The organism is Sphingobium sp. C100, assembly GCF_000508185.1.
Lineage (GTDB): Bacteria > Pseudomonadota > Alphaproteobacteria > Sphingomonadales > Sphingomonadaceae > Sphingobium.
The window spans coordinates 1-97,054 of sequence record NZ_AYOY01000154.1 but is presented as its reverse complement, the minus strand read 5'-3'; the positions used below and the strand labels follow the sequence as shown (position 1 = coordinate 97,054).

The following is a 97,054-nucleotide window of genomic DNA, read 5'->3' as shown; positions in this document are numbered from 1 at the left end:
GGCGCCGCCGGCCGTTGCGGCGGCAGCCTGCGCCCTGGCCCGATCCCGGCCCCAAAATGCTACCGGCCCCTCCGTATGGCTGGCCAATGCGAGGCCAAGGGCGCGCGCTACCCGCCCGGTTCCGACAATGCCGATCCGGCGATAGGGCAAATTTTCCATCATGGCGCGCCTATAACCGGTTCCGGCCCAGAGCGCGACGGCCGGCCTTCAGATGATCGCCAGCACACTGGTGAAGATGATGCGGACAAGATCCGCCTGCCCCCCCGCTCCAGTCTTCGAATAAATTTTCTTCGAATAGTTGCGCGCAGTCTCGATCGTGATGCCCAACTCCCTGGCTGCTTCGGCGATGGATCGACCCTGCGCGATCGCCCATGCGAGGCGCGCTTCGCTTGGCAGCAGACCAAACAGGTCGGTCAACTGATCGCATCGGTCGTCGCGCGACCAGCGATCGCCGCTCAGATAGACGATCGCCGCGGCGTTCGAGCCTGGCGAGGCGTGCCGGTCGTGAACCGGCGTCACGAAAATGTCCATCCAGGGGTCTTGGCTCAGACGAAAGGCGCGCGGCCTGCTTTCCGCATCGCAGGCGAAGGCCTTGATCAGTGCGGCCACGTCCCGATCGACCGAGGCGGAAGCGAAGGTCAGGCGATCATAGCGGCCGTGGCGGAGCAGGCTGGTGCGGCGGAAGATTTCGTCGACATTGGGTGACTGATCGACGATGCGGCAGCGCGAATCGATGGTGAGCCAGCCGAAATTCAACCGCCCCATCATCTCGGAGGAAATGGACGAGCGCATCCGTTCCCGCTCCAACGCCACGAAATTATGCAGCGCGATCCGAACATGCCGCGTGATCCGGCTGAGCAGCGAGCCTGTCGCGGCGCTGAAGTCGCGATCATTGACGATCGTCAGCCAGGCGTCCGTGCCGCCAGCCTCCGTCAGCCGCACGCTGCGTAGATAGCCCATGCCACCGGGCACCAGCACCTCATCGACAAAGGAGCGCTGGATCGCATCATTCGGGTCCATCAGTTCGGGCAGGGCATAGACCCGCCCTTCGCGCATCCGGCGGTGCGGCAGCGGGTCGTCGCCATAGCGTTCGAACAATCGCTGCTGGAGATGCTGAGGCAGTTCCCGGCCGGCGAAGAGCTGGACGATGGGGCCTTCCGGCGGCCGGAAGAACAGCGCTGCATAGGAAGCGCCGGTTGCGCTCCGCAGCATCTCGAGAAAGCGGTGCCACAACGGCTGTTCGAACATGCCTTCATAGAGGGCTGCCAAGAGGTCGGACTCGCCCGTGTTCACCATGCGCATAAGGATTTTTGACATGCTCCCATATGGGAGGTCAACATCCTTCGCTAATATGACAGAGCAACATGGCCCATGCCCTGGAGAGACCATGTTAGATTCCAAGACCCTGACCCATTTGGAGCGACTCGAAGCCGAGAGCATCCACATCCTGCGCGAAGTGGTGTCGGAGGCGGAAAAGCCGGTCATGCTCTATTCCGTCGGCAAGGACAGCGCCGTGATGCTGCATCTGGCGCGCAAGGCTTTCTATCCCTCGCCGCCGCCCTTCCCGCTCCTTCATGTCGACACGACCTGGAAATTCCAGGCGATGTACGAACTGCGCGACCGGATGGCGCGCGAGAGCGGCATGGAACTGCTGGTCTATCAAAATCCTGAGGCGCAGGAACGCGGCATCAACCCGTTCGACCATGGTCCGCTGCACACCGATATGTGGAAGACGGAAGGGCTGAAGCAGGCGCTCAACCTTTACGGTTTCGACGCGGCCTTTGGCGGTGCGCGGCGCGACGAGGAAAAAAGCCGGGCGAAGGAACGCATCTTCTCGTTCCGCACGGCAAGCCATGGCTGGGACCCGAAGAACCAGCGGCCCGAATTGTGGAACCTCTACAACGCCCGCAAGAACAAGGGGGAGAGCATCCGGATCTTCCCGATCAGCAATTGGACCGAGCTGGACATCTGGCAATATATCCACCTGAACGACGTGCCGATCGTGCCGCTCTATTTCGCGGCGCCGCGCCCGACGGTGGAACGGGACGGCATGTTGCTGATGGTCGATGACGATCGCTTCCCGCTGCAACCCGGCGAAGAGCCGGTGATGCGCTCGATCCGCTTCCGCACGCTGGGCTGCTATCCGCTGACCGGGGCGGTGGAGAGCGAGGCGAAGACGCTGCCGGAGGTGATCCAGGAAACCCTGCTCACCACCACATCGGAGCGCCAGGGCCGCGCCATCGACAAGGATGCCGGCGGCGCGGGCATGGAGAAGAAAAAGCAGGAGGGGTATTTCTGACGCGCCACGTCATCCGCGCAGCGGGTGACGAAGCGTCAGCCCCAGCGCAGGCTGGGGTCTCGTGCCTCCGGGCCGAACTCCTCCCCCAGATCAACGAGATGCCGGCTTTCGCTGGCATGACGGGACAGATGACATGACCGACATTCTCGACGAACCCATCTACAAGACCGACGCCCTCATTGCGCAGGATATCGACGCATATCTGAAGGTGCATGAGCATAAGACGATGCTGCGCTTCATCACTTGCGGCAGCGTCGATGACGGCAAGTCCACGCTGATCGGCCGCCTGCTCTACGACAGCAAGATGATCTTCGAGGATCAGCTCGCCGCGCTGGAAGCCGACAGCAAGAAGGTCGGCACACAGGGGCAGGAGATCGACTTCGCGCTTCTGGTGGACGGCCTGGCCGCCGAGCGCGAGCAGGGCATCACCATCGATGTCGCCTATCGCTTCTTCGCCACCGAAAAGCGCAAGTTCATTGTCGCCGACACACCCGGTCATGAACAATATACCCGCAACATGGTGACCGGCGCATCGACGGCGGACCTGGCGGTCATCCTGATCGATGCGCGCAAGGGCGTGCTGACGCAGACCCGTCGCCACAGCTACCTGGCGCATCTGATCGGCATCAGCAACATCGTGCTGGCCATCAACAAGATGGACCTCGTCGATTATGACCAGACGGTCTATGACGCGATCGTCAAGGATTATACCGAGTTCGCGAACAGCATCGGCATCAAGGCATTCACGGCCATGCCGATCTCCGGGTTCAAGGGTGACAATATCACCGCTTCTTCAGCCAACACCCCCTGGTACAAGGGACCGGCGCTGATCGAGCATTTGGAAACGGTAGAGGTCAACAGCGCGACCGACGCGGAAAAGCCTTTCCGTATGCCGGTCCAGTGGGTCAACCGCCCGAACCTCGATTTCCGGGGGTTTTCCGGCCTGATCGCGACCGGCACGGTGAAGCCGGGCGACGCGGTCCGCGTGCTGCCTTCGGGTAAGACCAGCAGCGTCACCCGGATCGTCACGCTCGACGGCGACCTGGAGCAGGCGGTGGCCGGCCAGTCGGTGACGCTCTGCTTCGCCGATGAAATCGACTGTTCGCGCGGCGACGTGATCGCTCTGGCCGACAATCCGCCCCAGGCGGCCGACCAGTTCGAGGCGACCATCGTCTGGATGGCCGATGACGAGATGCTGCCGGGCCGCTCTTACTGGCTCAAAATCGGGACGCAGACCGTGACCGCCACGATCCAGCAGCCCAAATATCAGGTCAATGTCAACACGATGGAGCATCTGGCGGCAAAGACGCTGGAACTCAACGCCATCGGCGTCGCCAACCTGTCTACCGACAAGCAGATCGTGTTCGAACCCTATGCGGACAACCGCACGCTGGGCGGCTTCATCCTGATCGACAAGATCAGCAACGCCACCGTCGCGGCGGGGATGCTGCACTTCTCGTTACGCCGCGCACAGAATGTCCATTGGCAGGCAACCGACATATCCCGCGAATTCCATGCTGGCCTGAAGAACCAGAAGCCGGCGGTCCTGTGGTTCACCGGTCTGTCGGGCGCAGGCAAATCGACCATCGCTAATCTGGTCGAGAAGAAGCTGGCGCGAATGAACCGCCACACCTTCCTGCTCGATGGCGACAATGTGCGCCATGGCCTGAACAGGGATCTGGGCTTTACCGACGCCGACCGCGTGGAAAATATCCGTCGCGTGGGCGAGGTCGCCAAGCTCATGACCGATGCCGGTCTGATCGTCATCACCGCCTTCATTTCACCTTTCCGCTCCGAACGCGATATGGTGCGGCAGATGATGCAGCCGGGGGAATTTTTTGAGGTGCATATCGATACGCCGTTGGCCGATGCGGAAGCGCGTGATGTCAAGGGACTCTACAAGAAGGCAAGGGCCGGCCAGCTCAAGAATTTCACCGGCATCGACAGCCCTTACGAGCCACCGCACGATCCCGAGATGCGCATCGACACGACCGCAATGACCGCCGAGGAAGCGGCCGACGCCATCGTCGCGAGGCTGATTCCATGAGCGCGGGAGGAGCAACGATGAGCGACGCCGATCTGGCCGCTCATCTCGCGGAGGTGGCGGGCCGCATCCTGACGGAGGTTCGCTCGTCGGGCCTGTTCAGTCCCAAGGCGCTGGGCAAGGCTGGCGATCAGACCGCCAACCAGTTCCTGTGCCATGCCCTGCGCGAAACGCGTCCTGAAGACGGGTTGCTGTCCGAAGAGGAGAAGGATAACCCGATCCGGCTCGACAAGAGCCGGGTGTGGATCGTCGATCCGGTCGATGGCACGCGCGAATATGGTGAAGCCCGCTCGGACTGGGCAGTCCATGTCGGCATGGCGATCGATGGCCAGCCTGCGATTGGCGCGGTCGCGCTGCCGGGACTGGACCTCACCGGGACCGGTAGCGGCACTGTGCTGCGGTCGGACCAGCCCCGTCCGCTGCCGTCCGCGCCGGAACGCTTGCGGATGGTCGTCAGCCGCACCCGCCCCGCCGCCGAAGCAGTAGCGGTCGCCCAGACTCTGGACGCCGAACTGGTGCCGATGGGCTCGGCCGGAGCGAAGGCGATGGCCGTGATCCTGGGTCAGGCCGACATCTATCTGCATAGTGGCGGCCAATATGAATGGGACAGCATGGCGCCCGCCGCCGTCGCCATCGCCCATGGCCTGCACGCCAGCCGCATCGACGGCGGCCCGCTTCGCTATAATCAAGCCAATGTCTACCTCCCGGACCTTCTCATCTGCCGCAAGGAACATGCCGAAAAAATATTGGGTCTGATCGCCGAGTTGGCGAGCGAAGGCGCGAATGCGCCAGAATAAGGACTGGCCCTAACGCCGCATGAAGCCCATCCAGCGCAGCAGCCAATAGGTGACGCCCGCCGCGCCGGCCGCAGTCATCGTCGCGACCAATGTGCCGTGCGGACCCTGTGTGAGCGGCAGGCCACCTGTATTCATCCCGAACAGGCCGGTCACAAGCGTCGCGGGCAGCATCAGGGCGGTGATGATAGAGAGGATGTAGAGATTCTGGTTGGTGCGCTGCGCCGCCTGAATATCGACCTCGTCTCGCAGCAGCCGCAACTGGCCCTGGACGCTCAATATGTCGCCGTCGATCGACTGCAATCGCTGCGCCAGTTTCTCGACGGTGGGAAGCAATCTGGCGGGCAATTCCTCATCCTGCTCCAGCCGCTGGAATACCCCGCGCATATCGGTCAGCAGCCGATGAATCTGGCCCAGCCTCCGGCGGATACGAAGCAGATCGCGCGGTTCGGGCGCATGGTGGCCGTCCAGAAAGGCGTCCTCCGCCGTCTGCACGTCGTGACTGAGCGCGCGGGCGATGTCGGCAATGTTCGTCGTGATGGCGCCCACCAGCAGGTCCAGCGCCTGCGCCGGACCATTGACGCCGCCATCGCGTTCCAGCCGGCTGCGAGCGATATCGGCCGACCGTAGCGGATGCAGCCGTGTCGTCAGCATCAGGCTTGGGGTCAACGCGATTCGCAGCGCGCCCACCCGATCGGTATCGGCGACATCGAAATCGCGTTCGAAATCATGCAGGACGCAGCCGACACTATTCCCGTCCACCAGCGCGCGCTGATGCGTGTCGGGCGACAAAAGCAACTCCTTGATCTGGGGCGAGAGGGCATCGGACCCGGTGATCCATTGCCGTGTGCCATAGTCGGCAAGGTTGAGATGAAGCCAGCGGAACGGCCCCGCCCGCTCCGCATCGCATCGCGCAACAGATGTTGCGCCCCCGTCGGCCGAGAAGTCCAGCCCCCAGATGAGGCCTGGTCCCATGCCCTGGACAGGCATGGGAACGTGGAACAGAGAGTCGCGATCCGGTGTCGTATGCCGCTCCTTCAGCCGATGACCTGGGAAAAGAGCAAGTAGAGCAGCCCGGACAAGGCTATCGAGGCCGGCAGGGTCAGAACCCAAGCGATCGCCAAATTGCGGATGGTGTTCATTTGCAGACCGGATCGGTTCGCCGCCATGGTGCCGGCAACGCCGGACGACAGAACATGGGTGGTCGATACGGGCAGGCCCAGATGATCCGCACCCATAATGGTGCCCATGGCGACCAGTTCTGCGGCCGCGCCTTGTGCATAGGTGAGGTGTGACTTGCCGATCTTTTCCCCTACCGTCACGACGATCCGTTTCCAGCCCACCATCGTACCCAGGCCCAGCGCGAAAGCGACGGCGACCTTGACCCATGTCGGAATGAAGCGCGTCCCCGCATCAAGCGACCCCCGATAGGTCGCCAGCGTGGCGTTTTGTGCTTCGGACAGATGGGCGTCTTCGTCCTTGCCCAGCCGCTTGATCGCTTCGGCGGCGAGATACATGTCATTGCGCATGTTGCTGACGGCAGCCGCCGGCACCTTTGCCAGCGATCCATATTCCGACACCTGTTGATCGACGTCGCGGATGAGCACCGCCAACGCCGGCACCGTCGCGCCCGTCAGTGACTTGTCCGCGATATAGCGCGTGATTTCCTTGCGCCCCTGCGCCGCCGTAGCGTCAACCTCCGGCGTCACACCAAGCGCAGCGGCCGCGGCGCTCGAATTCTGGTGGAATTCGATCGTGTACCGCTCCGGCACGGCGCGGTTCAGGGCATAAGCGGTCGGCACCGTGCCGATCAGGATCAGCATGATGAGACCCATGCCTTTCTGCCCGTCATTGGAGCCATGGGCGAAGCTGACGCCTGTGCAGGTGAAGATCAGCAGGGCGCGAATCCACGGCGGCGGCGGCACACCATCTTTTGGCTCGCGATACAGCTCCTCCTTGCGGATCAGGATCTTCATCGCGATGAACAGCAGGGCCGCCATGCCGAAGCCGACCAGCGGCGAAAAGAGCAGCGCCTGACCGATTTCGGTCGCCTTGCTCCAGTCAACGCCGGCCGTGCCGCTCTTGCCGTGCATCATCGCATTGGCGACGCCCACGCCGATGATCGAGCCGATCAACGTGTGCGAGCTGGACGACGGAATGCCCAGCCACCAGGTGGCGAGGTTCCACAATATTGCTGCGATCAACAGCGCGAACACCATGGCGAAGCCCGCGCTCGACCCCACTTGCAGGATGAGTTCCACCGGCAGCAGCGATACGATGCCAAAGGCGACCGCCCCCGTCGACAAAAGCACGCCCAGGAAATTGAAGAAGCCCGACCAGACGACCGCGACATTGGCCGGCATGGCATTGGTATAGATGACGGTCGCGACGGCGTTGGCCGTATCGTGGAAACCGTTTACAAATTCGAAGCCCAGCGCAATCAGCAGCGCCACGAACAGCAGGATGAAGGGCAGGTAAGTGGTCGCCTGCACTCCCGCCGAGCTGGCGTCGGCATAGATGCTGTATGCGACATAGAGCAGCGCGACGACGATCGCTGCGGCGAAACCGATCGTGCCGACTACGCCCAGCCCCTTGTCAAGATCAGGCCTGCCGGCGCCGCCGTCCATGGCGATCGTTGCACTCATTCGAATCGTCCCCTTCGCTCGGGCAAAAATATGACCAAATTCTTGCTAGGTCGCGACAATGACAGAAAGGTTGCAAAGGGTCAGTTCGTCCCGAGCTTCACCTGTTCCAGCGGCCCTATATCGAAGCAGACGTTGCCCTCCCCCCTGCGCGCCACCCTGGCCGCTCCCAGAGGAATCCCTTGCGAAAGGCTCCCCTGGACCCGACTGTTCCAGCCAATCCCGTCGCGGCGAGCCGTGAGCGAGATCGAGCGCGATGCTCAGCGACCCTTCGAGGCGCAACGGCCAATCACCGGATTACAGCGCCAGCCACCGGCAAAAGGCGCCAGATGATAGCCATTGGCGTAGATGTTGGGAGCCGACAGATAATCGGTCGACACCACCTGCGCGCCACTCGCCAGTGCGGCCTCTCGACGGCGGGGATCGTCGTTGCGCGCGTCGATCGTGTCGATATCGGCCCGCGCGCGCACGATATAGCCCTTCTTCACTGCATCACGGATTGCGGCCCGATGGCTAAGGGCGTTGTCGAGCAGCAGAAAGGCGGTATGCGCCATGCCGGGCTTCCCCTGCACGAACGCCATGCGTGCTTGCAGCGAGGGACGGCCATCCAGATAGGGACCAAATGCCGCCAGGTTCATGCCCGGCACCAGGAAGAGAAAGACGAACTTGCCGCGCGCCGCCTTCACCGTCGGCCAGCGCCGGGCGAGCGCTGCGGCTTCGAGCGTGGGCATGTCGCCGCGCAGATCGTCGGGCGTGAAAACCTTGTCCCGGCCCAGGATGCTGCGAATGCTGTCGTCCACCTCGTCAAACGCCGCCTTGTCGAAAGGCGGCACGGCCGTGGCGCCCGGAATGGCACGCTCGAGCCCGCTGAGCTTGGGCTCCAGCAGGACGAAAACCGGGCTGTGGTCAGGCTCGGCATCCGACCATTGGCGCAACAGCGTCAGGCAGGATCGAAAGCTGGGACATTGGCTGCGAAAGTCGAGATCGGCGACATGAAACACCTTGAGGCCCGGCTTTGCCAGTTCGTCGCGATAGATGGGCGCCAGATCGGTTGCGCCCCGCGCGCGCAGTTCGCGATAGGGCAGCGGATCGGCATAGGCGCCGCCCTTGGGATCGGGCTGCAAGTCGATCTCGATGCTGCGCACCCCGCTGCGCAATTGCGCCTGAAGCGGCATCTGCACATAGTCGAGCGCCTTGGCCATGTCAGTGAGACCGCCGGGATGTTCATCCTCCATCGCGGCGCGTTGGGCCGGCGTCATCGCGCCGCCCATCTTCTCCATCAGCGCGGACAGGCGCGGCGCCATCAGCGCCATGACACGGGGATCGGCAGGCAGAGCATAGCTGTTATGCGTGCCCACGACCTGGATCTGGTTGATGGGCAGCGCATCATCCTGCGCCGCGCCGCCCATCGCTCCCCAAGCCGCGCCCGAAGCGAGCGCAACGGCGGCCATGCCGCCGGCAATCATCTTTTTCATGGTGTATGTTCCCGAAGGCTATGGAGAGATTAGAAATTCACGTTGACGAAGCCACCGACAGTGCGGCGCGCATTGGGCGAGGTATAATGGAGCAGACCAAGCGCCCCATATTGCTGCCATCCGGTCGAGAAATAGGTGTCGAAAACGTTGCGGGCGTAAACGCCGACCTCGACCGTCTTGCTGGGCAAGGTGAAGGCGATACGGCCGTTGACCAGGCCATAGCCGGGCACATTCGAATAATCGGGCTGGCCCACCACCGTCCAATATTCGCTGCGATAGGCATAGTCGGCATGGGCGCGCAGGCCCAGGCCCGATCCTAGTTCCGTTTCATAGTCGATCGAGGCCGTGCCCGCCCATTCCGGCGAGTTGGTGAGGCGCGATCCGGTATAGTCAGTGGTCGCATTATAGACATAATCGGTGAATTTGGCGTCGGTGTAGGATAGCGCGCCCGACAGGGTCAGGCCCCTTATCGGCTGCACCGCGACATTGCCTTCCACGCCCTGCGTGCGCAGGCCGCCTGCATTGCCGATCACCGTCGCGTCGAGCAGGCCGCCCGCGCCGTCGGGAATCTTGGTCAGGATGGTCGCCTGGAAATCCTTGAAGTCCGACCGGAAGACGTCGAGGTTGAACCGCAGGCGACGGCCGAACCACTCCGACTTGATCCCCGCTTCCCAGGCCTTCACCGTCTCGTCGCGATAGGGCGCATATTTATTGCCGACAAAGGCGATGCCGGCCGGCTTGTAGCCCGTCGAATAGGTCGCGTAGAGCATCACATTATCGCTGACCTGCCATTGGGGGGCGATGCGATAGGAGAAATTGTCGCCCTTCACTCGCCCGAAATCGACCGCCGGCGCGGCGCTCGATCCCACGAAGGTCGGCGAATAGCCCGCGACCGGAACCGGATCGATGGTGATGAAGTCCAGGCTCTGCGACACATTGTCATGGGTGTAACGGCCGCCCAGCGAGAGGCTGAATTGCGGCGTGAAATTGAACTTCACCTGGCCGAAGGCGGCGATCGTCTCATTATTCGCATCGAACAGCGAGGCGTTGGCATCGACGCCGGTCGCGCCGGTCAGCGCATAGAGCGTCTGGCGCGGCGTCCCGTCGGCATCATAGAGCGGCGCGCCCAGCGTCGCCCATTGCAACTGGGTCTGGCGGGCGTGCAACTTGTTGTAGAAGCCGCCGACGAGATATTCGACAAAACCGCCGGTGGGCGAGGCCAGATGGATTTCCTGGCTGACCTTGTCGGTGTCGAGATCGCCGATGTTGAAGGGGATGAAGGCATATTGATCGGTCGGAGCGAGGTTCGCCGGCGTCGAGTTCACATAGCGGGTGATGCGATAGGCGGTGATCGACGTCAGGTCATGATCGCCCAGCTTGGCGTTGAGGCGCAGCGAAGTGCCCCATTCCTCGGTCGTGATCTCGCCAAAGGAGGAATCCGCCGTATCCGCGCTTCGGGGTCCGGGATGGACGCCCAGATTGTTCAAAATTTCCGTGAGTTCCGCCGACTGCCCCGAAACGGGCGTGCGGACGCTGCTATCCCAGTGATAGGCATAGTCGCCGGACAGGATCATGCTGAAATTGTCGGTCGGTTCGACCAGCAGCCGGGCGCGGCCGCCATATTCATGCTGCGACCCGACAAGGCGGTTAAGCGTCACGTTGCGGCCGAAACCGTCGAACGCTTGGTCGAAACCCGACACGCGCAACGCCGCCATCGACCCCAGCGGAATATTGGCGGTGGCGTTCAGGATGCGTTCGTCGTGCTGGCCAAGGCTGGCAGACGCCCGCAACGTGGTCTCGCCAATCTTCGGCGTACCGGTCGAGACAGCGATCACGCCTGATGTCGCGTTTTTGCCGAACAAAGTGCCCTGCGGCCCCATCAGCACGTCGACGCGCTCGATATCGACCATGCCGGTCAGGCCGTTTGCGCGCTGGCCGTCCATCACCACGTCATCGACCACGACGCTGACCGACTTGGCATTGGAAAAGTCGAAGGAAGTGCTGCCGACGCCGCGGATCTGAAAGGCCGCGCCCTGCGTCGGGTCATATTGCACGCCCGGCATCATATATTGAAGATCGGTGACCGCCGTATAGCCGCTGTTGGCAATGGCCGCTCCATCGACCGACTGGATCGCCAGCGGAACCTTCTGGCTGCTTTCGCTGCGACGCTCGGCGGTCACGACGATCTCCGGCAGCGCGTCGGCGGGCGCGGCCGCTTCTTCCGCATGAGCCGCTCCCACGCCCAGCGGGAGGGCGCCACCCATCAATATTGTCGAAAGCAGATAGAAACCGCGCTTTGCCTTGAACCCCAACATATTCTTCACTCCGTCCCATCGAACCGTTGGGCGGCGCACTAGATATTGAACTTTACCGTTTTAAGACGAATGTTCGAATATAAAATCATCTTATTGGTATAATTAAGACATATGTTCGACATCAGCGATTAGTCGCACCAATTGAGGGAGCGGCTCGGTCAATCCGCCCTTGGCCATGGCGGCCACGCCGTGGCCGATCAGCGCCACGATCACCGCCTGAATCCGGGCGCGATCCGAATCGACGGGGATACCGATCCATTCCGCGATGTGGGTGTGGACATTTTCCGCGCGTCGACGTCGCATATCGGTCGCAAAAGGAAGGAAAGCCGGGTTTCTGGTTGCGAGCAACGCGCATTCATGAGTCAGGCGGGCGACCGCGCCACTGCCCGGCGCCGTGCCATAGGATGTGCGGATTTCCGCGCGCATCCTTCGATAAATGGCCTCGACCCCGCTGAAGACGATGTCCCGGTGCGTAGGAAAATGATGCGCGATACTGGACGCCGCCATGCCCGAACGCTGCGCGACGGCCCGGTGGGACAGGCCATCGACGCCATCGGCCACGATAAGGTCGGCAATATGATCCGCCAGGTCCGCCTTCACGCCCTGCGGCACAATATCGGCCGAATCCAACGCATCGGCGGACGGAATGGCGAGGCGGTCGACCAGGCTCATATGCCAGCGGCTCCAGCCCGGATCGACTGCCGCGCCCGCATCCCGCAACAGACCGCGAATGGTCGATTGCCGCAGCAGGCGATAATCGAGAATATCGCACAGGGCGACCGTAAAGGGCCGCTCGTCCATGCAATAGCTCGCGATGGCCCAGGCCAGCCGCTCGCCATCCGGATGGCCGCGCAACATTTCCCGCCACATGACTTCCGCCGCGTCGAGCAGCAGCGGCACCGACGGCAGAATGTCGGGTGTCCGGCTGGCCAACAGCGCCAATTCGCACGTGACGATGGCGGACACCCGCCCCTCTGCCGCCATCTGGTCCAGCCAAGCGCCGACCAGGTCGGGCAGCATGTCCGTCGAAAGCGGCTTCACGTTACGGACGCGCCCCTTGAAATCCTCGCTAACCTGGCCGAGCAATTCTATTTCCCGCTCCACCACCGCCGCCATCAGCGCCGCGCGGTCGCCAATGCGATAGCTGATCGATCCGACCGACATCTCGGCCTGCTCGGCGACCGTGCGCAGACTCATGCCAGCCAGTCCGCGTGCGGCGATGACGGTACGGGCGGCGTCGATGATCGTCGCATTGGCCTGTATCTGACGGATGGCGGAACGCTGGGTCGGTGTCGTCATGCGCCCATGCATATCGCGCCGGCGGCTACAGTCCAGCGCGCTACCGCCTGCGACCATGAGGTCGGGGCGATCTTTAGCCCGGCAGCGGGCGGGCGGTCCTATCTGTCAGGCTACGCCCGACCAAGCGGTCGAAGCATAATCTACATTTCCGCCGACAGCGCATGGATCGGCAGCAGGGCGGCGCCAAGGGTGATGGGCGACCCGCGCAGGCCTGATATCTGCACTGGCGGACGACGCTGGCAGACGGTCGTGACCAGTTCCGCGCTACGCAGACGATCCGCCAGACCTTGCAGAATGACGGGTGGCAAGGTGCCGGCCAACATGATCGCGCCGGGGTCGAGCCAGGCGAAAGCGGTATTGCACACGGTTTCAAGTTGCTGCGCAGCGCGGTCGAGCCACCGCGCGATCGTCGGTGCTTGAGCGGCGTCGGCAAAGTCGATCTCCGCCAGGGACGAAAGATCGCATCCGTTCGCCCTGAGCGTCGCCAGAAGGTCCAAGGGGCTGGGACGGGGCAGATGGCCGGGAAACAGGCAGCCGATTTCACCCGCCACCCCATATTGTCCCCGAACCAGCCGGCCATCCGTTATGACACCTGCGCCGATGCCGAAACCCAAAAGCAGCACGACCAGGGTGGAAAAGTCGCGCATCAACCCGTCGAGATAATATTCGGCGATCGCCGCGGCATTGGCATCATTGTCGATCCACAATGGCCAACCCATCTCGGCGGAAAATATCTCCCGCAACGGCGCGTTGCGCCAATTGGGCAGAACATCGACGACGCTCCACCTGTCATCCGCCGCCGATAGCGAAGGGCCTGGCACGGCGATGCCGATTCCCAGCATTCGTCGCCCCAGCAGACCGTGGCGATCCACGAGCATATGGGTCAGTTGGCGCACCTTGCGGGCGAAAGCCTTCGGGTCGATCGGTTCCGTCGCCTCATGATGAGTTGCGATCGTCGCGCCGGTGAAATCGACCAGCGCAATGTCGAGCAGACCCTTATGCGCCGTCGCTCCAACTGCATAGCCGCCGCCGGCGGCCAGGCGTAACGGAACGGCGGGCCGCCCCCGCCCATGGGTTTCGGCATCCGGCAGCTCCTCGATGACCCCCAGCGCCAAAAGATCGCGCGACAGGCGGGTCAGGGCGGTTGCGCTGATCTCCAGCGCCACCGCCAAGGCCGACCGCGACAATGGCCCCGATCGGCGCAACATCTGCAGGATGCGCCGCTGATCCTTGTCCAATATCGGAAAATACATTCTGCCACCCCGGCAAGCTCGCCCTGGCTCATTCGCCTATCGGCTATTATTTATTTTCACAACAATAATTAAAAACGTCATACTGGACGACCAGAGGCGCCCCGACCAGCCAGAGGGGACTTCCAATGCTCAAGACCTTGCTTGCCACCGGCACCGCATTCGCGGCGCTTTGTTCGACCTTTGCCGCGCCTGCCTTTGCGCAGACCGCGGAAGCGGCCCCGGCCGCTGATGCGGCCGATGGGCCGAACGACATCATCGTCACCGGTTCCACCCGCGCCCAGCGCCGTTTCGACGTGTCCTATGCGATCAACACCATCTCGCAACAGGATGTGGAAAAGATCGCACCTGTCAATTTCGCTGACCTGATCGGCCAACTGCCTGGTTTTCAGACGGAAATCACCGGCGGCGAGGTGCAGAATATCTACCGCATCCGCGGCCTGCCCAATGACGGCGGGTTTGTAAGCTTCCAGCAGGACGGCCTGCCGCTGTTCCATGAGAATGACGGCGTTTTCTTTCGCGGCGACGCGATCCTGAAGCAGGACCTGATGACCGACCGCGTCGAAGTCGTGCGCGGCGGTCCGGCGGCGGTCTATGCCAGCTATGCAGGTGCGATCATCAACGCGATTACCGCGACCGGCAGCGACGATCCACGCGGCAAGGCGCAGGTGACGCTGGGCGACACCGGCCTTTACCGTCTGGACGCCTATCAGGCCGGGCCGATCAACGACGATACCTTTTACGCCATCGGCGGCTTCATGCGCTATCATGACGGCTATCGCGACAACGGCTTCCCCAATGACAAGGGCGGCCAGATCCGCGCGAACATCAAGCATGATACCGACAATGGGTTCATCAAGCTGAGCCTCAATTACGTCAACGACCACAATGTTTTCTACCTGCCGATCCCGACGGCGGATCCGCGCGATCCCAGCAAGTCGCTCGATCGCTATATCGACTATTTCGAAGGCACGATGAACTCGCCCGCCTTCCGCAACGTCAATCTGAAGTATCGCGACGGCAATGGCCAGATCCAGAGCCGCAACAGCGACCTGTCCGATGGCCGCCACATGCAGATGGTGAATGTCGGGGCGCAATATGAGGGCGATTTTAACGGCTGGCTGGTGTCGGCAAAGGCCGGCTATACCCAGGGCAAGCTCGATTTCACCGCTTTCTACTCAACCACCAACCCGGCCGATGCCGACAGCTTCGCGGCCGGCTATCTGACCCGCGCGACGGCCGCTTTCGGCGCGGTCGACAGCTTCGCCTATGTGCTGGCCGGCACCAACACCGCCTATGACCCTTATGCCAAGTCGGGCCTGGTCATGCAGGGCCAGTATCGCGACATCCATTCCAAATTCTATTCCGCCCAGGCCAATTTTTCGGTCGCGCGCAAGTTCGAAACCGGCATCGGCAGCCACGATATCAAGCTGGGCCTCTATGGCAGCCTCTATGGCGAGGACAGCCGCACCCTCTATCAAAATTATCTGATCGAAGTGGCAGGGCAGCCGCAAACGCTCGACCTGGTCGCTTATGACGCGAGCGGCGCGGAGATCGGCCGCGTGACAGACAATGGCGTGCTTAACCATGCCGCAACACTCAACCAGGGCGACAGCGATGCGAAGATGTTCGCGCTCTACGCCAACGACACCTGGGAGGTCGTGCCGGGCCTGCGCATCGATGGCGGCATCCGTCATGAACGCTACAGCTACAAGGGCTGGGCGGCGCTGACCGAACAAGCCAATCTGGGCGACCCCACGACGCTCGCCGACGACACCACCCGCGCCTTCACCGGCGTCATCATCAACCAGAAGCGCAAGCCCAACGTCACCAACTGGACGATCGGCGCCAATTACGACTTCAGCCGCAATATCGGCGTCTATGGCCGCGCGTCGCATTTGGAAACACCGCCCAACGTCCAGACGGTGATGAGCATAAATCCGACCATCATCACCACCGTCGCCGATCAATATGAGGCGGGGCTGAAGCTGGCTTTCGGCCGCTCCTATCTCTACATTACCGGCTTCTACACCAATTTCGATCCCCTGAACGCATCCTTCCTGGCCTATGATCCCACCACGGGCCGCAACGACGTCAACGTGCCCTTCATCGGCGAGGCGCAGGTCAAGGGTGTCGAATTCGATGGCAGCCTGGCGGTAACGCCCTGGTTCACGCTCAACGGCGCACTCACCATCAGCGATCCCAAATATAAGAATTTCGAAAGCACGACCGGCGCCGACCCGGAACAGGCCGAAGGCAATCAGATTGTCCGCCAGCCCAAAATCTACGGCAATATCCGCCCGAGCTTCGACTTCCAGGCGGCAGACACCGACTTCTCCGTCTATGGTCGCTACACTTATATGGGCAAGCGCTATGTCGATCTTTACAACAACACCGCCCTGCCCTCCTATGGCACGATCGGCGCGGGCGTTACGGCGCGGCGTGGCAGTTGGCAGCTTCAGGTCGTCGGCGACAATCTGTTCAACGCCCATGGTTTGACCGAAGGCAATACCCGGACCGACTCGCTCGCTGGTCAGGGCAGTTCGGAAGCCATTTACGGCCGCCCGATCTTCGGTCGCAACTTCCGCCTCGTCATCAGCAAGTCCTGGTGATGGCCCGCCGCCCCGGTCACATGGCGACCCTTATCGTGACGATGGCGGCGGTTGCGCTCGCGGTTGCCCCGGCTCATGCCGGGGCGGCTCGCGACGCGGTAACCGAACGACTGTCGCAACGTCTCTTCCCGCTGTTCGACGCGGTGGGGCGCAATCATGCTACCCTCTCCAAGTTGAAAGACGATCCGGCCGTGGCGCCCATGCTTGACGTCCGGCTGACGCGGCGGACGGCCTGCGCGGACGACCCGCTGTGCACCGCCAACGCCTTGCTCTGGACGCCCGCTGAAGCAGCAACGTTGAGCCACGCGGCGGCATCGCTGACCGACCTTGCCGCACCGGACGATGGGCTTTCCGCGCAAGTCGGGCGGGAAGTCGCGGGCGTCAACATCATCCTGCGCAGCTATGGCCTGGGCGGCGTCCCCGCTTATCCCGATATTGACGGCGCCGGCGCGATCGAGCCGCGCGAGCGGCAGGCGCGACTGCAAGCGGCCCAGTGGCTGGCGCAAATGCCACGGGAGGGATCGGCGCAAGCGCTCGACCCCAGCATCGATTATGCGCTGGCGCTGCTGGACGTGAGCGACCGCACCGACGCGATCGGTTATGAACCTCGCAATGGCGGTGCCAATGCGCCCGCGATGCGCCGGGCAAAGTCGATCGACTGGAACAGCTATCGCTACACCGCCCTCATCGTCACTGGGGTCGGCCCCGAAGTGGACGGCATGGCGGTGAGCCCCTTCGGCAAATATCATGTGCGGCTGGCCGCTGAGCGTTTTGCGCGCGGCGAAGCGCCATTCATCGTCATCACCGGCGGCCGGGCGCATCCGCGCGCCACGCCCTTCGCCGAAGCCGAACAGATGCGCAAGGCGCTGATCGACCGTTTTGGCGTGCCTGCCGAGGCGATCGTCATCGAGCCTTATGCCCGACACACCACGACCAATTTGCGCAACGCCGCACGCCTGCTGCTGATGATGGGGGCGCCACTGGACAGGGACGCGCTGATCGTCTGCAATCCAGGCCAGAGCGCGATGATCGAGAGCGCGGACTTTGTGAGGCGCAATGCCGACGAGTTGGGTTACCAGCCCGGCGTGGTGGGCGCCCGCCTGTCTCCCACGGAATTGCTGTTCCGCCCCTCCCCCATGTCGAACCGCGTCGATCCGCGCGATCCTCTCGACCCCTGATCCAGCCAAGGAGCCAATCCATGCGTTCCCCGCCTCTAGCCGCTCTTGCCGCCATCTGCGCCCTCATGCTCCAGCCGGCGACGGCTCTGGCCTGGGGCGGGACCGCCCATGCGGCGATCGACCGCGCCGCGATCGAGGCCATTCCCGATGATGGCCCGGTCTTTTTCCGCCAATATATCGATTATGTCGCCGCCTCCGCCTCGCTGCCCGACAGCTGGCGCGGAGCATCGGAGAATTTCTCGAAGATTGAGGAAGACCCCAATCATGGCTGGTTTCGCGAGCAATTCACATTCGTGAAACCGATCCCGCGTTCACGCTACGAATTCGTCCTCGCGCTCTACAAACATTATGAGCAGATCAAGGACAGCGATCCGCAGATCGCCGCGCGGACCAACATCCGCTGGACCGGCACCCTGCCCTATGCCGCGATCGAGGCCTATGATCGGCTGGTCGTATGTATGCGCTATGTCCGTAAGGCGCAGGCCGAAGGCGGAGATGCGTCGGTGCCCGAGCAGCATTGCGCCTTCCAGGCCATTCGCCTGGGCCATTATATCGGCGATGGCGCGCAGCCATTGCATGATTCGGTCAATTCCGATGGCTGGCTGGGCAACAATCCCAAGGGCTATACGCGCGATCGCAGCATCCATGGGCGGTTCGAAAGCCGCTTCGTCGATGGCATGGGCCTGACGGCAGCGGACATCACCCCCCGCATCGGCGCGCCGGGACATCGCAGCGGCGACATGTTCGACGCGGTGCTCGCCTATCTGGACGAAGCCGGCGACAAGATGGAGACCGTCTATCAGCTCGAACAGCGCGACGGCTTTTCCAATTTTGCCGACAAGAATGTCCGCGCCCTGATTTATGAGCGCACGACCGCGGCCGCGTCGATGTTCCGCGACATGCTGTGCCGAGCCTGGGCCGAAAGCGCCGAGCTGCCGGTCAAGGTCGAGCCTTCCCCCCTCGATTTCAGCAATCCGCGTTTCAATCCGGAAACAGGCTCCGCCCCGGACTGATCGAAGAAAGCGCGCCGCCGTCCCAGCGCGGCGAGCAAGCGCGCATGTCGGGCATGGTCCAGGTCGAAACGCCGCATGAGCAGAATTGCGCACAAGCCCCCCGCCAGGGGGACGCCGATGCCAAGGCTCAACATGCCGACCTGGACCGCGACCGCCTGCGCCTTGCCTGGAACATAGCCCAGCCAGCCGAGCGTCCAGCCGATCAAAGCGGTCGAAGCAGCGCCGCTCGCCTTCACCACGACCAGGTAGAAAGCGAACAGCCCCGTCTCGAAACGCCGGCCATGCCGCCATTCGACGACATCGACCGCGTCGGCGAGCAGTCCCCAGGGCAGCATGAACACGCTGGCAAGGCCAAAGCCGATCAGCGCGGCGCAGCCCGCCAGCGCCCATGGCCAGGACAGGCAGCAGGCGAAGAGGGCGAAGCCAACCACGCTCACGCCATGACCCATGGCGAGCAGGGCGCTTTTGCTGAAACGTGCCGTCATCACCGTCCAGACGATGACACCGGCAAATTGCCCCGCCGTCAGCGCCAACAGCAATGTGCGGACGAGGTCCGGCCGATGCACGACATAGCTGCCCACATAGAGCAGCATCCGGCCAAAGGCAGGCGCCGCAAAACCCGTCAGCAGGGCGAGCAAGCCCATGGCCACCACCATGGGATCGCGCAGTGGCACGGAAATCCCGTCCCGCCCAAGCGCACCTGTTTGCCGCCCTCGCCCGCCATCGCTGGACGCCCAGGCGCACAGGACCATGGTCAGAGTGAACAGAGCGGCGGCGATAATCCCGGTAAGCGCCAACTCGCCAAAGGCCTCGGCTTGCCCTGCCCGCTGCACCAAAGGGGTTAGAATGACGGCGAGCGCGAGCGCGGCGGCCGTGCTGAAAAGCAACCTGTAACCAGACACCCGCCCCCGCGCCCGACTATCGCTCGTCACCTGCGCCATCAATGCGTTGTGAGGCACATCGACGACCGCATAGGCGCCCCGGAATACCAGCAGGGCGGCAGCCAGCATCCATAGTTGATGCGCGCGCAAGGCCGGCATCGCGTAGAGCAAGGCAAAGGCAATGGCGCAGGGCGTCGCCGCAGCCGCCACCAGCCATCGATAGCCCTTGCCGCCCCGGCGCAGGCGGATGACCAGCCGCGCCGCGGCCAGATCGAAGACCAGGTCGCCGCACAGCGCAACCAGCATCAGCAGACCCGCAGTTGTGGCCGACAAACTCATGACATCGGTCAGGAGAAACAGGATGGTCAGGTCGGCGCCCGCAAAGACCAGCGCCTTGCCGAAATTGCCGGAGGAATAAGCCAGCATCCGACTTTCGGCTGATATGTCGACCAAGCGGGTATCTCGTATATGCTGGAGTCAATCGGAGAGCAGGAGGCGGCCCTGAAGCCCGGCTACGCACGGTCTCGGCACAATATGTGGCTGACGCTTAGAAGCGCAATCTTTCAATTTTGCGACATGGGCGCGTCCCATCCGTGGCAGCTGAATGTCCCGGTCGTCATCTCCCAACGGACGTTACCTGGACATACCGGCCGATCTCGAACAGATGCGACTCATGCCGATGGGCTTGCAACGCCGTTGCGTCGCTACTTTCCTTTCTCCGAGGGCTCGGCGCTCTTGCTCCGCAAGCCAGCCGCGCTTTGCGGCCCGCCATTGGTCACAAGGGTTGCCAACGCGTTGATGCGGGCAGCAGGTATGCGACGTGCGATCATGGCCATGGTCGCGGGCGATTGGCGGGCATCTACGATTTCGGGGCTATGCTGCCAACCGCGCAAGCGCGCCGCGACATAGCTTGCCTTCTGCCCCGTCAGGATCGGCCCTGCCTTGCCAGGGGCGTGGCAGGCTGCGCAGGCTGGCAAGGGTTGGCCATTCTTGTCCCGCTCGCTTGGCAGGGACGCCAACGCACCATCGCCCTGCAACCCTGGCATGGCGGCAAAATGCCGCGCCAGCTTTTCCATCTCTGCCGCGTCGAGCGATGCGACGGCGGTCTGCATCACGGCGCTCGACCGTTCACCCGAAGCATAGCGACGCAGACTTGCCAGCAGATAGGCAGGCTTCTGACCAGCCAGTACCGGAATATCGGACTGGCCGCGGCCCCGCCCGTCACGGCCATGGCATCCCGTGCAGGCGGCCAGTGTCGCTGGCGCGATGCCAGGCACGGACCTGCTGTCAGCCACCTCGGTCAGTGCCCGATATTCCTCCGGCGACATAGCGGGCAGACGACGGACAAAGGCGGTCATCCGCCGCACTTCGTCCGGCCGGTCGGACGCGGCCCAGGCCGGCATACCGGTAAACTTCACGCCATGCCGGATGATCCAGTATAATTCGCGGTCGCGCCATTCGCCGAAGGTACGGGCAAGGTCGGGCGCCGGCGGGGTGGCGTGCTGCATGACCGGCGACGGGCGGACGCCAGGCGCACCGTGGCAGACCTGGCAGGCCTGACGGAAATGGCCGGCCGCACTCACCAAGCCTGAGTCGTCGCGCGGATCATCCGGTGCCTGGAACAGAGAGTAGGTTCCTACGGAATTGCGCATGACCCAATGGAGAAGCCAGTCCGTGATACGCCAATGACCCGACGATGCCGAAATCTGCATGGCCCCCGACCAGGCGAAAAGCACGCCGGCAACGCCGATCCCGACCAGCGCGACCAGCGCGCGCATCCAGGTGATGCGGATGGTCATGATATATGCCGCTGGCGAAGGAGACTGCCCAGCAAAGCGAGGCCGCCGATAAAATAGCTTGCCGCGCCCACGAGCAACATGATGACGCCCCCCAATTGCTGGTCGATCAAAGGATCCATGCCCGCTGGCGCATGATGCGCGCCGGGATAGAGCGGCCGCGGCGCCAGACCGATGAGGACACCGAGCAGGGTCATGTGCATCGAGGTGAGGAGCAGCGCACCGATCCCCGCCGCACGCTGCGGCGCATGGAACACCGCCGACCAGAGCAGCAGGCCGGCGATCAGGAAACAGGCCTGCTCGACCATGAGAAGCGGGAAAGACGATTGTGCTGCTGCGCGCAACACCGGCAGATGCCACAGCCATATGACTGCCAGCTCGACCAGCATCATCGCCATTGGCGTCACGATTCGGGGCCAGTTTCGCGCTGGGTCCGCATGACTTTCCGACAAAGCATAGGCAAATATCGGCGCGACGATCGCCACCGCCATCATATGCCCCGCCATATGGCCGATCATGCCCAGCGGTGCGGCCGCCAGTGCCCATCCGACGGGCAGCAATGCCGTCCCGGCTGCAAGGGCGGCCCGCTTCACAGGCAATCCCGCAGGAAGACGACTGGTAGCGCGGTGAAGAGCACGCCAACGAAGCTCAACCCGGCAAGCAACAGCGTCGACTTGGCAAGGAAACGCAGGCGGTCAATCTCGTTGGATTCCTCGTGCGGCGGCGGATCGCCGGGCATCCGCGCCTTCACCCAGGCGACCCAGCCCGACAGGGCGATCAGCGTCAGCGCCAGCGCCGTGCCGATCACGAACAGCGTCGGAAAGGTCGCGAACCGGCCCGCCTTCGCACAGGAGATCGCAGCCCAGAGATAGGACAGGAGGAAATGCCCGGCCCAGATGGCGGGCGGAACGATTAACGTCCAGAGCGTGACCCTGAGCCCTTCATGCCATTTACGCCGCTCGCTCATGCCACCTCCGGGAAAAGGCCGATGGTGGCATAGGTGACGATGGCGGTCAGGGCATGGAAATGCATGTAGAGCGTGACATTGCGCAGGTCCGCGTCATGGGTCGGGTCCATCCGGCCTGCGAAGCTGCGCGCCAGCGCATAGCCCTGCATGATCGCGCCCACGCCGGCATGGGCGCTGGCCCAGATTGCAAGCGTCCAGACGATCGCGGGATAGCTGTGCGCCTGCGGGTCCATGTCGCTGGTCCAGGGACCGGCCAGTCCCGCCCCGATCCCGGCGAGACTGAGCAGAATAGCAAGGCATAGCAGCGAGCGCGCCATCATCACGCGCCCACGGGCATGGACCTCCCGCGCGCCAAGCGTCAGCAGCCAGCCCGACACGCCCACGGCCAGCGCCACCATCGGCCAGGCCACGCCCGGACCGTCCGCCATAGCCTGTGGCGGGAAGTCGGCATGGCGCGTCCAGAAGAAGAAATAGCCAAAGACCAGGCCGGAAAAGGCGGTGGCATCGGCCATCATGGTGATGAACATCGCCCACCAACCCGGCGCGGCCGGCCCTGACAGATAAAGCGGCAGTTCCAAACCGTGGCCGATCGGTTTGCAGGGCTTTTCCGGGATTTCCGCCGTTCCGGTCCAGAGCCACCACAGGGCGCAGACGAGCGTTGCGACGCCGCAGACAAGCGCGGCCCAGAAAAGATGATAGGTGGTGAGGATGAACACGCCGCCGAGCGCGATCGCGGTCAGCATGGGTTTGACGCTGGGTGTGGCGAGCCGGATCACCGCCAGCGGCCGGGCATCGAGCACCGTGGTGACGATCGTCTCGCGCCGCCCTTCTTCCGCATCGGGCAGGAAGAACCGGCCTTCATCGACCTTCTTCATGAAATCGGGCTGGTCCCATATGGGATAGCGGCTCTCGATCAGCGGCACCGACCTGATCCCCCAATCCTCATCATCGGGATGGGCGAGCCATTCCAGCGTTCCGGCATTCCAGGGGTTGCGCGGCGCCTTCGCACGGCGGGGCGAAAGGCAAATGTCCATACAGATGACCGCAACGCCCGCTGCGAACAGCCAAGCGCCAAGGGTGGAAGCCAGGTTGAGGCCGCCAAGGCCGAGTTCGGCGGGATAGGTGAAGACGCGCCGCGGCATCCCCATCAGGCCGGAGAGATGCATCGGAAAGAAGGTGAGGTTCGCGCCGACGAACAGCATCCAGAAGGCCGTGCGGCCGAACCGGTCGGACAATTTCTTGCCCGTCACCAGCGGCCAGTAATAATAAAGGCCCGCAAAGAGCGGCATCAGCGTCCCGCCAATCAGGACGTAGTGGAGATGAGCGACGATGAAATAGCTGTCATGCGCCTGCCAGTCGAACGGCGCCACGGCGACCATCACACCGGTAAGACCGCCAATCACGAAAATCGCCAGGCTGCCGGTCGCAAAGAGCAATGGCGTCGACCAGGTGACGCGCCCTGCCCACAGGGTGGCGAGAAAGACGAAAATCTGGACCCCGGTCGGGATCACCACCGCCTCGGACGCTGCCGAGAAGAACGCCAGGCTGATCTTCGGCAGCCCGGTGGTGAACATGTGGTGGACCCACAGGCCAAAGGACAGGAATGCGGTGCCCACGGCCGCCAGCACGATCCAGGGATAGCCCAGCAGATGACGCTGCGCGAAAGTGGGCACCAGCATCGCGAAGAGCGCGATCGAGGGCAGGAAGATGATGTAGACTTCCGGATGGCCGAAGATCCAGAAGAGATGCTGCCACAATAGCGGGTCGCCGCCCCGGTTCGCGTCAAAGAAGGGCCAGCCGAGCAGCCTTTCCATCTCGAACAGGATGTCGCCCGCGATCAGTGGCGGGAAGGCGAAGAGGATCATCACCGCGACGACCAGGATATACCAGGCGTAGAGCGGCATGAGGTTGAGCCGCATCCCCGGCGGCCGGCATTTGAGCACGCCAACGATCAGTTCGACCGCGGCGGCGACCGACGACACCTCGATGAAGGACAGGCCCAGCATCCATATGTCGGCGCCCAGGCCAGACAGGTCGGTGCGGGTGGTGAGCGGTGGATACATGAACCAGCCGCCGTCCGGCGCCGCGTTGAAGAAGATCGAACCGCTGACGAACAGGCCGCCGATCAGGAAAGACCAGTAGCCAAAGGCCGACAGACGCGGGAAAGGCAGGTCGCGCGCGCCCAGCAACTGGGGCAGCAGGATGATCGATACCGCTTCGAACATCGGCACGGCGAAGAGGAACATCATCATCGACCCGTGCAGCGTGAAAAGCTGGTTGAAAGTCCCGGCACCGACCAGGTCATTGTCGGGGACCGCCAGCTGGGTGCGCATGATGAGGGCCAGCACGCCGGCAAACAGCATGAAGCCGAACGCCGTCAGCACATACCACACGCCGACACGGTTATTGTTCGTGTCGGTCCAGCGCAGGAACAACCCCTTGGGCGGCGCCCAGACGGCGCGCAACCTCTCCTCCTGCGCGGCGCGCAGCGCGGGGTCGTCCTGATCGTGCAGGCTCATTGCAGCCCCTTGAGATAGAGCGCGATGGCCCGAGCCTGACCGACGCTCAATTGCGGATAAGCGGGCATCCGGGCGCCCGGCTTGGCAGCCTGTGGCGCGCGGATGAAGGCAGCGATGTTATCCAGCGTGGGGGGGAGGATGCCGGCACCCAGCGTTCGCCGTTCGCCAAACCGGCTGAGGTCGGGGCCGATCGTCGCATCATATGGCGTGCCGCGAACGGCATGACAGCCGCCACAACCCTGGGCGTCGAACAGAGCAGCCCCCATAGACGCCCTTGCGCCCTTGCTGCCGCCTCTGCTCCTGTCCAGCCAGGCGTCGAAAGCGGGGCCTTCCATCACGATCACGTCAAACGCCATCAGCGCATGGGACAGGCCGCAAAATTCGGCGCAGACGCCACGGAAACGGCCGGGTTTCTCGGCACGCACCACCAGGCGATTGATACGGCCCGGTATCATGTCCATCTTGCCGGCGAGGCCGGGAATCCAGAAACTGTGGATAACGTCCTGGGCGGTCAGCTCGAACACCACTGGACGACCCACCGGAATGCGGACTTCATTGGCCGAGCGTAATTCGCCGCCCGCGCCAGCAGGGCGATAGGCGATCCGCCACCAGAATTGCTCGCCATCCACCCGCACGACCAGATCGTCCGGCCCGGCCGTGCGGGGCCGCATTGCGGGCAATGCATAGAGAAGCAGCGCAGTCAGGATCAGCGCCGGGCCGATCGCGCCCAGCCACAGGACAAGCCGCATACCGCCTTGATGGCTGAGCGCCCCTTCCGGCGCGCGCACGGCGCGCACATAGAGTGCCGCCATGATCGCAACGATGAGGATGGCGCCGGTGGCCAAAATGCCCGCCATCCGCCGCACCTCGCGCGCTTCCGCGCCAAAGACGTGCAATGTCGATTGTTCCGCATTGCAGGCGCCCAGGCCAAGCAGAATAGTCATCCAGAGCCATGGATTGCGCATCGCGCCCGCGTCACCCCTTTCGCGCCGCATCCGCCGTGCAGCGTCCGAAAGTCCCAACACGTCAAGCGCGTTCAGGTTCAATGTTTGCTAGTTCGTAACAATCATGGCGCCTGATGTTGCTGGAACGCAAAGGCGCGATGAACATGGTTGCCTTGCGAAACCCGATCACATGTTCAACCTGGCTGCTCCTGACTGCAACCGCAGCCTCAACCTCAGCACACAGCTCTTCGATACTGAGCCAGTCTAATGTCGCGACATCCAGCTTGAATCGTTATAATGTCAGGCCTGATCGGGATAATCCTCCGGTTTGACTTGACCCACATTGGGGCGATCTTCGACAGGCTCAGGCGGTTGACCGCCGGATGTGCGCGGATCCGCCTCTTCCCGGTCGGGAAGCGCATCGCCCAAGGGACCGGTCGGTGTTTCTGCTTTGTCGGCAAGCGTGATGTTTTTTTGAGGCATGGCTCATTTCTCCTGCGGTGGATCGGCCGAACCGGGTTCGGCCATGTCACGATGTTGTGCCGCCAATATGGCGGCAGGCACCACATGGGCTGCGGCAGCCTGAAGCCTGTTCTTCCAACCGGACACAATATGCGCATGGCCCGCCATCAGGGCTTCCCAGCCGTCCTGCGCAACTTTTGCCGGATCGGCCTTTTCCCGAGTGCCGACATCGGTGTCGAGCATGTCGGCGCGTGCAAAGAATTCGGTATCGGTGGCGCCAGGCATCAAGGTGGTGATCGTGACGCCCTTTGCGTCCTTGATTTCGTCCCGGATGGCATCGGCGAAATTGTTGATGAAGGATTTGGTGCTGTTGTAAACGGCGTTGAAGCTACCGGGAATGAAACCAGCGATGGAGCCGGTGATCAGCACCCTGCCGGCATCTCGCGCAACCATCGACCGCAGCACCTGCTGAAGAAGATAGACTGTGCCGGTAATATTGGTGTCGATCGACCGCCTCCAGAGGGCGATATCCTGCTCCAGAAAGGCGTGGCCCGTGCCAGTGCCGGCATTTGCGCAAAGCAGGTCGATAGGTCGCCCTTCCGCTGCGGCCAGCAGCTGATCCACACCGTCCAATGTCGAAAGATCCACCTCCATGGAACGAACAGTGACGCCGTGGCGCCGCAGATCGGCCGCCGATGCTTCAATCAGCGGTTCGTCAGCTGCCACGAGCAGATCATAGCCTTCCTTCGCGGCAATATGAGCGAGTTCGAAACCGATGCCGGTCGATGCCCCGGTAATGATGGCCAATTGGTTCATACTGGGTCTCAAGACGCCGGCATGTCGGCGAGATGGGCGATATGTTGCCGCACGACCTGAGCAATTTCAGCGGCTGCCTGCCTGAGAGCAGGCGTGTCCCCGGACTCGGCATAACCTTCGTGAAGAGCCAACGCCGCGTCATGCGCAGTTTTCTGGTGCTTCAGATAGATATCGTCGAACGCATCAGCATCCGCGGCTTTGATCTCCTCGAGCATCATCTTCTGATCCGGCATCAATTGCGGCGGCGGTACGGCCAGACCTGCCTCGCCAGCTGCTGCTTTGACCCGCGCAGTGGATTTACGATGCTGATCAATCATCATTCGTGCAAATTCGCGAACTTTTTGGTTTTTGCTCTTGTCGAGCGCAACCTGAGACGATTCGATCTCGAACAAATCACCCGCCCCGGCCTTGGCAATATAGCCGGCAGCATCCGTGGCCGCGCCGGGGTCCACCGGCCCCGTCATACTGTTGCTGCCGGTCATCGTGCCCATTTCGTTGGAGGCGACGGGTTCGGCTGGTTGTTGCTGACATGCCGTCAACGCCAAGGCCGGTGCGATCAAAGTCAGGGACATCCTCTTCATCCTGCTTCTCCTCTATTTGTTCAGGCTGCCTCAGTCAGATCCCAGCCGGGCTTCAGCACGATCTTGGTCACTTCATCCTGTTTGTCGTGGAACAGCTTATAGCCCTCGGCCGCCTTCTCGAGCGGCATATGGTGCGAAATCAGGAAGGTCGTATCGATCTTTCCTTCCATGATCGCGTTGAGCAACGCAGGCATATAATGCTGGACATGCGTCTGGCCGGTCTTGAGCGTCAACCCCTTCTCCATGAACGCGCCCAAGGGGAATTTGTCCACGAACCCGCCATAAACTGCCGGCATCGACACACGCCCGCCCTTGCGACAGGCCAGAATAGCCTGGCGGATGGAGTGCGTCCGGTCCGTGCCGGTGAATGTCGATACCTTGATCTGGTCCCAGATATTGTCGGCAAAAAAGCCATGCGCCTCCAGACCGACGGCATCAATGCAAGCGTCAGGACCAATGCCACCAGTCATCTCCAGCAGCGCGTCATAGGTCTTTGTTTCCTCAAAGTTGATGGTTTCAGCGCCAAACCGCCTGGCCAGCTCGAGACGGTGCGGGAAATGGTCGATCGCGATCACCCGCTCCGCCCCCATTAAGAACGCGGACTGCACCGCGAAAAGTCCGACGGGGCCGCATCCCCACACCGCGACCGTATCGCCGGGCTCGATCTGCGCATATTCGGCGGCCTGCCAGCCGGTCGGAAGAATGTCGGACAAGAACAACACCTTGTCGTCCTCCACCCCTTCGGGAACGACAATCGGCCCGACATCGGAGAAGGGAATACGGACATATTCCGCCTGACCACCCGCGTAGCCGCCAGTCATGTGGCTGTAACCGAATAGGCCCGCCATAGGATGGCCGTAGGCCGCCTGGGCAATATCCTGGTTATCGGCGGGCAGTCCATTGTCGCAGGCGGAATATTGATGCTTCGAGCAATGGAAGCAGGCGCCACAGGCGATGGTGAAGGGAACGACAACCCGCTGTCCCTTTTCCAATGTGGATTTTGAGCCTGTCTCCACAACCTCGCCCATGAATTCGTGGCCCAATATGTCACCCGCCTTCATGGTGGGGATATACCCGTCGTAAAGATGCAGGTCTGATCCGCAGATGGCGGTGGAGGTTACGCGGATGATCGCGTCACGAGGATTGATGATTTCCGGGTCGGCCACGCTATCGACCCGGACGTCATGTTTGCCATGCCATGTCAGCGCGCGCATCAATCATTCTCCTCGGCCAGTTGCGCCTTCGTCCACGCTGCGGTGGCCACCTCTCCCGTTTCCATCAGTTGTTTGAACCGGCGCAGGTCACGACGGACCTGAATCGCGGGTTCGCGCTGGAACAGCTTGGCGACCGCCTTGCCGATAATGCCGGCAGGCGGATCGTAAAGAATAGTCGCGGTCACCCATGTGCCACGCCCGCCTGGCGCATCGCGGAAATCGACACGGCCGCTATTGGCTATCTCTGCACCCTCATCGGCAGTCCAGGCGATATATTCGCCGGCTTTTTCCTCTGTGACCAACGCTACCCATTCGACCATATGGCCCGCCGGTGCCTTCACGACCCAGCGATACCGCTTCTCACCGAGCGCCTCGACACGCTCTATATTTTCCATGAATGAGGGCAGCCTCTCCAGGTTTCGCCAATAGTCGTAAAGTTCTTCGCGCGGACGGTTGATCGTGACCGTCTTCGCAACCAGCGTGTCACCTTTAGGTTCAACAAGCGACAAGCTGGCTTCCCGCGCTACGTCGCCATGCTTGGAAGCCGTGATTGGCGTATCCGTTTTCTGTGTTTCCGTCAGGCCGGTGCCCATCGCATTGGCTCCTTGCTACAACTCGCCTTTGCCAACCGGTTGGATCGCAGGCTGTTCCCCCGGCGGAGGCCATGTCGCGAAAATGCGTCCGGCCGCTAACTTGGGTCAGTCAAATTTGATGGCTGCGTGACAGACATTGACGGCCATAAAGCGGTTACTTGCCAGCAAGCATGAGCAGAATTGGCACGGCCCTTTCCCTATTTTTGCTATGGTCGGGTGAATTTTGCGGCCTGATGACAGATGAAAGGAGGCAGTCATGATTCATTTCCGAGAAGCGCCAGCCGGTGCAGTCAGCAGCGTCGCCGCCGGAGAAGGCAATCCCGACGTTCATGTCAGTACCCCTGCTGCTCGCGGCGCGATGGAGCCTGTCAAGAATGCGTGACGATCCAATGCTTCATGACGATGGTGATGCGGAAACCCTCTCTCCAGTTTTGCCAAGCGACGTGGAAAAAGCAGCAGCTTCGCTGCTGGAGGCCTGTTGTGCCTCCGGTCTGAAAATCGCAACGGCGGAAAGCTGCACCGGGGGATTGATAGCGTCCCTGCTTACCGATGTGGAGGGCGCAAGCCACGCCTTCGATCGCGGCTTCATTGCCTATAGCGAGGATGCAAAATGCGCGATGCTGGGCTTACGCCGCGACCAGATCGACCAATGCGGAGCGGTCAGCGAGGAGGTCGCGAAAGCTATGGCACGGGGAGCGTTGGAATATTCGGGCGCCGATATCGCTCTTGCCATTACCGGCTATGCGGGCGCCGCACCTGACGGAGAAGAGGACGGTCTGGTGCATTTCGCCTGCATGCAGCGTGGAGAAACCCCAGTCCATCGCGAGATGCATTTCGGCAGCGTAGGCCGGGGACCGGTACGGATAAAGTCCTTGCGAGTTGCGCTGGAGATGATGAGGAACGCCATTGACCGCGAAGGCTGACAGATTCTGGTCATTTCATACGCATGGCCTGGTGCGGATCGCAGCGGCAACGCCAAAGGGCAGCGTCGGTGACGTCGCCGCCAATGCAGGCACGATCCTCAGCCTGGCAAAAGCCGCGAGCGACCAGGGCGCAGACCTTGTGCTGTTCCCGGAACTCAGCCTGTCTTCTTATGCTATAGATGATCTGCACCTCCAGGAGGCGCTGCTTGATCGGGTGGAACAGGAGCTTGCGGGGATCGTGAAGGCCAGCAAGGATCTTCCGCCGATCCTGATTGGCGCGCCCATAAGGCGTGGCGGCCGGGTTTATAATTGTGCGCTTGCTATCGCCAGAGGTCGCCTGCTGGGCGTCGTCCCCAAGAGTTTTCTCCCCAATTACCGGGAATATTACGAAAAGCGCTGGTTCGCACCAGGCGTGGGCATGACCGGGCTGGAGATTGAGGTTGCCGGCTGGACCGTGCCCTTTGGCGTTGATCTGTTGTTCGCGGCAGATGGACATCGCGACTTCATTTTTCATGTGGAGATCTGCGAGGACTATTGGGCGCCGCTGCCGCCGTCCACCACTGGCGCCTTGGCCGGGGCTTTGATCCTGTGCAACTTGTCCGCGTCCAACATCACGATCGGGAAGGCGCGGGACAGGCATCTCCTTTCGGCGTCGCAATCAGCGCGGTGCCTGGCGGCCTATGCCTATTCCGCGGCCGGGCCGGGCGAAAGCACGACCGATCTGGCCTGGGACGGCCAGGCGATGGTGCATGAACTGGGTGACCTGATCGCGGAGTCACCGCGCTTCGACGATACATCGGAATTGCTATATGCCGATGTCGATCTCCAGCGAATACGGCTGGAGCGAATGCGCAACGGCACATTCAACGATGCCGCCGTGGCTGCCGACCATCCGGAGCGATCGTTCCGGCGTGTTCCCTTCCCATTCAAACCGCATCAGGAAGACTACGGCTTACGCCGCATGGTAAGGCGCTTCCCCTTCGTGCCGGCTGATCCGTCGCAGCTAAACGCCGATTGTTATGAAGCGTTCAACATCCAGGTGGAGGGGCTGGTCACGCGGTTTCGCGCGACCGCAGGTCGTCATATGGTGATCGGGGTGTCGGGCGGCCTGGATTCAACCCATGCGCTGATCGTCGCTGCAAAGGCGTGCGACCGGCTTGGCCTGCCGCGCTCGGCGATCCTGGGATATACGATGCCCGGCTTTGCAACTGGGGCGCGTACGAAGGGCAATGCATGGGCGCTGATGCGGGCGCTGAATGTAACAGCCGAGGAAATCGACATCCGCCCTGCCGCACGACAAATGCTGGACGATATGCAGCACCCCTTTGCGCAGGGCGAGCCAGTCTATGATATCACCTTTGAAAATGTGCAGGCTGGAATGCGGACCGATTATCTGTTTCGCCTCGCGAACAGGCACGGCGGCTTTGTCGTCGGGACGGGAGACCTCAGCGAACTCGCCTTGGGTTGGTGCACCTACGGCGTAGGCGACCAGATGAGCCACTATGCCGTCAACAGCGGCGTGCCCAAGACACTGATCCAGTTTCTGATCCGGTGGTGCATCGCTACCGACCAATTCGATGATACCACCAAGCAGGTGCTGCATTCCATCCTTGGCACGGAAATTTCCCCCGAACTTGTGCCGGCCGATGCCGAGGGCGCGCTGCAAAGCACAGAGGACCGGATCGGTCCTTATGCGCTCAATGATTTCTTCCTGCACCATATCGTGCGTCAGGGGCTGCCACCTTCCAAAGTGGCTTTTCTGGCCTGGCACGCCTGGCGAGACGCGAAGAATGGGACGTGGCCACCCGCCTATCCCGAACCTGCCAGGCTGAGCTATGAATTGCCGACAATCCGCCGATGGCTGGACAATTTTCTCCATCGCTTCTTTGCAATGAGCCAGTTTAAACGCTCTGCTCTGCCGAATGGACCTAAAATTTCCGCAGCTGGCGCCTTGTCTCCGCGGGGCGACTGGCGCGCCCCTTCCGATGGATCCGCACAGCTATGGCTGGAAGAACTTGCAGCGGCCCTCGGCTCTGCGCCGGAGCGAGGTAGCTAGCTATCTTTCGGGCGATCGTTGGCCAGTCGTCTGGCCCAGGGAGCCGACCGGAACTCGGCGATCTGCGTCAAGACTCGCCAGTCAGGCACGATTATCTCCCGGCGCTGACGGCGAATAATGTCTTGCTCTTCCATCGCCCGCAGGGTCCGGTTGACGTGAACGGTGGTGATGCCGGTAGCATCTGCCATTTCCACTTGCGACATCGGTAATGTGATGCTGCACCCGTCAACGCCACCGCCGGGTTTGCTGCGCGTCACCAGCTCACACAGGAGATAGGCGATGCGGGCGCGCGCATCGCGACGCCCGACATTGGAAATCCAGGCGCGATTGATCGACATGTCGGCGGCGATCTCACCACAAATCGCTTTGAATATGGTCATTCTCGTGTGGCTGAGTGCCATAATGCTGTCCATCGGCACGGCCGCGACCCGAACAGGTGTAAGCGCCTGAATGAAATCTTCCGATATGGTGGGGGGAGGCATCGGCAGATTGAGAAAATCTCCATGGCCGTGAATTCCCACGATATGTCGCATCCCATCGGCAGAGATGCGATGACGATGCGCCACACCCGCGAGCTGGACATGCCAACCCGGCGCCATATCGCCTTCTTTCAAAATATAATGCCCTGGCTCGATCAGGCGCTCCTGATGCGGCAATTCCAATATCGCCTTCCGGTCTTCTGCCGACAATTGCACACATCTACCCAGCCGCGCGGCCAGCGGCGCCAGCGCTTGATCCGGCGATGTCATGCGCGCGCGAACGCGTGCCAGTGCAACAATTTCGATGCGGCGGGATCATCCTTCCTCGTCCTGGCGGATGAACTTGAAGAAGCGGCTAAGTGCACCGTTGTCGGTTTCCTCCTGATGGAGAAAAGCAATATCGGCCTCGTCGAATATCGAGAAAAACTCCTCCCAGCCGATCTCCTCCAGCGCGTCTTCTTTTTCTCCGAAATCCAGGCGCAGCACGCCGCCGCTCCCGTCTCCCGTCCGAATGACCGCTGGTCTTCCGCCCCGTTGTTCCGCCCATTCCCTGATGATGTCATGATCTGTCGTCTTGGTCGCGCTGCTCATCTGATGCTCCTGTTTTGGGGATGTTCATCCCTCACAACAGGAAGCGGTGCACCTTGCTCCAAGCCGCAGCGTCCCGACGCTAACATAAGCTAACTCACTGGTAATATTTACATCCAGGCTCAGACGGCATCATTCGGCCCCAGCGCGGCGAGATCACGCAGCGCGCCAAGATCCGGGATGCGAAGCCATTTGGAATGCAATTCCAGCACGCCTTTGGACCGCATGGACTGGAGGGTCCGGTTCACATGGACTGCCGTCAGCCCGGTCGCGTCCGCAATATCCATCTGCGTCAAGGGAAGCGCACATTGTTGGCCATAGGCCAGGCCCGCCCGCCGCATCCGCTCAAACAGTTCCAGCAATAGGTGGGCCAACCGTTCGACCGCCGTCTTGCGCCCCAGGCTTACCAGCCAATTGGACTGCCGCTCGACACTTTCCGCCAGACGCGTCGAGAAGCCCTTCTGCCGGTCCAGGATATATCCATCAGCCACATTCAACGTCCTTCGGGTCGCCCGAATATTGGTGAGAGCGACGACAGGCTCGTTGCAAGTCGATGTCAGCGACCAAAGCGGGTCGCACAGATCGCCGGGCAGATAAAGGGCTGTGATCTGTCGGCGCCCGTCCGACAGAAGCCGATGGCGACACGCCCATCCTTCTACGATATCGAACAAGGCGTCCGGGCGCTCGTTCTCCCGCGTCAGAAACTGATGCGGTCGAAAGAAGACGAGATCTTCACTCGCTGCTATCTGGTTCAACATGGGCATCCCCTGGGAAGCCCCCCGACATCAAAATAGCCAAAATGCATCAGAGCGGATTCACATATGTTCTAAATGAGGAATTTTCCGGATGTCCGACGCATCTTTTGTGGCAAAACAATGCCAGACGAGAAGTTCCATCCTTTGAGCAAGGCACCGCCGCCCGAAAACGCATATTTGGCTTACGCAGGTTATGTCGCCCCGGAACTTCCCAGGCGCCAACACGCTGATCTTTCATAGGAGAACCCGCATGAAAGACGCTGACGAAAAGCAGGGGGCGGACCAGCACGAGCCGGCATCGAAGAACCAGGATAAGCGCGACACCTCTGGAGAGGACACCAACCCTCTGGCCCCTCCGGTGAACGTTGAACCGGGGAGTTGATACCATGCAAGAAGTCACCCCTCGGCCGCAGGAAGCAAGTCCACCGATACCGGCCGACCTGAAATATGTGCGCTGTGATCGCGCATGGGATGCGCAATATTGGACCCAGCGCCTTGGCACGTGCCGGCAGGAACTGGAGCGTGCGATCGAGCAGGTCGGACATAATATCGGCGCTGTGGCTGCCTATCTGGAACGGCACCGCGATTCAGCGCGCTGATCAGCGCTTCCACGCCTGTTCAAATCGGGATGGCGATGACCCTCTATCATCTGAACCTCTTCAACGATGCGGATGTCTGGGACGAAGAAGGACGGGATTTCGTGAACTTGGCCGCCGCAGAGAAAGAAGCGGTCCGCAACGCCCGCGATATCATCGCGGAGCATATCCGACACGGTCTGCCCGTAGATTTAAATGATCGACTGGAAATCGCCGATCGAGACGGAACCGTTCTGAAGGTCGTTCGCTTTGGAGAATGTGTATTTTTCAAACGCTGACCCAGCTATGTCAGTAAGATTGGCAGCGATGTAGCCCCGCGGTAGCGATGAGCCACCGGAGTCGCGTCTATGTCCGTCCATTCCGCACTTGATCTTTTCGTCCGCAAATTGTGCCAGCGATCGTGCCTGACGGAGGAAGAAAAGGGAGCCATATTGGCGCTCGAGGGGCGTGAAGCCGAAATTCCGCCTCATCAAGATATCGTCAGACCGGGGGAGTTGACGGATTTTTCCTGCCTGGTGGTGTCAGGCATGGCAGCCCGCTTCGGCCAGTTGCCCGACGGTCTGCGGCAGATCACCGCGGTTTATATCCCCGGCGACATGTGCGATCTCTATTCGTTAATGCTGCCCAAGGTCGAATGGGCGCTCCAGGCCTTGTCCGCCCGGCTGACCATCATCAGGGTGCCACATCAACAGTTAAAGGATCTTGTGCAGGCCTATCCCGCGGTGGCCGAAGCCTTCTGGCGAGATTGTGTTGCCGACGCATCCATCCTGTCGCAATGGGTGGTCAATGTCGGACGGCGCGACGCGCGGAAGCGCACGGCGCATCTCTTCTGTGAACTTAGCCTGCGGATCGAGCAGGCCGGTCTAGGCAGCCGTCATTCATTTCAGGTGCTGGCCATTCAGTCGCAGCTGGCCGATGCTTTGGGCATGACTCCGGTCCATATGAACCGGGTCATGCGCGCGCTTCGGCAGGACAATCTCCTCATCGTTCAGGGGCGCGATGTGCAAGTCCCGGACTGGGATGCACTTGCTGCGGTTGGCGGATTTGAAGGCGGCTATCTTGAGATGAACCAGAGTTGGCGCCAAGCTCACTGACCCGGCGGTCGCACATGGCCGACCGCCTTGCATCATACCGTATCGACAGGGTGCATTTTCACAACAGCTTCATTCCGCCGCCAGCGCCGGCGCGATGTGCGGGAATAGCGCTGATGTTCGCTTGTGGTCGGCCGAAGAACGCAGATCCTTCATCTGCTGTGCGAAATAGAGGCAGGTGTGTTTCAGTCCTTCCGCCAACGGCACGCGTGGCTCCCACCCCAGGACGGTCTGCGCCCGGCTGATGTCGGGACGCCGACGTCTGGGATCGTCTTGAGGCAGAGGCTGATGGACGAGCTGCCCACCGGCGCCGACTTCCGCGATGATCCGCTCCGCCAACTGCAATATCGTATATTCTTCCGGATTGCCCAGATTGACTGGCAATAAATCCCGCATGTCGGATTCCATCAAGCGGATCAACCCATCAACCATGTCGGACACATAACAGAAGCTGCGGGTCTGGGAGCCGTCGCCGAAGATCGTGATATCCGCTCCGGTCAGGGCCTGACAGAGGAGATTGGAAACCACTCGACCATCATCGGGATGCATATTCGGCCCATAGGTATTGAAGAGGCGAGCCACCCGCACATCGGCACGACCAAGGCGAGCAAAATCGAATGCCATTGCCTCTGCCGCACGCTTGCCTTCATCATAACAGGCGCGTGGACCGGTGCAGTTCACCCATCCGCGATATTCCTCCCGCTGCGGATGCGCTTCAGGGTCACCATAAACCTCGCTCGTGGACGTCAGGAGGAAACGCGCCCCGGTCTGCTCTGCCAACCGCAGCAGACGATCTGTCCCAACCACGTTCGTCAGCATCGTATGTTCCGGGTCGACCTGATATTGCGGTGGCGAAGCAGCGCAAGCGAGATTGTAGATACGCCCGATGTCTCTGCGACGCAGGATGGCGTCCGGCAATGGATCGACAATGTCCGCTCGCAAGAAGGTAAAGGCGCGTTCGCCTTCCAGCGTACGCAAATTGGCGTCTCGCGCCGTCTGCAAATTGTCGATGCAGATAACTTCCGCGCCGCGTTCGAGCAGCGCGCGGCAGAGATGGGAGCCGATGAACCCCGCCCCGCCGGCAACCAATACGACATCCTGTCCGCTTTTCATCGGCTTCCATCCTTTCCATTCTTGATGGTCATTCGGCTGCGATGGTCCCGCAGACCGTCGCCTTCGCAGCCGCGCCCCGCAAATATTCCTCCAGCTGCGCCGCTCGCGCCAAGGCGGTGTGATCCGCCAATATCCTGTCGCGCGCCGCCAAGCCGACAGCTGAGCGGTCTTCATGCAACCAGAGAAAAATCTGTTCGACCTTGTCGGCGAGCAGAACTTCGCGATTGGGCGCAAGCAGGTCCGGCAGGCCAGGCCAGATGTCCGATATGATCGGGGTGCCACAAGCCGCGGCCTCGAACAGGCGCACCGATGGCGACCAACCCGCCATGATCATGTCGGCGCGCGTGACATTGAGCGTATAACGGGACGCGGAATAGAAAGCCGCATGTTCGGCCGGTGGCAAATGGTCGATCCGCTCGACATTGTCGGGCCAGTCGATATCGGGAGGATATTGCGGACCCGCAACGCAGAAGCGCATTTCAGGCATTCGCCGCGCAAGCGCGATCAGCAGCCGCTCCAACGTCGGCTGGCGATCGGCACTATAAGTGCCCAGATAAGACATGTCCCACCGCTTGCGCCCCTCGACAGGATGGTAGGCGGAATGATCGACGGAACAGTAAAGCGCACGCGCCATGGGCGACCGGTAACGCTGCTCAAGCAGGTCAAGCGTAGGCCCGCCGGTGAAGGAGAGATAAATGTCGTAGCCCGAAATCAGATTTTCGGAAAGATAGTCACAGTCCCCGTTCTTCAGGCGCGCCAACGTCACCGGCGTGTCGATATCGTAAAAGGCAACAACGCCGCGAGCCTCGCTCTGGACATAGTGACCAACTGCAATCCCGTCCGGTACGTAGGACCCGACAATCACGGCATCTGCCGATGCAATTTCGTCGCGCCAGGTATCCAGCTCCGTCAGGTCGCCGTAGAATGACAGCCGGCAATAATCCGGTTGCTGAAGGTCACGCTGTCGCGCGTACCAGGGGATGTCCCGTTCGAGGAACAGAATGTCGTGTCCGCGAGCGGCGAAGGCGGACAGCAGCGCGCGATAGGTCGTTGCATGGCCGTTTCCCCAAGAAGAGGAAAGGCTAAGGCCCAGGACGACAAGCTTCATGCGCCCTCCATATGATGCTGATGTTGAACCACGCGATTCCGCTGCTCCCGCAGGATCGCATCGACCTGCGCACCTCTTAGCGCATAGCTATGCTCCATAATGACGCGCGCGCGCGCGGCTTGACCGATTGCCCGCGCGCGCTCCGGCGTCAGGGCGGCCAGATGATCCGCCACGTCCTGCCCATCGCGCGCGACCAGGACTTCCTCGCCCGGCGTGAGAAATAGCTCGATGCCTTCCCATGCGTCCGTGATGAGACATGCCGCCGCCCCGGCCGCCTCAAACACCCGCGTAGCAGGAGAAAAGCCGATATGCGCCATGCTTTCGCGCGCAACGTTCAGGACGGCGAGTGGCGTGCAATTGAAACCATTATGTTGGGTAGTGTAAACATGCCCATGGCTGCGGACATTGTCGGGTACGGGCTTGCTATCCCACCCATTTCCCCCGATCAGGAAGGACCGGTCGGGGAGCAGGACCGCTGGCTTGAGGAAGAACTCCTCCACTCTCGCCTCACGGTCGGGTAGCCGGTTGCCCAGAAATGCAAGATCACAGGTGAAACGCGGATCGGGTGCGACCGGAAAGTGGCTGTCGGGGTCCAACGCATTATAGACCGGCACACAGTCTCTCGCGCCCAGCTCTCGGTAAGCCGACACGACCGGATCGCCGCCGCCGTAGGTCAACACCAGATCCAGCTGCGGCAAGATTTTGCGCACCGCATGGCCCGAATCAGCGCGCATTTCTTCCAGGGTCGCTGCGGCATCGACATCCCAGAAGATACGCAGGGCGTCGGGCTTTGCCTGCTGCATCACGCCGACCATCAGTTCATCGTCGAAGACGCCTACCCCGCTCGCTTTCACGACAACATCCGCTTGGGCGGCGTCCTTGATGACATTGGCCAGACCTTCGGGCGTGGCGGGATAGACAATGACCCGCGCCCAGGATGGCGGGTCGATGTCGCGATGCTGTTGGCGATCAAATGCGTCAGGTTCGTAGAAGCTTATGTCATGGCCGCGGCGGGCAAGCTCACACAGGATGCCGCGATAATAGGTCGCGGCACCGTTCCAGTAGGACGAAAGCAAACTGGACCCGTAAAATGCGATTTTCATGCGGCAGGCTCCATGGAAGCTGCGCCGGCGTCCTGGCGAAGGGCGCCGACAATATCGAGTAGTTCGTGCGCCCGATGGGCGCAGCTATGGCGGCTTCGCACCGTTTCCAGTCCGCTATGCACCAATGAAGCCCGCAGCTTAGGATCGGCCGCAAGCGCCCTCAGATGTCGTGTCATCTCGGCACCGTCCCGGGCGAACAGGAAGTCCTCTCCGGGGCGAAACAGCGCCTCGCTGTCTACCCATGGCGCCGACACCAAGGGGATACCGCAGGCCAGCGCCTCGAATATGCGGATAGTCGGGATACCGGGCAGAAGCTGGGTATAATAGTGGCGGGGAACGTGAATGGTCGCCAGATGTCGCGCGAAAATATCTGGCGCGCAGGCGTTCGGCGCCCACCCATGATAGGTTACGCCATGGCGTTGCAGCATGGCGATCGCCTCCACCGGGTAGCGCACGCCATATATGTCGAGCGGAAAGCCCGCGGCCGATGCAGGCTGAAGCAGATAGTCCTGCAGTTCGGCGGTGCGCTCGCCATCACCCCAATTGCCGATCCACACCAGCCCTTGGCGCTCACCCTCCTGCTGCGGTGGATGGAAATGGCGCAGGTCTGCTGCCTCATGCCAGGTCCACACCCGCTTCCCCCATCCCCGACGGCGATAAACGTCGGACAGGGCCTCGCCAAAAGCTAGAACACCATCATAGCCCGATAAGTCAAAGGCTCGGATGGCATCGGGGTCGGACACAGCGCGATGATGGGTGTCGTGAAACAGCAGAGTGAAATGGCCGTAGCCTCGCCGCAACATACCGAGCGTGGCCACGAGCGAAGGATCGTTCCACTCATGAACGATAACGAGATCCACGCCATCGACCATTTCCAGCAGGTCATCCTTCGCCCCATAGCTGCGGGTGCGCAATTCAGGATAAGCCTGCCGGAACGCCGTGAGCCCCTCGGCGCCATGATCCGCGAGCAAATTGGTCAGGCTCCAATTTCCTTCGGGCTCGAACGCCTGCACCTCATGCCCGGCAGCCCCCAACTCCCGCAGCACGCCCCGCAGGAAATGCGCGTTGCCATGGTTCCAGCAGGACAGCAGCGAGTGAGTGAAATAGACGATGTTCATGCAGCGTCCCTTTGACGGATCTGGGCATAGAGGCCTGCCATCTGCGCGCCCATGCGCGCGCGGGTGTAGGCGCAGGCGCGGTCTGCGGCGCGCTGTCCCGCCGCGACGCGGACGGGAATATCCTCGACCATGTCTTCGATAGCGCGCGCGAAGCCGTCTGCGTCATGCGGATCGACGAACATCGCCGCCCCTTCCCACAATTCATGAAATGTCGGGATGTCGGACAGAATGAGAGCGCAACCGGCTGACGCTGCCTCCAGCACCGCCAGACCGAATGGCTCATACAAGGCGGAGGACGCAAAGACAGGTCGGGAGCCCAGATGCCGCGCCATCGCGTCCGCGTCGAGCGAGCCCAAGGCATGGAGATGATGCAGCGAAATGGCCTCCCCGTGCGGTGACTGCAGGGATCCGGCCGCCTTGAACGGCACGCCAATCCGCTTCGCCGCAGCGTCAAGTGTACGCAGATTCTTGCCCTCATCCCATAAACGGCCGGCGGTGAAGGCATAGTCCTGCATTGCGAAAGGCTGAATGGTGAAGTCGCGGCCATTGTGGACGGTGACGGGCCTCACGCCATAGATGAAGGTCACTTCCCGCCCGAAGGCAGCGCTGGGCGCCACCACCAACGCCGACCGCCGCAGGCCCTCGGTCGCCAGAGCGGCGCGCCATGAGAAATCGACTGGCAACGCGCCGCCCTTGACGGTACGCCACCAACTGGCAACGCAGCTATGCATGACCGTGACGACAGGGCAGGGATATGCTCCCCGGCTAACGAGCGCGGGGGTGTGAAGTTGGACGAGATCTGTGTTCAGATCGCCAGCCAACTCAGCCAGCCGAATTTCTGTCGAGGTGACAGATCCGGCATCCTCAGCAACCCAGTCGAGCGCCAGCCCTGCTTCAACGATCTCCAATCCCGGAACCGCCGCTGCGGCGGCACGCTGCTTTGCATCCGGCGCCGGTCCCAACACCGCCAGCGTCACACGATAGCCGAGCGGCGCCAGCGCCGTCGCCAGCTCCAACGAATATTGCCAAACGCCGCCCACGGCGTCAGCAGTCAGCAACAGATGGCGATGAACGCTCACAGCGCCGACGCCTTCATGCGCAACGGCGAGGCTGCAGCGTCCCCGTCCCGCTCCGCGATGAGCCAGTCGGCGAGATCGGCCACGCCTTGGCGCCATGGCTTGCGCGGCTTTAATGTCACCGCTTCGCTCAGGGCGCGGCTGTCAGCGACGAAATAACGCTGGTCCCCCGCCCGCCAGGCAGCTGTTTGAACATCAACTGCTCGCCCGAGATAGGCACCGATATGGTCGATAACCTGTCGCAGGCTGACAGCGTTCTCGACACCGCCGCCCAGGTTGAATGCACGGCCGCGCACCCCGTCCATGTCGCGCCAGAGCGCAATATAGGCGTCCACCGCATCGTCTACGTCGAGTATGTCCCGAACCTGACAACCGTCGCCATAGAGCGTGATCGTGCGCCCCTCGATCGCGCTGATCAGGAAATGGGCCACCCAGCCCTGATCTTCTGTTCCCATTTGCCGCCGGCCATAGATACAGCTCATCCGCAATAGCGCGGTCGGGAGATCATAGCTGCGCGCGTAATCGAGCACATATTGGTCCGCCGCACCCTTGGAACAGCCATAGGGCGTATGGAAATCGAGCGGCCGATGTTCATTGATCCCATGGGCGCGCATCATCTCATCTGCGGGCTGATAGGCGTCATTCGACAGCGCGAATTCGACGTCTTCCAGACCGCCATAGACTTTGTTGGTAGATGCGAAAATCAGCGGCGGGGGAAATGCGCAATGGCGCACGGCCTCAAGCAGGTTCAGCGTGCCCGTGGCGTTGATCGCGAAATCGGCGCGCGGATCGACAAGGCTCGTCGTCACGGCAACCTGCGCCGCCATGTGGAAGACGGCCTTGGCTTCCATCACCGCTGCTCGCAGGGCCTGCTCATCCCGGATGTCAGCCACCAGGGGTCTGATCCCGTCCCCATGGCGTTCCTTCAACCATAGGAGGTTCCGTTCCACGCCAGGCCGGGACAGTGCGTCATAGATCACGACCCGATGCCCCTCGCCTGCCAGCCGGTCCGCAATATTGCAGCCGATGAAACCAGCTCCGCCGGTGATGAGAACCGGTCTTGTGTCCGCGCCCGTCATGCCACCAGCCCCCGCGCTTCCAGTTCAGCGCGGGCATTGCCGACCCGATCGTCGGCCGTCTGCTGCCCCACCCATTCGGCCAGTTCCGCCAAGCCTTCGCTGAAATCCTGCCGGGCGTTGAAATTCAGCTTTTGCGCAGCCAATGTTGTATCGCAGAAGCAGTGGCGGATATCGCCCGTTCGTGCCTTGCCCACGACCTCGGGTTCAAGATCGTTCTTCCCCATGGCACCGGCCAGCGCTTGGGCGACTTCGGTTACCGAACGATCCTTGCCCGAACCGATGTTGAAAGTACCGCCCGCTGCCTGCGGCAGTTCGAGGGCATCGACAAAAGCTCGCGCCACATCAGTGACATGAACAAAATCGCGCCGCTGCTTACCATCCTCGAAGATCATCGGCTTTTGCCCGTTCAGCAGTCGCGAGGCGAAGATGGCGAGCACGCCCGTATAGGGATTGGAAAGGGCCTGACCTGGGCCATAGACGTTGAACAGGCGCAGGCACACGCCTTCCATTCCATAGGGAGCCGTCATAATATGCGTCGTGCGCTCCTGTACATATTTGTTGAGCGCATAGATGGAGGCAAGGCTGGGCCGCTTCCATTCGGGTGTAGCGACCGGTTCTAACGGACGTCCAGCCTCATCCGTGGGCTCCCACGACTTCTGCCCTTCGCGGATGGCGCCGCGTTCGGCATCTTGGATGAAATTGCCGTCGGCATCCCGATACAGTCCCTCGCCATAGATGCTCATGGAAGACGCCGTGACCACACGCCGTACCGGTTGCGCGATCAGACGTTCGAACAATACTGCCGTGCCTACGTCATTCACTGACGTATATCGCTCGACTTCATACATGGATTGTCCGACCCCAACTTCGGCCGCCAGATGGATGACTCCATCCATGCCTTTCAGGCCACGTTCCACGGCATGACCATTTCGAATATCGCCGCGGATCAGTTCGACATCGTCGGGAAAATCTGCCGGTCGTGCACCGTTGCCATGCACTTGCTCGATCAGATTATCCAATACGCGAACCTCATGCCCCCTGCCGAGCAATTCCCGGCAGACCTGACGGCCGATGAAGCCGGCGCCGCCGGTGACGAGTATCTTTTCCATGGCACTCCCTCATGGATGGCGCCTACAGCCGAACAGGGCGTCAACGGCGGCGAGCGGCAGCTGTGGTGTTGAGGGCAGAAACATCTTCTTCAACTCTGATGTTCCCGACATCTATTGTAAAATGATCAGGATATTTATCAATATAATAAACAATATAACTAGGTTAGCCATAAATAACAAATGTTATGGCTCGTAAACTTATGTTATCATATTTCTGCTTTAAACTGCATTTTTTTCAATATTAATTGCTTGTCGGCGTCCGAGATGGAACCTTGAACTCATACTGCTGTTAAGCAGCTTCTATGTTGATGCTAAATCACTCAGACGATGCGCCAGTAAACCGCTTTCATCTTGTGCGGCATGGAGCCCATGACGAGTTCGGCCAATTGCTGAGCGGCCGAGCCGGGCAATCGCGCCTGAGCGAAGCCGGGCTTTTGCAAGCTCGCAAATTGGCGGATTGGGCCTCCCGTGCCAATGCCTCCACCGTACAAGCCAGTCCGCGCAAGAGAACACAGGAGACGGCGGCGATCATCGCGCAAGCGCAAGGGTTGCCGGTCGAGACGGTGAACGCGCTTGACGAGGTCGATTTCGGCGCCTGGAACGGGCGCGATTTCGCCGAGTTGGAGGAAGATCCGCTCTGGCATGAATGGAACAGCCGTCGCGCTTCGGCCATCACGCCGGGCGGTGAGCAGATGGCCGATGCTGTCACCCGCGTGACAGCGCATCTGGAACGAGCGGGCGAGGTGCCGGGCATCGCGCCTGCAATGATCGTCACCCATTGCGACATCATCCGCGGCGTCATTGCCCATTATCTGGGTCTCAGCCTCGATAACATGCTGCGCTTCGACATAGACCCCGGCTCCGTCAGCACAGTGGACATCGGCCACGGCCACGCCCGCATCATCCGCATCAACGAGGTGCCCGCATGAAAACAGCCAAAGCTGTTTCCTCCCGACAGGATGAGATCGCTCTACGGCGTGAGATAGAGGCGCTTGGCCCCTGGTTTCAGAATCTGACCATCGCCGGCGTGGAAACCGCGCCCGACCATTTCCTGGGGGATTATCCGGCGTTCAAATATGCGCGCTTCGCCGACGCACTGCCGGAGGATCTGAGCGGCAAATCGGTGCTGGATATCGGTTGCAACGCCGGATTTTATGCGATCGAGATGAAGCGGCGCGGCGCGGCTGAAGTGATCGGCATCGACAGCGATGAGCGCTACCTGGCGCAGGCCCGTTTCGCGGCGGATGCGCTGGGCTTTCCCGATATTCGGTTCGAGAAACTGTCCGTCTATGATGTCGGTCGGTTGGGGCGCCGCTTCGACCTCGTGATTTTCATGGGGGTGCTCTATCATCTGCGGCACCCGCTGCTGGCGCTCGACCTGATCCGTGAACATGTCGCCGGCGAGTTGATGCTCTTCCAGACGATGCAGCAGGGATCGGCCGATATATTGCAGGTGCCGGAAGATCATCCTTTTCACCTGCCCGGCACGACGCGGCCGCCGACCTTCTTCGACAACCCGGCCTATCCCAAAATGCATTTCATCGAGCGCAAGTTCGCCGATGACTGGACCAACTGGTGGGCGCCGAACGCGGCCTGTTCCCAGGCCATGCTCCGCGCCGCCGGCTTTACAGTCGAGGCGCAGCCCGAAGAAGAAGTCTATCTCTGCCGCATCGCTCCTGTCCCTTATGGCGATTGGATGGGCAACGCCGCAGTCTATCCCGCATCAGCCGCCGGAAAAGGGAATAAGACATGATCGAAGCCGCGATGATCTGGAACGAGCCCAACAACAAGTCGCATTGGGACCCGGAGATCGATCCCGACTGGTCCCGCTATGCCGACATGGTGATCCGCGCCGGCCAGGCCATTCATAGCGTCAATCCGGCAGTGAAGAGAGTGCTGGGCGGCATGTCGCCGATCGACCCCGGTTGGGTGGAGCGGATGCGAGGCCATGGCGCGCTCGACGCCATCGACGTCGTCGCCGTCCATGGCTTTCCGCTCGACTGGAACTTGTGGTCGATCCACGACTGGCCGAACCGGATCGCCGATATCGAGGCGGTGGTGCCGGACAAGCCGGTGTGGGTTACCGAAGTGGGCGTTGGCTCCTTTGGGGCAGAGGAAGTGCAGGTGTTCGGCATTAATCGCACCGCCGAACTGCTGATGGATCGGGTGCCGCGCCTCTATTGGTACAGCTTGTTTGACCTGCCGCAGGAGTGGGGTGCCACTACCCGTCATCGCGAGGCGGAGGGCTCAAGCTATTACCGCCATTTTTACATGGGCCTGATCCGCGCCGATGGAACACCGAAACCCGCACTGGACGATTATGCGAAATATGCCGACCGTATGGGATTGATGCAGTGGTTTCATTTCGAAGATCCGCGTCTGGACGACGCCGTCACCTGGATGAAGCGACTGGGCGTTCGGCATTTGCGCACCGGACTCAGCTGGGCCGATAGCTTCCGCCCCAATGCGGTCGACTGGTTTGACCGGCAGATGGAGGCGCTCGCCGATTTCGATGTGACCGTTACATTCTGCTTCACCCCGGAACATCTGGGGATCACGCCCCATCATACCAGCGCCGCCCACGATCCGCAGGCCTTCGCAGACTTCTGCGCTTGGATGATCGACCGCTATGCACCGGCCCAATCCATGCCGGTCGTCCGCACCGCCTGAAGCGAGAAGGAGAAGCCCATGCCGCAAAACCCCATCAACATCGCCATCATCGGGGTGGGCAATTGCGCCAGTTCGCTTGTGCAGGGCCTTTCCTTCTATCGGCCTGACAGTAATGACCATCATGGCCTGATGCATTGGGATCTCGGCGGCTATCGCCCCTGCGACATCCGCGTGGCCGCCGCCTGGGACATAGACCGCAGGAAGGTCGGCAAGGATGTGGCCGAGGCGGTGCTGGCCAAGCCAAACTGCACGCAGGTTTTTTGCCCGGAAGTCCAGCCGAGCGGCGCGATCGTCGAAATGGGCTGCATCCTCGACGGGATGGCCGAACATATGGCCGACTATCCCGACGATCGCACTTTCCTGCCCGCAGATTTACCAGAGGCTAGCCGGGACAATGTGGTACGGCGGTTGCGGGATGCGCAGATCGACGTACTGCTCAACTATCTGCCGGTAGGGTCGCAACGGGCGACCGAATTCTACGCCGAATGCGCGCTGGAAGCAGGCGTTGCCTTCGTCAACAACATCCCTGTCTTCATCGCCAGCGATCCGGTCTGGGGCGAACGGTTCCGCCTTGCCGGCGTTCCGATCATCGGGGACGATATCAAGGCGCAGATGGGCGCCACGATCGTTCATCGGGTGCTGACTGATCTTTTCGCCAAACGCGGCGTGAAGCTCGACCGCACTTACCAGCTCAATACGGGCGGCAATACCGACTTTCTCAACATGGCCAACCGCAAGCGCCTGGCGTCCAAGAAGATATCGAAGACGGAGGCGGTGCAGTCGGTCGCCAAGACACGGATCGACGACGAGAATATCCATGTCGGTCCCTCCGATTATGTCGCCTGGCAAAATGATAACAAGGTCTGCTTCCTGCGCATGGAAGGACAGTTGTTCGGCGGGGTGCCTATGAACCTTGAAATGCGGTTGTCTGTCGAAGACAGCCCCAACAGCGCGGGGGTCGCGATCGACATGATCCGCTGTGCCAAGCTGGCGCGCGACCGGGGTCTGGGCGGTCCGATCCATCCGGCGGCGGCCTATTTCTGTAAGCATCCGCCACGCCAGATGACCGACGATCTTGCGCATGAGGCGCTGGAGGCGTTCATAAAAGGAGCGGATGTGATGGCGGTGGCGGCGGAATGAGCATCATGCTGACGCTGGAAAAAACCGCCTTGGTCAAGGCGCCCCTGATGCGGGCAGCGGTGGTGACGGGGCCGGGCACCATCCGCATCGACCATGTGCTGCGCCCCGAACCCGGACCGCAACAGGTGCGCGTCCGTCTCGAAGGCTGCGGCGTTTGCGCGTCCAACCTGACCCCATGGGACGGTCCCGAATGGCAGCAATTCCCGACGGCGCCCGGCTCGCTTGGCCATGAAGGCTGGGGAGTTGTGGACGCCGTCGGATCAGGCGTCACGACGATCGAGCCGGGCACACGCGTGGCGACCCTGTCCCATGCCAGCTATGCCGAATATGATCTTGCCGATGCCGCTGCGGTCGTGCCGCTCCCCCCCACCCTCGACGGCATGGCCTTTCCAGGCGAGCCACTGGGGTGCGCCTTCAATATTTTCCGCCGCAGCGACATACGCGCGGGGCAGACCGTGGCGATTATCGGCATCGGCTTTCTCGGCGCGATCCTTGCCCGTTTGGCCTCGGATGCCGGCGCGCGCGTCATCGCCATTTCCCGGCGGCAATCCTCACTCGAACTGGCGCGCGGTCATGGCGCAGCCGAGACGATCCTGATGGATGATCATCAGGCGATCATCGACCAGGTGAGCAACCTTACCCATGGCCGCTTCTGCGACCGCGTGATCGAAGCGGTTGGCAAGCAATGGCCGCTCGATCTGGCGGGGGAACTGACCGCCGAGCGCGGCCGGCTCATCATCGCCGGCTATCATCAGGACGGCCCTAGACAGATCAACATGTGGCTGTGGAACTGGCGCGGCATCGACGTCGTCAACGCGCATGAACGTGATCCCAAAACCTATGCACAAGGGGTATGCGAGGCCATTGAGGCCGTCACGTCGGGACGGCTGGACCCGACGCCCCTCTGCACCCATGACTTCCCGCTGGAACAACTCGACAAAGCCTTGAACGCGACGCGCGACAAACCGGAAGGGTTCGTCAAGGCGGTCATCAGGTTATGAGCGCGACTGCCATGGTCATGACGCGCCCCCGGCTCGGGTTCCTGGGCGTAGGGTGGATCGGTCGCAATCGGATGGAAGCCATGGTGGCGTCGGACGCCATAGAGGTTGCCGCAATCGCCGATGCCTTGCCCGACAATGGCGCGGAAGCAGGCGCGCTGGCACCCGACGCTGTTCAGTTGGAGGATTTTGACGCACTGCTGGACCAGGAACTGGATGGCATCGTCATCGCTACCCCCAGCGCCTTACATGCTGAACAAGCGATCCGCGCTCTGGAACGCGGCATCGCGGTCTTCTGCCAAAAGCCCCTGGGGCGCAGCCGCAAGGAAGTGGATGCGGTCATCGACGCCGCGCGCAGCGCGGACCGGTTGCTGGGCGTGGATCTTTCCTATCGCGGCACTGCCGCCATGCGGGCGATCCGGGACCGGATCGTCGCTGGCGACCTGGGCTATGTTCACGCAATCGATCTGGTCTTCCACAACGCCTATGGACCGGACAAACCCTGGTTCTACGATCCCCGTCTGTCGGGGGGTGGATGCATAATGGATCTGGGCGTGCATCTCATCGACGTCGCGCTCTGGATGCTCGACTTTCCGGAGGTTGAGAGCGTCGACGCCGATCTGTTCAGCAAGGGCCGCCCCCTTTCGCATCGGGCCGCGCAGGTCGAGGATCATGGCATCGCCACGATCCGACTGGCGGGTGGCACGGTTGTACGTATCGCCTGTTCCTGGCGTCTTCATGCGGGGCAGGATTCGGTCATCACCGCCGACTTTTACGGCGACAGAGCCGGCGCGTCCTTTCGCAACGTAAAAGGCTCCTTCTATGATTTCAGGGCCGATCTGTTGCGCGGCACGCAGCGCGAGAATCTCACGCTGCCGGGCGATGCCTGGGGCGGGGTAATGGCGATGGCCTGGGCGCATCGCCTTGCCCGATGTCGTCGTTTCGATCCCGAATGCGAACATTTGGCGTCACTGTCGTCCGTCATCGACAGCGTCTATGCGGCCGCGCACCGGTTATAACCCGACAGCGAAATGGACAGCTGTAACGAGTGAAGCGATGCATCCTCTGTATCCGGCGATCCGCCGATGTTCGCAAAAATCGTGATGATCTCGATCAAGTCGAGTGCTTTGCGCGGAAACCTCCCCCGCCTTCGGTGGTTCGTCGGCAAAGCGGAGAACAAGCTCCGGCGCGCATCGAAACGGGAGACATGACGCATGGCCAAGGAAACGCACCAGACCAGGACGGCGCCGTCGAACGGAGTCCAATCCAGCGGCTCTTCGTCGACATCGGGCGGGTTGACGCCTGATCTTTCGGACAGCTTCGCCGAGGCGCAGGGCAGTGGCGGCGAAACGCATCAGGTCGCCCAGGCTGACGGGGCGGTGCTGACGACCGCCCAGGGCGTTCCCGTCGCCGACGACCAGAACAGCCTCAAGCAAGGCGCGCGCGGTCCTACTTTGCTGGAGGATTTCCATTTCCGCGAGAAAATCTTCCACTTCGACCATGAGCGTATTCCCGAGCGCGTGGTGCACGCGCGCGGCTATGGCGCGCATGGCTATTTCGAACTGACCGACAGTCTGGCGGACGTGACGCGTGCGGATATTTTTCAGCGGGTGGGAGAGAAAACCGAAGCCTTTGTCCGCTTTTCGACGGTGGCCGGTTCAAAAGGCTCCCCCGATCTTGCGCGGGACGTGCGCGGCTTTGCGGTCAAACTCTATACCAAAGAAGGCAATTGGGATCTGGTCGGCAATAATATCCCGGTCTTTTTCATTCAGGACGCCATCAAATTTCCCGACCTGATCCACGCCGCAAAACCGGCGCCCGACCGCGCCTTTCCGCAGGCGCAGACGGCGCATGATAATTTCTGGGACTTCATCAGCCTGACCCCGGAAAGCATGCACATGGTGATGTGGATCATGTCCGACCGGACGATCCCGCGCTCCTTTCGCACCATGGAAGGCTTTGGCGTGCATACCTTCCGGTTGGTGGATGCCGACGGCCGCTCATCCTTCGTCAAATTCCACTGGAAGCCCAAGCTGGGCCTTCAGTCGGTCGCATGGAACGAAGCGGTCAAGATCAACGGGGCGGACCCCGATTTTCACCGGCGCGACCTGTGGACGGCGATCGAAAAAGGCGATTTCCCCGAATGGGAGCTGGGCGTCCAGATTTTCGACCAGGAATTCGCGGACAAGTTCGATTTCGACATATTGGATGCGACCAAGATCATCCCCGAGGAACTGCTGCCTGTGCGCGTCGTCGGGCGCCTCGTGCTCGACCGGGTCGTCGACAATTTCTTTGCCGAGACCGAGCAGGTCGCCTTCTGCACGCAGAACATCGTTCCGGGCATCGACTTTTCCAACGATCCATTGCTCCAGGGGCGTAATTTTTCCTATCTCGATACCCAGCTCAAGCGGCTGGGCTCGCCGAATTTCACCCATTTGCCCATCAACGCGCCGCGTTGCCCGTTCGCGCATTTTCAGCAGGACGGACATATGGCCATGCACAATCCGGCCGGCCGCGCCAATTATGAACCCAATAGCTGGGGCGCAGCCGGCGGCCCCCGTGAAGACCCGGCGCGTGGTTTCAGGAGCCATGCCACCGCGCCTGAAGGCGACAAGTCCCGGATTCGTCCCGAAAGCTTCGCCGATCATTACAGTCAGGCGCGGCAGTTCTTCGTGAGCCAGACGCCCATCGAGCAAAAGCATATCGGCGACGCGCTTGTTTTCGAGCTTTCCAAGGTGGAGCGTCCGGACATCCGCTCGCGCATGGTTTCGCACCTTATCCATATCGACGAAAGCCTGGCGACGACCGTGGCCGACGGCCTGGGCCTGGCGCTGCCCGATCCGGCTGAGGCGGCTCGACCGACGAGGACCGACCTGCCGCCTTCCGATGCGCTGAGCATCGCCAAAAATGGCCCGCAGAGCTTTGCCGGCCGCAAACTTGGCCTGCTCATCACCGACGGCGCCGATGCCGACCTGGTGAAGGCGCTGATGGCCGCGCTCGAAGCCGCGGACGCCATGTGCGAGATTGTCGCGCCCAGGATTGGCGGCGCGACGCTCAGCGACGGGACGCTGATCCCCGCGCAGCAAAAGATCGATGGCGGGCCGTCCGTCCTTTATGACGCGGTGGCGATCATCGCGTCGGCGCAGGGCGCCGCGATGCTGGCTATGGACGCCCCGGCCAAGGATTTCGTCACCGACGCCTTTGCCCATTGCAAGTTCATCGGCCTGTCCACCGAAACAGAGCCGCTGCTCGTCAAGGCGGGCATCGCCGAGGATCTGGACGATGGTTGCCTGGCGATCACGAGCAAGGCGGATGCGCAGGCTTTCGTCGAGGCTCTGGCGCCGCTGCGTTTCTGGGCGCGGGAGTCGCAGGTCGATCTCGACGCCATGAACGGCTGATAATTGGAAGGAGAATAGCATGTCCACGCTCGACAAGATCATCGCCGCAGTTACGCCGCCCGAAAGCGAAGAAGCGCGCGCGAAAGCCCGTGCCGACGCAGAAGCGATCGCTCGACCGGGGGATTGGCTCTCGCACATCCTGGACCATCATCGTCAGATCGAAGCGCTGTTCGCGGCGGTCAAATCGGCCACGACCGCTGATGCAAGGGTCGATGCGCAACAGCGCCTGGCGCTGATCCTCACCGGCCATTCCATCGCCGAGGAAGCGGCCATCTATCCCGCGCTCGCCGCGGACAAGCAGGTCGGTCATGCCGAACTCGCCTATCAGGAGCAATCCGCCGCGAAGATGGAGATGGGCCTGCTCGAACGGCTCGACCCGATGAGCCAGGACTATCTCGACAAGCTGGAACATATCCGCGGCGCCGTGGCGCATCATGTCTATTCGGAAGAAGGCACCTGGTTCCCGGAACTGGCGAAGGATGTCAGCCCGGACGATCAGGCGCGCATCACCCAGCGCTACAAGGAAGAATTTCAGCGTTATTGCGGGTCGCCCGCTTAAACACCGGCACGCGGACAGGACAAGGGGGCGTCGGCCCGCGATGCCTGGCGACGGCATCGCGCGTCCACCGACGCCTGCCCCTCTTGCGATGGAAAAATCAAGGAACCTGAGGGAACTGCACCTGATTCAAGTTAGTTTATCTTCGCATTGGCAGGCATCGTTGCTGTGCTAATCGGTAAGCATATCTTGCTGCACAGGATGATGGTGTGAACAAAGCCTCGACTGAGTATGCCTTGACCGGCGTTTCTGGACTGGACGACATTTTGGCAGGCGGCCTGACGCGCGGCAGGGTCTTTCTGCTCGAGGGCAGCCCCGGCACGGGCAAGACGACGATCGCAACGCAGTTTCTGATGGAGGGCGCGGCACAGGGCGAAAAATGTCTCTATGTCACCCTGTCAGAAACCGACGAGGAGATGCGCGACGGCGCACAATCCCATGGCTGGGATTTCGCTGGAATCGACCTGTTCGAGTTGCTGCCGCCCGAAAGTCTGCTCAATGAAGAACAACAGCAGAGCCTGCTTTATTCCTCCGATCTGGAACTGGGCGAAACGACGCGTCGCATTGTCGAGGCATTCGAACGCGTGAAGCCCGATCGGGTGGTGCTCGACAGCCTGTCGGAGATTCGCCTGCTTGCGCAAGGCTCGCTGCGCTACCGGCGCCAGATATTGGCGCTCAAACATTTCTTCTCCACGCAAAAGGCCACGGTGCTGATGCTGGACGACCTGACCGCCGACACGCTCGACAAGACGGTCCACAGCGTAGCCCACGGCGTCATCCGGCTGGAGGAGCTTTCGCCCGAATATGGCCCGGAACGACGACGGATGCGCGTAATCAAATATCGCGGACGGCGCTTTCGCGGCGGCTTTCATGATTTTATCATCGCCACCGGGGGCGTCCGGGTGTTCCCGCGCCTTGTATCGGCCGAGCACAAGACCGCATTCGCCCGCGACATGGTGCGCAGCGATTCACCCGAACTCGACGCCTTGCTGGGCGGCGGGATCGAGCGCGGATCGAGCATATTGGTGCTGGGTCCGGCGGGCACCGGCAAGTCGCTGCTGGCCCTGACCTTCGTCGCGGCGGCGGTGAAGCGCGGCGAACGCGCCGCAATGTTCGTGTTCGACGAGGAAATCGGCCTGTTGTTCAATCGGGCCAAGGGCCTGGGCATCGATATGCAGATGATGGTCGATACAGGGAATCTGGTTATCGAACAGGTTGATGCAGCCGAATTGTCCCCTGGGGAGTTCTCCGAGCGCGTGCGTATCTGTGTCGAGCGGCATGGTATGCGCACGATCATCATCGACAGCCTGAATGGCTATCAGGCCGCGATGCCGGAGGAGAAAGCGCTGGTGCTGCATATGCACGAATTGCTGCAATATCTGAACCGGCAGGGCGCAACGACATTCCTGACCGTCGCCCAGCATGGCCTGGTCGGCGACATGAAGGCGCCGGTGGATGTCACCTATCTGGCGGATACGGTCGTGCTGCTGCGCTATTTCGAGGCGATAGGGCGTGTGCGCCGCGCCATTTCGATCATCAAGAAGCGCACCGGCGCGCATGAAGACACCATCCGGGAATTCAAGATCGGCTCCTTTGGCATTCGTCTGGGCCAACCCCTGGTCGGCTTTCAGGGCGTGCTCCGCGGCGTCCCCACCTTCACCGGCGCACCGGGCGAGGCTGGGTTGCTCGAAGACGAGAAGGCGTGACACCCCAGCTTTCCGAACGTGCGATCATATTGGCGCCGCACGGCCGCGATGCCGCCATTGCGGCGTTGATCCTGGAAGAGGCGGATCTCCGCTCGACGGTGTGCACCTCGCTGCGTGATCTGGTCTGCGAACTGGAAAAAGGGGCCGGCTTTGCCCTGCTGACAGAGGAAGGGATGCGGTCGGACAATCTGCTGCCCCTCGCCCGGTGGCTGGCGGCGCAGCCTGAATGGTCCGATTTCCCCTTCGTTCTGCTGACCCGGCGGGGCGGAGGCCTCGAACGCAATCCCGCCGCCAAGCGCTTCCTGGACATGCTCGGCAATGTGACCTTCCTTGAACGCCCCTTTCATCCGACCACGCTGGTCAGCCTGGCACAGTCGGCATTGCGTGGGCGCAAACGTCAATATGAGGCGCGCGCGCGGCTGGAGGAATTGCATCAGGGCGCCGAGCGCTATCGATCGCTGTTCGAATCCATCGACGCGGGATTCTGTATCGTTGAAGTCCTGTTCGACGACCAGGGGGAGCCGTCCGACTATGTCTTCGTGGAGGCCAATCCGGCGTTCGAACGACAGACCGGACTCAAAAATGCCGTCGGCCGGTCGATGCGATCATTGGCGCCGGCCCATGAGCAGCACTGGTTCGACATCTATGGCAAGGTCGCCGTAACCGGAGAGCGCATCCGGTTTGAACAACAGGCCGAAGCGCTGGGCCGCATCTGGTATGACGTCTACGCTTTCCGGGTCGGCGAGCCGGAAGCCAGGCGGGTGGCGATCCTGTTCAATGATATTTCCGACCGCCGCCGGATCGAGCTGGCGCTGCGCAGGAGCGAGGAAACTCTGCGCGCCTTCAACGAGACGCTGGAAGAGCGCGTGGAGGAACGGACGCGCGCGCTCGAACATGCGCAGGAGGCCCTGCGGCAATCGCAGAAGCTGGAGGCAATGGGGCAGCTCACGGGTGGGGTAGCGCATGACTTCAACAATCTGCTGACACCGATCGTGGGGAGCCTGGACCTGTTGCAGCGTCGGGGCATAGGCGGCGAACGCGAGCAAAGGCTGATCGAAGGCGCCGCGCAATCCGCAGAGCGGGCCAAGATGCTGGTGCAACGCCTGCTGGCATTTGCCCGCCGCCAGCCATTGCAGGCCACCGCGATCGACATTGGCGAACTGGTGCGCAACCTGGCGGACCTGGTCGCGAGCACCTGCGGGCCGCGGATCAAACTCGTGCTGGAGCTTGACCCTGAATTGCCGCGCGCCAATGCCGACGCGAACCAGATAGAGATGGCGCTGCTGAACCTGACGGTCAATGCGCGCGACGCTATGCCCGACGGCGGCACATTGACGATCAGCGTGGTGTGCGACGACCTGTCGTCGGGCAGGCCGCCTGATCTTCGCGCCGGGAAATATGTCCATCTGAGCGTCACCGATACCGGCATTGGCATGGATCAGGAAACGATTGCCAAGTCGATCGAGCCGTTCTTCACCACCAAGGGGATCGGGCAGGGCACCGGCCTTGGCCTGTCGATGGTCCATGGACTGGCGGCCCAGTTGGAGGGCGCGATGACCATCGACAGCGCGGTGGGCCAGGGCACAGCCATTCACCTGTGGCTTCCCGTGACGGAAGACAAGCCCGACCAGACGCCGGTCGGCCAGGATATCGTGCCGTCCAGGGTGGACAAAGGCACGGCGATGGTCGTCGATGACGAACAATTGGTGCGGGAAAGCACCGCCCATATGCTGAGCGAGCTTGGCTATCATGTCATCGAGGCGAAATCTGCGGAGGAAGCGCTCCGTCTGCTGGATCAGCCCAACGAGATCGATCTCCTCGTCACCGACCACCTGATGCCCGGCATCACCGGCACCGAGCTTGCGATCAGGATTCGTGCGACACGGCCCGAAACCCGCGTGTTGATCGTATCAGGCTATGCAGAGAATATAGGCGTCGCGCCTGACCTGCCCCGCCTGACCAAGCCGTTCAAGCAGAGCGACCTTGCCAACACGCTGGCCCGGTTCTGATCGCTCATGGCCAGACGCGCTATGGGTCATTTCATTCGGACCAGTGTCGTCCAGCGCGCGCCCAACCCCTTTGCCCGTCGGAAATCCACCGCGATCTGAACCCATTCGCGCAGGGCCAGCCGGACCGGATTATCCTCCCGCGCCTTGCCCACCAGTCCGTAGCGTTTGGCCACGTCGCTCTCAGGCGCGATGGTGCCGAACAGGCGGTCCCAGACGATCAGCATCCCGCCATAATTGCGGTCGAGAAATTCCGGGTTGCTGGCGTGGTGCGCGCGGTGGTGATGGGGCGTGTTGAACAGCCATTCCAGGGGCCCAAGCCGAGGGATCGCCTCACTGTGCAGGAAGAACTGATAGTTGAGGTTGATCGCCAGCAGCGTGACGACCACGCGGGGGTCGAAGCCGATGGCGATCACCGGCAGATAGAATAGCCAGCCGAGCGACAGGCTGTTCGTCCAGCCCAGCCGCAGAGACGCCAGAAAGGTGATTTGCTCCGCGCTGTGATGGACATGGTGGCTTGCCCACAGCCAGCGTATCTCGTGGCTGGCGCGGTGAAACCAGTAATAGGCGAATTCGACGGCGAAAAAGCCAAGGGCCCAGCTATGCCATTGGCTGGCGGCAAAGCGATGCGGCGCATGCGTCCATACCGCGCCGAACATCGTCGCCAGGATCATGGCATGAAGCGTGGCGGCGACCAGATTGCCAGCGACCAGCCCGGCCGTGGTCAGCGCCGCGCGCCCGTCATAGCCGCGTCCCGTGCGCAGCCGCCAAACCATCTCGGCGATGATCGCGACGGCCGCTATGCCAAGGAAAAGGGGGGAGTGATGGGCCATCGCTATTGCCGCCGGGCGGCCATTGCCGCCTGCATGGCTTCGCGCGCCCGGACAAATTCGGCCTGGGTGACCTCGCCATCATGGTCGGCGTCGGCAAGGTTGAAGAGACGCGGCGGCGCACTGTTCATTTCCGCGCGGGAAATGGCGCCGTCGCCATTGGCGTCGGCCTGGTCGAGCATGGCGGTCAGCCTGGCATAGGCATCAGGCCGGACCTTGGCGAGGCGAGGGAAGTCGGCGGGGCTGACGACGCCGTCCCGGTTGCGGTCAAGCTGGTCAAATTGGGCCTGGCGATAGGCCGCGAATTCAGCGCGGGTCACGCGTCCGTTGTGGTTGCCGTCGGCCTTTTCAAACCAGTCGCCCCGGTCACCGCCGCCCAGCCCTCCGGGCCGCGCGTGGGAAGGGGAGGCGATCAGGACGATGGCGACCAGAAGGGGACTGGCAATGGATAGCGACAGGGCTTTCATGAGATGTCTTTCATGCAGGATCGCGCTGGCCCGGCCGGGAGTGGGAGGAGCGGAGCGGACCGGACCAGCGCGAAGAAAATAGGGATCAAACGGGATCAGTAAGGATCATAGGTGCGCGATACCGTGCCGGTGGAGCCGTCGGGACGCGTGCGGGTCGTCGTGCCGCTGATGCTGCCGTCCGCGTTGCGCGCCGCGCTCGTGGAGCGGCCCCAGTTCGTGCCGTTACTGGTCGTGTGGGTCGCGCCGCCTGAATAGCTGCCATTGCCCCAGTTCGCGCCCCGGCTGGAGGAGACGCCGCGACCGTCGTTGGTCTGGATGCTGCGGTTGACGGCGCTGGAACCAGGTTGCCGCGTGACGGCGCGCGAGCGGTTATAGCCATGGCCATAGGCGCCCTGGACGCTGACGCTGCGGCTGCGCGAGCGGGCTTCGGCGGCGGTCGAGACGGCAAAGCTGCCGGCAAGGGCCAGGCCCATGGTCGCAGCGGTCAAGAAATGCTTCATCTGTCAATCTCCTTATATGCGGTCATGCTCGGGTCATGCCCCCTGGAGACGCCTTATGCAGGAGCGCGGTAATCCGGGTGCGACCCGCCGGAAACAGAGGGTGACAAAATGTAACGTGGCTTGCCCCTGAACCACGGCGTGGCATGGTCGCGGCATGGAAAGCCGACCCCGCCCCCAAATCGCCCTGGTCGAGGATGACGACGAGATTCGCGCCCTTGTCTCCGCCCTCCTGGCGCGGGAAGGCATGGATGCTCATGCCTGCCGCACAGCGGCCGATTTCGACGCGCTGGTCCAGCGCATACCGGTCGATATGGCGCTGGTGGACATCATGCTGCCCGGCGAGGACGGGCTGTCCCTGTGCCGCCGGGTACGCGCGGCGGGCCATTTCCCGCTGATGATCCTGTCGGCGCGCAGCGACGATGTGGACCGGATCATCGGACTGGAGATCGGGGCGGACGATTATCTGCCCAAGCCCTTCAATCCGCGCGAGATGGTCGCCAGGGTGCGCGCGCTGCTGCGCCGGTCGCAAACGGGCGAGGGCATGATCCAGTCGCCCGGCACGCGCCGCTACGCCTTTGCGGGCTGGCTATGGGATGCCGACGCCCGCCACCTCAGCACGCCCGACGGCGCCTCTCTGGAACTGACGGGCGGGGAGCATGACCTGCTGCTCTGCCTGGTCGAGCGGCCGCAGCGTGTCCTCTCGCGCGAACAGCTGCTGGACTGGACGCGCGGCCGGACAGCCGAACCCTTCGACCGGACCATCGACGTCCAGCTCGGCCGCGTGCGGCGCAAGCTGGCGACCTTTCCGGGTGGCGATATGCTGATCAAGACCGTGCGCGGCGGCGGCTATGTGTTTGTCGCGCCGGTGCGGCGGGTCTGAAGCCATGGGCACGACGCTGTCCTTTCGTATCGGACTTGTCATGCTGGCGGGGTTCATCCTGCTCCAGCTGCTGCTGCTCATCATCTTGCAGCTGCCGGGCCGGGCGATCGAGAACGCCACCTATGGCCTCCCTTCCCCCCCGGCCCTGGCGCAGATGGTGACCGCGATGGAGCAGGCCGGCCCGGCCGGCGCCGACCGCCTTGCCAGCAGCTATGACGGTTCGCTCTTCACCGTGCGGATCGAGCGGGCGGCGCCACGCGACTATCGCGAGGTGCCACCTGCGCTCGCCGGGCTGGCGCGCGCCTATCGCCACGCGGTGGCGGACCATAATATGGTGGTGGACGGCGGCCCCGGCTTTGCCGGCGTCCTGATGGGCGACCGGGCGCGCCCCTGGCGTTTCCTGGTGCCGATCCGCCTTACCATCTGGCTGCGGGACGGGCGCGTGCTGCTGCTCACGGGACGCCCCGCCAGCGGCCTGCGCGCCTATCTTGCCCGACGCAGCCTGCTGGGCTTCGTCGGCGGCGCGCTCCTCCTCATCCTGCTCTGGCTGGCGCTGCGCCAGACCACCCGACCGCTGCGGCGGCTCACCCAGGCCGTGCATATGCTGGGCCAGGATCTCCATGCCGCCGATGTTCGGGCGGAAGGCAGTCGGGAAACCCGCGAACTCGCCCTTGCTTTCAATGGCATGAAACAGCGGATCGCCGGGCTGGTGGAAGAGCGGACCTTCATCCTCGCGGGGATCGCCCATGACATGCGCACCTATCTCACCCGGCTGCGCCTGCGGACGGAGTTCATCGTCGATCCCGACCAGCATCGGCGCGCGGAACAGGATCTCGACCAGATGTCGGCGCTGCTGGACGACAATCTGCTTTTCGCCGGGATCGATCGCGGTCCGCCCGAGCCTATGCGGCGGATCGACCTGGCGGCGCTGACCCGCGATCTGGTGGACGCGCGCATCGACGCCGATCGCATCGGCGTCGCCCCTGCCCTGCCCGCCATGGTGGAGGCCGATCCCGCCGGACTGGAGCGTATATTCGGCAATCTGGCCGACAATGGGCTGCGCCACGCCGCCCATCTGGACATTGCGATCCTGCGCGAGGGCGATCGCGTCCTCTGGCGGTTCGAGGATGACGGGCCGGGCGTTCCGCCGGAGGAGCTGGGTCGGCTGGGGCAGGCCTATCATCGGCTGGAGCCGTCACGAAACCGGATGACGGGGGGCGCGGGCCTGGGCCTCGCCATCGTGCGGGCGCTGGCGGAGACGATGAAGGGAGAACTGACCTTCGACCTGCCGGCCGGAGGGGGGCTGCGCATCACCGTGGCCTTCCCCGCCGCGCCCGATTGAGCCTTGGGATCGCTATCCCGCACTGCTGCGCCGAACCACCAGCCGCGCGGGAAGCGTAGTGCGCGGCAACGGCCTTTCCTCGACCTGCGCCAGCACGGCATCGACCAGCAATTCGCCCGCGCCCTTCATGTCCTGCATGATCGTGGTGAGCGGCGGGCTGGTGAGGCTGGCGGCCGGGATATCGTCGAAACCCACGATCGCCACATCATGCGGGACGTTCAGCCCCGCCTCGGCGAGCGCGCGCATCGCGCCAATGGCAATGAGGTCGCTGGCGGCGAAGATCGCGTCGAACGCCACACCGCGTGCGATCAACGCCTGCGCTGCGGCATGGCCGGCATCCTCGGCGGTCAACGCATCGACCTGCAACGCGGGTTCGGGCGCGATCCCCTGCGCCAGCATCGCCGCACATAGCCCCTGATAGCGATCGGCGAATTCGGGATAATGTTCGTCGGCATGACCCAGGAAGGCGATGCGTCGTCGCCCCAGCTCCAGCAGATGGTCGCCCGCCAACCGCCCGGCGCCGACATTGTCCGAACCAACGGTCGCGCCGATATTGCCTTCGTCCACCGATCCCCAGCGCACGAAATGGGTGCCATGGCCGACCAGTTGCTCCAGCCGGCTCTTGTAGAGCGTATAGTCGCCATAGCCGAGCAGGATGAGGCCGTCGGCGCGATGGCTGTCCTGATAGCGGACATGCCAGTCATCCTCCATCTTCTGGAACGAGATCAGCAGGTCCAGCCCCCGCGCCGCGCATTGCCGGGTGATCGACCCCAACATCGACAGGAAGAAGGGGTTGATGTTGGATTCGTCGGGCGTGGGATCTTCGAAGAACAGCAGGGCGATGGTGTTCGACCGTTGTGAACGGAGGGAGGACGCATTCTTGTCGACCGAATAATTCAGCTCGCGCGCGATCGCCTCGATCCGCTGGCGCGTGGCGAGGCTGACGGATCGCGAGCCGCGCAGCGCACGGCTGACGGTCGGCTGCGAAACGCCGGCGAGATAGGCGATGTCGAAGCTGGTCGGCTTGCTGCTCGGCTGGCGTCCCATCTGTGTCTCCCGTGCGACCCATGCGCAACAGCCATGGTAGGAGCGTCGGGAAAGCAAGGCAATTGCGTCCGTCCCGTGATGGCGTCGCGTTGCGCCGCGGCCACAGTCGCTGCCGCCGAAGGGCCGTGCATATTATGCGTATACGTATGCCTTCTGTCCGACCGGCCCGACCGGGCGTAAGACAGGCGTCATCGCGGAGAAGTGGCGCTGCACGACCACATTCGCGGGATGCACGGGTTTTGCACCGGCCCCTCAGGGTTTGTCCGGTGGCAAGGGGAGAGGATAAAAGTGGCCAATCATATCGACCGCGTCCAGTTGCTGGGCGCTTCCATTCTTGCGATCATTGTCGCAGCCGGCACGGCGCCCGCTATCGCGCAGGACGCGCCACAGCCAGGCGCTCCCCAGGCTGAAACCGCGCCGCAGGATGACGCCCCCAGCACCATCGTCGTCACCGGCTTCCGCGCCGCGCTGGAAAGCGCGGTCAACGTCAAGAAAAATGCCCAGACGATCGTCGAGTCCGTATCGGCCGAGGATATCGGCAAGCTGCCCGACGCGTCGATCGGCGAATCCATCGCCCGCCTGCCGGGCCTGACGTCGCAGCGCCTGTTCGGCCGCGCCAATTCCATCGCGATCCGCGGCGCCAGCGCCGACCTGTCCTCCACCACGCTCAACGGCCGCCCGCAAACTTCGACCGGCGAACAGCGCAATGTCGAGTTCGACCAATATCCGGCCGAGGTCGTCAGCCGGGTCGATGTCTACAAGACGCCGCAGGCGAACCTCATCCACCAGGGTCTGGTCGGCACGGTCGACATCCGCACCATCCGCCCGCTCGATTATGGCAAGCAGATGATCGCGGTGGGCGCACGCGGCGTCTATGCCGATCTTGGCAAGGTCAATGCCGACAGCAAGGACAAGGGCTATCGCCTGACCGGCACCTATGTCGACCAGTTCGCCGGCGACCGGATCGGCGTCGCCCTGTCGGTCGCCTATAGCGACGAACCCTATCAGTCCAAGGAGTTCGAAGCCTGGGGCTATGCCGACACCGCCGATGGCGACAAGGTGATTGGCGGCATCAAGCCCTTTGGCGTTTCCACCCAGCTTGAACGGCTCGGCATTCAGGGCAGCGTGCAGGTGCAGGCCACCGATACGCTCATGCTGACCTTCGATGGCTTCTATGGCGACTTCAAGGACAAGCAGATCAAGCGCGGCGTGGAATTCCCGCTGTTCTGGAGCGGCGCGACCTTGGTGCCGGGCAGCGTTCAGAAAGACGGCAATTTCATCAACAGCGGCACCTTCACCGGCGTCGAGGCCGTGGTCAACAATCACGGCTATGAGCGCAAATCGACCATCTTCTCGGGCGGCTTCAACGCCAAATATACCGGCGACGACGGCTGGTCGGCCAGCTTCGATTTTGGGTATTCGCGCACCGACCGCAGCGAATTGTCGCTCGAATCCAACGCGGGCACCGGTCCCGGCGCGGGCGTCGGCGCCACCGACACGCTGGATTTCGTGAGCACCGGGACGGGCACCCGCTTCACGTCCAGCCAGCTCGACTACAGCAACCCGGACCTGATGGTGCTGACCGATCCGCTCGGCTGGGGCGCAGGGGCGCCGCTCGGCCATCAGGAAGGCTATTATAATGACCGCATCATCGACGATGAGCTGAAAAGCTATCAGATCGAGTTCGGCAAGGAGATAGAGAGCGCCTTCCTGTCGAAGGTCACGGCGGGCCTGGGCTATACCGACCGCACCAAGTCCAAGACGCCGGAGGAATATTTCCTCAACCTGGCGAATGGCGCGACCGCGCTGGCGCTGCCCGAACAATATCGCCTGAGCGCCACCAATCTGGGCTTCATCGGCGTCGGCCCGATCCTGTCCTATGATCCTTTCCAGCTGCTGGCCGATGGCGTCTATGTGCGGACGCTCAACCCCAGCAAGGACGTGCCGGCCAAGGCCTATTCGGTGACCGAACGGGTCATGTCCGCCTATCTGATGGCCGACATCAAGGCGCCGGTCGGTTCGGCCGAACTCACCGGCAATATCGGCGTGCTGGCCCAGAATACGGAACAGAAGTCGAGCGGCTTCGTGAACCTGGCGGCGGCCGACCTGGTGCCGACCACGCGCGGCGCCAATTATTGGGACGTGCTGCCCAGCATGAACCTGTCGCTGCGTTTTCCGACCGACTTCGTCATCCGCCTGTCGGGCGCGCGCGAGATCCAGCGCCCCCGCTTCGAGGATATGAAGGTCAGCCTCGATTATGGCTACAACACCGCCAGCGGCATCATCACCGGCACTGGCGGCGCGCCGACGCTGCGCCCCTATCGCGCCTGGGCGGCCGACCTCAATTTCGAGAAATATTTCGGCACCAAGGGCTATGTCGGCCTCCAGCTCTTCTACAAGAAGCTGCAAAGCTACGTCTATCGGGAGACGGTGCCGTTCGATTATACCGGCCTGCCCGTGACGCTGCCGCCAGGCGTCACCGACATGGTCGGCACCATCACCCGGCCGGTCAACGGCCAGGGCGGCAAGCTCTACGGTTTGGAGGTCGCGGGAACGGTGCCGTTCGAGGTCATCACCCCGGCGCTGGAGGGCTTTGGCCTGACGGGCGGCATGGGTTATACCAAGACCAGCATCAAGCCGGGCGCGGATGCGGCGGCCGAAGACCTGCCCGATTATTCGCGCTGGGTGGCGAACGGCACGCTCTTCTTTGAAAAATGGGGCTTCTCGGCGCGCGGGTCGGTCCGCTACCGTTCCTCCTTCGTCGGCCAGTTCGTCGGCTTCGGCGGCGAGCGCGAGTTGCGCCGGGCGCTGGCGGAAACCATTGTCGATGGCCAGATCGGCTATGATTTCCAGAAGGGCAGCGCGCTGGAGGGTCTCTCCGTCTTCCTCCAGGGCCAGAATCTCACCGACGAACCCTTCGTCTCGGTCGATACCGGCGCATCGATCCAGATCCGCAACTATCAAAGCTATGGCCGCCGCTTCATGGCGGGCTTCAACTACCGCTTCTGACGTGTAGACTTGTCCCGGCGGCCTTGCGGTCGCCGGGCCTCAACGGGTTCTAGCAAAAGGGTGTCCCCATGGGTCGAACGGCCACGAATATCCTCGTGACGGCCGCCGGATTGGCTGCGGCCCTGGCGGGCGTGACGATGGCGCGCGCGGACACCCTGTCCGACCTGCGCGCGCGTTCACCCGAACAGGAAATCGTCTATTTCGTCCTGCCCGATCGTTTCGCCAATGGCGATGCAAGCAACGACAAGGGCGGGCTGAAAGGCGGCCCGCTCCAGACCGGCTACGACCCCACGTCGCGGGCCTTCTATCATGGCGGCGACCTCAAGGGGCTGACGCAAAAGCTCGATTACATCCAGGGTCTGGGCGCGACCGCCATCTGGCTGGCGCCGATCTTCAAGAACAAGCCCGTCCAGGGCGGACCGGGCCAGGAAAGCGCGGGCTATCACGGCTATTGGGTGACCGACTTCACCACGGTCGATCCGCATTTCGGCACCGAAGCAGACTTCAGGGCGCTGGTCGACGCGGCCCATGCCCGCGGGATGAAAGTCTATATGGACATCATCGCCAACCACACCGCCGACGTCATTCAATATCGCGAAAGTCCCACCGGCGCCGCGCCCTATCGCAGCAAGGCCGACTATCCCTTCTCGCGCCGGGGCGGCATGGATGGCCCGCCGATCAATGCTGGCTTCGCCGGCGATCATGTCGAGAGCGCCGCCAATTGGGCGAAGCTGACCGATCCGTCCTTCGCCTACACGCCTGTCATTCCACAGGGCGAGGAACGGGTGAAGGTTCCCGCCTGGCTCAACGATCCTGTCTATTATCATAATCGCGGCGACACCGACTGGCGCGGCGAGAGCGCGCAATATGGCGATTTCGTGGGGCTGGATGACCTGGCGACCGAAGACCCGCGCGTGGTCGCCGGCTTCATCGCCATCTATCAGGGCTGGATCGACCGTTTCGGCATCGACGGCTATCGCATCGATACCGCCAAACATGTGAATGCGGAATTCTGGCGCGCCTTCATCCCCGCCATCCGCGCCCATGCCGCAGCGAAGGGCATCCCCAATTTCCATATCTTCGGCGAAGTGGCGACCGGCGACTATGATCCCGCCTTGCTGGCGAGCTGGACCCGCAACGCGTCCTTCCCCGCCGTGCTCGACTTCGCCTTCATGCGCGCCGCCGTCGATGCGGCGAGCGGCAAGACCGGCACCGACCTGCTCGCCCGCCTGACCGACGATGACGCGCTATATGCGGGCGGCAAGGCGGCGGCGCTGCAACTGCCGACCTTCCTTGGCAATCATGACGCGGGCCGCTTCGCCTTCTTCCTGCGCGAGGCCCGGCCCGGCATCGGCGCGCAGGAGGAACTGGCGCGCGACCTGCTGGGCCATGCGATGCTGCTGACGCTGCGCGGCGTGCCGACGCTCTATTATGGCGATGAACAGGGTTTTGCCGGCACCGGCAACGACCAGCAGGCGCGGCAGGACATGTTCGCCTCGCAGGTGGCGGAATATAATGCCGATCGGCTCGTGGGCACCCGCGCCACGACCGCGATCGGCAATTTCGATGCCGACCACCCGCTCTACCGCGCAATATCCGCATTGGCGCGAATCCGCCGCGCCACCCCCGCCTTGTCGCGCGGTGCGACTTTGTTGCGCGCCAGCTCGGACCAGCCCGGCCTTTTCGCCGTCTCCCGCTTCGATCCCGACAATGACCGCGAGGTGCTGGTCGCCTTCAATACCGGCAGCGCGCCCCTCACCGCGCAGATTGCGGTCGATCCGGCCAGCGCCCGTTTCACCTCCCTGTCGGGCGCCTGCCCCGGCGCGCCCGCCGCGCCGGGGTCCCTGACCCTCACCCTGCCCGCCTTCGGCTATGCCGTCTGCGCCGCTCAACCCTGACCCGGACCAACGCATGACCCCTGACCAGATTTCGACCGACCAGCCCTGGTGGAAGGGCGCGGTGATCTACCAGATCTATCCGCGCAGCTTTCAGGACAGCAATGACGACGGCATCGGTGACCTCAATGGCATCACCCAAAGGCTGGAGCATATTGCGCGCCTCGGCGCCGACGCGATCTGGATCTCGCCTTTCTTCACCTCGCCGATGCGCGATTTCGGTTATGACATCGCCGACTATTGCGGCGTCGATCCGATTTTCGGCACGCTCGCCGATTTCGATGCACTGATCGCCCGCGCGCATGAGCTGGGCCTCAAGGTCACGATCGACCAGGTCTACGCCCATAGCTCCGACCTGCATGACTGGTTCGCGCAAAGCCGCGCGGCGCGCACCGGAGACAAGGCCGACTGGTATGTCTGGGCCGACCCCAAGGCCGACGGCAGCCCGCCCAATAACTGGCAGTCCGTCTTTGGCGGGCCGGCCTGGACCTGGGACGCGCGGCGCGGCCAATATTATATGCACCAGTTCCTGACCAGCCAGCCGCAGCTCAACGTCCATAATATGGCGGTGCAGGACGCGCTGCTCGACGCGATGCGCTTCTGGCTCGACCGGGGCGTGGATGGCTTCCGGCTGGACGCGCTCAACCATGCGATGCATGACCCGCAATTGCGCGACAATCCGCCCGCGCCGGACGACGGCAAACCGCGCACCCGCCCCTTCGATTTCCAGATCCGCCGCTATAATCAGTCGCATCCCGGCGTGATCGGCTTTGTCGAGCGCATCCGCGCGCTGTGCGACGAATATGGCGCGATCTTCACCGTGGCGGAGGTCGGCGGCGACCTCGCGGAAACGGAGATGAAGGCCTATACCGCCGGCGAAACCCGGCTCAACAGCGCCTATGGCTTCAACTTCCTCTATGCCCCCGCGCTCACGCCCGCGCTGGTCAGGGACACGGTCGAGCGCTGGCCGGACGAACCCGGCATGGGCTGGCCCAGCTGGGCGTTCGAAAATCATGACGCGCCCCGCGCCCTGTCGCGCTGGTGCGCGCCGGAGGATCGCGCCGCTTTCTCCCGGCTGAAGGCGATGCTGCTCGTCGCGCTGCGCGGCAACGCCATCCTCTACCAGGGCGAGGAACTGGGCATCACCCAGGTCGATATCCCCTTTGAGCGGTTGCAGGACCCCGAAGCGATCGCCAACTGGCCGCTGACCCTGTCGCGCGACGGCGCCCGCACGCCGCTGCCCTGGGCCGCCGACGCCGCGCAGGCGGGCTTCTCCAACGCCGAGCCGTGGCTGCCCCATGGCGAGGATCATCTGGCGCTGGCGGTCGACGCGCAGGAGGCCGATCCCGCCTCCCTGCTCAACTTCACCCGCGCCATGCTGGCGCTGCGCAAGGCCAATCCCGCGCTGCGCCATGGCAGCCTCGACATCATGCTGGCGGATGAACAGCGGCTGTTGTTCCGGCGTCGGGCCAACGGCCAGTCGCTGCTCTGCCTGTTCAACCTGTCCTCCATGCCCGCCCCCTGGCCCGAAGAAATCGCCGCGACCAACCGGATCGTCACCGCCGTCAACGGCGCGACCCCCGGCACCCTGCCCGCCTATGGCGCGCTGATGATCGAGGAATAAGGAGAATGTCATTGCTGAACCCGTCGCTGCGCGCCTGCGCGCTGGTCCTGCCGTTCGCCCTGGTGACGCCGGCCTTCGCGCAGCAGGACCGGCCCGCCGTCACCGCCGCCTCGCCCGACGGATCGATCGTCCTGACGGTCGCGACCGACAATGACAGCCGCCCGACCTGGTCGCTTTCGCGCAAGGGCAAGCTGCTGATCGCGCCCTCGAAGCTCGGCTTCATCCTGACCGACGGTCTCAACATGGTGCGCGGCTTCTCGATCGCGGGGTCGGACAAGGCAAGCGGCCAGGAGAGATGGGAACAGCCCTGGGGCGAGCGCCGCTTCGTCAATGACAGCCACAACGAACTGCTGGTCCGTTTCCAGCAATCCGACGTGCAGGGCGGCCGCCGCATGAATGTCCGTTTTCGCCTGTTCGACGACGGCGTCGGCTTCCGTTACGAGTTGCCCGAGCAGCCCGGCCTCAAGACCATGCGCATCGCCGACGAGACGACCGAATTCGACATCGCGCCCGCAGGCACGGCCTGGTGGATTCCCGGCGGCGAATGGAACCGCTATGAACAAGTCTATCAAAAGACGGCGATCGATGCCGTATCGACCGCGCACACCCCCATCACCATGCGACTGGACGACGGCACACACCTGTCCTTCCACGAAGCAGCGCTGGTCGATTATGCCGGCTATTGGCTGAAACGGAGCGATGGCCGCAAGTTCCGCACGACGCTCGCCCCCTCGTCGCAGGCGGCGCGCGTCATCCGCGACCTGCCCTTCAACACGCCCTGGCGCACGATCCGCATCGCGGACGATGCTGCGGGCCTTGTCGACAATGACCTGGAACTGAACCTCAACGAACCCAATAAGCTGGGCGATGTGCGCTGGTTCCGGCCCGCCAAATATATCGGCATCTGGTGGGGCATGATCCGCGGCGACTGGTCCTGGGCCGAAGGGCCGAACCATGGCGCGACCACCGCGCGGACGAAACGCTATATCGACTTCGCGGCGAAGCACGGCTTTCGCGGCGTGCTGGTCGAAGGCTGGGACAAGGGCTGGAATGGCGACTGGTTCGGCCATGGCGACGATTTCAGCTATACGCAATCGACGCCGGATTTCGACCTGCCGGGCCTTGCCGCCTATGCCAGGGACAAGGGCGTCCACCTGATCGGCCATCATGAAACCGGCGGCAATATCGCCAATTACGAGGCGCAACTCGACGCGGCGATGCGGCTCTATGGCGGACTGGGCGTCGATGTCGTCAAGACCGGCTATGTCGCCGATGCGGGCGGCATCATCGCGCCGGGCGAAGCCCCCGGCGAAACCCGCATGGAATGGCATGACGGCCAGCGCATGGCGCAGCATCATCTGCGCGTCGTGGAAACGGCGGCCAAATATCATGTCGCGGTCAATGCGCATGAACCGATCAAGGACACCGGCCTGCGCCGCACCTATCCCAACTGGGTCGGGCGCGAAGGCGCGCGCGGCATGGAATATAATGCCTGGGGCGCCTTCGCCAACGGTCCGGACCATGAACCGACCCTGGTCTATACGCGAATGTTGTCCGGCCCGATGGATTTCACGCCGGGCGTGCTGAGCCTTGAAGGGGCGGACCATGCGCCGCTCGCCTCGACCCTGGCGAAACAACTCGGCCTCTACCTCGCCCTCTATTCACCGATCCAGATGGCGGCGGATTTCATCGAAACGCTCGAGACGTTCCCGAAGGAACTGGATTTTATCAGCAAGGTGCCGGCCGACTGGAGCGAAAGCCGCCTGATCGCGGGCGAGGTGGGCGATTATGCCATTTTCGCGCGCAAGGACCGGAACAGCGAAGACTGGTATGTCGGCGGCGTCAATGATGCCACCGCGCGGACCGTGACGCTCGGCTTCGACTATCTGGAACCGGGCAAGCGCTATACCGCCACAATCTACAGGGACGGCGAGGGCGCAACTTACCTGACCGACGCCCGCCATGAAATCGCCTATGAAACCCGCACCGTCCGCAAGGGCGACCGTTACGACCTGTGGCTGGCGCCGGGCGGCGGCGCGGCGATGCGCCTGGTCCCGGCGAAGTGAAGCAGGTTTCTTCCAGATCCGGCCTTTGAGGCCGGTCTCCCCCGCCGCCGGGCCGGACTGCACGCCGACCCGGCGGCACCTTTATCCAATGGCGTGGCCGAGGCAGCGCGGGCGAATTTGAGCCGGCATGAAATAACGGCGAGATGCGGGGGTCCGGCGAAACCGCTGGGGTGACGGAATATGGTCGCCTCCGGCTTTCAGCGCGTGTCGCCGCCGCCCAGCACCGCCCGCGCGGCCGTCACCATCGCAGGCGGCGTGGCTGCCATCGCCTCGGCGGTCGCGGCATAGACCAGGCCGATCGTCCGCTGGAGGTCGAAGCCCGCCAGCTTCGGTCGGGCGACATCGACCGCCTGATAACATTGGGGCATCAGCGTGATCCCCACCCCGGCTGCGACCATCTGCATCACCCGCTCGTCATTGACCGACCGATAGGCGAAATGCGGCCGCACGCCCCGTTCGGTGAAGAAGCGGCTGGTTTCCGACAGCGCCTCGCAATGGCGGCGCACGATCATCACATCCTCGTTCAGCGCTTCGGCAGCGACCGAAGCCTGCGCCGCTGCCGGATGATCGACCGGCACCGCCAGCGCATAGCCCTCCCGCCGCAACGGTTCCTCCAGAAAACGGTCGCTGCCCCGCTCCACCAATGTCAGCGCGCAATCGACCCGGCCGCGCGCCACATGGCCCAGCAATTCCCGTTCCGTCCCCTCGACCAGTTCCAGTCGCGCCGCCGGATCGATCCCCCGCGCCTCCCGCGCAATCCGTGCGATGATCGCGCCGGGCAGGCTCTTGAGCACCCCCATGCGCGTCAGCGCGCCCAGCGATGCGCCCGCCATCGCCTGCTGCGCCAGGTTGAATTCGCCCTCGATCCGCCGCGCATGGGCCAGCAGGCGCGATCCCGCCTGGGTCAGTTCGACCCTGTGGCCCGACCGAAGGAACAAAGGCCCACCCAATGCGCGTTCCAGCTTGGCGACGCCGACCGACAGGGTCGGTTGCGCGACATTGCAATGGGCCGCCGCGCGGGAGAAATTGCCCTGATCGACCACGGCCAGGAAATAACGGAGCTGGTAGCGTTCTATCATAGATATTATCTATAACAGGCCCGATAATCTTTCAATTTTGATTTGGATTGCGGCTGCGTTAGCCTGATCGGCAAAGGAGAGGCCAATGAGCAGTTTCGACTTCGCCCTGGGCGAGACGGCGGACATGATCCGCGACACCACCGCCCGCTTCGCCGCCGACCGGATCGCCCCGATCGCGGCGGAAATCGACGCGAAGGACTGGTTTCCCCGCGACCTCTGGCCCGAAATGGGCGCACTTGGCCTGCATGGCGTCACGGTCGAGGAAGAATTTGGCGGCCTGGGCCTTGGCTATCTGGAACATGTCGTCGCGCAGGAGGAAGTCGCCCGCGCGTCCGCCTCGATCGGCCTCAGCTATGGCGCCCACTCCAATCTGTGCGTCAACCAGATCCGCCGCTGGGGCAATGCGGAACAGAAGGCGCGCTATCTGCCCAGGCTTATTTCGGGCGAGCATGTCGGCAGCCTCGCCATGTCGGAGGCCGGGGCAGGCTCCGACGTCGTGTCGATGAAGCTCAAGGCGGAAAAGCGGGGCGACCGCTACATCCTCAACGGCACCAAATATTGGATCACCAACGCCCCTTATGCCGACACGCTGGTCGTCTACGCCAAGACGGGCGAGGGATCGAAGGGCATCACCACCTTCCTGATCGAAAAGGGGATGAAGGGCTTTTCCATCGGGCAAAAGATCGACAAGGTCGGGATGCGCGGATCGCCAACCGCCGAATTGGTGTTCGACGATTGCGAAGTCCCGGAAGACAATATCATGGGGCCGCTCAACGGCGGGGCGGGGGTTTTGATGTCGGGCCTCGACTATGAACGCACGGTGCTGGCGGGCATCCAGCTTGGCATTATGCAGGCCTGCCTCGACACCGTCCTCCCCTATGTCCGCGAGCGCCGCCAGTTCGGCAAGCCGATCGGCGCGTTCCAGCTGATGCAGGCGAAGATCGCCGACATGTATGTCGCGCTCAATTCCGCACGCGCCTATGTCTATGCCGTCGCCCGCGCCTGCGACGCCGGCAACACCACCCGCTTCGACGCGGCCGGCGCGATCCTGCTGGCGTCCGAAAACGCGATGAAGGTCGCGCTGGAGGCGGTGCAGGCGCTGGGCGGTGCCGGCTATACGAAGGACTGGCCGGTCGAACGCTATATGCGCGACGCCAAGCTGCTCGACATCGGCGCCGGCACCAACGAGATTCGCCGCATGTTGATCGGCCGGGAGCTGATCGGGGCATGAGCGCGCCGGTTCTCGACACGAAGCTCGCCCTCGACAGCGAGGTTTTTCGCGCCAATGCCGCGCATAACCGCGCGTTGGCCGACGATCTGCGCGCGAAAGTCGCCGCCGCCGCGCGGGGTGGATCGGACGCCTCGCGCGATCGCCATGTCGGTCGCGGCAAGCTGCTGCCCCGCGACCGGGTCGAACGGCTGCTCGATCCCGGCTCGCCCTTCCTCGAAGTCGGCCAACTCGCGGCCAACGGCCTTTATGGCGACGAAGTGCCCGGCGCCGGCATCATCGCCGGCATCGGCCGCGTGTCCGGCCGTCAGGTGATGATCGCGTGCAACGACGCCACGGTGAAGGGCGGCACCTATTATCCGCTGAGCGTCAAGAAGCATCTGCGCGCGCAGGAAATCGCGATGGAAAACCATCTGCCCTGCCTCTATCTGGTCGACAGCGGCGGCGCAAACCTGCCCAACCAGGCGGAAGTGTTCCCCGACCGCGATCATTTCGGCCGCATCTTCTATAATCAGGCGAATATGAGCGCGCGCGGCATCCCGCAAATCGCCTGCGTCATGGGCAGTTGCACCGCAGGCGGCGCCTATGTTCCGGCGATGTGCGACGAAAGCATCATCGTGCGCGACCAAGGGACCATCTTTCTCGCCGGCCCGCCGCTGGTGCAGGCCGCCACCGGCGAGGTCATCAGCGCGGAGGATCTGGGCGGCGGCGACCTCCATGGTCGCAAATCAGGCGTGGTCGATCATGTCGCGGAAAGTGACGATCATGCGCTCACCCTGTTGCGCGACATCGTCTCGACGCTCCAGCCCGACCGCAAGAGCGACCTCAACATCCGCGATCCGCGCCCGCCCAGATATGATGCGGAGGAGCTGTACGGCATCATCCCCGACGATGTCCGCGCGCCCTATGACGTGCGCGAAGTCATCGCCCGCCTCGTCGACGGCAGTGAATTTCACGAATTCAAAGCGCTCTACGGCGCCACGCTCGTCTGCGGTTTCGCCCATATATGGGGGATGCCGGTCGCGATCCTGGCGAATAACGGCGTCCTGTTCAGCGAAAGCGCGGTCAAGGGCGCGCATTTCATCGAACTGGCCTGCCAGCGCCGCATCCCCTTGCTGTTCCTCCAGAATATCTCCGGCTTCATGGTCGGCGGCAAATATGAGGCGGAGGGGATCGCCAAGCACGGCGCCAAGCTCGTCACCGCCGTCGCCACCGCGCAGGTGCCCAAGATCACGGTGCTGATCGGCGGCAGTTTCGGCGCGGGCAATTACGGCATGTGCGGGAGAGCCTATCAGCCGCGCTTCCTCTTCACCTGGCCCAACAGCCGCATCAGCGTCATGGGCGGCGAACAGGCGGCCAGCGTGCTGGCGACGGTCAACCGCGACGCCGCCACCTGGTCGCCGGAGCAGGCCGAGGCCTTCAAGGCGCCGATCCGCCAGCGGTTCGAGGAGGAAGGCAGCCCCTATTACGCCACCGCGCGCCTGTGGGACGACGGCGTCATCGACCCCGCACAGACCCGCGACGTGCTGGGCCTCGCCTTCGCCGCCGCCCTGAACGCACCGGTCGACGAAGGCGCGCGCTTCGGCGTGTTCCGGATGTGATGGGGATAGCCGCTTCTTTATCATTCCTCCCCCAGCTAGTCTGGGGGAGGGGGACCGCCCGGCGCAGCCGGGTGGTGGAGGGGCAGACGCGCCGCCGCTTCGGTCAATATCGCCTGCACGACAGCATCCATGTCTCGCAGGACATCGCACGCCGCAATGCGGATCGTCCTGATCCCAATCGCTTCGAACCAGGCATCGCGCTTGGCGTCGTGCAGTTGTTGGACGGCAAGGTCATGTCCGCTTCCGTCGATTTCGATGGCGAGCCGCGCATCCCCGCAGTAAAAATCCATAATATACGGCCCGCTCGGATGCTGTCTGCGAAATTTAAGGCCGTTGGGACGTCGGCGCAGTTCCTGCCACATCAACATCTCCGGCAGCGTCATTGCCTTGCGCAGCCGCCGCGCCTTTCCCGTCGTCCCGCGTTCTGGCTTGGGTGCCACATCTTTCAGCATCGCATCACCCCCCTCCACCATGCTTCGCATGGTCCCCCTCCCCGAGACAAGCTCGGGGAGGAATAATCGGAGCTACGTCATGATCGCCTCCCTCCTCATCGCCAATCGTGGCGAAATCGCCTGCCGCATCATTCGCACCGCGCGGGCGATGGGCATCCGCACCGTCGCCGTCTATTCGGACGCCGATGCCCAGGCGCTCCACGTCCGCCAGGCCGACGAAGCAGTCCATATCGGCCCATCCCCGGCGCGGGAATCCTATCTGGTCGGCGACAAGATCATCACCGCCGCGCGCACAACCGGCGCGCAGGCGATCCATCCGGGCTATGGCTTCCTGTCCGAAAATGCCGATTTCGCGCAGGCCGTCATCGACGCGGGCCTCATCTGGGTCGGCGCCACCGCGCACAGCATCCGCGCCATGGGCCTCAAGGATGCCGCCAAGTCGCTGATGCAACGGGCCGGCGTTCCAACAACGCCCGGCTATCTGGGCGAGGACCAGTCGCCCGAACGTCTCGCTGCGGAGGCCGATGCGATCGGCTATCCCGTGCTCATCAAGGCAGTCGCCGGCGGCGGCGGCAAGGGGATGCGCAAGGTCGATGCGCCCGCCGACTTTGCCGACGCGCTCGCCTCCTGCCGGCGCGAGGCCGCGTCCAGCTTCGGCAATGACGCCGTGCTGCTCGAAAAATGGATCACCAATCCACGCCATATCGAGGTGCAGGTGTTCGGCGACACCCAAGGCAATATCGTCCATCTGTTCGAACGCGACTGCTCGCTCCAGCGCCGGCACCAGAAGGTGATCGAGGAAGCCCCCGCACCGGGCATGGACGAGGCCACCCGCGACGCGATCTGTTCCGCCGCCGTCCGGGCCGCGCAGGCGGTCGACTATGTCGGCGCAGGCACGATCGAATTCATCGCCGACGGCTCCGAAGGCCTGCGCGCCGACCGCATCTGGTTCATGGAAATGAACACCCGGCTCCAGGTCGAACATCCGGTGACCGAGGAAATCACCGGCGTCGATCTGGTCGAATGGCAATTGCGGGTTGCGTCCGGCGAACCGCTGCCGAAGGCGCAGGCAGAGCTCTCGATCAACGGCTGGGCGATGGAAGCACGGCTCTACGCGGAAGATCCGGCATCCGGCTTCCTGCCGAGTACCGGGCGACTGGAGCAATGCTATTTTCCTGAAGATTATGTCCGTATGGAAACGGGCGTCGAGCAAGGCTCGGTCATTTCTCCCTTCTACGATCCAATGATCGCGAAGGTCATCACCCATGCCGACACGCGCGACAATGCCGCCGCGCTGATGGCGCAGAAGCTGGAGGGCGTAGCCGTATGGCCGGTCAAGTCCAATGCCGGCTTCCTGCATCGTTGCATTACAGACCCGGATTTCCGCGCTGCCAATGTAACGACCGGGTTCATCGCGGATCATCTCGACCGGCTGGTCCCGGATGCGCAGCCATCTTCAGCCATTCTCCGGGAAGCGGCGCGTCAGATCACCCAACAATCTGAAACAGGGTTGGCCGGGATGCGTGGTTTCCGTCTCAACGCCGCGCCCGAACGACGCGTGCGGTTGAGGCTTGGCGCGGATCGTTTCATATCAACCATCCCGGACGCGCATGAGCCTGATCTTTATTCGTCCTTGGCCGCGCCTGGCGTGGCGCTCGTGACTGATCGCGGCCAAAGCTTTGGCATCGCCATGGACCGCACTGAAGGCCTGTCCACCGGCGCCGCCTCGGACGGCGCGGTCCTCTCGCCCATGCCCGGCCGCATCATCGCAGTGTCGGTCGCGGACGGCGATAGCGTGAGCAAAGGGCAGAAACTGCTGACCCTTGAGGCGATGAAGATGGAACATAGCCTGATCGCGCCCTTCGACGGCGTGGTTGCGGAACTGAACGCGGCGGAGGGCGGGCAGGTCAGCGAAGGCGCGCTGCTGGCCCGGATCGACAAGGCGGAGGACTGAAAACCCGCCTTTACGCTGTCCTACTGAAGATCCGTCCGCTATAACAGTTTGTAATCGCGAAACTTTGTTAGAATCTACATGGCGCATAGGCGCGAAGTTCGGGAAGGGAGGTGACAGGTGGCCGGGCGCTATTTCGATCAATGGACCATCGGCGACATGATCGCCCATGACATTCGCCGCACCGTGACGGAGACGGACAATCTCCTCTTCACGACCATGACCCATAACCCGCAACCCCTGCATCTCGACGCGGAAGCGGCGAAAGCCAGCGAATTCGGTCAGATACTCGTCAACGGCACCTTCACCTTCGCGCTGATGGTCGGCCTGTCGGTCGGCGACACGACGCTCGGCACGCTGATCGCGAACCTGGGCTATGACAAGCTGGTCATGCCCGCCCCCGTATTCATCGGCGACACGCTGCGCTGCGAAACCGAGGTGACGGAACTGCGCCCCAGCAAGTCGCGCCCCGGCGCGGGCATCGTCACCTTCACCCATCGCCTGCGCAACCAGCGCGACGAAATCGTCTGCCAATGCCTGCGCATGGCGCTGCTCCAGGGCAGCGAAGCGTAGCGCAAGAAAATGACGCAATCTCTCCTTAAAAGGAATAATTTGTTTCACAGCCCCGCCCCAGCCTGTAGAGGGACCGCCTCCATTTCCTGAAGGATCCGAGTCATGCCTGCCTATCGTTCCCGCACCACCACCCACGGCCGCAACATGGCCGGCGCGCGCGGCCTGTGGCGTGCGACGGGGATGAAGGACGAGGATTTCGGCAAGCCGATCATCGCCATCGCCAACAGCTTCACCCAGTTCGTGCCCGGCCATGTCCATCTGAAGGATCTGGGCCAACTGGTCGCGCGGGAAATCGAGGCGGCGGGCGGTGTCGCCAAGGAATTCAACACCATCGCGGTCGATGACGGCATCGCCATGGGCCATGGCGGGATGCTCTATTCGCTGCCCAGCCGCGACCTGATCGCTGACAGCGTCGAATATATGGTCAACGCCCATTGCGCCGACGCGATCGTATGCATTTCCAACTGCGACAAGATTACGCCGGGCATGTTGATGGCCGCGATGCGCCTCAACATCCCTGTCGTCTTCGTATCCGGCGGGCCGATGGAGGCGGGCAAGGTCGTCATGCGCGGCAAAAAGGTCGCGCTCGACCTGGTCGACGCGATGGTCGTCGCCGCCGACGAAAGCTACACGGATGAGGAAGTGCAGACGATCGAGCGTTCGGCCTGCCCGACCTGCGGCAGTTGTTCGGGCATGTTCACCGCCAATTCGATGAACTGTCTGACCGAAGCGCTGGGCCTGTCGCTGCCGGGCAATGGTTCGACGCTGGCCACCCATGCCGATCGCGAGCGACTGTTCCGCGAGGCGGGTCATGTCATCGTCGATATCACCAAGCGCTATTATGAACAGGATGACGACAGCGTCCTGCCACGCAGCATCGCCAATTTCGCCGCCTTCGAAAATGCCATGAGCCTCGACATCGCGATGGGCGGTTCGACCAATACGGTGCTGCACCTGCTGGCCGCCGCTTATGAAGGCGGGATCGATTTCACCATGGCCGACATCGACCGGTTGTCGCGCAGGGTTCCCTGCCTGTGCAAGGTCGCGCCCGCCAAGCAGGACGTCCATATGGAGGATGTCCACCGCGCCGGCGGCATCATGGCGATCCTGGGTGAGCTGGAACGGGCCGGGCTGGTCGATGCCAGCCTGCCGACCGTTCATGCGCCGACCATGGCCGCCGCGCTCGCCCGCTGGGACATCGGTCGCACCAACAGCGAGGATGTTCGCAATTTCTACCGCGCCGCGCCCGGCGGCGTGCCCACCCAGACCGCCTTCAGCCAGTCGGAACGCTGGGAAGAACTGGACACCGACCGCGAAAAGGGCGTGATCCGGTCGGCCGAACATCCTTTCTCCAAGGATGGCGGGCTCGCCGTCCTGTTCGGCAATCTCGCGCCCGAAGGCTGCATCGTGAAGACCGCCGGCGTGGACGAAAGCATCCTAGTCTTCCACGGGACGGCGCGGGTCTATGAAAGCCAGGATGCGGCGGTGGTCGGCATATTGGGCAGTGAGGTCAAGGAAGGCGACGTCGTCGTCATCCGCTATGAAGGGCCCAAGGGTGGACCGGGTATGCAGGAAATGCTCTATCCGACCAGCTATCTGAAATCGAAGGGGCTGGGCAAGGCCTGCGCGCTCATCACCGACGGACGTTTTTCCGGCGGCACGTCGGGCCTGTCGATCGGCCATGTCTCGCCCGAAGCGGCCGAAGGCGGCCTGATCGCATTGGTGCAGACCGGCGACCCGATCGTCATCGACATTCCTGCGCGAGTCATCAAGGTCGACCTGGACGACGCCGTGCTTGCCGAGCGCCGCGCCGAGATGGAAGCGCGGGGCGCCAAGGCGTGGAAGCCCTTCGGTCGCAAGCGCGAAGTGTCCCCTGCCCTGCGCGCCTACGCCGCGATGACCACCAACGCGGCCAAGGGCGCGGTGCGCGACGTCAGTCAGATCGAGCACTGAGCATGGGGCTGCGCGGCGTCCACCATGTCGCCATCATCGGCGCGGACTATGCCCGCTCACGCCATTTCTACACCGAAATACTGGGCTTTCCGATCCTCCATGAGGTGTATCGGGAAGCCCGGGACAGCTGGAAATGCGATCTCGACGCCGGCAACGCCCGGATCGAGCTTTTCTCCTTCCCCTCGCCTCCGCCGCGCCCTTCGCGTCCGGAAGCCTGCGGCCTGCGCCACCTGTCCTTCATGGTCGCCGACATCGACGCAGAGGTCGCGCGCCTCGCCGCCCACGGCGTCACTTGCGAACCGATCCGCATCGACGAATATACCGGCCAGCGCTTCACCTTCTTCACTGATCCCGACGGCCTGCCGCTGGAGCTGTACGAAGATGCCGGGAGCAGTGGAAGCGGGGCATAAGGGGGCAGACGATGGACGGAACGGACGGGTTCAAGGATTTGCTCGCGCGAAGCCACCGGCATCGCGCGTCGCTCTCGCGCGAGATGCATGTCCGCAAGACCCCCCGCCTCGCCTCTCCCGCGCGCGCGATCCAGTTGGTGCTGCTGGTGGACGCGCAGGAAGCCGATGACAGCCTGGTAACGCTCGATGCCCTGCTCGCACCCCATGGCCAGGCAATCGCGCCGGGCGACCGCTTCCTGACCTGTGCGACAGGCGATCTCATCTTCACCTGGGAACGGCACAGCGAGTTCATGACCTACAGCTTCCTCGCTCCCGGCGCAGGCAAGCCGTTCGACCTGACCCCCTTTGCCAGCGTCGCCGACTGGATCGCGCAATTGCCCGGTCAGGTCATCCGGTCGACCCAGATTGCGCTGGTCACGGACGCGCCTGATCCCGCGACGATCGCCGGTCATTTCGCCGCTGACGACCTCATCATCTCCGACGTTGCCGACGGCCGCGCCCGGATCTGGAGCGACTTCCGGCTGCATGAGGACGGGTTCGGCCGGCTGCTGGTCCAGGATAAGGGATTGGAAGGCATAGAGATGGCGCAACTGGTTCAGCGCCTCCAGGAACTGGGCAATTATCGCAAGATGGCGTTGCTTGGCCTGCCCGAAGCGCAGGCGGCGACGCCGCTTCTGTCCAGGCTGGAACAGCAGCTGACCGACATCACCGCCCGCGTCGCACAGCCCGACGCCGACGCCGATGCCGTATTGGAAGCGCTCTCGGCGCTCAGCGCGCAGCTGGCGCAGACATTGACCAGCACCCGCTACCGGATGAGCGCAACCAGCGCCTACGCCCAAATATGCCTCGACCGCATCCATAGCCTGAACGTCGCACCGGTCCGTGGCTATGGCTCGCTCGACGATTTCACCGAAAGACGGCTGCTGCCCGCCATGCGGACCTGCGACGCCTTTTCACGCCGGCTGGAGGATCTGTCGCAACGCGCGGCCTGGACCAGCGCGATGCTGCGAACGAGGGTCGATACCGCCCTCGCGCGCCGCAATCGCGACCTGCTTGCCTCGATGGACCGTCGCACCGGGTTGCAACTGCGTTTGCAACATACGGTCGAAGGGCTGTCGGTGGTGGCGGTCAGCTATTATGCGCTGGGCCTGTGGCATCATCTGAGGGAAGCGCTGGACCATCAGGGCGCACATATTCCCGGCTGGATCGACGTGGCGCTGATCCCTTGCACGATATTGGCGGTATGGTTGGGCATCCGGCAGCTCAAGAAAGTGAAACGGCCTGGGTCGTCCGCCCATTAACCCGCGCTCGTCGCCATGTCGCTGCTGCGGAGGTTGATCGCAGCGGCGGAAAGGGAGCCGCCAGAGCGGCATTATCACTCACGGGTCATGAAGTTTTGCCCACATCCCCCTTTATCACCCAGCAACAGAAACGCTACAGCAAGCCATTATCGTCAGGAGAAACCGTATGAAGACCCGCGCCGCCGTCGCGTTCGAAGCCAGGAAGCCGCTGGAGATTGTCGAACTGGACCTGGAAGGGCCGAAGGCAGGTGAGGTGCTGGTCGAAATCATGGCGACGGGCATCTGTCACACCGACGCCTATACGCTGGACGGGTTCGACAGCGAGGGTATCTTCCCCTCGGTGCTGGGGCATGAGGGCGCGGGCATCGTGCGCGAAGTGGGCGCCGGCGTCGCCAGCGTGAAGCCGGGCGATCATGTGATCCCGCTCTACACCCCTGAATGCCGCCAGTGCAAAAGCTGCCTCAGTGGCAAGACCAACCTGTGCACCGCCATCCGCGCGACCCAGGGCAAGGGCCTGATGCCCGACGGCACCACGCGCTTTTCACATAAGGGCCAGCCGATCTTTCACTATATGGGCTGCTCGACCTTCGCCAACTTCACCGTCCTGCCTGAGATCGCGGTGGCCAAGATCCGCGAGGATGCGCCTTTCAAGACCAGTTGCTATATCGGGTGCGGTGTGACCACGGGTGTGGGCGCAGTCGTCAACACGGCCAAGGTGCAGGCAGGCGAGAATGTTGTCGTCTTCGGTCTGGGCGGCATTGGCCTCAACGTCATCCAGGGCGCGAAGATGGTGGGCGCCGACAGGATCATCGGCATCGACATCAATGCCGATCGCGAGGAATGGGGCCGCAAATTCGGCATGACCCATTTCATCAACAGCAAAGGTCTGTCGCGGGAGGAAACGGTCGCCAAGATCCTGGAAGCGACGGATGGTGGCGCGGACTATAGTTTCGATGCGACCGGCAATACCGAAGTGATGCGCACCGCGCTGGAATGCTGCCATCGCGGCTGGGGCGAGAGCATCATCATCGGCGTGGCCGAAGCGGGCAAGGAAATCAGCACCCGCCCGTTCCAGTTGGTCACCGGCCGGGTCTGGAAGGGCACCGCCTTTGGCGGCGCGAAGGGCCGGACCGATGTGCCCAAGATTGTCGACTGGTATATGAATGGCAAGATCGAGATCGATCCGATGATCACCCATGTCCTGACGCTGGAGGAGATCAACAAGGGTTTCGACCTGATGCATGAAGGCAAGAGCATTCGCTCCGTCGTGCTATTCTGACCCATGGAGACGGTCTCACAAAACCGGGCCTTTGGCGGCGTGCAGGGTGTCTACCACCACGCCTCCGCCAGCACGGGCACCGGCATGACATTTTCCGTCTATGTCCCGCCGCATGATGACGGCGCCTTGCTTCCGGTCGTCTGGTATCTCTCGGGCTTGACCTGCACTCATGCCAATGTGACCGATAAGGGCGAGTTCCGCCGCGCCTGCGCTGAGCTGGGGCTGATCTTCGTCGCGCCCGACACGTCCCCCCGCGGCGAGGGCGTCGCCGACGATCCGGCCGGCGCCTATGATTTCGGGCTGGGCGCGGGCTTCTATGTCGATGCGACACAGGCGCCCTTCGCGCATCATTATCGCATGTGGTCCTATGTGACGGAAGAATTGCCCGCGCTGGTCGCCGCGCATTTTCCCGCCGACATGGGCCGCCAGTCGATCATGGGCCACAGCATGGGCGGCCATGGCGCGCTCACCATCGGCCTTTCCCTGCCAGAACGGTTCCGGGCGGTGTCCGCCTTTGCACCCATCGTCGCCCCGACTCAGGCGCCCTGGGGGCAGAAGGCGCTGAGCGGCTATCTGGGTCAGGATAGGGCGGCATGGCGGCGGCATGACGCCGTGGCGCTGATCGAGGATGGTGCGCGCGGGCCAGCGCTGCTGGTGGATCAGGGAGAGGCCGACCAGTTCCTGGCGGAACAGCTCAAGCCCGAACTGCTGGAAGCAGCTTGCGACAAGGCCGGGATCGATCTCAGCCTGCGGATGCAGCCAGGCTATGATCATAGCTATTATTTCATCTCCACCTTCATGGAGGATCATCTGCGCTGGCACGCGGCACGATTATAATCTTCCGCCCAGCCCAGCCGGAACGCGCCATGCGGCTCGCCTTGCTGGCAAGCTATCATGAGTGTTCAATGCGGGTGACCGCACTGCTGACCGACGGCGATCCGCCGCCCGCGAGCGACCAGAGATACCGTCGGCGCATGGGTGCCTTTTTCGCATTTCGGGACGGCGAATCGCGCGGATCAGGACATGGTAACGATCCGTGCCGCACCGGATCGGCCGAGCGGGCGGACCACCACCTTGTCGTCCATGCGATCAAAGCCGATGTCCACCGACGCCGTACCGATCTGAAGACTTCGAACCGTCAACTGTTGCAGGAAGGATGGCATGATCGGGTCGTGCAGACAGATTTCCCGCGCCGCCACGTCGAAACCAAGCCCCAAGCAGGACTGAAGCAACGACAGCGGCGTAGCGGCCGACCAGGCCTGCGGGCTGCAGGCGACCGGATAGAAGGTCGGCCCCTGCGAGCGGCGGCGGGGAAAGCCGCAGAACAGCTCCGGCAATCGCATGAGATCGACATAGGTCGCTGCGGCGAACAGCCCCTCGAATATACGTGCCGCTTCCCGACGGAAGCCATAGCGTGAAAAGCCCGCCGCGATCAGGGCATTGTCATGCGGCCAGATCGAGCCATTATGATAGCTCATGGGATTATAACGCGCTTCTGTGGACGCGACCGTCCGCACGCCCCAGCCGGAGAAAGAAGTCGGCGCCATCAGCGTCGCGACCACGGTTTCCACCCGTTTTTCCAAGGCGAGTCCAGTATAGAGGACATGACCGGCATTGGAGGCGCGCACGCGACAGGGCCGCTTGTCTCCGTCCAGCGCCAGCACATAAGTGCCCAGCGCCGCGTCGAAAAACGCATCATCGAAGCGCTGGCGTAAATCCGTGGCGCGGGCGCGATAGCCAGTGGCGCGCAGGGCATCACCCGCAGCATCGAACAAGGCAGCGGCGCCTTGCCACGCACCATAAACATAGGCCTGCACCTCAGCGAGAGCGATCGGCCCGCGCGCAATGGCGCCGTCGGCATGGAAGACCGAGTCATGGCTGTCCTTCCACCCCTGATTCTGAAGCCCCTGATCGGTCAGCCGCCCATATTCCACGAAGCCATCGCCATCCCGGTCGCCATGCTCGTCGACCCAGCGCAAGGCGGCCTCGACCTGAGATAGTATGCCGCGCAGAAAGTCGATGTCACCGGTTCGTTCCAGATAGGCGCCAGCCAGCATGATGAAGAGCGGGGTCGAATCAATGCTGCCATAATAATGGCGGAACGGCACCTCCCCCAGTTCCGCCATCTCGCCCCGGCGCACTTCGTGCAGGATCTTGCCCGGTTCGGCGTCGGCGACCGGATCGAAGCGGGTCGCCTGATGCGCCGCCAGATAACCGAGCACGCCGCGCGCCAGCGCCGGGTCGAGCCACAGCATTTCCAGCGCCGTGATGATCGCGTCCCGCCCGAATACCGTACTGAACCAGGGTATGCCGGCATAGGGATAAGGACCATAGTCCGTCTCTGTCGATAGCATGACGATGTCGGAGAAGGAGCGTCGCGAAACCTCGTTGAACAAAGCGTTGGAGGACCGGATGGACGCGCCGCGCGCCTGAGCCTGCTTGGCGTGCTGCATCACTTCGCGCAGGGACTTGAGAAATTCAAAGGACAGGCTGGGCGCCGCTTCCGCCCGGTCGCAGCATACACGCATGAAAAGGGTGCAACGCTCGCCCGCTGGCACCGAGACACGGAACCGGGCGTTGGTGGGCGACAGGGTGTCGGGAGCGGGGTCGAACTGGATATGGGTGCAGCGTTCCCGATCGTCGCGCCCGAGATAGGCCAGGCGCACCTCGGCGCGGGCCACATCTGGATCGCGCGTAACACCTCGCCGCAACCGGGTCATGCCGCGAATTTCGAACAGGTCGGCGAAATCGGCCGCGAAACCGATGTCCACGTCGACCGTCCGTATATCGGTATCGAAATTGCGCACGGTGATGCGCTCATAGACCGCCCCCCGCCACAGGAAGCGGGTGCGGCGGAGGTGGATGAGATCATGTCCGACCTCCACTCGCCCATCCTCGCCGAAAAAGTCGGGGTTGGTCAGGTCGCAGGTCAGGATCATATTATCGTCGCGCACTGCCGAACTGAGCAGGATCGGGCGCAGGCCGTTCACCGTCAGATAGAGATGCGACAAATGCCGCGTGTCGCGATGATATAGCCCTTCGGGGCTGCCCGGTCCGGCAATCGCATCGCCACTATGGTCGAAAACAGCGAAACTGTCGTCATGTTTGAGGGTGCGCGGGCGACGCTCGGCCAGCGAGGCGGTCGCCGGAATGAAAAACTGAGTCTGTCCTTGGGAAAGCATCTGCCCCGGATCAAGATCCGGGGCATCGGGATGGAGGGGGGCAAGTGTCATGATCAGCGCCTCCTAAGCGACAAGCAGATCCGACCCTTTGTCCCGCAGCGACCCCAGTCCCGGCGCGACACGGCCAGCGATCAGGTCAGTATAGAGGGCAACATAATCATGCGCCATGCGTGTTGCCGTGAAGCGTGTGTCAAAGGCGGCCCGCACCCCAGCCCTGTCGAGCTTCAATGCTGCCCCGACCGCCGCTACTGCCTCAACCTCGCTGTTGACCACAAAACCCGAAACACCATGGTCGATGATTTCGGGAACCGACCCGCAACGAAAGGCGATGACCGGCGTGGCACAGGCCATTGCCTCGATCATCACCAGGCCAAAGGGTTCGGGCCAGTCGATCGGAAACAGCAGCGCGGCGGCATTGCCCAGAAACTCCGCTTTCTGCCGTTCGTTGATCTCGCCGATAAACTCGACATTGGGATGCGCCCGCACCAGCGGTGCGATCTCATTGTCCCAATAGGCGCGATCCACATTATCGATCTTAGCCGCAATCTTGAGCGGGTGACCCGCCTGGGCGGCAATGCGGATGGCCCGGTCCGGCCGCTTTTCAGGGGAGATGCGACCCAGGAAGGCGAGATAACCCGCAGCCTGGCCAAGGCGCGGTGGCAACAGGTCGATGGGCAGTCCGTGATAGATGGTGCCGCCCCAGTTGACCGGTGGCATCGGCCGCCGCTGATGGTCCGAAATCGACACCAGACAACTATCAGGAAAGGAACGGTAAAACGGCACCAGGTCGGGCAGGTCGAGCCGGCCATGCAAGGTCGTGACCGTATGGTCGAGCTGGTCCTGCACCATCGGCATATGCAGCAGGTCGATGTGGAAATGCAGTATGTCGAACTGGTCCGCGCGACGGCGAACCTCATCGAGCAGGATCATATGATGGGGGATGGGGTCTTTCACATGCGGGTTGAGGCGCAGCGCCATGGTCGTGACCGGGACAAGCTTTGCCGAGGTGACGGAATCCCCGCTGGCGAACAGGGTCACGTCATGCCCCTGGCGAACCAGTTCCTCCGTCAGATAGGAGACGATACGTTCTGTGCCGCCATAGAGTCTGGGAGGCACGCTTTCGGCCAGCGGGGCAATCTGGGCAATCTTCATAATGATCTTTTTCCTTTGACCGGCCGCGCCCCGCATCGCGTCCTGAACGGTAAAGTGCCAACCCGCCACACAGGTTGCATCGTACCAACTCCGCTGGTCGCAAATCCTCAGAGGTCCGGCAGATGCTGCGCTGCAAAGCCCCAGCCCTTGAGGCTGCGGGCGCGATCAAGCAGGGTCTGGACGGCATCGATCGCATAGGGATGGGCGTCCTTGATCCCGCCCAGTTCCTCCCAATCGACCGGCACCGCCACCGGCGCGCCTGCGCGCGCACGAGCAGAATAGGGAAGGATGGCCGTGCTGCCGCGCTGATTGCGCAGCCAGTCGATGAAGATCCGGTCCTTGCGCTTGGCCTTGCTCATGGTCGCGACAAAGCGGTCCGGCTCGGCCGCGCTCAACGCCTGGGCGAAGCGGGCGGCGAAATCCTTATGCCGCTCCCAGTCATGGCCCGGCGTCAGCGGCACGACCACATGGACGCCCTTGCCCCCGGACAACATCGCGAAGGAGACGAGCCCAAGGTCGCTCAGCGCATGGCGTATGTCGATAGCCGCGCGCACGACCCGCGCAAAATCCATGCCTTCGTCAGGATCAAGATCGAAGATCATGCGGTCGGGCCGTTCCACCGCATCGGCGCGGCTGGCCCAGCCGTGAAATTCGATCGTTCCCATCTGGACGCAGGCGAGCAGGCCGTCAGCACCCTCGACAAAGAGATAATCCTCGGCGCCGCCGTCCTTTTCGCGGATCGGCACCTGATGCACGGATGTGCCAAAAGCGCCGCTGTCATGCTTTTGGAAAAAGCATTTCTTGCCGCGGCCCTGTGGACAGCGGACCAGGCTGATCGGACGGTTGGCGGCGAAAGGCAGCATGAGCGGCGCGATGCTGGCATAATAGTCCGCCAGCTGCCCCTTGGTCTGGCCGCTTTCCGGGAAGATCACCCGGTCTCGATTGCTGATGCTGATCGCGCTATGCGGTGCGGGCGCAGGGGCTGGACGTTCAGGCGTCACATCCTTCGCCTTCTTGTCGGCGCGCAGGCCCAGGAAGCTGGCGTGGCGGACACGCCCTTCGGCGGTGAACTCGGCAAAGGCGACTTCCGCCACGAGCTGCGGCTTGATCCAGCGCGCACCCCGCGCATCGGCCGCAGGCAGTTCGGCAGGTGCCTTATCGACCGTCAACTTTTCCATCGCGCCGGCCAGCTCATCCATCGTCTGCGTGTTAAATCCGGTGCCGACCTTCCCCTTGTAGACAAGGGCCTTGCCCTCTTTCTGCGCCAACAGCAGCGAGCGGAAGGGACGACCTTTGGCGCTGCTCCTGCTCCAGCCGATGATGACGAATTCCTGCCGTCGGGTGCATTTGACCTTCACCCAATTTCTGGTTCGACCCGCCCGATAGGGTGCGTCGCCTCGCTTGGCGATAATCCCTTCCTGCCCGGCTCCGCACATGGAGCGGTAGAGTTCCTCGCCCGCGCCAATCACATGGTCGGCGACATGGATCGGCGGCTGCGCATCGTGGAGCAGCGCTTCGAGCCGTTCCTTGCGCTCTACGGTGGACAAGGGTTTAAGATCCGCGCCGTCCAGTGAGAGGAGGTCGAAGGCGAAGAGAGTCAAAGGCGCGTCGCGGCTCTCGGCGCCATGGCCGCGCTTGAGGACGGCCTGGAGCGCGGAGAAGCTGGGATTGCCATCCGCACCGAATGCGACGATTTCGCCGTCGATCAGCGCCGGCGGCAGGTCGAGTGCGGCGAGGCTGTCCACCAGCGAAGGAAATTTCTCCGTCCAGTCGAGCCCGTTGCGGGTGAAGATGCGAATCTTGTCCCCCGCTACCGAGATCAGCGCACGATAGCCGTCAAACTTGATTTCATGCAGCCATTCATTGCCGGTCGGCACGCTGTCGACCAACGTAGCGAGCTGCGGTTTCGCGAAGGCGGGCGGGCGGCCTGCGGTCTTGCGGCCGTTACGCTGCACCTTGGCATTATGGGTGCGGGCCGCCTGCATCTTGTCGGCAAAGGCCTTCCCCTTCGCACCGGCGAGCGACTGGGCAGCGCCCTTGTCAGCGGCGATTTCCGCCATGGAGCGGCCGGTCAGTACGCTGCTGAGCGCGCGCTCGATCAAGGCGCCGTCCGGGTCTGCCTGCCTGTCCTCGACCTTGCGCAACAACCAGTTTTCGCGCTTTTCGCCGGGGCGCCCCTTCATCCGCACGAGCAGCCATTCGCCCTTCATCCGTTCGCCATGGAGGATGAAATGAAGATGGCCCTTGTCCAGATCCTTCGCGTTCTTGCCCTCGACCGGTTCCCATGTTCCCCGGTCCCACAGCATCACCGTTCCGCCGCCATATTCGCCCTTCGGAATGGTGCCTTCAAAATCACCATAGCTGAGCGGGTGATCCTCGGTCCGCACGGCCAGCCGCTTGTCGGCGGGGTCCAGACTGGGGCCTTTGGTCACCGCCCAGCTTTTGAGCACGCCGTCCACTTCCAGCCGAAAATCCCAGTGCAGCCGCGTAGCTGCGTGCTTCTGAACCACGAAGCTGTTGCCGCCCGCCGGCGCGACCACCCCTTCTGGCTCGCGGGTACGAGCGAAATCCCGCTTGGCATTATATGTGGCAAGCGGCGTTTTGGTGGCCATCACTCGTCCTCCCGGCGTTTGATCCAGCGATCCTCGACCAGCCCAAGCAAGGTAAGCATCAGGACCGCGATGATCGTTGCGCTGATCACCAGCGGCCACTGGCCCGCACCGCAGGCGATGCCGATCATGGCCGCCAGCCAGAGATGCGCGGCGGTCGTGAGATTCTTGACCTTCCCCCGGCTGAACACGATCACGCCTGCGGCGATGATGCCGGTGAAAGCGGCCGACGCTTCGAACACACGCAGCGGATCGATATTGCCTTCGCCGCTGAACTGTTTGTGCAGCGCGATGGCACTGATCGTCATGAGCGCGCAGGTGAAGCAGATTATGCCATGGGTGCGAAGACCGGCGGCATGGCCGCGCAATTCGCGGTCCAGACCCAGCAACAGGCCCAGCACCGCCGCCACCCCCAGCCGCAACAAAATTGGGCCGTCAATGACATGGAGCGGCGTGGCGGCATTCAGCTCCATCGGATCAGGCGCTTTTCTTGCGCGCGCTTGTCGAACGGCTGCGGGAGGAGGAGGAGGACTTCGGCGAACTGCGCGACCTCGTCTTCTTCGCTGGCGCACTCTTCTTCGCAGCGTCGGCGCCACCACTGCCCACCGATTTCTTGAGCGCGGCCATGAGGTCGATGACATTGCCGCCGTGCGCGTCGGTCGGCTCCTCTACATCCTCGATCACCCGCTTGCCCTTGGCCTTCTTCTTCTTTTCGATCAGCTGTCCGAGCGCATCGACATAACGGTCATGAAATTCCTCGGGCTTGAACGGGGCCGTCTTCTTCTCGATGATCGTGGTGGCAAGGTCGAGCAGGTCGGCATCGGCCTGCGTATCGGGCAAGCCGCGGAAATAGGTCTGGGCGCGCGTCACCTCATCCGCATAGCGCAGCACTTCGAGCACCATGCCGCGCCCGCAAGGCTTGAGCGAAACGAGCTGCTCGCGCCCGCGCACCGATAATTGCCCAAGCCCCACCTTGCGCGTCCGGCGCAGCGCATCGCGCAGCACGGCATAGGCTTCTTCCGCCAGATCATCGGCGGGCAGCACGAAATAGGGCTTTTCATAGTAAAGCACGTCGATTGCATCGGATTCGACAAACTGGACCAGTTCCAGCGTCTTGCGGCTCTCGATCTTGACCGCTTCTATCTCCTCCTGCTCCAGCAGGACATAATTGCCCTTCGAAATCTCAAAGCCTTTTAAAATTTCGTCGGGATCGACCGGGCCGACACCGGCCACCACCTTTTCATATTTGATCGGTTTGCCGGATGGCTCATGGATCTGACGAAAGGAAATGGCCGCCCCGGACCGGGTCGCGGGATAGATTTCCACCGGGATCGATACCAGCGCCAGCCTGATCTGACCCTGCCAATAAGCACGCGCAGCCATGGACGAACCTCCAGCGGCACAGCGCGCAGGACGGCAGGAAGTTCCCGATAAGCGACCAGCCGTCAGGGCATGTCGGTTTCCGCCTGAAGTGTGACCGGCCCGATCAGACCCGATGGTCGCAGCGGCGCATCCGGTCGATAGGTCGGGGCAGCGGTGAAGGTGATCTTCTCCGCGCCGGGCTGCTGATCGCCGATCAGGCGATTGACCCACAGGTTTGCGACCTTGATCTCCAGATCATTGACGCCCGGCTTCACAAGATCGCCAATGTCGAGACGATAAGGCGCGAACCAGCTGGTGCCGGCGAACTGCCCATTGACGCGGACTTCGGCGAGGTCACCGATCGTCCCTAGGTCAATCCAGAGCGGCGCGCCGGGCTTCATCCCTTTCGGTACGCTGAAGCGTGTGCTGTAGGTCGCCGTCCCGGAAAAATAGCGCACGCCTTTGTCGGCGTTGCTCTCAAGCGGCCTGAGCGTCGGCATGACGATCTGCGCCGGAGCACCCCGGCCGGGCTGGAAGCGGACCGTCCAAGGATTGGCGAGCCTTCCCACCGGTCGCATAGCCTTGCCCGCGATTGTGGCGGCGCGCGCCTTTGCAGGGTTGCGGAAGAGGATGAAGAAGGCGTCCTCTGCGCCGACATCGAGCGGGATCACCGTCTCGGCGCCATCGGTCCGGTAGGAGACCGGTTTCGCCGTGCCGTCGATCGCGCGCCAGATTTCAGGCTGTTTCCCGGTCACGCGGAAGCGCGCCTCGATCCGGCCGGCCGTGGCAGTGCGGTTGTTGACAAAATAGAGGTCGCCATCGGCAAGCCTGCGATGAACAAAGCGATAGTCTGTATCGGCAGCGCCGTCGCTGATACGAAAGTCCGGCCCGACGCCAATACTGGCAAGCGCCGCTTCCGCGTCCTCACTGGCTATCACCCGGCCCTTGGCCATTGCCTGGCCTTGCCAAAGCTGAGCAACCAGCGCCTTGAAAGCCGTGGCGTCATCCTGAAGGCCCGGTGCGCGTTCGGGCGCGCTGCCGATGACGGTCGCGCCAGCTTCGACCAGGGCGGCGATGCGTCGCAATGTCGCCAAGGTCATCACCCGGCTCGACCCGCCCAAATAGAGGGCGCGATAGCGCGCCTCGCCAGCGACCAGTTCGCCATTGTCGACGTTCATGCGGTTGGCAAGGACGTCGGCGTTGACGAAATCATAGGCGTAGCGGACCGGCAAATCGGCGGGCACGCCCTGTTCGAACAGCGCGGTGATCGGCGCATCCTCACCGTAGAAATAGGCCAGGTCGGCATGGTCGCGACCCTGCTGGAGCAAATAGCCGGTGCGGGACATGTACTCGACCCAGGGCTTAGCCATGTCGGCCCAGCTTTCATGCCGATTGAAATATTGACCAAAGATCATGAGGCTGAGGCCGGGCTGCTTGTCATCGACCGGCTGGTGGACCGATGTGTGGACGATCGGCCGGTTGACGCCAGATGCAAATTCCAGATCGATCACGCGCTTGAGGTCCGACGGAGCAAAGGCCCACGGCGCGAAGGCGGAGGTCATGGATTCGGCCGACACGATATTCTGGCCGTAGATATGGGCGACCGAGGCGGCCCCCTTCATGTCGCCGATGAGCGTCGGGCGCGGCGCGGCGCCGCGATTGAAGGTCCACATCGCCGCCATCGGCACGTCGGTATGGGCGCGCATGGCCAGGTCATCACCCAGCACCGGGCGGCCATTTTCCAGCGCCTCGCCATAGACTATCAAGCCATTTTCGTGCGCGACCGTAGCCACTGTGCCATAATGGGCATCAGCGACCAAATCGGCCAGAGTCTGGCGATAATCATGAAGGAAAGCGTCGCTGCGCGCTGCGGAGCTGACAACTGCGCCCGTCAGCGTGGGGAGGAAAGGCACCGGATCATAGCCGCGCCGCGCCTTGAACTCCTCCACCATGCGCCGAGTCCAGTTGGACGCGCCAACCTCTATACTATCGGTAAGAAGGGCGCGGATGCCCTTTTGACCAATCCATTCCCCGCCCACCGTGTCACGATACATGCCAATATAGGTTTCAAGATAGCGGCGGACGGCGGCCGCATCATATTTATCGACTTCCAGGCCAGTAGCTTCGGGCGTGGCGGGATGGTTGGTCTTGCCGGTTAGTGAATAGCCCATGCGTACGATCCGCCAATCGCTGCCGCCGGGTGCGGTCCAGTCGAGTGTGCCATCGGCGCGCAGGCGGTCGGTGAGATCGAGAAGCTGGGCCGGGTCGATTGCAGGCCCATCCCCGATGCCGTCACTCAAACTGTTATAGTCTGGCACGATCGCATAGCCGGCCTTGACTTCAAATTGATCGATTTTGGCTTCGGCCGAGAGGCGGAAGTCGCCAATGCCCAGCGTCGGGCTGTCGGGACGTGCGAAGACATCGATCATGACCGCGCCGGGCGCGCCATCGCCCAGTCCCGGCGACCTGGGCGCCTCATTGGGCGAGAGGGTCAGGCGGAACCGCTGCGCCGTCACCGGTGGAAAGGCAATGGTGGAGGCGACTTCCGTCAGGGTGAAACGGCCCATCGCGCGCCAGCCCTGAGCCGTCTGCGCTTCCAACGTCGGGCGGTAAGCCGGATCGCCAAAGGGCGGCCGGGCATGGGGCACGAACAGGCTGGCGGACCGGATCGTAACCGGCTTGCCATAGTCCAGGATCAGCGCGCCGGGATGGGCGGCGTCGCCCTTCACGACTTGCGCCACGGTTTCAAGGTCATTGTCGCGCAAGGGCGTGGCGTCGAGCGGCGTGCCGTCAGCTTGGCTGACGCGGGGCTGCGGCAGGGTGACAGCCTTTACCGGATAGGCGAGAATGCGCGCATCGGCGTAGAAGCCGGGCAGCGCTCCTGCCTCGCCACCGCTGAGCGGATCGCTGAACTTCGCGCTCTGGAACGGACCGGTGATGGCGGGGGGCGGCGGCAAGGCGCCCTTTAAGCGCTGGCCGCCGTGCAGGTCGGTCTCGCTCCAGACTAGCTTCTTCATGCCATCCTGCGGCTTGACCCAAGGGCCGCCGGTCTCGCTCCAGCCGGGCGACGCGGCGATGGCGAATTCCAACCCCTTGGCGTCGGCGGTGTGCACGGCGTGGCGGAAGGCGTCCTTCCACCCGTCGGTCATATAGGTGAGCCGCTGCTCGACAATCTGCGGCGTTTGAAGATTGGCGTCGAAATTCTGGACGCCGCCGATGCCCATGCGCGCCATCCAGTCGAGATCCTTGTCGATCCCCTCCTTGGTCACATTGCCATTCATCCAATGCCACCAAACGCGCGGGCGCGCAGACTGCGGCGGATTGCGGAAGCCCTCCGCCAGCTCGTCTGCCAGCGACGGCGTCCCAATGGCAGTGCAGGCCAGCAGAGCGACCAGGCGAAGGGTGCGGGCTTTGATCAACGGATCATCCTTATGTTCAAATCTTATGCGACGCCGAGGCGGTCGAAGACACAAGCCGTCGCAACGCCACGGACGCGACAAGCGCGCCCAGAAAGCCGCCATAGGCAATCTTCATAATCAGAGCCGCGCCCCAGCCGATGGTGCGAACCCGATCGCCGCCAATGGAAAAGGCAAGCGTTGCGCCGAGCGCGGCGCCGATCAGGGCGAACAGTGCGCCGCGCAGCAAAATGGTCCGCACCGCTGGCGCGTGGTCCAGTCGTCGGCGCGCGATGAGCGATGGTACAAGCGCGCTCATAAGCGCCACGGCGATGCTCTGCGGCACGAAGTCCAGCCCCAACCCGTCAGGCGCGCTCCAACTGAGCGGGCGGCTTTCCAGCCCGAAAACGCCCAGAAAGAAAACGACGCTGAGCAAGGCGTTGATGACGAAGCTGATCGCGGCTTCACGCGCGATGGAAATGCCCGTGGTCACTGGGCGGTCGGCGCAGCAAGAAGGCCGTGCATATCCATCCATGCCAGGAATTGCGGCAGCACGCCTGTCGTCGTCGTGCCGGGCCGCCCCGCCCCAAATCCGTGATCCCCACGTTCATAAGCGTGCAGTTCGACCGGCCGTCCCATCTGCCGCCAGGCTTCCACGATTCCGAAACCCTGTTTTGCGAAAAGACCGTCATCCATGGCGATCGCGGCGAACATGGGCGGGGCGTCGGCCGGAACGGCGACAGATGCCATCGGGCCGTAGACATAGCCGATAAAGGCCGGACGCTGACCATCCGGGCCTTCCAACGCGGCATTCAGCGCGGTCATAGCGCCGGCGGAAAAGCCAATCATGCCGACGCGCGCAGGATCGACATGAAATGCCCCGGCGCGCGCGCGGACGATGTCGAGCGCTTTGAGCGCATCCTGCGTAGCGCGTGGTTCCTTCACCTCCTCGGCCGGATCGCCCTTTGCCGCATCGGCGAAGCGTTCGCCCATCATCTTCAGAAAACCGCCATCATCGCGCGGGGTCTCATTGAGCCGGTATTTGAGGACAAAGGCCGTCACACCATGGTCGGCCAGCCAGCGGGCGACGTCGCTCCCCTCACTCTCCATGGACAGTGAAACAAATGCGCCGCCTGGCGCGACGATCACCGCCGCGCCCGTCGCCTTCGCCGGATCAGGCAGATAGGGTGTGATGGTCGGCCGCACGACATTTCGAACCGCCAGATTGTCATTCCGGTTTGCGCCGATCGTCACACGCATATGCGACCATTGTTCTGACTTGCCACGCGGCGTCGGCATGTCCGGATAAAGGACGATCGCATCCTTCTGGTCGGGAGCCGCGACCGGCTCCATGCGGACATCCTGAGCGAGGGCAGGCCCCGCGCAAAGCAAAGCCGCAGCGAATATGAGATTTTTCATCGCATTCATTCCCTTACAGAGCATTGCGGCGGGCGATGGCGCCATAGACGGCGGCGCTGGGCTTGGGCGTGCGCGCGAATGTCGTGCGATCGACACTGACCAGCCCGAATTTTGGTTTGTAGCCGAAGATCCATTCGAAATTGTCGAGCAGCGACCAGTGGCAATAGCCGAGCACCGGCACGCCATCGTCCATCGCAGCCTTGAGACCCGCAAGCGCTTCGGGAATGAACTTTGCGCGGATCGCGTCATCGTCGGTGCCGACGCCATGTTCCGACACCAGGATCGGCACGCCGGTGGCTTCATGGGCATAGCGCACCGCACCGCCGAGCGATGGCGCCCACACCTCGGTACCCGACCAGTTGACGGTCGCACCGGCGGGCGCAGGCAGGCGGCCCTTGTCACCCCAAAGCGCGCGCTCATAATTCTGGACGCCGATGAAATCATCTGCGCTGGCGACCTTGAGCCATTCGCCATAAAGTTCACCTCGCATCCGGTCGCGGATCGAAGCCTTGCCCACGGCCTGGTCGTCCAGCATCGCCAGCGATATGCCCACCGGCAAATCGGGTCGCACCGCCTTGATCGCCGCCTTGCCCGCCTTGTGCGCCGCGACCAGGCCCGTCTGCAGCGCGGGCAAATCCTCCAGTCCCGCAACATTTGCGCTGACGAATTTGGCGACATTCAGCCGCTTCGCCGCGGTTTCCAGCGTCAGCTTCTGAATATCCCACACCTGCGGCGGGAGCATGGGCTTCAGAATCAGCAGGATATTGGGTTCGTTGAAGGTGATGACCCGGCCGATCCCCTGCCCCAGCGCGCGCGTGACCTTATCGCAATAGCGGGCGAACAGATCGGCGCTTTCGGCATTGGTCCAGCCGCCCTGTGCACTGAACCAGCGCGGCGCGGTGAAATGGCTGTAAGTGACGATCGGCGCCAGCCCACGGGCGTGGCAGCCATCGATGATCGCCTTGTAATGATCCAGCATCGCCTGGGAGAATAGACCCTTCTCCGGCTCGATCCGCGCCCATTCAATGCCGAAGCGATAGGCGTTGAGGCCCATGTTCCGGGCAATGTCGAGATCGGTTTCCCATAATTCGAAACTATTGCAGGCGTCGCCGGAGGGCTGGGTGAAAACCGTGGGTTGCTGGTTTTCCAGCCACCACAGGTCGCTGGCGATATTATTGCCTTCAATCTGGTGCGGGGCAGTGGCAGCGCCCCAGAGAAAGCCCTCGGGAAAGGCGGGATCGGCGCTTTTGCGCGCGGCCATCGCCGGCGCCGCCATCAGGGCGGCCGTGGTAGCCAGAAGCGTCCTGCGGTCGAACATATGTCCCTCTCTCCTTATGATTTTTTCAGGCGGCGATGTCGCGGATGAAGGCGCAAATTTCATCGGCGAGCCGCCGGTCGGCAGTGCCAAGGTGCATCGGCATGGTGTAGTGATTATGGCCCGAGAGAATGAGCGCGCGCGGCAAGGCACCGTGGCGGTCCAGCCGATCCCGCATCAGACCGATAAATTCCGCCTGGAAGCGCGGCGGGTCGAATTCAGCGCAGGCAACCAGTATCGGCAGCTTCGTCGCGGCAACTGCATCGCGCGGCATTCGGTCAGGATAAAGCGCCGGATCGCCATAATAGAGCGTGTCGCGCTCATCGAGAGACGTATAGCCATAGAGGCCCGAAAGCAGGATGGCGGCCCGCACGTCGCTTATGGCCTGATCGCCGGCGAGACGCAGATAGCCCGCGACATGGACGGCGCCCGCTGATGTGCCCGCCAATATGATCCGGTCGGGATCGCCGCCATGCTGCGCGCCATTGGTCCTGAGCCAAGCGATGGCGGACGCGACATCTTCCGACCCGGCCGGCCAGACAGAATCGGGTGCGAGGCGATAGTTGATGACGACGCCCAGAAAGCCTGCTTGCGCCGCCATGCGGCCGACATTGGCGTTGGGCCAGGCGTCGGCACCGCCTTTATCCCCTTTGAGGAAGCCCCCGCCATGGACGAAGAGAAGGATGGGGACGAGGCTGTCGGTCTGGGGATGATAGATGTCGAGGCGATGACGTTCGTGCGGGCCATAGGCGATGTCGGCGGCGCTGGCGG

At 63.0% G+C, this 97,054-nt stretch carries 80 protein-coding genes and 2 pseudogenes; 38 read left to right on the top strand and 44 right to left on the bottom strand.

What is annotated here, in order from left to right:
* Window positions 1-207: 207 nt before the first annotated feature.
* Window positions 208-1,248: a helix-turn-helix transcriptional regulator gene (locus C100_RS38500; RefSeq protein ID WP_442800320.1), complete on the bottom strand. Its 1,041-nt coding sequence runs from the start codon at window positions 1,246-1,248 to the stop codon at window positions 208-210.
* Window positions 1,249-1,387: 139 nt separating this feature from the next.
* Here C100_RS38500 and cysD point away from each other — a divergent pair, with 139 nt between their 5' ends.
* From cysD to C100_RS38485, 3 genes are all read left to right on the top strand, one after another.
* Window positions 1,388-2,299, top strand: coding sequence for a sulfate adenylyltransferase subunit CysD (gene cysD, locus C100_RS38495; RefSeq protein WP_024020431.1), 912 nt, complete (start codon window positions 1,388-1,390; stop codon window positions 2,297-2,299).
* Window positions 2,300-2,432: 133 nt separating this feature from the next.
* On the top strand, window positions 2,433-4,346 hold the full coding sequence (cysN, locus tag C100_RS38490) for a sulfate adenylyltransferase subunit CysN (RefSeq protein WP_024020430.1): 1,914 nt from the start codon (window positions 2,433-2,435) through the stop codon (window positions 4,344-4,346).
* Between the two features lie 17 nt (window positions 4,347-4,363).
* Window positions 4,364-5,140 (top strand): 3'(2'),5'-bisphosphate nucleotidase CysQ, encoded by a 777-nt coding sequence (locus C100_RS38485; RefSeq protein WP_024020429.1) that lies wholly within the window; start codon window positions 4,364-4,366, stop codon window positions 5,138-5,140.
* A gap of 9 nt (window positions 5,141-5,149) precedes the next feature.
* Here C100_RS38485 and C100_RS38480 read toward each other — a convergent pair whose 3' ends face one another.
* The 6 genes from C100_RS38480 to C100_RS38455 form a co-directional block, all read right to left on the bottom strand.
* Entirely contained in the window at window positions 5,150-6,112 is a 963-nt protein-coding gene (locus C100_RS38480) for a CorA family divalent cation transporter (protein ID WP_024020428.1), read from the bottom strand.
* Window positions 6,113-6,174: 62 nt separating this feature from the next.
* Window positions 6,175-7,782, bottom strand: coding sequence for an inorganic phosphate transporter (locus C100_RS38475; RefSeq protein WP_024020427.1), 1,608 nt, complete (start codon window positions 7,780-7,782; stop codon window positions 6,175-6,177).
* A gap of 257 nt (window positions 7,783-8,039) precedes the next feature.
* Entirely contained in the window at window positions 8,040-9,254 is a 1,215-nt protein-coding gene (locus tag C100_RS38470; protein ID WP_024020426.1) for a Ca2+-dependent phosphoinositide-specific phospholipase C, read from the bottom strand.
* Between the two features lie 29 nt (window positions 9,255-9,283).
* A complete protein-coding gene (locus C100_RS38465; protein WP_031309687.1) occupies window positions 9,284-11,569 on the bottom strand; it encodes a TonB-dependent receptor in 2,286 nt (761 codons plus the stop codon).
* Window positions 11,570-11,671: 102 nt separating this feature from the next.
* Window positions 11,672-12,868 carry a TetR/AcrR family transcriptional regulator gene (locus C100_RS38460; protein WP_037530643.1) on the bottom strand — a complete coding sequence of 399 codons (1,197 nt, stop codon included), beginning with the start codon at window positions 12,866-12,868 and terminating at the stop codon, window positions 11,672-11,674.
* 140 nt (window positions 12,869-13,008) lie between these two features.
* Window positions 13,009-14,121, bottom strand: a complete 1,113-nt coding sequence (locus C100_RS38455) for an ROK family transcriptional regulator (protein ID WP_024020423.1) — start codon at window positions 14,119-14,121, stop codon at window positions 13,009-13,011.
* A 125-nt stretch (window positions 14,122-14,246) separates the two neighbouring features.
* Here C100_RS38455 and C100_RS38450 point away from each other — a divergent pair, with 125 nt between their 5' ends.
* Genes C100_RS38450 through C100_RS49380 form a run of 3 tightly spaced genes read left to right on the top strand, consistent with a single transcriptional unit; the run spans window position 14,247 to window position 18,921 of the window.
* Window positions 14,247-16,730 carry a TonB-dependent receptor gene (locus C100_RS38450; protein WP_024020422.1) on the top strand — a complete coding sequence of 828 codons (2,484 nt, stop codon included), beginning with the start codon at window positions 14,247-14,249 and terminating at the stop codon, window positions 16,728-16,730.
* Entirely contained in the window at window positions 16,730-17,908 is a 1,179-nt protein-coding gene (locus tag C100_RS38445; protein WP_024020421.1) for a YdcF family protein, read from the top strand. The genes C100_RS38450 and C100_RS38445 overlap by 1 nt, the downstream gene beginning before the upstream one ends.
* A gap of 20 nt (window positions 17,909-17,928) precedes the next feature.
* Complete coding sequence (locus C100_RS49380) at window positions 17,929-18,921, top strand: nuclease (protein WP_235219096.1); 993 nt, start codon at window positions 17,929-17,931, stop codon at window positions 18,919-18,921.
* Between the two features lie 68 nt (window positions 18,922-18,989).
* On the opposite strand, the pseudogene C100_RS38435 reads toward C100_RS49380, so the two are convergent.
* The 10 genes and pseudogenes from C100_RS38435 to C100_RS38385 form a co-directional block, all read right to left on the bottom strand.
* Window positions 18,990-20,228 (bottom strand): annotated as a pseudogene (locus C100_RS38435) (MFS transporter); the annotation flags it as partial.
* Window positions 20,229-20,506: 278 nt separating this feature from the next.
* Entirely contained in the window at window positions 20,507-21,601 is a 1,095-nt protein-coding gene (locus C100_RS38430; RefSeq protein WP_024020417.1) for a c-type cytochrome, read from the bottom strand.
* Entirely contained in the window at window positions 21,598-22,191 is a 594-nt protein-coding gene (locus tag C100_RS38425; protein WP_024020416.1) for a cytochrome c oxidase assembly protein, read from the bottom strand. The genes C100_RS38430 and C100_RS38425 overlap by 4 nt, the downstream gene beginning before the upstream one ends.
* On the bottom strand, window positions 22,188-22,565 hold the full coding sequence (locus tag C100_RS38420; RefSeq protein ID WP_024020415.1) for a hypothetical protein: 378 nt from the start codon (window positions 22,563-22,565) through the stop codon (window positions 22,188-22,190). The genes C100_RS38425 and C100_RS38420 overlap by 4 nt, the downstream gene beginning before the upstream one ends.
* Window positions 22,562-25,084, bottom strand: a complete 2,523-nt coding sequence (locus C100_RS38415) for a cbb3-type cytochrome c oxidase subunit I (RefSeq protein ID WP_024020414.1) — start codon at window positions 25,082-25,084, stop codon at window positions 22,562-22,564. Before C100_RS38415 ends, C100_RS38420 begins: the two co-directional genes overlap by 4 nt.
* Window positions 25,081-26,049: a cytochrome c oxidase subunit II gene (locus C100_RS38410; protein WP_031309683.1), complete on the bottom strand. Its 969-nt coding sequence runs from the start codon at window positions 26,047-26,049 to the stop codon at window positions 25,081-25,083. Before C100_RS38410 ends, C100_RS38415 begins: the two co-directional genes overlap by 4 nt.
* Before the next feature lie 465 nt (window positions 26,050-26,514).
* Complete coding sequence (locus C100_RS38400) at window positions 26,515-27,306, bottom strand: SDR family NAD(P)-dependent oxidoreductase (RefSeq protein WP_024020411.1); 792 nt, start codon at window positions 27,304-27,306, stop codon at window positions 26,515-26,517.
* An 8-nt stretch (window positions 27,307-27,314) separates the two neighbouring features.
* A complete protein-coding gene (locus tag C100_RS38395; RefSeq protein WP_235219095.1) occupies window positions 27,315-27,887 on the bottom strand; it encodes a DUF4142 domain-containing protein in 573 nt (190 codons plus the stop codon).
* Between the two features lie 20 nt (window positions 27,888-27,907).
* Entirely contained in the window at window positions 27,908-29,101 is a 1,194-nt protein-coding gene (locus C100_RS38390) for a zinc-dependent alcohol dehydrogenase (protein WP_024020409.1), read from the bottom strand.
* On the bottom strand, window positions 29,101-29,694 hold the full coding sequence (locus C100_RS38385; RefSeq protein ID WP_024020408.1) for an SRPBCC family protein: 594 nt from the start codon (window positions 29,692-29,694) through the stop codon (window positions 29,101-29,103). Before C100_RS38385 ends, C100_RS38390 begins: the two co-directional genes overlap by 1 nt.
* A 256-nt stretch (window positions 29,695-29,950) precedes the next feature.
* Here C100_RS38385 and C100_RS49330 point away from each other — a divergent pair, with 256 nt between their 5' ends.
* The 3 genes from C100_RS49330 to C100_RS38375 are packed head-to-tail and all read left to right on the top strand — an operon-like array spanning window position 29,951 to window position 32,673.
* Window positions 29,951-30,076 carry a hypothetical protein gene (locus tag C100_RS49330; RefSeq protein ID WP_268746850.1) on the top strand — a complete coding sequence of 42 codons (126 nt, stop codon included), beginning with the start codon at window positions 29,951-29,953 and terminating at the stop codon, window positions 30,074-30,076.
* Complete coding sequence (locus C100_RS38380; RefSeq protein WP_235219094.1) at window positions 30,069-30,617, top strand: CinA family protein; 549 nt, start codon at window positions 30,069-30,071, stop codon at window positions 30,615-30,617. The genes C100_RS49330 and C100_RS38380 overlap by 8 nt, the downstream gene beginning before the upstream one ends.
* Complete coding sequence (locus C100_RS38375) at window positions 30,601-32,673, top strand: NAD(+) synthase (RefSeq protein ID WP_024020406.1); 2,073 nt, start codon at window positions 30,601-30,603, stop codon at window positions 32,671-32,673. The genes C100_RS38380 and C100_RS38375 overlap by 17 nt, the downstream gene beginning before the upstream one ends.
* Here the strand turns inward: C100_RS38375 and C100_RS38370 are convergent.
* From C100_RS38370 to C100_RS49165, 4 genes and pseudogenes are all read right to left on the bottom strand, one after another.
* A complete protein-coding gene (locus tag C100_RS38370; RefSeq protein WP_024020405.1) occupies window positions 32,670-33,422 on the bottom strand; it encodes a Crp/Fnr family transcriptional regulator in 753 nt (250 codons plus the stop codon). The genes C100_RS38375 and C100_RS38370 overlap by 4 nt on opposite strands.
* Window positions 33,423-33,467: 45 nt before the next feature.
* Window positions 33,468-33,743: a hypothetical protein gene (locus C100_RS38365; RefSeq protein WP_024020404.1), complete on the bottom strand. Its 276-nt coding sequence runs from the start codon at window positions 33,741-33,743 to the stop codon at window positions 33,468-33,470.
* 119 nt (window positions 33,744-33,862) lie between these two features.
* Window positions 33,863-34,231, bottom strand: a complete 369-nt coding sequence (locus tag C100_RS49170) for a Crp/Fnr family transcriptional regulator (RefSeq protein WP_235219098.1) — start codon at window positions 34,229-34,231, stop codon at window positions 33,863-33,865.
* 81 nt (window positions 34,232-34,312) lie between these two features.
* Window positions 34,313-34,498, bottom strand: a pseudogene (locus tag C100_RS49165) (cyclic nucleotide-binding domain-containing protein); the annotation flags it as partial.
* Between the two features lie 247 nt (window positions 34,499-34,745).
* Between C100_RS49165 and C100_RS49325 the strand changes: the two are divergent.
* The 4 genes from C100_RS49325 to C100_RS38345 all read left to right on the top strand — a co-directional run bounded on the left by C100_RS49325 (window position 34,746) and on the right by C100_RS38345 (window position 36,185).
* A complete protein-coding gene (locus tag C100_RS49325; RefSeq protein ID WP_268746849.1) occupies window positions 34,746-34,877 on the top strand; it encodes a hypothetical protein in 132 nt (43 codons plus the stop codon).
* 4 nt (window positions 34,878-34,881) lie between these two features.
* Complete coding sequence (locus C100_RS38355) at window positions 34,882-35,094, top strand: DUF3606 domain-containing protein (protein WP_024020401.1); 213 nt, start codon at window positions 34,882-34,884, stop codon at window positions 35,092-35,094.
* A 35-nt stretch (window positions 35,095-35,129) separates the two neighbouring features.
* The gene (locus tag C100_RS38350; RefSeq protein WP_031309675.1) at window positions 35,130-35,369 is read left to right on the top strand and encodes a DUF6894 family protein; all 240 of its coding nucleotides are present in this window, start codon (window positions 35,130-35,132) and stop codon (window positions 35,367-35,369) included.
* A 153-nt stretch (window positions 35,370-35,522) separates the two neighbouring features.
* A complete protein-coding gene (locus tag C100_RS38345) occupies window positions 35,523-36,185 on the top strand; it encodes a Crp/Fnr family transcriptional regulator (protein ID WP_235219093.1) in 663 nt (220 codons plus the stop codon).
* A gap of 69 nt (window positions 36,186-36,254) precedes the next feature.
* Here the strand turns inward: C100_RS38345 and C100_RS38340 are convergent, their stop codons facing one another.
* From C100_RS38340 to C100_RS38310, 7 genes are read right to left on the bottom strand one after another with little or no spacing between them, the layout of a single operon-like run.
* The gene (locus C100_RS38340; RefSeq protein WP_024020398.1) at window positions 36,255-37,295 is read right to left on the bottom strand and encodes a UDP-glucuronic acid decarboxylase family protein; all 1,041 of its coding nucleotides are present in this window, start codon (window positions 37,293-37,295) and stop codon (window positions 36,255-36,257) included.
* A 28-nt stretch (window positions 37,296-37,323) separates the two neighbouring features.
* Complete coding sequence (locus C100_RS38335) at window positions 37,324-38,403, bottom strand: CgeB family protein (RefSeq protein ID WP_024020397.1); 1,080 nt, start codon at window positions 38,401-38,403, stop codon at window positions 37,324-37,326.
* Window positions 38,400-39,506, bottom strand: a complete 1,107-nt coding sequence (locus C100_RS38330) for a CgeB family protein (protein ID WP_024020396.1) — start codon at window positions 39,504-39,506, stop codon at window positions 38,400-38,402. The genes C100_RS38335 and C100_RS38330 overlap by 4 nt, the downstream gene beginning before the upstream one ends.
* Window positions 39,503-40,624, bottom strand: a complete 1,122-nt coding sequence (locus tag C100_RS38325; RefSeq protein ID WP_024020395.1) for a CgeB family protein — start codon at window positions 40,622-40,624, stop codon at window positions 39,503-39,505. Before C100_RS38325 ends, C100_RS38330 begins: the two co-directional genes overlap by 4 nt.
* Window positions 40,621-41,703, bottom strand: coding sequence for a glycosyltransferase family 4 protein (locus tag C100_RS38320; RefSeq protein WP_024020394.1), 1,083 nt, complete (start codon window positions 41,701-41,703; stop codon window positions 40,621-40,623). The genes C100_RS38325 and C100_RS38320 overlap by 4 nt, the downstream gene beginning before the upstream one ends.
* Window positions 41,700-42,779 carry an SDR family NAD(P)-dependent oxidoreductase gene (locus C100_RS38315; protein ID WP_024020393.1) on the bottom strand — a complete coding sequence of 360 codons (1,080 nt, stop codon included), beginning with the start codon at window positions 42,777-42,779 and terminating at the stop codon, window positions 41,700-41,702. Before C100_RS38315 ends, C100_RS38320 begins: the two co-directional genes overlap by 4 nt.
* Complete coding sequence (locus C100_RS38310; RefSeq protein WP_024020392.1) at window positions 42,776-43,888, bottom strand: NAD-dependent epimerase/dehydratase family protein; 1,113 nt, start codon at window positions 43,886-43,888, stop codon at window positions 42,776-42,778. Before C100_RS38310 ends, C100_RS38315 begins: the two co-directional genes overlap by 4 nt.
* A gap of 302 nt (window positions 43,889-44,190) precedes the next feature.
* Between C100_RS38310 and C100_RS38305 the strand changes: the two genes are divergently transcribed.
* The 10 genes from C100_RS38305 (at window position 44,191) to C100_RS38260 (ending at window position 56,365) form a co-directional block, all read left to right on the top strand.
* A complete protein-coding gene (locus C100_RS38305) occupies window positions 44,191-44,817 on the top strand; it encodes a histidine phosphatase family protein (RefSeq protein ID WP_024020391.1) in 627 nt (208 codons plus the stop codon).
* A complete protein-coding gene (locus tag C100_RS38300) occupies window positions 44,814-45,641 on the top strand; it encodes a TIGR04290 family methyltransferase (protein ID WP_024020390.1) in 828 nt (275 codons plus the stop codon). Before C100_RS38305 ends, C100_RS38300 begins: the two co-directional genes overlap by 4 nt.
* Window positions 45,638-46,558 (top strand): glycosyl hydrolase, encoded by a 921-nt coding sequence (locus C100_RS38295; RefSeq protein WP_024020389.1) that lies wholly within the window; start codon window positions 45,638-45,640, stop codon window positions 46,556-46,558. Before C100_RS38300 ends, C100_RS38295 begins: the two co-directional genes overlap by 4 nt.
* 18 nt (window positions 46,559-46,576) lie before the next feature.
* Window positions 46,577-47,698 (top strand): inositol-3-phosphate synthase, encoded by a 1,122-nt coding sequence (locus C100_RS38290; protein ID WP_024020388.1) that lies wholly within the window; start codon window positions 46,577-46,579, stop codon window positions 47,696-47,698.
* A complete protein-coding gene (locus tag C100_RS38285) occupies window positions 47,695-48,699 on the top strand; it encodes an MDR/zinc-dependent alcohol dehydrogenase-like family protein (protein WP_024020387.1) in 1,005 nt (334 codons plus the stop codon). The genes C100_RS38290 and C100_RS38285 overlap by 4 nt, the downstream gene beginning before the upstream one ends.
* Entirely contained in the window at window positions 48,696-49,715 is a 1,020-nt protein-coding gene (locus C100_RS38280) for a Gfo/Idh/MocA family protein (protein ID WP_024020386.1), read from the top strand. The genes C100_RS38285 and C100_RS38280 overlap by 4 nt, the downstream gene beginning before the upstream one ends.
* A gap of 195 nt (window positions 49,716-49,910) precedes the next feature.
* Entirely contained in the window at window positions 49,911-52,094 is a 2,184-nt protein-coding gene (locus C100_RS38275; protein ID WP_024020385.1) for a catalase, read from the top strand.
* Window positions 52,095-52,113: 19 nt separating this feature from the next.
* Window positions 52,114-52,653, top strand: coding sequence for a hemerythrin domain-containing protein (locus C100_RS38270; RefSeq protein WP_024020384.1), 540 nt, complete (start codon window positions 52,114-52,116; stop codon window positions 52,651-52,653).
* A gap of 233 nt (window positions 52,654-52,886) precedes the next feature.
* The gene (locus C100_RS38265; RefSeq protein WP_037530631.1) at window positions 52,887-54,356 is read left to right on the top strand and encodes an ATPase domain-containing protein; all 1,470 of its coding nucleotides are present in this window, start codon (window positions 52,887-52,889) and stop codon (window positions 54,354-54,356) included.
* Window positions 54,353-56,365: a hybrid sensor histidine kinase/response regulator gene (locus tag C100_RS38260; protein WP_024020382.1), complete on the top strand. Its 2,013-nt coding sequence runs from the start codon at window positions 54,353-54,355 to the stop codon at window positions 56,363-56,365. Before C100_RS38265 ends, C100_RS38260 begins: the two co-directional genes overlap by 4 nt.
* A 26-nt stretch (window positions 56,366-56,391) precedes the next feature.
* Here C100_RS38260 and C100_RS38255 read toward each other — a convergent pair whose 3' ends face one another.
* From C100_RS38255 to C100_RS38245, 3 genes are all read right to left on the bottom strand, one after another.
* Window positions 56,392-57,195 carry a sterol desaturase family protein gene (locus tag C100_RS38255; protein ID WP_024020381.1) on the bottom strand — a complete coding sequence of 268 codons (804 nt, stop codon included), beginning with the start codon at window positions 57,193-57,195 and terminating at the stop codon, window positions 56,392-56,394.
* A gap of 2 nt (window positions 57,196-57,197) precedes the next feature.
* Window positions 57,198-57,659, bottom strand: coding sequence for an EF-hand domain-containing protein (locus C100_RS38250; RefSeq protein ID WP_024020380.1), 462 nt, complete (start codon window positions 57,657-57,659; stop codon window positions 57,198-57,200).
* A 95-nt stretch (window positions 57,660-57,754) separates the two neighbouring features.
* Window positions 57,755-58,159 carry a hypothetical protein gene (locus C100_RS38245; protein ID WP_024020379.1) on the bottom strand — a complete coding sequence of 135 codons (405 nt, stop codon included), beginning with the start codon at window positions 58,157-58,159 and terminating at the stop codon, window positions 57,755-57,757.
* A gap of 154 nt (window positions 58,160-58,313) precedes the next feature.
* Here C100_RS38245 and C100_RS38240 point away from each other — a divergent pair, with 154 nt between their 5' ends.
* The gene (locus C100_RS38240; protein WP_024020378.1) at window positions 58,314-59,039 is read left to right on the top strand and encodes a response regulator; all 726 of its coding nucleotides are present in this window, start codon (window positions 58,314-58,316) and stop codon (window positions 59,037-59,039) included.
* A 4-nt stretch (window positions 59,040-59,043) separates the two neighbouring features.
* A complete protein-coding gene (locus C100_RS38235) occupies window positions 59,044-60,381 on the top strand; it encodes a sensor histidine kinase (protein WP_024020377.1) in 1,338 nt (445 codons plus the stop codon).
* Between the two features lie 12 nt (window positions 60,382-60,393).
* Here C100_RS38235 and C100_RS38230 read toward each other — a convergent pair whose 3' ends face one another.
* Window positions 60,394-61,428 (bottom strand): LacI family DNA-binding transcriptional regulator, encoded by a 1,035-nt coding sequence (locus C100_RS38230; protein ID WP_024020376.1) that lies wholly within the window; start codon window positions 61,426-61,428, stop codon window positions 60,394-60,396.
* A 288-nt stretch (window positions 61,429-61,716) separates the two neighbouring features.
* On the opposite strand from C100_RS38230, the gene C100_RS38225 reads away from it, so the two are divergent.
* The 4 genes from C100_RS38225 to C100_RS38210 all read left to right on the top strand — a co-directional run bounded on the left by C100_RS38225 (window position 61,717) and on the right by C100_RS38210 (window position 70,022).
* On the top strand, window positions 61,717-64,437 hold the full coding sequence (locus C100_RS38225) for a TonB-dependent receptor (protein ID WP_024020375.1): 2,721 nt from the start codon (window positions 61,717-61,719) through the stop codon (window positions 64,435-64,437).
* A 68-nt stretch (window positions 64,438-64,505) separates the two neighbouring features.
* Window positions 64,506-66,335, top strand: coding sequence for an alpha-amylase family glycosyl hydrolase (locus C100_RS38220; RefSeq protein ID WP_024020374.1), 1,830 nt, complete (start codon window positions 64,506-64,508; stop codon window positions 66,333-66,335).
* A 13-nt stretch (window positions 66,336-66,348) separates the two neighbouring features.
* Complete coding sequence (locus tag C100_RS38215) at window positions 66,349-67,956, top strand: alpha-amylase family glycosyl hydrolase (RefSeq protein ID WP_031309663.1); 1,608 nt, start codon at window positions 66,349-66,351, stop codon at window positions 67,954-67,956.
* A gap of 5 nt (window positions 67,957-67,961) precedes the next feature.
* On the top strand, window positions 67,962-70,022 hold the full coding sequence (locus C100_RS38210) for a glycoside hydrolase family 97 protein (protein WP_024020372.1): 2,061 nt from the start codon (window positions 67,962-67,964) through the stop codon (window positions 70,020-70,022).
* A gap of 197 nt (window positions 70,023-70,219) precedes the next feature.
* Here C100_RS38210 and C100_RS38205 read toward each other — a convergent pair whose 3' ends face one another.
* On the bottom strand, window positions 70,220-71,101 hold the full coding sequence (locus tag C100_RS38205) for a LysR family transcriptional regulator (RefSeq protein WP_024020371.1): 882 nt from the start codon (window positions 71,099-71,101) through the stop codon (window positions 70,220-70,222).
* 85 nt (window positions 71,102-71,186) lie between these two features.
* Here C100_RS38205 and C100_RS38200 point away from each other — a divergent pair, with 85 nt between their 5' ends.
* Entirely contained in the window at window positions 71,187-72,332 is a 1,146-nt protein-coding gene (locus C100_RS38200; RefSeq protein WP_024020370.1) for an isovaleryl-CoA dehydrogenase, read from the top strand.
* Window positions 72,329-73,930 carry a carboxyl transferase domain-containing protein gene (locus C100_RS38195; RefSeq protein ID WP_024020369.1) on the top strand — a complete coding sequence of 534 codons (1,602 nt, stop codon included), beginning with the start codon at window positions 72,329-72,331 and terminating at the stop codon, window positions 73,928-73,930. Before C100_RS38200 ends, C100_RS38195 begins: the two co-directional genes overlap by 4 nt.
* A 35-nt stretch (window positions 73,931-73,965) precedes the next feature.
* On the opposite strand, the gene C100_RS38190 is transcribed toward C100_RS38195, so the two are convergent.
* Entirely contained in the window at window positions 73,966-74,313 is a 348-nt protein-coding gene (locus tag C100_RS38190) for an endonuclease domain-containing protein (protein ID WP_235219092.1), read from the bottom strand.
* A gap of 148 nt (window positions 74,314-74,461) precedes the next feature.
* Between C100_RS38190 and C100_RS38185 the strand changes: the two genes are divergently transcribed.
* From C100_RS38185 to fghA, 7 genes are all read left to right on the top strand, one after another.
* Window positions 74,462-76,336, top strand: a complete 1,875-nt coding sequence (locus tag C100_RS38185; RefSeq protein WP_024020367.1) for an acetyl/propionyl/methylcrotonyl-CoA carboxylase subunit alpha — start codon at window positions 74,462-74,464, stop codon at window positions 76,334-76,336.
* A 117-nt stretch (window positions 76,337-76,453) separates the two neighbouring features.
* The gene (locus tag C100_RS38180) at window positions 76,454-76,906 is read left to right on the top strand and encodes a MaoC family dehydratase (protein ID WP_024020366.1); all 453 of its coding nucleotides are present in this window, start codon (window positions 76,454-76,456) and stop codon (window positions 76,904-76,906) included.
* Window positions 76,907-77,008: 102 nt separating this feature from the next.
* Window positions 77,009-78,859: a dihydroxy-acid dehydratase gene (gene ilvD, locus C100_RS38175; protein WP_024020365.1), complete on the top strand. Its 1,851-nt coding sequence runs from the start codon at window positions 77,009-77,011 to the stop codon at window positions 78,857-78,859.
* Window positions 78,860-78,861: 2 nt separating this feature from the next.
* Entirely contained in the window at window positions 78,862-79,269 is a 408-nt protein-coding gene (locus C100_RS38170) for a VOC family protein (RefSeq protein ID WP_024020364.1), read from the top strand.
* Window positions 79,270-79,280: 11 nt separating this feature from the next.
* The gene (locus tag C100_RS38165) at window positions 79,281-80,570 is read left to right on the top strand and encodes a DUF3422 domain-containing protein (RefSeq protein ID WP_024020363.1); all 1,290 of its coding nucleotides are present in this window, start codon (window positions 79,281-79,283) and stop codon (window positions 80,568-80,570) included.
* A gap of 166 nt (window positions 80,571-80,736) precedes the next feature.
* Window positions 80,737-81,849: an S-(hydroxymethyl)glutathione dehydrogenase/class III alcohol dehydrogenase gene (locus C100_RS38160; protein WP_024020362.1), complete on the top strand. Its 1,113-nt coding sequence runs from the start codon at window positions 80,737-80,739 to the stop codon at window positions 81,847-81,849.
* 3 nt (window positions 81,850-81,852) lie between these two features.
* Window positions 81,853-82,686, top strand: a complete 834-nt coding sequence (gene fghA / locus C100_RS38155; protein ID WP_024020361.1) for an S-formylglutathione hydrolase — start codon at window positions 81,853-81,855, stop codon at window positions 82,684-82,686.
* 179 nt (window positions 82,687-82,865) lie between these two features.
* On the opposite strand, the gene C100_RS38150 is transcribed toward fghA, so the two are convergent.
* The 10 genes from C100_RS38150 to C100_RS38105 all read right to left on the bottom strand — a co-directional run.
* Window positions 82,866-85,082: an amylo-alpha-1,6-glucosidase gene (locus C100_RS38150; protein WP_031309661.1), complete on the bottom strand. Its 2,217-nt coding sequence runs from the start codon at window positions 85,080-85,082 to the stop codon at window positions 82,866-82,868.
* Window positions 85,083-85,094: 12 nt separating this feature from the next.
* Window positions 85,095-86,183, bottom strand: coding sequence for a glycosyltransferase family 4 protein (locus tag C100_RS38145; RefSeq protein WP_031309660.1), 1,089 nt, complete (start codon window positions 86,181-86,183; stop codon window positions 85,095-85,097).
* Window positions 86,184-86,290: 107 nt separating this feature from the next.
* Window positions 86,291-88,795: a DNA ligase D gene (gene ligD / locus C100_RS38140; RefSeq protein ID WP_024020358.1), complete on the bottom strand. Its 2,505-nt coding sequence runs from the start codon at window positions 88,793-88,795 to the stop codon at window positions 86,291-86,293.
* On the bottom strand, window positions 88,795-89,265 hold the full coding sequence (locus C100_RS38135) for an MgtC/SapB family protein (RefSeq protein WP_024020357.1): 471 nt from the start codon (window positions 89,263-89,265) through the stop codon (window positions 88,795-88,797). Before C100_RS38135 ends, ligD begins: the two co-directional genes overlap by 1 nt.
* 4 nt (window positions 89,266-89,269) lie before the next feature.
* Window positions 89,270-90,175 carry a non-homologous end joining protein Ku gene (ku, locus tag C100_RS38130; RefSeq protein ID WP_024020356.1) on the bottom strand — a complete coding sequence of 302 codons (906 nt, stop codon included), beginning with the start codon at window positions 90,173-90,175 and terminating at the stop codon, window positions 89,270-89,272.
* A 62-nt stretch (window positions 90,176-90,237) separates the two neighbouring features.
* Window positions 90,238-93,570: a glycosyl hydrolase gene (locus C100_RS38125; RefSeq protein WP_152536477.1), complete on the bottom strand. Its 3,333-nt coding sequence runs from the start codon at window positions 93,568-93,570 to the stop codon at window positions 90,238-90,240.
* Between the two features lie 19 nt (window positions 93,571-93,589).
* A complete protein-coding gene (locus tag C100_RS38120; protein WP_024020354.1) occupies window positions 93,590-94,042 on the bottom strand; it encodes a hypothetical protein in 453 nt (150 codons plus the stop codon).
* Entirely contained in the window at window positions 94,039-94,968 is a 930-nt protein-coding gene (locus tag C100_RS38115) for an alpha/beta hydrolase (protein ID WP_031309658.1), read from the bottom strand. Before C100_RS38115 ends, C100_RS38120 begins: the two co-directional genes overlap by 4 nt.
* 13 nt (window positions 94,969-94,981) lie before the next feature.
* Window positions 94,982-96,286: a glycoside hydrolase family 1 protein gene (locus tag C100_RS38110; RefSeq protein WP_024020352.1), complete on the bottom strand. Its 1,305-nt coding sequence runs from the start codon at window positions 96,284-96,286 to the stop codon at window positions 94,982-94,984.
* Window positions 96,287-96,311: 25 nt separating this feature from the next.
* Window positions 96,312-97,054: alpha/beta hydrolase (locus C100_RS38105; protein WP_024020351.1), on the bottom strand; the 743-nt coding region annotated here is incomplete at its 5' end.

What these genes read in the sequence shown, in the direction of transcription:
- C100_RS38500 (WP_442800320.1), bottom strand. Translation starts at nt 1,248, where the DNA reads ATGTTCGAACAGCCGTTGTGGCACCGCTTTCTCGAGATGCTGCGGAGC.
- cysD (WP_024020431.1), top strand. Translation starts at nt 1,388, where the DNA reads ATGTTAGATTCCAAGACCCTGACCCATTTGGAGCGACTCGAAGCCGAG.
- cysN (WP_024020430.1), top strand. Translation starts at nt 2,433, where the DNA reads ATGACCGACATTCTCGACGAACCCATCTACAAGACCGACGCCCTCATT.
- C100_RS38485 (WP_024020429.1), top strand. Translation starts at nt 4,364, where the DNA reads ATGAGCGACGCCGATCTGGCCGCTCATCTCGCGGAGGTGGCGGGCCGC.
- C100_RS38480 (WP_024020428.1), bottom strand. Translation starts at nt 6,112, where the DNA reads ATGGGACCAGGCCTCATCTGGGGGCTGGACTTCTCGGCCGACGGGGGC.
- C100_RS38475 (WP_024020427.1), bottom strand. Translation starts at nt 7,782, where the DNA reads ATGAGTGCAACGATCGCCATGGACGGCGGCGCCGGCAGGCCTGATCTT.
- C100_RS38470 (WP_024020426.1), bottom strand. Translation starts at nt 9,254, where the DNA reads ATGAAAAAGATGATTGCCGGCGGCATGGCCGCCGTTGCGCTCGCTTCG.
- C100_RS38465 (WP_031309687.1), bottom strand. Translation starts at nt 11,569, where the DNA reads ATGTTGGGGTTCAAGGCAAAGCGCGGTTTCTATCTGCTTTCGACAATA.
- C100_RS38460 (WP_037530643.1), bottom strand. Translation starts at nt 12,868, where the DNA reads ATGACGACACCGACCCAGCGTTCCGCCATCCGTCAGATACAGGCCAAT.
- C100_RS38455 (WP_024020423.1), bottom strand. Translation starts at nt 14,121, where the DNA reads ATGTATTTTCCGATATTGGACAAGGATCAGCGGCGCATCCTGCAGATG.
- C100_RS38450 (WP_024020422.1), top strand. Translation starts at nt 14,247, where the DNA reads ATGCTCAAGACCTTGCTTGCCACCGGCACCGCATTCGCGGCGCTTTGT.
- C100_RS38445 (WP_024020421.1), top strand. Translation starts at nt 16,730, where the DNA reads ATGGCCCGCCGCCCCGGTCACATGGCGACCCTTATCGTGACGATGGCG.
- C100_RS49380 (WP_235219096.1), top strand. Translation starts at nt 17,929, where the DNA reads ATGCGTTCCCCGCCTCTAGCCGCTCTTGCCGCCATCTGCGCCCTCATG.
- C100_RS38430 (WP_024020417.1), bottom strand. Translation starts at nt 21,601, where the DNA reads ATGACCATCCGCATCACCTGGATGCGCGCGCTGGTCGCGCTGGTCGGG.
- C100_RS38420 (WP_024020415.1), bottom strand. Translation starts at nt 22,565, where the DNA reads ATGAGCGAGCGGCGTAAATGGCATGAAGGGCTCAGGGTCACGCTCTGG.
- C100_RS38415 (WP_024020414.1), bottom strand. Translation starts at nt 25,084, where the DNA reads ATGAGCCTGCACGATCAGGACGACCCCGCGCTGCGCGCCGCGCAGGAG.
- C100_RS38410 (WP_031309683.1), bottom strand. Translation starts at nt 26,049, where the DNA reads ATGCGCAATCCATGGCTCTGGATGACTATTCTGCTTGGCCTGGGCGCC.
- C100_RS38400 (WP_024020411.1), bottom strand. Translation starts at nt 27,306, where the DNA reads ATGAACCAATTGGCCATCATTACCGGGGCATCGACCGGCATCGGTTTC.
- C100_RS38395 (WP_235219095.1), bottom strand. Translation starts at nt 27,887, where the DNA reads ATGAAGAGGATGTCCCTGACTTTGATCGCACCGGCCTTGGCGTTGACG.
- C100_RS38390 (WP_024020409.1), bottom strand. Translation starts at nt 29,101, where the DNA reads ATGCGCGCGCTGACATGGCATGGCAAACATGACGTCCGGGTCGATAGC.
- C100_RS38385 (WP_024020408.1), bottom strand. Translation starts at nt 29,694, where the DNA reads ATGGGCACCGGCCTGACGGAAACACAGAAAACGGATACGCCAATCACG.
- C100_RS49330 (WP_268746850.1), top strand. Translation starts at nt 29,951, where the DNA reads ATGATTCATTTCCGAGAAGCGCCAGCCGGTGCAGTCAGCAGCGTCGCC.
- C100_RS38380 (WP_235219094.1), top strand. Translation starts at nt 30,069, where the DNA reads ATGCGTGACGATCCAATGCTTCATGACGATGGTGATGCGGAAACCCTC.
- C100_RS38370 (WP_024020405.1), bottom strand. Translation starts at nt 33,422, where the DNA reads ATGACATCGCCGGATCAAGCGCTGGCGCCGCTGGCCGCGCGGCTGGGT.
- C100_RS38365 (WP_024020404.1), bottom strand. Translation starts at nt 33,743, where the DNA reads ATGAGCAGCGCGACCAAGACGACAGATCATGACATCATCAGGGAATGG.
- C100_RS49325 (WP_268746849.1), top strand. Translation starts at nt 34,746, where the DNA reads ATGAAAGACGCTGACGAAAAGCAGGGGGCGGACCAGCACGAGCCGGCA.
- C100_RS38355 (WP_024020401.1), top strand. Translation starts at nt 34,882, where the DNA reads ATGCAAGAAGTCACCCCTCGGCCGCAGGAAGCAAGTCCACCGATACCG.
- C100_RS38350 (WP_031309675.1), top strand. Translation starts at nt 35,130, where the DNA reads ATGACCCTCTATCATCTGAACCTCTTCAACGATGCGGATGTCTGGGAC.
- C100_RS38340 (WP_024020398.1), bottom strand. Translation starts at nt 37,295, where the DNA reads ATGAAAAGCGGACAGGATGTCGTATTGGTTGCCGGCGGGGCGGGGTTC.
- C100_RS38335 (WP_024020397.1), bottom strand. Translation starts at nt 38,403, where the DNA reads ATGAAGCTTGTCGTCCTGGGCCTTAGCCTTTCCTCTTCTTGGGGAAAC.
- C100_RS38330 (WP_024020396.1), bottom strand. Translation starts at nt 39,506, where the DNA reads ATGAAAATCGCATTTTACGGGTCCAGTTTGCTTTCGTCCTACTGGAAC.
- C100_RS38325 (WP_024020395.1), bottom strand. Translation starts at nt 40,624, where the DNA reads ATGAACATCGTCTATTTCACTCACTCGCTGCTGTCCTGCTGGAACCAT.
- C100_RS38315 (WP_024020393.1), bottom strand. Translation starts at nt 42,779, where the DNA reads ATGACGGGCGCGGACACAAGACCGGTTCTCATCACCGGCGGAGCTGGT.
- C100_RS38310 (WP_024020392.1), bottom strand. Translation starts at nt 43,888, where the DNA reads ATGGAAAAGATACTCGTCACCGGCGGCGCCGGCTTCATCGGCCGTCAG.
- C100_RS38305 (WP_024020391.1), top strand. Translation starts at nt 44,191, where the DNA reads ATGTTGATGCTAAATCACTCAGACGATGCGCCAGTAAACCGCTTTCAT.
- C100_RS38300 (WP_024020390.1), top strand. Translation starts at nt 44,814, where the DNA reads ATGAAAACAGCCAAAGCTGTTTCCTCCCGACAGGATGAGATCGCTCTA.
- C100_RS38295 (WP_024020389.1), top strand. Translation starts at nt 45,638, where the DNA reads ATGATCGAAGCCGCGATGATCTGGAACGAGCCCAACAACAAGTCGCAT.
- C100_RS38290 (WP_024020388.1), top strand. Translation starts at nt 46,577, where the DNA reads ATGCCGCAAAACCCCATCAACATCGCCATCATCGGGGTGGGCAATTGC.
- C100_RS38285 (WP_024020387.1), top strand. Translation starts at nt 47,695, where the DNA reads ATGAGCATCATGCTGACGCTGGAAAAAACCGCCTTGGTCAAGGCGCCC.
- C100_RS38280 (WP_024020386.1), top strand. Translation starts at nt 48,696, where the DNA reads ATGAGCGCGACTGCCATGGTCATGACGCGCCCCCGGCTCGGGTTCCTG.
- C100_RS38275 (WP_024020385.1), top strand. Translation starts at nt 49,911, where the DNA reads ATGGCCAAGGAAACGCACCAGACCAGGACGGCGCCGTCGAACGGAGTC.
- C100_RS38270 (WP_024020384.1), top strand. Translation starts at nt 52,114, where the DNA reads ATGTCCACGCTCGACAAGATCATCGCCGCAGTTACGCCGCCCGAAAGC.
- C100_RS38255 (WP_024020381.1), bottom strand. Translation starts at nt 57,195, where the DNA reads ATGGCCCATCACTCCCCCCTTTTCCTTGGCATAGCGGCCGTCGCGATC.
- C100_RS38250 (WP_024020380.1), bottom strand. Translation starts at nt 57,659, where the DNA reads ATGAAAGCCCTGTCGCTATCCATTGCCAGTCCCCTTCTGGTCGCCATC.
- C100_RS38245 (WP_024020379.1), bottom strand. Translation starts at nt 58,159, where the DNA reads ATGAAGCATTTCTTGACCGCTGCGACCATGGGCCTGGCCCTTGCCGGC.
- C100_RS38240 (WP_024020378.1), top strand. Translation starts at nt 58,314, where the DNA reads ATGGAAAGCCGACCCCGCCCCCAAATCGCCCTGGTCGAGGATGACGAC.
- C100_RS38235 (WP_024020377.1), top strand. Translation starts at nt 59,044, where the DNA reads ATGGGCACGACGCTGTCCTTTCGTATCGGACTTGTCATGCTGGCGGGG.
- C100_RS38230 (WP_024020376.1), bottom strand. Translation starts at nt 61,428, where the DNA reads ATGGGACGCCAGCCGAGCAGCAAGCCGACCAGCTTCGACATCGCCTAT.
- C100_RS38220 (WP_024020374.1), top strand. Translation starts at nt 64,506, where the DNA reads ATGGGTCGAACGGCCACGAATATCCTCGTGACGGCCGCCGGATTGGCT.
- C100_RS38215 (WP_031309663.1), top strand. Translation starts at nt 66,349, where the DNA reads ATGACCCCTGACCAGATTTCGACCGACCAGCCCTGGTGGAAGGGCGCG.
- C100_RS38210 (WP_024020372.1), top strand. Translation starts at nt 67,962, where the DNA reads ATGTCATTGCTGAACCCGTCGCTGCGCGCCTGCGCGCTGGTCCTGCCG.
- C100_RS38205 (WP_024020371.1), bottom strand. Translation starts at nt 71,101, where the DNA reads ATGATAGAACGCTACCAGCTCCGTTATTTCCTGGCCGTGGTCGATCAG.
- C100_RS38200 (WP_024020370.1), top strand. Translation starts at nt 71,187, where the DNA reads ATGAGCAGTTTCGACTTCGCCCTGGGCGAGACGGCGGACATGATCCGC.
- C100_RS38195 (WP_024020369.1), top strand. Translation starts at nt 72,329, where the DNA reads ATGAGCGCGCCGGTTCTCGACACGAAGCTCGCCCTCGACAGCGAGGTT.
- C100_RS38190 (WP_235219092.1), bottom strand. Translation starts at nt 74,313, where the DNA reads ATGACGCTGCCGGAGATGTTGATGTGGCAGGAACTGCGCCGACGTCCC.
- C100_RS38185 (WP_024020367.1), top strand. Translation starts at nt 74,462, where the DNA reads ATGATCGCCTCCCTCCTCATCGCCAATCGTGGCGAAATCGCCTGCCGC.
- ilvD (WP_024020365.1), top strand. Translation starts at nt 77,009, where the DNA reads ATGCCTGCCTATCGTTCCCGCACCACCACCCACGGCCGCAACATGGCC.
- C100_RS38170 (WP_024020364.1), top strand. Translation starts at nt 78,862, where the DNA reads ATGGGGCTGCGCGGCGTCCACCATGTCGCCATCATCGGCGCGGACTAT.
- C100_RS38165 (WP_024020363.1), top strand. Translation starts at nt 79,281, where the DNA reads ATGGACGGAACGGACGGGTTCAAGGATTTGCTCGCGCGAAGCCACCGG.
- C100_RS38160 (WP_024020362.1), top strand. Translation starts at nt 80,737, where the DNA reads ATGAAGACCCGCGCCGCCGTCGCGTTCGAAGCCAGGAAGCCGCTGGAG.
- fghA (WP_024020361.1), top strand. Translation starts at nt 81,853, where the DNA reads ATGGAGACGGTCTCACAAAACCGGGCCTTTGGCGGCGTGCAGGGTGTC.
- C100_RS38150 (WP_031309661.1), bottom strand. Translation starts at nt 85,082, where the DNA reads ATGACACTTGCCCCCCTCCATCCCGATGCCCCGGATCTTGATCCGGGG.
- C100_RS38145 (WP_031309660.1), bottom strand. Translation starts at nt 86,183, where the DNA reads ATGAAGATTGCCCAGATTGCCCCGCTGGCCGAAAGCGTGCCTCCCAGA.
- ligD (WP_024020358.1), bottom strand. Translation starts at nt 88,795, where the DNA reads ATGGCCACCAAAACGCCGCTTGCCACATATAATGCCAAGCGGGATTTC.
- C100_RS38135 (WP_024020357.1), bottom strand. Translation starts at nt 89,265, where the DNA reads ATGGAGCTGAATGCCGCCACGCCGCTCCATGTCATTGACGGCCCAATT.
- ku (WP_024020356.1), bottom strand. Translation starts at nt 90,175, where the DNA reads ATGGCTGCGCGTGCTTATTGGCAGGGTCAGATCAGGCTGGCGCTGGTA.
- C100_RS38115 (WP_031309658.1), bottom strand. Translation starts at nt 94,968, where the DNA reads ATGAAAAATCTCATATTCGCTGCGGCTTTGCTTTGCGCGGGGCCTGCC.
- C100_RS38110 (WP_024020352.1), bottom strand. Translation starts at nt 96,286, where the DNA reads ATGTTCGACCGCAGGACGCTTCTGGCTACCACGGCCGCCCTGATGGCG.